Annotated in this window: 93 protein-coding genes and 5 pseudogenes (1 of these 98 cut by a window edge); 44 read left to right on the forward strand and 54 right to left on the reverse strand. The window is 69.2% G+C overall.

Features of this window, described 5'->3' with window-relative positions; translation table 11 throughout:
* Nucleotides 1-308: 308 nt before the first annotated feature.
* A complete protein-coding gene (locus OG303_RS48815; RefSeq protein WP_405876495.1) occupies nt 309-2,789 on the forward strand; it encodes a glycoside hydrolase family 2 TIM barrel-domain containing protein in 2,481 nt (826 codons plus the stop codon).
* Between the two features lie 16 nt (nt 2,790-2,805).
* On the opposite strand, the gene OG303_RS48820 is transcribed toward OG303_RS48815, so the two are convergent.
* Entirely contained in the window at nt 2,806-3,381 is a 576-nt protein-coding gene (locus tag OG303_RS48820; protein WP_405876496.1) for a TetR/AcrR family transcriptional regulator, read from the reverse strand.
* A gap of 80 nt (nt 3,382-3,461) precedes the next feature.
* On the opposite strand from OG303_RS48820, the gene OG303_RS48825 reads away from it, so the two are divergent.
* Complete coding sequence (locus OG303_RS48825; protein WP_405876497.1) at nt 3,462-4,229, forward strand: SDR family NAD(P)-dependent oxidoreductase; 768 nt, start codon at nt 3,462-3,464, stop codon at nt 4,227-4,229.
* A gap of 6 nt (nt 4,230-4,235) precedes the next feature.
* Here OG303_RS48825 and OG303_RS48830 read toward each other — a convergent pair whose 3' ends face one another.
* Entirely contained in the window at nt 4,236-5,627 is a 1,392-nt protein-coding gene (locus tag OG303_RS48830) for a sensor histidine kinase (protein WP_405876498.1), read from the reverse strand.
* On the reverse strand, nt 5,621-6,352 hold the full coding sequence (locus tag OG303_RS48835; RefSeq protein ID WP_405876499.1) for a response regulator transcription factor: 732 nt from the start codon (nt 6,350-6,352) through the stop codon (nt 5,621-5,623). The genes OG303_RS48830 and OG303_RS48835 overlap by 7 nt, the downstream gene beginning before the upstream one ends.
* A 212-nt stretch (nt 6,353-6,564) precedes the next feature.
* Here OG303_RS48835 and OG303_RS48840 point away from each other — a divergent pair, with 212 nt between their 5' ends.
* Nucleotides 6,565-8,793 carry an MMPL family transporter gene (locus OG303_RS48840; protein ID WP_405876500.1) on the forward strand — a complete coding sequence of 743 codons (2,229 nt, stop codon included), beginning with the start codon at nt 6,565-6,567 and terminating at the stop codon, nt 8,791-8,793.
* 60 nt (nt 8,794-8,853) lie between these two features.
* Here OG303_RS48840 and OG303_RS48845 read toward each other — a convergent pair whose 3' ends face one another.
* The 12 genes from OG303_RS48845 to OG303_RS48900 all read right to left on the reverse strand — a co-directional run bounded on the left by OG303_RS48845 (nt 8,854) and on the right by OG303_RS48900 (nt 27,593).
* Nucleotides 8,854-10,203, reverse strand: a complete 1,350-nt coding sequence (locus tag OG303_RS48845; protein ID WP_405876501.1) for an alpha/beta hydrolase domain-containing protein — start codon at nt 10,201-10,203, stop codon at nt 8,854-8,856.
* Nucleotides 10,204-10,222: 19 nt separating this feature from the next.
* The gene (locus tag OG303_RS48850) at nt 10,223-11,974 is read right to left on the reverse strand and encodes a CocE/NonD family hydrolase (protein ID WP_405876502.1); all 1,752 of its coding nucleotides are present in this window, start codon (nt 11,972-11,974) and stop codon (nt 10,223-10,225) included.
* A gap of 37 nt (nt 11,975-12,011) precedes the next feature.
* Nucleotides 12,012-12,761 carry an SDR family oxidoreductase gene (locus OG303_RS48855; RefSeq protein WP_405876503.1) on the reverse strand — a complete coding sequence of 250 codons (750 nt, stop codon included), beginning with the start codon at nt 12,759-12,761 and terminating at the stop codon, nt 12,012-12,014.
* Between the two features lie 4 nt (nt 12,762-12,765).
* A complete protein-coding gene (locus OG303_RS48860) occupies nt 12,766-13,524 on the reverse strand; it encodes an enoyl-CoA hydratase/isomerase family protein (RefSeq protein ID WP_405876504.1) in 759 nt (252 codons plus the stop codon).
* Entirely contained in the window at nt 13,521-15,206 is a 1,686-nt protein-coding gene (locus OG303_RS48865; protein ID WP_405876505.1) for an AMP-binding protein, read from the reverse strand. Before OG303_RS48865 ends, OG303_RS48860 begins: the two co-directional genes overlap by 4 nt.
* 151 nt (nt 15,207-15,357) lie before the next feature.
* On the reverse strand, nt 15,358-16,029 hold the full coding sequence (locus OG303_RS48870) for a TetR/AcrR family transcriptional regulator (protein ID WP_405876506.1): 672 nt from the start codon (nt 16,027-16,029) through the stop codon (nt 15,358-15,360).
* 48 nt (nt 16,030-16,077) lie between these two features.
* Nucleotides 16,078-17,889 (reverse strand): glycoside hydrolase family 3 protein, encoded by a 1,812-nt coding sequence (locus tag OG303_RS48875; protein ID WP_405876507.1) that lies wholly within the window; start codon nt 17,887-17,889, stop codon nt 16,078-16,080.
* A complete protein-coding gene (locus OG303_RS48880) occupies nt 17,886-19,517 on the reverse strand; it encodes a hypothetical protein (protein WP_405876508.1) in 1,632 nt (543 codons plus the stop codon). Before OG303_RS48880 ends, OG303_RS48875 begins: the two co-directional genes overlap by 4 nt.
* A gap of 46 nt (nt 19,518-19,563) precedes the next feature.
* Nucleotides 19,564-21,381 (reverse strand): flavin-containing monooxygenase, encoded by a 1,818-nt coding sequence (locus tag OG303_RS48885; protein WP_405876509.1) that lies wholly within the window; start codon nt 21,379-21,381, stop codon nt 19,564-19,566.
* 62 nt (nt 21,382-21,443) lie between these two features.
* Nucleotides 21,444-23,243: a beta-glucuronidase gene (gene uidA / locus OG303_RS48890; protein ID WP_405876510.1), complete on the reverse strand. Its 1,800-nt coding sequence runs from the start codon at nt 23,241-23,243 to the stop codon at nt 21,444-21,446.
* Nucleotides 23,244-23,316: 73 nt separating this feature from the next.
* Nucleotides 23,317-26,370 carry a glycoside hydrolase family 2 TIM barrel-domain containing protein gene (locus OG303_RS48895; RefSeq protein ID WP_405876511.1) on the reverse strand — a complete coding sequence of 1,018 codons (3,054 nt, stop codon included), beginning with the start codon at nt 26,368-26,370 and terminating at the stop codon, nt 23,317-23,319.
* Nucleotides 26,367-27,593, reverse strand: a complete 1,227-nt coding sequence (locus tag OG303_RS48900; protein ID WP_405876512.1) for a family 1 glycosylhydrolase — start codon at nt 27,591-27,593, stop codon at nt 26,367-26,369. Before OG303_RS48900 ends, OG303_RS48895 begins: the two co-directional genes overlap by 4 nt.
* A gap of 191 nt (nt 27,594-27,784) precedes the next feature.
* Here OG303_RS48900 and OG303_RS48905 point away from each other — a divergent pair, with 191 nt between their 5' ends.
* Together OG303_RS48905 and OG303_RS48910 are read left to right on the forward strand one after the other, a co-directional pair.
* Nucleotides 27,785-28,405, forward strand: coding sequence for a TetR/AcrR family transcriptional regulator (locus tag OG303_RS48905; RefSeq protein ID WP_405876513.1), 621 nt, complete (start codon nt 27,785-27,787; stop codon nt 28,403-28,405).
* Nucleotides 28,402-29,385 carry a Gfo/Idh/MocA family protein gene (locus OG303_RS48910; protein WP_405876514.1) on the forward strand — a complete coding sequence of 328 codons (984 nt, stop codon included), beginning with the start codon at nt 28,402-28,404 and terminating at the stop codon, nt 29,383-29,385. Before OG303_RS48905 ends, OG303_RS48910 begins: the two co-directional genes overlap by 4 nt.
* 67 nt (nt 29,386-29,452) lie before the next feature.
* Here the strand turns inward: OG303_RS48910 and OG303_RS48915 are convergent, their stop codons facing one another.
* The 4 genes from OG303_RS48915 to OG303_RS48930 form a co-directional block, all read right to left on the reverse strand.
* A complete protein-coding gene (locus tag OG303_RS48915; RefSeq protein ID WP_405876515.1) occupies nt 29,453-30,313 on the reverse strand; it encodes an ATP-binding cassette domain-containing protein in 861 nt (286 codons plus the stop codon).
* The gene (locus OG303_RS48920; protein WP_405876517.1) at nt 30,310-32,124 is read right to left on the reverse strand and encodes an ATP-binding cassette domain-containing protein; all 1,815 of its coding nucleotides are present in this window, start codon (nt 32,122-32,124) and stop codon (nt 30,310-30,312) included. Before OG303_RS48920 ends, OG303_RS48915 begins: the two co-directional genes overlap by 4 nt.
* Nucleotides 32,121-33,062: an ABC transporter permease gene (locus OG303_RS48925; protein ID WP_405876519.1), complete on the reverse strand. Its 942-nt coding sequence runs from the start codon at nt 33,060-33,062 to the stop codon at nt 32,121-32,123. The genes OG303_RS48920 and OG303_RS48925 overlap by 4 nt, the downstream gene beginning before the upstream one ends.
* An 86-nt stretch (nt 33,063-33,148) precedes the next feature.
* Complete coding sequence (locus OG303_RS48930; protein WP_405876521.1) at nt 33,149-34,702, reverse strand: ABC transporter substrate-binding protein; 1,554 nt, start codon at nt 34,700-34,702, stop codon at nt 33,149-33,151.
* A 416-nt stretch (nt 34,703-35,118) separates the two neighbouring features.
* Between OG303_RS48930 and OG303_RS48935 the strand changes: the two genes are divergently transcribed.
* Nucleotides 35,119-35,757, forward strand: a complete 639-nt coding sequence (locus tag OG303_RS48935; protein ID WP_405876523.1) for a TetR/AcrR family transcriptional regulator — start codon at nt 35,119-35,121, stop codon at nt 35,755-35,757.
* Nucleotides 35,758-35,784: 27 nt separating this feature from the next.
* Here OG303_RS48935 and OG303_RS48940 read toward each other — a convergent pair.
* Nucleotides 35,785-35,925: pseudogene (locus OG303_RS48940) on the reverse strand (alcohol dehydrogenase); the annotation flags it as partial.
* Between the two features lie 62 nt (nt 35,926-35,987).
* On the opposite strand from OG303_RS48940, the gene OG303_RS48945 reads away from it, so the two are divergent.
* Both OG303_RS48945 and OG303_RS48950 read left to right on the forward strand, forming a co-directional pair.
* A complete protein-coding gene (locus OG303_RS48945; protein WP_405876525.1) occupies nt 35,988-36,161 on the forward strand; it encodes an SDR family oxidoreductase in 174 nt (57 codons plus the stop codon).
* Nucleotides 36,162-36,273: 112 nt separating this feature from the next.
* Nucleotides 36,274-38,010 carry a CocE/NonD family hydrolase gene (locus OG303_RS48950; RefSeq protein ID WP_405876527.1) on the forward strand — a complete coding sequence of 579 codons (1,737 nt, stop codon included), beginning with the start codon at nt 36,274-36,276 and terminating at the stop codon, nt 38,008-38,010.
* 69 nt (nt 38,011-38,079) lie between these two features.
* Here the strand turns inward: OG303_RS48950 and OG303_RS48955 are convergent, their stop codons facing one another.
* The 6 genes from OG303_RS48955 to OG303_RS48980 are packed head-to-tail and all read right to left on the reverse strand — an operon-like array spanning nt 38,080 to nt 45,752.
* Nucleotides 38,080-38,580: a flavin reductase family protein gene (locus tag OG303_RS48955; RefSeq protein WP_405876528.1), complete on the reverse strand. Its 501-nt coding sequence runs from the start codon at nt 38,578-38,580 to the stop codon at nt 38,080-38,082.
* A 19-nt stretch (nt 38,581-38,599) separates the two neighbouring features.
* Nucleotides 38,600-39,982 carry an NtaA/DmoA family FMN-dependent monooxygenase gene (locus OG303_RS48960; RefSeq protein WP_405876530.1) on the reverse strand — a complete coding sequence of 461 codons (1,383 nt, stop codon included), beginning with the start codon at nt 39,980-39,982 and terminating at the stop codon, nt 38,600-38,602.
* Between the two features lie 21 nt (nt 39,983-40,003).
* Nucleotides 40,004-40,948, reverse strand: coding sequence for an alpha/beta hydrolase (locus OG303_RS48965; protein ID WP_405876532.1), 945 nt, complete (start codon nt 40,946-40,948; stop codon nt 40,004-40,006).
* A 53-nt stretch (nt 40,949-41,001) separates the two neighbouring features.
* Complete coding sequence (locus OG303_RS48970; protein WP_405876534.1) at nt 41,002-43,467, reverse strand: glycoside hydrolase family 2 TIM barrel-domain containing protein; 2,466 nt, start codon at nt 43,465-43,467, stop codon at nt 41,002-41,004.
* Nucleotides 43,468-43,524: 57 nt separating this feature from the next.
* Nucleotides 43,525-44,616 (reverse strand): ABC transporter substrate-binding protein, encoded by a 1,092-nt coding sequence (locus tag OG303_RS48975; RefSeq protein ID WP_405876536.1) that lies wholly within the window; start codon nt 44,614-44,616, stop codon nt 43,525-43,527.
* 44 nt (nt 44,617-44,660) lie between these two features.
* Nucleotides 44,661-45,752 carry an adenosine deaminase gene (locus tag OG303_RS48980; protein WP_405876538.1) on the reverse strand — a complete coding sequence of 364 codons (1,092 nt, stop codon included), beginning with the start codon at nt 45,750-45,752 and terminating at the stop codon, nt 44,661-44,663.
* Nucleotides 45,753-45,934: 182 nt separating this feature from the next.
* Between OG303_RS48980 and OG303_RS48985 the strand changes: the two genes are divergently transcribed.
* The 3 genes from OG303_RS48985 to OG303_RS48995 all read left to right on the forward strand — a co-directional run bounded on the left by OG303_RS48985 (nt 45,935) and on the right by OG303_RS48995 (nt 51,048).
* Nucleotides 45,935-46,900 (forward strand): Lrp/AsnC family transcriptional regulator, encoded by a 966-nt coding sequence (locus tag OG303_RS48985; protein WP_405876540.1) that lies wholly within the window; start codon nt 45,935-45,937, stop codon nt 46,898-46,900.
* Nucleotides 46,901-47,213: 313 nt separating this feature from the next.
* Nucleotides 47,214-49,622, forward strand: coding sequence for a glycoside hydrolase family 3 N-terminal domain-containing protein (locus tag OG303_RS48990; protein WP_405876542.1), 2,409 nt, complete (start codon nt 47,214-47,216; stop codon nt 49,620-49,622).
* Between the two features lie 25 nt (nt 49,623-49,647).
* A complete protein-coding gene (locus OG303_RS48995; protein WP_405876544.1) occupies nt 49,648-51,048 on the forward strand; it encodes an NtaA/DmoA family FMN-dependent monooxygenase in 1,401 nt (466 codons plus the stop codon).
* Between the two features lie 73 nt (nt 51,049-51,121).
* On the opposite strand, the gene OG303_RS49000 is transcribed toward OG303_RS48995, so the two are convergent.
* From OG303_RS49000 to OG303_RS49010, 3 genes are all read right to left on the reverse strand, one after another.
* Nucleotides 51,122-52,633 carry a carboxylesterase/lipase family protein gene (locus OG303_RS49000; protein WP_405876546.1) on the reverse strand — a complete coding sequence of 504 codons (1,512 nt, stop codon included), beginning with the start codon at nt 52,631-52,633 and terminating at the stop codon, nt 51,122-51,124.
* A gap of 4 nt (nt 52,634-52,637) precedes the next feature.
* Nucleotides 52,638-55,091, reverse strand: coding sequence for a glycoside hydrolase family 3 protein (locus tag OG303_RS49005; RefSeq protein ID WP_405876548.1), 2,454 nt, complete (start codon nt 55,089-55,091; stop codon nt 52,638-52,640).
* 136 nt (nt 55,092-55,227) lie between these two features.
* Entirely contained in the window at nt 55,228-56,862 is a 1,635-nt protein-coding gene (locus OG303_RS49010) for a CocE/NonD family hydrolase (RefSeq protein ID WP_405876550.1), read from the reverse strand.
* A gap of 268 nt (nt 56,863-57,130) precedes the next feature.
* On the opposite strand from OG303_RS49010, the gene OG303_RS49015 reads away from it, so the two are divergent.
* The 4 genes from OG303_RS49015 to OG303_RS49030 all read left to right on the forward strand — a co-directional run bounded on the left by OG303_RS49015 (nt 57,131) and on the right by OG303_RS49030 (nt 61,105).
* Entirely contained in the window at nt 57,131-57,952 is an 822-nt protein-coding gene (locus OG303_RS49015) for an ABC transporter permease (RefSeq protein ID WP_405876552.1), read from the forward strand.
* A gap of 20 nt (nt 57,953-57,972) precedes the next feature.
* On the forward strand, nt 57,973-58,770 hold the full coding sequence (locus OG303_RS49020; RefSeq protein ID WP_405876554.1) for an ABC transporter ATP-binding protein: 798 nt from the start codon (nt 57,973-57,975) through the stop codon (nt 58,768-58,770).
* Between the two features lie 42 nt (nt 58,771-58,812).
* The gene (locus OG303_RS49025) at nt 58,813-59,877 is read left to right on the forward strand and encodes an isopenicillin N synthase family dioxygenase (RefSeq protein ID WP_405876556.1); all 1,065 of its coding nucleotides are present in this window, start codon (nt 58,813-58,815) and stop codon (nt 59,875-59,877) included.
* Between the two features lie 118 nt (nt 59,878-59,995).
* Nucleotides 59,996-61,105 (forward strand): adenosine deaminase, encoded by a 1,110-nt coding sequence (locus tag OG303_RS49030; RefSeq protein ID WP_405876558.1) that lies wholly within the window; start codon nt 59,996-59,998, stop codon nt 61,103-61,105.
* 105 nt (nt 61,106-61,210) lie between these two features.
* On the opposite strand, the gene OG303_RS49035 is transcribed toward OG303_RS49030, so the two are convergent.
* Genes OG303_RS49035 through OG303_RS49045 form a run of 3 tightly spaced genes read right to left on the reverse strand, consistent with a single transcriptional unit; the run spans nt 61,211 to nt 65,754 of the window.
* Nucleotides 61,211-62,203 carry an alpha/beta hydrolase gene (locus OG303_RS49035; protein ID WP_405876560.1) on the reverse strand — a complete coding sequence of 331 codons (993 nt, stop codon included), beginning with the start codon at nt 62,201-62,203 and terminating at the stop codon, nt 61,211-61,213.
* A 21-nt stretch (nt 62,204-62,224) separates the two neighbouring features.
* On the reverse strand, nt 62,225-63,457 hold the full coding sequence (locus OG303_RS49040; protein ID WP_405876562.1) for a glycoside hydrolase family 1 protein: 1,233 nt from the start codon (nt 63,455-63,457) through the stop codon (nt 62,225-62,227).
* Nucleotides 63,454-65,754, reverse strand: a complete 2,301-nt coding sequence (locus OG303_RS49045; RefSeq protein WP_405876564.1) for a beta-glucosidase — start codon at nt 65,752-65,754, stop codon at nt 63,454-63,456. Before OG303_RS49045 ends, OG303_RS49040 begins: the two co-directional genes overlap by 4 nt.
* Nucleotides 65,755-65,898: 144 nt before the next feature.
* On the opposite strand from OG303_RS49045, the gene OG303_RS49050 reads away from it, so the two are divergent.
* A complete protein-coding gene (locus tag OG303_RS49050) occupies nt 65,899-67,362 on the forward strand; it encodes an MFS transporter (RefSeq protein ID WP_405876566.1) in 1,464 nt (487 codons plus the stop codon).
* A 33-nt stretch (nt 67,363-67,395) separates the two neighbouring features.
* Here the strand turns inward: OG303_RS49050 and OG303_RS49055 are convergent, their stop codons facing one another.
* The 5 genes from OG303_RS49055 to OG303_RS49075 form a co-directional block, all read right to left on the reverse strand.
* Nucleotides 67,396-68,013, reverse strand: coding sequence for a TetR/AcrR family transcriptional regulator (locus OG303_RS49055; protein ID WP_405876568.1), 618 nt, complete (start codon nt 68,011-68,013; stop codon nt 67,396-67,398).
* Between the two features lie 36 nt (nt 68,014-68,049).
* On the reverse strand, nt 68,050-70,446 hold the full coding sequence (locus OG303_RS49060) for a glycoside hydrolase family 3 N-terminal domain-containing protein (RefSeq protein WP_405876570.1): 2,397 nt from the start codon (nt 70,444-70,446) through the stop codon (nt 68,050-68,052).
* A gap of 128 nt (nt 70,447-70,574) precedes the next feature.
* Nucleotides 70,575-71,063, reverse strand: a complete 489-nt coding sequence (locus OG303_RS49065) for a sulfatase-like hydrolase/transferase (protein ID WP_405876572.1) — start codon at nt 71,061-71,063, stop codon at nt 70,575-70,577.
* 103 nt (nt 71,064-71,166) lie between these two features.
* Nucleotides 71,167-71,451 (reverse strand): hypothetical protein, encoded by a 285-nt coding sequence (locus OG303_RS49070; protein WP_405876574.1) that lies wholly within the window; start codon nt 71,449-71,451, stop codon nt 71,167-71,169.
* A gap of 101 nt (nt 71,452-71,552) precedes the next feature.
* A complete protein-coding gene (locus OG303_RS49075; RefSeq protein ID WP_405876576.1) occupies nt 71,553-72,167 on the reverse strand; it encodes a TetR/AcrR family transcriptional regulator in 615 nt (204 codons plus the stop codon).
* Nucleotides 72,168-72,322: 155 nt separating this feature from the next.
* On the opposite strand from OG303_RS49075, the gene OG303_RS49080 reads away from it, so the two are divergent.
* From OG303_RS49080 to OG303_RS49105, 6 genes are all read left to right on the forward strand, one after another.
* Nucleotides 72,323-73,789: an MFS transporter gene (locus tag OG303_RS49080; protein WP_405876578.1), complete on the forward strand. Its 1,467-nt coding sequence runs from the start codon at nt 72,323-72,325 to the stop codon at nt 73,787-73,789.
* A 76-nt stretch (nt 73,790-73,865) separates the two neighbouring features.
* Nucleotides 73,866-76,121: a glycoside hydrolase family 3 C-terminal domain-containing protein gene (locus OG303_RS49085; RefSeq protein ID WP_405876580.1), complete on the forward strand. Its 2,256-nt coding sequence runs from the start codon at nt 73,866-73,868 to the stop codon at nt 76,119-76,121.
* Entirely contained in the window at nt 76,118-77,143 is a 1,026-nt protein-coding gene (locus OG303_RS49090; RefSeq protein ID WP_405876581.1) for an alpha/beta hydrolase, read from the forward strand. Before OG303_RS49085 ends, OG303_RS49090 begins: the two co-directional genes overlap by 4 nt.
* The gene (locus OG303_RS49095; RefSeq protein WP_405876583.1) at nt 77,136-78,017 is read left to right on the forward strand and encodes an alpha/beta hydrolase fold domain-containing protein; all 882 of its coding nucleotides are present in this window, start codon (nt 77,136-77,138) and stop codon (nt 78,015-78,017) included. The genes OG303_RS49090 and OG303_RS49095 overlap by 8 nt, the downstream gene beginning before the upstream one ends.
* Nucleotides 78,018-78,082: 65 nt before the next feature.
* The gene (locus OG303_RS49100) at nt 78,083-79,285 is read left to right on the forward strand and encodes a family 1 glycosylhydrolase (protein ID WP_405876585.1); all 1,203 of its coding nucleotides are present in this window, start codon (nt 78,083-78,085) and stop codon (nt 79,283-79,285) included.
* 62 nt (nt 79,286-79,347) lie between these two features.
* A complete protein-coding gene (locus tag OG303_RS49105; RefSeq protein ID WP_405877857.1) occupies nt 79,348-80,313 on the forward strand; it encodes an alpha/beta hydrolase in 966 nt (321 codons plus the stop codon).
* Here OG303_RS49105 and OG303_RS49110 read toward each other — a convergent pair.
* A pseudogene (locus OG303_RS49110) lies at nt 80,210-80,485 on the reverse strand (NAD-dependent DNA ligase LigA); the annotation flags it as partial. The gene OG303_RS49105 and the pseudogene OG303_RS49110 overlap by 104 nt on opposite strands.
* Nucleotides 80,486-80,601: 116 nt before the next feature.
* Nucleotides 80,602-80,831 (reverse strand): annotated as a pseudogene (locus OG303_RS49115) (transposase family protein); the annotation flags it as partial.
* Nucleotides 80,832-81,249: 418 nt separating this feature from the next.
* Here OG303_RS49115 and OG303_RS49120 point away from each other — a divergent pair.
* The 4 genes from OG303_RS49120 to OG303_RS49135 all read left to right on the forward strand — a co-directional run bounded on the left by OG303_RS49120 (nt 81,250) and on the right by OG303_RS49135 (nt 85,714).
* Nucleotides 81,250-82,329: a hypothetical protein gene (locus OG303_RS49120; RefSeq protein ID WP_405876587.1), complete on the forward strand. Its 1,080-nt coding sequence runs from the start codon at nt 81,250-81,252 to the stop codon at nt 82,327-82,329.
* Between the two features lie 142 nt (nt 82,330-82,471).
* The gene (locus OG303_RS49125) at nt 82,472-83,227 is read left to right on the forward strand and encodes a transposase family protein (protein WP_405876589.1); all 756 of its coding nucleotides are present in this window, start codon (nt 82,472-82,474) and stop codon (nt 83,225-83,227) included.
* A 110-nt stretch (nt 83,228-83,337) separates the two neighbouring features.
* Entirely contained in the window at nt 83,338-84,087 is a 750-nt protein-coding gene (locus OG303_RS49130; protein ID WP_405876591.1) for a transposase family protein, read from the forward strand.
* A gap of 508 nt (nt 84,088-84,595) precedes the next feature.
* Nucleotides 84,596-85,714, forward strand: a complete 1,119-nt coding sequence (locus OG303_RS49135; protein ID WP_405876593.1) for a substrate-binding domain-containing protein — start codon at nt 84,596-84,598, stop codon at nt 85,712-85,714.
* Here OG303_RS49135 and OG303_RS49140 read toward each other — a convergent pair.
* The gene (locus tag OG303_RS49140; protein ID WP_405876595.1) at nt 85,671-86,159 is read right to left on the reverse strand and encodes a MarR family winged helix-turn-helix transcriptional regulator; all 489 of its coding nucleotides are present in this window, start codon (nt 86,157-86,159) and stop codon (nt 85,671-85,673) included. The genes OG303_RS49135 and OG303_RS49140 overlap by 44 nt on opposite strands.
* 405 nt (nt 86,160-86,564) lie before the next feature.
* Between OG303_RS49140 and urtA the strand changes: the two genes are divergently transcribed.
* From urtA to OG303_RS49170, 6 genes are all read left to right on the forward strand, one after another.
* A complete protein-coding gene (urtA, locus tag OG303_RS49145) occupies nt 86,565-87,821 on the forward strand; it encodes an urea ABC transporter substrate-binding protein (RefSeq protein ID WP_405876597.1) in 1,257 nt (418 codons plus the stop codon).
* A gap of 93 nt (nt 87,822-87,914) precedes the next feature.
* Nucleotides 87,915-88,802 (forward strand): urea ABC transporter permease subunit UrtB, encoded by an 888-nt coding sequence (gene urtB / locus OG303_RS49150; protein ID WP_405876599.1) that lies wholly within the window; start codon nt 87,915-87,917, stop codon nt 88,800-88,802.
* Complete coding sequence (gene urtC / locus OG303_RS49155; protein WP_405876601.1) at nt 88,799-89,920, forward strand: urea ABC transporter permease subunit UrtC; 1,122 nt, start codon at nt 88,799-88,801, stop codon at nt 89,918-89,920. Before urtB ends, urtC begins: the two co-directional genes overlap by 4 nt.
* Nucleotides 89,917-90,714 carry an urea ABC transporter ATP-binding protein UrtD gene (gene urtD, locus OG303_RS49160; RefSeq protein ID WP_405876603.1) on the forward strand — a complete coding sequence of 266 codons (798 nt, stop codon included), beginning with the start codon at nt 89,917-89,919 and terminating at the stop codon, nt 90,712-90,714. Before urtC ends, urtD begins: the two co-directional genes overlap by 4 nt.
* Before the next feature lie 5 nt (nt 90,715-90,719).
* Nucleotides 90,720-91,412 carry an urea ABC transporter ATP-binding subunit UrtE gene (gene urtE / locus OG303_RS49165; protein WP_405877859.1) on the forward strand — a complete coding sequence of 231 codons (693 nt, stop codon included), beginning with the start codon at nt 90,720-90,722 and terminating at the stop codon, nt 91,410-91,412.
* Nucleotides 91,413-92,081: 669 nt separating this feature from the next.
* Nucleotides 92,082-92,336, forward strand: coding sequence for an acetyl-CoA synthetase (locus OG303_RS49170; RefSeq protein WP_405876605.1), 255 nt, complete (start codon nt 92,082-92,084; stop codon nt 92,334-92,336).
* Nucleotides 92,337-92,374: 38 nt separating this feature from the next.
* On the opposite strand, the gene OG303_RS49175 is transcribed toward OG303_RS49170, so the two are convergent.
* Nucleotides 92,375-95,026, reverse strand: a complete 2,652-nt coding sequence (locus tag OG303_RS49175) for a glycosyl hydrolase (protein WP_405876607.1) — start codon at nt 95,024-95,026, stop codon at nt 92,375-92,377.
* Between the two features lie 567 nt (nt 95,027-95,593).
* Entirely contained in the window at nt 95,594-96,865 is a 1,272-nt protein-coding gene (locus tag OG303_RS49180) for an APC family permease (RefSeq protein WP_405876609.1), read from the reverse strand.
* Nucleotides 96,866-96,947: 82 nt separating this feature from the next.
* On the opposite strand from OG303_RS49180, the gene OG303_RS49185 reads away from it, so the two are divergent.
* From OG303_RS49185 to OG303_RS49195, 3 genes are all read left to right on the forward strand, one after another.
* Complete coding sequence (locus tag OG303_RS49185) at nt 96,948-97,730, forward strand: ArsR family transcriptional regulator (protein WP_405876611.1); 783 nt, start codon at nt 96,948-96,950, stop codon at nt 97,728-97,730.
* Entirely contained in the window at nt 97,727-98,107 is a 381-nt protein-coding gene (locus tag OG303_RS49190; protein ID WP_405876613.1) for a VOC family protein, read from the forward strand. The genes OG303_RS49185 and OG303_RS49190 overlap by 4 nt, the downstream gene beginning before the upstream one ends.
* A gap of 147 nt (nt 98,108-98,254) precedes the next feature.
* Nucleotides 98,255-98,401: a hypothetical protein gene (locus tag OG303_RS49195; RefSeq protein ID WP_405876615.1), complete on the forward strand. Its 147-nt coding sequence runs from the start codon at nt 98,255-98,257 to the stop codon at nt 98,399-98,401.
* A gap of 75 nt (nt 98,402-98,476) precedes the next feature.
* Here OG303_RS49195 and OG303_RS49200 read toward each other — a convergent pair whose 3' ends face one another.
* The 3 genes from OG303_RS49200 to OG303_RS49210 all read right to left on the reverse strand — a co-directional run bounded on the left by OG303_RS49200 (nt 98,477) and on the right by OG303_RS49210 (nt 101,521).
* Nucleotides 98,477-99,223 carry a phosphotransferase family protein gene (locus tag OG303_RS49200; protein WP_405876617.1) on the reverse strand — a complete coding sequence of 249 codons (747 nt, stop codon included), beginning with the start codon at nt 99,221-99,223 and terminating at the stop codon, nt 98,477-98,479.
* 226 nt (nt 99,224-99,449) lie between these two features.
* Nucleotides 99,450-100,364: an NADP-dependent oxidoreductase gene (locus tag OG303_RS49205; protein ID WP_405876619.1), complete on the reverse strand. Its 915-nt coding sequence runs from the start codon at nt 100,362-100,364 to the stop codon at nt 99,450-99,452.
* Nucleotides 100,365-100,792: 428 nt separating this feature from the next.
* Nucleotides 100,793-101,521, reverse strand: coding sequence for a TetR/AcrR family transcriptional regulator (locus OG303_RS49210; RefSeq protein ID WP_405876621.1), 729 nt, complete (start codon nt 101,519-101,521; stop codon nt 100,793-100,795).
* 98 nt (nt 101,522-101,619) lie between these two features.
* Between OG303_RS49210 and OG303_RS49215 the strand changes: the two genes are divergently transcribed.
* Entirely contained in the window at nt 101,620-102,216 is a 597-nt protein-coding gene (locus OG303_RS49215; RefSeq protein WP_405876623.1) for a hypothetical protein, read from the forward strand.
* On the forward strand, nt 102,213-103,154 hold the full coding sequence (locus tag OG303_RS49220) for an NAD-dependent epimerase/dehydratase family protein (RefSeq protein WP_405876625.1): 942 nt from the start codon (nt 102,213-102,215) through the stop codon (nt 103,152-103,154). Before OG303_RS49215 ends, OG303_RS49220 begins: the two co-directional genes overlap by 4 nt.
* A 367-nt stretch (nt 103,155-103,521) precedes the next feature.
* On the opposite strand, the pseudogene OG303_RS49225 reads toward OG303_RS49220, so the two are convergent.
* Both OG303_RS49225 and OG303_RS49230 read right to left on the reverse strand, forming a co-directional pair.
* Nucleotides 103,522-104,408: pseudogene (locus tag OG303_RS49225) on the reverse strand (DNA polymerase III subunit alpha); the annotation flags it as partial.
* 365 nt (nt 104,409-104,773) lie between these two features.
* Nucleotides 104,774-105,352 carry a TetR/AcrR family transcriptional regulator gene (locus tag OG303_RS49230; protein ID WP_405876627.1) on the reverse strand — a complete coding sequence of 193 codons (579 nt, stop codon included), beginning with the start codon at nt 105,350-105,352 and terminating at the stop codon, nt 104,774-104,776.
* Between the two features lie 91 nt (nt 105,353-105,443).
* On the opposite strand from OG303_RS49230, the gene OG303_RS49235 reads away from it, so the two are divergent.
* From OG303_RS49235 to OG303_RS49245, 3 genes are all read left to right on the forward strand, one after another.
* Nucleotides 105,444-105,890, forward strand: a complete 447-nt coding sequence (locus tag OG303_RS49235; RefSeq protein WP_405876629.1) for an anthrone oxygenase family protein — start codon at nt 105,444-105,446, stop codon at nt 105,888-105,890.
* 645 nt (nt 105,891-106,535) lie between these two features.
* The gene (locus OG303_RS49240) at nt 106,536-106,712 is read left to right on the forward strand and encodes a hypothetical protein (RefSeq protein WP_405876631.1); all 177 of its coding nucleotides are present in this window, start codon (nt 106,536-106,538) and stop codon (nt 106,710-106,712) included.
* Nucleotides 106,713-106,764: 52 nt separating this feature from the next.
* Nucleotides 106,765-107,190, forward strand: coding sequence for a DUF4267 domain-containing protein (locus OG303_RS49245; RefSeq protein WP_405876633.1), 426 nt, complete (start codon nt 106,765-106,767; stop codon nt 107,188-107,190).
* Between the two features lie 309 nt (nt 107,191-107,499).
* Here the strand turns inward: OG303_RS49245 and OG303_RS49250 are convergent, their stop codons facing one another.
* Together OG303_RS49250 and OG303_RS49255 are read right to left on the reverse strand one after the other, a co-directional pair.
* Nucleotides 107,500-108,315, reverse strand: coding sequence for a class I SAM-dependent methyltransferase (locus OG303_RS49250; protein WP_405876635.1), 816 nt, complete (start codon nt 108,313-108,315; stop codon nt 107,500-107,502).
* 183 nt (nt 108,316-108,498) lie between these two features.
* Nucleotides 108,499-109,713, reverse strand: coding sequence for an RNA-guided endonuclease InsQ/TnpB family protein (locus tag OG303_RS49255; protein WP_405876637.1), 1,215 nt, complete (start codon nt 109,711-109,713; stop codon nt 108,499-108,501).
* A 50-nt stretch (nt 109,714-109,763) separates the two neighbouring features.
* On the opposite strand from OG303_RS49255, the gene tnpA reads away from it, so the two are divergent.
* The gene (gene tnpA, locus OG303_RS49260; RefSeq protein ID WP_405876639.1) at nt 109,764-110,192 is read left to right on the forward strand and encodes an IS200/IS605 family transposase; all 429 of its coding nucleotides are present in this window, start codon (nt 109,764-109,766) and stop codon (nt 110,190-110,192) included.
* Between the two features lie 130 nt (nt 110,193-110,322).
* Here the strand turns inward: tnpA and OG303_RS49265 are convergent, their stop codons facing one another.
* Nucleotides 110,323-110,985, reverse strand: a complete 663-nt coding sequence (locus OG303_RS49265; protein WP_405876641.1) for a DNA-binding response regulator — start codon at nt 110,983-110,985, stop codon at nt 110,323-110,325.
* 67 nt (nt 110,986-111,052) lie between these two features.
* Between OG303_RS49265 and OG303_RS49270 the strand changes: the two genes are divergently transcribed.
* Genes OG303_RS49270 through OG303_RS49280 form a run of 3 tightly spaced genes read left to right on the forward strand, consistent with a single transcriptional unit; the run spans nt 111,053 to nt 113,197 of the window.
* Entirely contained in the window at nt 111,053-111,901 is an 849-nt protein-coding gene (locus tag OG303_RS49270) for an oxidoreductase (RefSeq protein WP_405877861.1), read from the forward strand.
* 31 nt (nt 111,902-111,932) lie between these two features.
* Nucleotides 111,933-112,586 (forward strand): helix-turn-helix domain-containing protein, encoded by a 654-nt coding sequence (locus OG303_RS49275; RefSeq protein ID WP_405876643.1) that lies wholly within the window; start codon nt 111,933-111,935, stop codon nt 112,584-112,586.
* Nucleotides 112,577-113,197, forward strand: coding sequence for a transposase (locus OG303_RS49280; protein WP_405876645.1), 621 nt, complete (start codon nt 112,577-112,579; stop codon nt 113,195-113,197). Before OG303_RS49275 ends, OG303_RS49280 begins: the two co-directional genes overlap by 10 nt.
* A gap of 4 nt (nt 113,198-113,201) precedes the next feature.
* On the opposite strand, the pseudogene OG303_RS49285 reads toward OG303_RS49280, so the two are convergent.
* The 4 genes and pseudogenes from OG303_RS49285 to OG303_RS49300 all read right to left on the reverse strand — a co-directional run.
* Nucleotides 113,202-113,609: pseudogene (locus OG303_RS49285) on the reverse strand (DUF6233 domain-containing protein); the annotation flags it as partial.
* Nucleotides 113,610-113,937: 328 nt separating this feature from the next.
* Complete coding sequence (locus OG303_RS49290) at nt 113,938-114,066, reverse strand: hypothetical protein (protein WP_405876647.1); 129 nt, start codon at nt 114,064-114,066, stop codon at nt 113,938-113,940.
* A 95-nt stretch (nt 114,067-114,161) separates the two neighbouring features.
* Nucleotides 114,162-114,557, reverse strand: coding sequence for an MmcQ/YjbR family DNA-binding protein (locus OG303_RS49295; RefSeq protein ID WP_405876649.1), 396 nt, complete (start codon nt 114,555-114,557; stop codon nt 114,162-114,164).
* A gap of 87 nt (nt 114,558-114,644) precedes the next feature.
* Nucleotides 114,645-115,343, reverse strand: partial view of an SDR family oxidoreductase gene (locus tag OG303_RS49300; protein WP_405876651.1) — the 3' portion only. 222 nt of this gene lie beyond the right edge of the window; 699 of the gene's 921 nt are visible here — the last part of the coding sequence; its start codon lies beyond the right edge, outside the window; its stop codon occupies nt 114,645-114,647.

Here is a 115,343-nt window from a genome sequence, read left to right on the forward strand (position 1 = left end):
CTGGCCCAAGGACGAATGTGGCTCCTACGTGTGTGCGTGCAACACCAAAAACGATACATCGGAGGAATGTATGGAGGGGGCGAGTGATCGTGTCCAGAGGGTCGGGAGGGGGAAGGGCGGCCAAAGTGCTGTGAATGGGCCGCTGATTGGCGCAACCGTGCGGTTGGCTGCAGGAGAGCCTCCCTGGTTGCGATGCGCGCTATACATCCGAGCTATCGCGGTCGGCCTCCTCACGCTGCCCTCGGCTCCGTGATCCGTACAGTAGCGTACGTTTCCTCTTGCCCGGTGGCCGACCCGGAGGAACACTGATGAGCCGCAGCAGCTTCAACGGCGGATGGCAGTACCGCGAGAAGTCCAACCCGTTCGCCGAGATGGGCCAAGCCGCCGTCCCGTACCAGGACGTCACCCTGCCGCACGATGCGATGATCGCCCGCACCCGCGATCCCGAACTGCCGCGGGGAGCCTGGACGGCCCACTACCCCGGCGGCGTCTACGAGTACCGCAAACTCTTCGATCTCCCCGAGGCCGAGGCCGGCAAGCGGGTTGTCCTTGAGTTCGAGGGCGTGTACCGCGACGCGGTGATCCATGTGAACGGCGACTACGCCGGTCAACGCCCTTCCGGATACGCCCGGTTCCTGGTGGACGCGAGCGATCTGGTCCGCGCGGGACGCAACGAGATCCACGTCGAGGCACGCAACCACCAGGACGGCCGCTGGTACACCGGCGCCGGCATCTACCGGGACGTATGGCTGCACGTCCTGGAGCCGGTGCATCTCGCGGTCGACGGAATCCGGGTCCGCACACCCGACATCGAGCCCCAGCTGGCGGTCGTGGAAGCCGAGATCACGGTCGTCAACGACTCCGCCGCCACGCGCACGGTGGAGGTACGCACCGAGATCACCGATCCCGGCGGCCGGGCCGTCGCCTCGTCGTCCGTCGTCGTGACTGTGCTGCCCGGGGAGCCGGCCGTCAGCCGTCTCAGGCACTACGTGGACGAGCCTGCCCTGTGGAGCGTCGACACCCCGCAACTCCACACCACCACTGTCGAGTTGTACGACGACGGCAGGCTGTCGGAGTCGCGGATGGCCCGATTCGGCATCCGGCGGCTCCAGTTGGACCCGGCCTCGGGACTGCGGATCAACGGCGAGACGGTGAAGCTGCGGGGCGCGTGCGTCCATCACGACAACGGCGTCATCGGCGCCGCGACCATCGCGCGGGCGGACGAGCGCCGGGTGGAGATCCTCAAGCAGGCGGGGTTCAACGCGATCCGGTCCTCGCACAACCCCGTCAGCACGGCCATGCTCGACGCCTGCGACCGGCTGGGCATGCTGGTGATCGACGAGGCCTTCGACATGTGGACCACGGGCAAGACCGAGTTCGGCGCCGCCCTGCACTTCGTGGAGTGGTGGGAACGGGACCTGGAGTCGATGATCGCGAGGGACTTCAACCACCCCAGCGTCGTCCTGTACTCGATCGGCAATGAGATCCCCGAGACCGGCACGCCCAGGGGCGGGGTGTGGGGCCGCAGACTCGCCGAGAAGGTGCGCGCGCTCGACGACACGAGGTTCGTCACGAACGCCGTCAACGGTCTGCTCGCCGTGCTGCCCGACGCCGTCGAGATGATGCAGCCCAAGCCCGAGCCCAAGTCCGAGCCCACGGACACCGACCTTCCGCCCGCTGCCGGTGATGACAACCCCGGCATCAACACGCTGATGTCGGACCTCGGCGACCTGATGAACGGCATCGGATCCTCCGAGATCGTCACCCGCAAGACGGCCGAGTCGTTCGGCGTGCTCGACGTCGCCGGCATGAACTACCTCGACGGCCGCTACGAAACGGACCGCGAACTGTTCCCGAACCGGATCATCCTGGGCACCGAGACCTTCCCGGCGCGGATCGACCGGTACTGGGACCTGGTCGAGCGCAACGCCCACGTCCTCGGCGACTTCACCTGGACAGGCTGGGACTACCTCGGCGAGGCAGGCATCGGCCGCGTCCGCTACCCCGACGACGAGCACCCCGGCGAGCCGCTGAGCGGCCCGTATCCCTGGCTGGTGGCCGGGTGCGGCGACATCGACATCACGGGGTGGCGGCGCCCCGCCTCCTACTACCGCGAGATCGTGTACGGCCTGCGCGCCGAGCCGTACATCGCCGTGCAGCGGCCATCGCGCCACGGCCAACAGGTCGAGGTCGGTCCATGGGCGTGGAGCGACAGTGTCGCGAGCTGGAGCTGGGGCGACTTCGAGGGGCGCCCCGTGGTGGTCGAGGTATACAGCGACGCCGACGAGGTCGAACTGCTCGTCAACGACCGGTCGATCGGCCGTAGGCCCGTGGGTCCCGACCACCGGTTCCGCACCGCTTTCGACACCCTCTACGAAGAAGGGGCTGTCACCGCGATCGCCTATCGCGACGGCGTCGAAACGGGCCGCTTCGGCCTGCGGTCGGCGACCGGTCCCGTGCTGCTCCGGGCGGTGGTCGACCGAGCCGTGATCCGGGCCGACGCCTCCGATCTGGCGTTCGTCGAGATCTCCCTCGTCGACGGTGAGGGACATCGGTTCGTGGAGGAGCGCCAGGTGACCGTGGCGGTGACCGGCCCGGGCGTGTTGCAGGGGATGGGCAGCGGCAACCCGGCCACCGAGGAGACGTTCACCTCCGCCACGCATCACACGTACGACGGACGGGTCGTCGCGGTCGTCCGGCCGAGCGGAGCGGGAAAGATCGGCGTCACCGTCACGGCGGCCGGGTGCGCGCCGGTCGAGGTCGTCGTGGACGCGATCGAGCCGTCGTAGGGCCTGCGGCCGTCCGTCAGTCGTGGCGCTCCTGGCCCGTGAAGAGGGCTCGGTGGAGCATGGCGCGGACGCGGTCGTTCAACTCCTCGCGGTGGACGGCGTCGTTGTCCGCCATCGCTCCGGCCGCCATGGGGAACGTCAGCATCAGGTCCTCGACCTCGACGTCCGGACGGACGAGTCCGGCCGCGAGGCCGCGCTCGAAGTGGGGCTGGAACGCGGCGACGGTCCTGGTGGAGAGGCGGGTCAGCCAGGTGATGTCCGCGCCGGACAGGATGTGCGCGAGGGTCCGGTTGTCGCGCTGCATGTCGAGCACGAAGTCGAGGAGACGTACGACGGCGTCAGGGCGCTCGCCCAGTCCTGCGGCGTGCTGCTCGATGCGCGTGACGTTGTCCTCGTAGACCGTCGCCGCGAGTTCCTGCCGGGTGGCGAAGTTGCGGTAGATCGTGGTCCGGCTGACCTCGGCGGCGCGGGCGATCTCCTCGAAGGCGACGTCGGGGCCTTGTTCGGCGAACGCCTTGCGGGCGGCTGTCAGCAGCCGCTCCCGGTTGCGGGCGGCGTCTCGCCGTTTCGTGCGCTGAGCCTCTTCTGACATGCGTCGCAGACTACTGGTCATTATCCGTACACCACTGTACGTTTCTTGGAACGTGGCATTCGGCTTGAAGGAGATCGTTGATGGAAGGCCTCAACAACAAGGTCGTCGTCCTCGCAGGCGCGGGTGGGCTCGCCACCGCGACGGCGAAGTTCCTGGGGGCGGGCGGTGCCACGATCGTGGTGAGCGACGTCGTGGAGGCCTCGGCCGAGGCCACGTTGCGGGCCGCTCGGGACGCCGGCGGAGACGGCGTCGCGATGGTCGTCGACATCTCGGACGAGGGGCAGGTCAAGTACCAGATCGACCGGACGGTGAAGGAGTACGGGCGGATCGACGGGCTTTTCAACGTGGCCGCCAACATTCATCCCGACGAGGTCGCCAAGGACACGAACGTCGTCGACATCGACCTCGCGGCCTGGCAGCGCACGATCGACGTCAACCTGACGGGCTACCTGCTGACCCTCAAGCACGCCCTGCCCCACATGATCGCGAGCGGCGGCGGCTCCGTGGTGAACACCCTGTCCGGCGCGGTCTACGCCGGTTTGGCGGACAAGGTCGCGTACTCGGTGACGAAGGCCGGCATCGGCGCGCTGACCCGCCATGTCGCGCGCAAGTACGGCAAGGACGGTATCCGCGCCAACGGCATCGCCCCTGGCCTGGTGATGACGGAGGCGACGAAGCTGAACCTCCCCGAGGACTTCCGCGACATGATCCTCACGGGGACGCCGGCGCCACGCCACGGAGAGCCCCGGGACATCGGCGCCACCGTCGCGTTCCTGCTCTCCGACCTCTCGGAGTGGACCACCGGCCAGATCCTGTGCGTCGACGGCGGCACCAGCATGCGCCCCTAGGACCGTTCACAGCTGGGGCAGGGTCACCTCGACCAGCGTCCCGCCGCCCACCGGGCCCTCGACGCGCACCGTCCCGCCGTGCAGGTCGGCGACGGCCGCGACGATCGAGAGCCCGAGGCCGCTGCCGCCCCGGGCTCTGCTCCTGCTCTTGTCGGCGCGGTAGAAGCGGTCGAAGACATGGGGGACCGCGTCGGCCGGGATGCCGGGGCCGTGGTCACGGACGCGCAGTACGGCGCGCTCCGCCACCGTCGACAGATCGACCGAGCAGCTCGCCTCCGGCGGCGTGTGCATCCGTACGTTGGCCAGCAAGTTGGCGACGACTCCGCGCAGTTGGGCCTCGTCCCCGCGTACCGTCACGTCCGGGGTCACGGTGGCCGTCCACGGGCGGGCGGGTTCGACGGCCGCCGCGTCCCGGCAGGACTCGGTGACCACGCGGCTGAGATCGACGGGTTCGAGGTCGTCCGGGTCGTCCTCGTCGAAGCGGGCGAGCATGAGCAGTGACTCCACGAGGCGTGTCATCCGGTGCACCTCGGCCAGCATGCGGTCCATGGCCTCGTCGACGGCCTCGGTGTCGGGCAGGGCTCCGCGCTGGTACAGCTCGCCGTAGCCGCGGATCGACTGCAACGGGGTGCGCAGTTCGTGCGACGCGTCCGCGACGAACTGGCGCAGCCGCTCCTCCGACACATCGCGCGCGGCGAAGGCGGCGTGGATCTGGTCCAGCATCCGGTTGAGGGCGCCGGAGAGCCGGCCCACCTCGGTCTTCGGAGCGACGCGGGCCTCGACCAGACGAGGTGCGAAGTCGCCGGTGGCGATGCGGTCGGCGGTCTGCGCCGCGTGTTCCAGCGGGCGCAGAGAGCGCCGTACGACGAGGACGCCCAGCACGGCCAGGACGACGTCGGCGAGCAACTGCACGCCGACGACCACCAGGACGGCCCGGCGGACCGCGGCCTCGGTCGCGGCAGTGTCGACGGCGGCCACGGCTGTGCGGCCGTCGGCGAGCCGGGTGGTGGCGAGCCGGTACTTAGCGGAACTGGCCGAGTCGTTCGCCGGTACGGTCACGGGCGTGCCCGCCGGAGGCGCCGGGTCGGGGTAGCGCGGGCCCGGGCCACGGGGTTGTTCGTCGCCGTCGAGGAGGGCGATGTACAGATCACCGCCGAACTTGATCCACCCGTAGCCGGTGGAGTCCTTGCCCGAGATCTTGATGCCGGCGGCACTCGCGGTCTTCATGCCGGCGGTCGTCGTGGTCAGCCGGTGGTCGAGTTCCTTGTACAGCGAGGACCGCAGCACGGAGAACGTCACGATGCTCGTGACCGTCAGCACGCCGTTGAACAGCACGATGAGCAGGATGCTGATCCGGGTGCGCAGGGGCCGGTTCCGCCACCAGCGCCGGGTCAGCACTCCGTGGCCCGGAGACTGTAGCCGACACCGCGGTGCGTGTGGATCAGCCGCTCGCCGTGGCTGTCGACCTTGCGGCGCAGATAGCTGATGTAGGTGGCCACCACGGTGTCGTCGCCGTTGAAGTCGTACGACCACACGTGCTCCAGGAGCCGGGCGCGGGTGACCACCCGGCCCTGGTGCAACATCAGATACCGCAGCAGCCGGAACTCCGTGGGGGACAGGTCGATGAGGGCGCCGGCCCGGCGCACCTCGTGGGTCAGGGTGTTGAGGGTGAGGTCCGCGACCGCGACCGTGGGGTCGCTCGGGCGGTGCGCCCGGGTGCGGCGCAGGACGGCGCCGACGCGGGCGGCGACCTCGTCCAGGCCGAACGGCTTGGTGATGTAGTCGTCGCCGCCCGCGGTGAGTCCCCGTACGAGGTCCTTGCGCGTGTCGCGAGCGGTGAGAAAGACCACGGCGACCGGGAGGCCGTCGGCCCGCAGCCGGTGCAGGACCTCGAAGCCGTCACTGTCCGGCAGCATGATGTCGAGCAGGACCAGGTCGGGCAGGAACTCCCGCGCCAGGGACAGCGCTTCGCGGCCGGTCGCAGCGGTGCGCACCTCGTATCCGACGAACCGCAGGAACCGGGTGACGGTGTCCACGATCGCCGGTTCGTCGTCAACCACCAGCAGCCGCCCCCGCACGCGCGGTTCCTCCCGCTCCGCGTCGGCGGTCGCTTCGTCGTTCATCGGTGGAGCCTTTCCCTGCGTGCCGTACGTGATCAAGGGTGCCCGACGGCACAGGTGTCTTCCATGGGAGTTCCGTGTGAGAAGCGTCCCCGGCGGGGCCGAACCGGGCTCGCGGCCCCGGCCGGCTCATAGCGTCGCGGTCGTCGGGCCCCGCGGTGTCTCGCCGTGTGTCGGGCCCTCCCGTTCGCGCGTCCACTTCCAGGGAGTTCTACTTGTCCACGTTCCTGTACCGCCTGGGGAGGTTCTCCTACCGGCGCAAATGGACGGTGATCATCGGCTGGCTCGTCGTGCTGTGCGCCCTCGGTGCGGCGGCCGCCACCCTGATGAAGCCGTTCACCTCCTCCACGAGCATCCCGGGAACCGAGGCCCAGAAGGCCTCCGACGTCCTCGCCAAGGAGTTCCCGTCGGGCAGTGACGGCATCTCCGGGCAGATCGTCTTCCGCGCGCCGCAGGGCGAGACGGTGACGGCCGGTCCGGCGGCCGAGGCGATCCGCACGGCCACCGCCCGGATCGCGAAGACGCCGGGCGTGGAGTCCGTCACGGCGCCCTCGACCGCGGCGGGCAACGTCTCCCGCGACGGCCGTACCGGAATAGGCAAGATCACCTTCACCGCGGAGCAGGTCGCCAAGATCAGCGAGGCCTCGGTCAAGAAGATCGAGGCCGCGGCCGGGCAGGCGCGGTCCGAAGGGCTGACCGTGGCCCTGGGCGGCCAGGCGTTCGATCCCGTGCCGGAGGCCGGCGGAGGTGCCGGAGAGGCGGTCGGTGTGCTGATCACGCTGATCGTCCTGGTCCTGGTGTTCCGCTCGCTGCGCGCCGCCGTCGTCCCGCTGGCCATGGCCATGGTGGGGGTGGCGATGGGCGTCCTCGCGCTGCTGACGCTCACCAGCGTCGTCGACATGGACAGCACCGCGCTGATGCTCGCCCTCATGCTGGGCCTGGCCGTCGGTGTGGACTACGCGCTGTTCATCGTCTCCCGGCACCAGACGCAGGTCAGGGACGGCATGGACCCGGAGGAGTCCGCGGGCCTCGCCGTGGGCACCGCGGGCTCCGCCGTGCTGTTTGCCGGAGCCACGGTGGCCATCGCGCTCGCCGCGCTGACCGTCGTACGGATCCCGTTCCTCGCCGTCATGGGACTCGGCGCCGCCCTCACCGTCGTCATCGCGGTGGTGCTGGCGCTCACCCTGCTGCCCGCCGTCCTCGGCCTCCTCGGCCCGCGCATTGCCTCCAGCCGGATCCCGGCGCTGCGCAGGTCCGCGCGCCGTTCGCTGGACAAGCGGCGGTCCGGTGCGGTCGGCGCCGGTGTGCGCTGGGCGCGGCTGATGGGCCGGCGGCGCTGGTCCGTCCTGGTCCTTGGCGTGGTCGGCCTCGGGGTGCTGGCGGTGCCGGCCGCCGATCTGCGGCTCGGGCTGTCGCTGCCCAGCACCAACGCGGAGGCCGTACGCGCCCAGAAGATGACCGACGACGCGTTCGGACCCGGCTACAGCGGCACGTTGGTCATCCTGGTCCAGGGCGACGGAGCGAAGGCGGCCGAGTCGGCTGCCCAGCAGATCGCGGGCGCGGCTGGCAAGCTGCCCGACGTGGCCTCCGTCGCTCCCGCCAGGCTCAGCGGCAGTGGGAACGCGGCCATGGTCGGCGTCGTACCGAAGAGCGGTCCGCAGTCCGAGCGCACCGAGCAGCTGCTGCACGACATCCGTGCCGCCCGCGACGGCATCGAGAAGTCCACGGACACCGACATCAACGTCACCGGCTCCACCGCCGTCAGCATCGACGTCGCCGCGAAGCTCACCGACGCGCTGCCCGTCTACTGCCTGGTGGTCATGGGCCTCGCGGTCCTTCTGCTGACCCTGGTGTTCCGCTCGATCGCCGTGCCCCTGAAGGCCGCGCTGGGCTTCCTGCTGTCGCTCGGCGGCTCGCTGGGTGTGCTGGTCGCCGTCCTCCAATGGGGCTGGTTCTCCTCGGTACTCGGGACGCAGGCGAGCCCGACCGTGATCAGCTTCCTGCCGATCCTGCTGATCGGCATCCTGTTCGGACTCGCCATGGACTACGAGGTGTTCCTCGTCTCCCGGATGCGCGAGGAGTACTCGCGCGGCAAGAGCCCGGCGGCGGCCATGGTGGACGGCTTCGGGCACGGCTCGAAGGTCGTCACCGCTGCCGCGGTCATCATGGTCAGCGTCTTCGGGTCGTTCGTCTTTGCCGACATGCAGATCACGAAGGGCATGGGTCTGGCCCTGGCGGTCGGCGTCCTGCTCGACGCGTTCGTGGTCCGGATGTGTCTGGTGCCGGCCGCGATGTCCGTCCTGCAGCACGCGGCCTGGTGGCTGCCGCGGTTCCTGCACCGGGTGCTGCCCCATGTCGACGTCGAGGGCGAGCAGTTGACCCGCCGGCAGGCGCGTCCGGCGGAGGCAGGCCAGGAGGACAAGGACCTGCTCGCCTCCCGGTAGTAGTAGGAGGAGGTGGCGGCGGGAACGGGGAGGGCCTCCCCGTTCCCGCCGTCTTTGCTGTTACGGGATCTCCAACTCCCGTGCCTCGCGCCGCAGATCGTCGGCGTCCTCGGCAAGCAGCCAGCCTTCGCCGATGAGTTGGTCGAGGCGCTGCTCGAAGCGCTGGAGGTAGTCGGCGGAGTCCCGGTACAGGTCCCGCAGTTTCGCCGCGTCGAACGGCTCGTCGCTGCCGACCGTCAGATAGCTCGGAGTGCCGTCCGGATTGGTCGGGTTGGGCCGGTAGGTGGAGTGCGGTACGTCCAACTGGGCGGTGCGCACCCCGCCTTGGGTGTTGCCGTGCTCGTCCTTGGCGAAGTAGCCGTCCGGGCCCACCTCCAGACGGTCGGCGCGGGGCGGTACCGTACCGTTCGCCACCCACTCGACCAGATGGTGCAGGCCCATGTTGAACAGCTCGAAGTGCGGCAGGCTGTTCATCTTCGGCCCGAACGTGACGTCGTCGGCGGCGAAGTTGGCCTTCCACAGCGACACGTCGCTGTACGGCGCCTGCCGGGTCCCCATGTGGGGGACACCGGCGAGTTCGTAGAGGCGGTATCGGTCGCCGGGCTTGTCGCTGTCCTCGCGACGGTACCCGCGCCCCTCGTAGCCGGGGACGAACGAGTAGTCGGGGACGGAGACGTCCCCGTCGCTCATGACCTGTACGACCGGTACGTCCACGTCGTGGAAGGGGTCGAGGGGGAAGCCCGAGGGGAAGAAGCCGTCGTAGACGGGCGAGCCGTCGGCGAGGCGCCGCGTGGCGTGGGTGTCGCCGATGTAGGTGGTGGTGACCCAGCCGGTCTGGGAGTGTCCGACGAGGACGACCCGGTCCACCTCCGTCCCCGCGAACGGCCCCTCGGGCGAGCGGAGGGCGGCGCCGACCTGGGCGAGGATCGCGCTCGTGGCCCGGTTGCGGCGCACCAGCTCGGCGAAGAACTTCTTCGACAGCTCACGGTTGCCGAGGTTCACGTTCAGGTCGAAGTCCGCGCTGTCGGGCCCCTCGATGTGCAGGGACCCGTAGCGCCCCGGATCGGACGCCTTCACATGCAGGTCAAGAGTGGTCTTCTGCGCGGTGATCTCCACCCAAGCGTGCCCCGACCGCAGGATGTAGGGCGCGCTGTAGATCCAGATCGGCGCGATCCCGTGGACGTGCAGCGGCTCGGCGATCACGGTGCCGCTGAAACGTGCCCGGTCCCGGGGGCGCCGTACGAGCACCGTCGTCGCGTAGGCGTGGCCGTCCTCCTCACCGGTGGCGATCCACTCCTCCTCGACATAGTCGTACGTGTCGAGGGAGGGGACGTGGGTGCCGTAGGGGGAGAACGGCGGCGAGTCGCCGTCCGGCGATCGGCGCAGTACGGCGGGAACTACGGCTTCCATAGCGCTCCTTGACGGTTCGTCAGCGGGGGATGATCGGGAGGATCAGGCGGGAGGGGCGCAGTTCGTCGTGGAAGACGCGCTGGATCGCCGGGACCGTCTTGTCGGTGGTGGCGTGGGTGATGCGCTCACCCGTGTTCGGGTTCAGGTCGAAGGTGGGGAACTCGCTGGAGGAGATGTCGAGTCGGATGCTGTGTCCGGCCTTGAAGACGGTGCTTGTCGACCAGAGGCTGATCTCGTAGTGGTACGGCGTCCCCGGCGTCCGGGGTTCCTTCACGCCGTGTCCCGTGCGGACGACGCCCTGGCAGACGGGGACGGCGGTGCCGTCGGGGAAGACGTCGATCAGCTTCGCCGTGAAGTCGGTGTTCTCCACGGACGACGACGCCCACAGCTCCAGATTCACCGGACCCGTGACCTCAACGTCGTTCTCCAGCGGGGGAGTTGAGTAGACGAGGACGTCGGGTCGGTCGGCCACCGCTTCGAGGTCGACGGGGTCGTTGTACGTCGCGCCCGTCCGGAGCGAGCCGGGCACCGGGTCGCTGGGGTCGTACACGTATTGGTCCGGCTGTTCATCGGCGGGCGCCTGGGTCGACAGGCTCCGGACGTCGTCGGCGTGGAGGTAGTACGGGGTCCACCAGGTCCGGGCCAGCGGCCATTCCTGCTCCTCGCGCCAGACGTTGTCGCCCATCACGTACAGCCGGACCGGCGGCTCCTCCCGCTGGTAGTCCGGGAGTTCGCCCTTGAGGTGGTGGGCGAAGAACCGCATCACCGGGGCGTCGGGGCCGAAGTCGACGAACATTCCGGCGTTCTGGTCGGCGTCGGGCCGGACCTGCGCGCAGTTGTGGTTCCAGGGGCCGACGACCAGGCGCTGTGTCTCGCGGGTCCGCTCGGTGGCGCCGTCGTGGGCCAGGGCGGTGTAGGCGTCCAGGTTGCCCTTGGCGAAGAAGTCGTACCAGCCGGCCAGATGGAAGACCGGCAGGTCGATGTCGTCGGCGTGGGCGGCGGCGCTGATCCGCTGCCAGTACGGGTCGCTGCCGTCGTCGTGGTCGCAGTGGTCGCGGAACCACGGTGCCAGCTCCCGCAGTTGCGCGACGTCCCGCAGCGGGCGGTGGCCGAGCATGGTGCGGGTGTCCTCCAGCTCCAGCCGGATCAGCTCGGCAAGTTTCGCCGGGTCGCCGAAGCTTCCCTCGTCCATGAGCCGGCCGCCGGCGGCGAAGCCGGGCAGCGGTGACGGTACGCCCCGGCGGTCGGCCTCCTCCGTGGTCATGAGGCCGCTCCAGCTCAGCGCGAGGCCGAGGTGGAGCACGCCGGGTGCGTAGTACCAGGTGCTGTCGCTCCAGTCCCAACTGCACGTGAACGGCGCGAGCGCGGTCAGGTGGGGCGGTCGGCCGATGGCGGCGGCCCACTGCGAGAAACCGCTGTAGGACATGCCCCACATGCCCACCTTGCCGCTCGACCACGGCTGGGCCGCCGCCCACTCGACGGCGTCGTAACCGTCCTCCACATCCGGTACGAACGGATAGAACTCGCCCTCGGAGCCGAACCGGCCCCGACAGCTCTGCACGATCACGGCATAGCCCTGCCGGGCGATGAGCTGCGCGAACATCGCCGAGATGCCGTCGCGGGGGGTATACGGGTAGCGCTGGAGCAGTACCGGGTAGGGGCCGGGTCCGGCCGGTCGGAAGATGTCCGTGCGCAGGCGGACGCCGTCGCGCATCGGGACCATCACGTCGTTCTCGACTACGAGTTCAGCGGTGTCGGCCACATCAGCCATGTCTCTGTGCCCTTTCACGTCGATCCGTGGTGTGCGGTCAGCGCAGGGCGCTGCCGATGCTGATCCCGCCGTCCACGTCGAGGACCACGCCCGTCACGTACCGGGCCGCCTCCGAACACAGATAGGCAGCGGCCTCGGCGATGTCCGTGGGGTCGCCGATGTGCCCCATGGGCACCCTGGCGGCGAGCTTGGCGCGGCCGGCGGCGTTCATCGAGGCCAGCATCGGGGTGTCGATGAGGCCGGGTGCGATGGCGTTCGACGTCACGCCGTGCGGGGCGCCCTCGAGGGCGATCGTGCGGGCCATGCCCACCACACCGGCCTTCGCGGCCGCGTAGTTGACCTGCCCGAAGTTGCCACGCCAGGACATGGAGGAGAAGGACAGGATCCGGCCGTAACCCTGCCCTTTCATCTGCGGGAACACCGCCCGGCAGCAGTGGAACATGCCCCGCAGGCTGACATCGACGACGGCGTCCCACTCGTCGTCGGTCATCCGCTCCAGGCGGTTGTCCCGGATCACCCCGGCGTTGTTGACGAGGACGTCCGCGCGGCCGAAGGCATCCACCGTGCCGGCCACCCACTCGTCGACCTGCTCGGCGTCGGCCACGTCCACGACCGAGGTGCGCACGTCGACGCTGCCGCACTGTTCGGCGGTCTCCTTCACCGAGGCGTCGTTGACATCGCACAACGCCAACCGGGCGCCCTCGGAAGCGAATCGGAGGGCCATGGCACGGCCCAGGCCCTGCCCGGCACCGGTGATCAGGACGACTCGGTCTGCATAACGTCGCACTGTGCTACCTCACGGCTCGCTGGTCGAAGAAATGGGTGAGCTTGGCGGCGATGTCCTGCTCGCGCCAGTGTTCGGCGAACACGTCCAGCTCCTGCAACAGGGCCTCCGGGACACCAGGGTCGGCGAGCAGCTGCTTCAACCAGGCCTGGCCGGGCGGCAGTCCGGAGAAGGACCGGGCCACGGCCGTGACGGTGGCCTCGAACTCCTCTTCCTCGGAGACGGCTTGGACGAAGCCGCTGGGCACGAAGTGTTCTGCGGGCAGCAGTTCACCGGTGAGCATCAGACGCCGGGCCAGTGGCTCGCCCACCTTGCGGGGGAGTCGTACGCTCGAACCGGCCCCGGGCAGCAGGCCGTTGCGGATGTGCCCGTCGCCGATGACCGTGCCCGCCCGGGCCACGACCGCGTCGCAGGCGAGCGCCAACTCCAGGCCGCCGGCGACCACATGGCCGTGCACGGCGGCGATGACGGGCTTCGGTGCCACCTCCAGCCGGGTGAAGCATTCGGAGACCGTGCCGAGGAACGCCAGGGGATCGCCGCCCGTGCGGGCCAGTTCCAGCAGGTGGCGCAGATCGGCTCCGGCGCAGAAGCTCGGGCCGTTCCCGGAGATCACCACGGCCTCGGTGTCCGGGTCCCGCATCGCGTCCGCGACGGCGGCGTCGAGGGACTCGATCAGGTCCGGGTTGATCGAGTTCCGGCTCTCGGGCCGGTTGAGCCGGATCCGGCGGACGGCGCCGGTCTGCTCGCTGAGTACCGCTGTGGTCACGCGTGTGCCCCTGGGTCGGTCTGGCGCTGCTGGCGCAGCACGAATCGCTGGATCTTTCCGCTGGGTGTCTTCGGCAGCTGGTCGGCGAAGTGCACCGTGCGGGGGTAGGCATGGGCGGCGAAGCGCTTCTTCACCAACTGCTGGAGTTCGACGGCCAGTTGCTCGGAAGCTTCCGCACCGTCCTGGAGGACGACGAAGGCCTCCAGCACCTCGCCGCGGACCTCGTCGGGTGCCGCGATCACCGCGCACTCGACCACCGCCGGGTGGGTGACCAGGACGGACTCGACATCGAAGGGACCGATGCGGTACCCGGCCATGATGATCACGTCGTCGTCCCGGGAGGAGAAGTGGAAGTAGCCCTCGTCGTCCACCCGTCCGACGTCACCGGTGTAGTACCAGCGGCCGTCGGCGCTGAACTTCTCCGCGCTCTTCGCCGGATCGCCCTCGTACCCGCGGAACCAGGCCAGCGGACTCGCCGCGAGGTCGGCGGCGATACGGCCGACCGTGTCGACCGGCGCGATCTCGTCCCGGTCCTCGTACAGCACGTGCAGGCTCCACCCGGGCATCGGATGCCCCATGGACCCCGGCCGCACCGGGCGTCGTAGCGCCGGGAGCTGGTGGTTGTTGATCAGCATGCCCGCCTCGGTCTGCCCGTAGTGGTCATGCACCTGGATGCCGAACGCCTCCTCGGCCCAGGCGTTGACCTCGGGCGTCAGCGGCTCACCCGCACTGGACGCGCACCGCAGCGCGAGACCGTCCGGCACCGGGACACCAGAGGCGCGCAGCGACCGATAGACGGTGGGCGCGGCGGTGAAGTTGGTGACCTTGAGGTCGTCCATCACCCGCCAGGTCAGCTCGGCGGAGAACCCGGAGTGCAGCAGCACGCTGGGCACTCCCAGGCTCAGCGAGGCGATCACGCCGAAGTAGAGCCCGTACGCCCAGCCGGGGTCGGCGGCGTTCCAGAAGACGTCGTCCCCGGTCGCCCCGCAGCCGAACTCGGCGTAGAGCCGGAAGCCCGCGATGGCCGACGTGGGCACGACGACGCCCTTGGGGCGGCCCGTCGTACCGGACGTGAAGATGTGCACGAGCGGCGCGTCCCCGCCCAGGGCGGCGGCGGGCAGGCCGGGAGCGTGCGCGTCGAGCAGCTCGGCGAAGCGGAGATCGCCGGACCGGTCGGCACCGTCGCCTGGCCGGCCAGGGCCGCCGCTGACGACGACACGCCACTTCGCGTCGGCCGGGATGTCCTCGCCCGGTTCGAGCTTCGCCCGCTGCGTCTCGTCGCAGATGACGACCTTGGCGTCGCTGGCCAGCAGACGCAGGGCGATCGCAGGGGGCGCGAAGGCGGTGAACAGCGGCACCGTCACCGCGCCGAGCCGCCAGGTGGCGAGCAGCGCGACGAGGTAGTCGACGCTCTTGCCCATCAGCGTCGCCACCCGGTCGCCCGGTCCGACACCGAGTTCGGCCAGGGCGGCGGCGAACCGCTCGGACTCGGTCTGCAGCCGGCCGTACGTGAGCACGGTGGCCGACAGGTCCGGCTCCACGACCGTGTAGGCGACGGCGTCGGACGGATGCCCGTCGCAGAGCAGGTGGGCGACGCTCGCGTGCGGGTCGCTGTAGAGGGTGACCAGCTCTTGGACCCGGTCGAGCGGGTCGGCGGCAGAGCGGGGATCGGAGAGGGCCATCGATTGCCTCATAACGGAACGACGAAGGCGACCTTCGATGTGCGGGTACGATTTCGCGTACGTTAGTACTCTGTGAAGTATTCATCAAGGGTGTGCGCAGCGACGACCCTGATGAGTGTGTGTACGGCGTGGTGGAGGCGCCGCCCGCCGGTCAGCGAGCGGTCTTGGAGACCGCCCCGAGGACGAGATCGCTCAGCTCGACGAAGGCATCCCCCGAGGACAGACCCGTCGAGACGAGCAGCTCACGGCTGTGGATGCCGTCGATCAGCAGCCCCACGGCCTGGCTGACGAACTCGGCGTGCACCGCGCGGAAGTCGCCCGACTCCACGCCCGCGTGGATCATCCCGCGCACCCGGCTCGTCGCGGCCAGCGAGTTGACCGTGTAGATCTCCCGGGTCAGGTCGTCGTCGAGCATGTCCTCGTAGCAGGCGACCGACATACGGCGCATCTGGTGGCCCACGGCCGCCAGATACGTGGCGATCTGCTGGGCGGGGTCCGCGACCTCGGCGACCTCCTTCTCCACCCGCTCCGCCGCGTCGTGGAAGAAGCTCTTGAGCGCGGTCGCCACGAGGTGGTGGCGGTTGGAGGAGATCGCGTACAGGGTGGACTTCGAGCACTGCAGCCGGGCGGCGAGCGTGTCGACGGTCAGCCCGGCGAAGCCCTCCGCCAGGACGATCGCCTGGAGCCGCCCCAGCAGCTCGTCCCGCCGGTCGTCGTCGAGGCGCTTGCGACCGGTACCGGCCGCGCGCCGACCGGTCCGCGAGCCGGTCCGCGCGGCAGTGCCACTCCCCACCGGGGACGAACTGTTCGGGTACGACGTCATGCCTCATCGTACTGTGAGGCCCCGCAGGCATGATCGAGAACGACGGACTCACCCCTTGCCCGGTGTCGCACAGCTGAGCCCGTGGCCGTACTCGAACACGGCGTCCGTTCCGTCGCTCGGCACGTCGGACCGCTGTCGTTCCACGTCGGCCATCGAGCGGGGCAGCTGGAACGGCAGCCTGCCCTCGGGGGCTCGCCGGCCGAACAGCACGTCGAGCAGCGGGCCGTCGCCCGTGCCGTAGTTCCCGACCAGGGCGGCCGCCGCGTCGGCGATCTCCGGGATCACGGCGGCGCGTTCCAGGTAGATGTCGACGACGGTGGGCACCTTTGCGCACACGACGAGGACAGGATCGAGTTCGTCCGCGTCGAAGGCGAGGCGGCCGGCGTGGAAGTACCTCTCCAGAGGGCCGGTGCGCTCGTCGTAGGGGGTGCGCAGCCGCAGGATCGCCACGTCGGCCTCCTCGGGGGCGGCCACGACGGTGCCGTACTCGGCGGCGGTCCCGGGGTCGACGCCCTCGACGTAGACGCGGGTGCCCTCGGCGAGCGGGAGCAGGGCGTTCGTGTTCTTGAGGAGAGTAAGGGAACGGCTCTGCGTGCTCCGTCCGGCCTGAACCGCCTCTGGCGTTCCCACGATCGAAGCGGCGGCGTCGATATCCACGAACGGGTTCTCGAACAGGCCGAGGACGAACTTCTCGCGCAGCAGGCGCCGTACGGAGGTGTCGATGCGTTCCTCGGACACCTTGCCCGCGCGGACCAGGTCGACGACCAGATCGGGGGAGGACTCGCCGCCGAACTGGTCGCAGCCGGCCTCGATGACCTTCAACGTCCGCTCGGACGGGGTGAGTTCCTCGACGCCCCAGGCCCGGGCCTCGCCGTAGACCGTGTCGTTGAGCAGGCTCCAGTCGGTGCAGACGATGCCGTCGAAGCCGAGCTTTTCGCGCAACAGGCCCGTGATCACACCCTTGTTGAAGCCGAAGCCGACAGCCTCCATGTCGGTGTCCACCGGCATGCCGTAGTAGGGCATCATCTGCGAGGTGCCGGCCTCCAGGGCCTTGAGGAAGGGCGCGAGGTGGAGGTCGAACATCCCGCCGGGATAGACCTGTTCGCGTCCGTGCGGGAAGTGCGGGTCCTCGCCGTCCTTCTGCGGTCCGCCACCGGGGAAGTGCTTGGTCATCGCCGCGACCGAGTGCGGGCCGAGGACCTCGCCCTGAAGCCCCTTGATGTAGGCGGCGGCCAGGCGGCCGGTGAGGTCTGCGTTCTCGCCGAAGGTGCCGCTGGTCCGGGACCAGCGCGGTTCGGTGGCCAGGTCGATCTGCGGGTGCAGGGCGACCCGGATGCCGACGGCGAGGTACTCGCGCCGCACCACATCGGCGAACTGACGCACCGTCTCCTCGTCGCCGATCGCGGCGAGGCCGGTAGTCTCCGGGAACTGGGCGAAGCCCCGGGCCGTCGTCGACATGGCCCAGTTCTCGGTGAAGTGGTGGCGCGGGTCGCTGGACAGGGTCACGGGGATGCCGAGGCGCGTGGACAGCGCCACCTCCTGGAGGCGGTTGTGCCAGGCCGCGATCTCCTCGGGTTCGGCGGCGCCGACCAGGTTGAAGTGGTTCATGTGCCGGTTCTCGACCATGTCGCGCACCGGTTCGCCCCACTGCATCCGCGCGGCGTCCTCGATGAACTCACCAGCGGGGCCCATGACGCCCTGGCTGTGGAACATCAGCCCGGCCTTCTCCTCCAGCGTCATCCGGCCCAGGAGGTCCTCGACGCCGTCCGCGACCGGGAGGGACGGGTCTTCGTACGGGGCCGTGGCACCCCCGCGGAAGCGGTGGCGGGGTGAGACGGCGGCCGGGCTTGTGCGGGTCAATTCCCTGTCTCCTTCACGGGTGTTCCGTTGTCTCGTCGACGGGTGGTGAGTCGCAGCACGCTTCCTTCTCCGTTCGCCGACAGGAGGAGGGAGCCGTCCGGGTCCACGGCCAGTCCGGCGAACTGGCGCGGCGGACCGGCGGGAGGCGAGACCGGCCCCGGGTGGGGGCGGGCGATTCCCGGGGGCAGGCCGACCGCCAGGTCCTCGGCCTCGATGTGGCTCTCCCCGGTGATGAGGGAGATCGCCCGTAGCCGGCGGTGCTCGACCTCGATCGTGAAGAGTTCGTCGTCGAGTACGGCGAGCCCCTGGGGCGCGCCCAATCCGTCCGCGACGGTCACCGCCTCCCCGGCGTCGATGCGGAGCACCGCACCGAGCCGGTCGTCGCTGACGTAACAGGTCGTGTCGTCGAAGGCCACGTCCACGGGGTGGGTGAGTCCCTCGGCGAGCACCGTCAGGGTGTCGGTCTCGTCGATCCGTACGACGCGGCCCGCGCCGGACTCGGCGACGACGAGCGAGCCGTCCGGCGCGACGGCGAGTCCGCCGGGCTCGTTCAGGCCGGTCGCGCGTACTCGTGCGGTGTCGTGCGCGGGGTCCTCGGTGCGGACCTCGCCGAACTGCGAGGTCACGTGCAGGAGTCCGTCGTCCGCGGTGACGCCGTGAACGAAGGGCATCAACGCCCGGGTGGCGCCGCCGGGTTGGTCCGTGGGGGAGCCGGTCAGACGGGCCAGGCGGTAGTGGTCGGCCGCGTGGACCGTGCCGCCGAGGTCGACGGTGATCCCGTACGGGCCGGCGAGGCCGCGCGGCACGATCTCGCGGGTCCGGCCGTCGGCGTGCATCTCCGTGACGCCGCCGCTGGCGAAGCTGGAGACGTACATACGGTTCTCCGCGTCGAAGGCCGCGTTGTCGAGACCCGCGACGCCGGAGGTGACGACCGACCGGTCACCGGTGGCGAGGTCGATACGGGTAACGATGCCGGCGATGCCCCGGGACAGGACGGTCAGGGTGCCTCCCTGGTCGAAGCGGACCGCGACCGGGTCGTGCACGTCCGTCGCGAACAGCTCGGGTGTGCCGCCGTCCGGGGGGATGCGCCAGACCTGGTTGTCCATCATGTGCGGGTAGTACAGGTAGCCGTCCGGGCCGAGTTGCATGGCGTTGCCGAAGGCCAGACCATCGGTCAGGACGACCGGGTCGCCGCCGTCCGGGAACAGCTCCAGCAGCTGGCCGTTCATCGCCATCTCGTTGACGAAGAGACGGTCCCCGATGCAGGTGATGCCGTTCGGTGCCCGGAGCGAGTCGGAGACCAGGCCGTATTCGCCCGACGGGCTACGGCGCCACACGCGGCCCGGCGTCAGATCGGTGATGTACATCGAGCCGTCCGCGCCGAAGGCGAGGTCGTCCGGCGCCTGGACGGGACTGTCGAGTTCCACCACGACCTCGACGTCGGCGGACGCGGGATCCACCGCGCTGATCTGCCCGGCGAGGAACTGCGCCACGTACAGCCGGCCGTCGGGCCCGAACGTGACACCGTTGGCGCCCCACAGGCGGTTGGGCGGGTTGAGCCTGCGCACGTCGAAGCGCTCGCTCGTCGGCCTCCGCAGGCCGGTGTCGTCGAAGCGATTGGGGTGCATCAACGCTCCCTGGTCCGTGGGTGGTTGACCGGAACCGCCGGGCGGGTCATCCGACGACGACCTCGTCCATGCCGCCCTCCGCGCGCCAGCGCCTGAGCAGTTCGTGGAAGGCGACAGGACCGTCGCCGAACGTCTCGCTGCGCTGCCTTGGCATGCCCTCGTTGTTGTAGTAGCCGGGCGTGCACTCGGCCTGGAACTTGTGCAGGCTGTGCGCCTTCTCGTGGATCGTGGTGACCCAGGCGGCCTCGGCGTCGACGCTCGGTTCGACGTGGCGGGCCTGGCGTTTGTGGGCCTCGGCGAGGACCGCGGCGACATGGATGGCCTGCTCGTCGAGGATGTGGACGAAGTTCACGGAAGCGGCGTTCTGCACCGGGCCGAGATGGAAGAGGTTGGGGAAGCCGTGGCTGTACAGGCCGTGGAGCGTCCTCGGACCGTCCTTCCACCGCTCGGCGAAGGTGACACCGTCCCGGCCGTGGACCTGGAGTTCGCCGGACAGGATCCCCGAGACACCCACCTCGAAACCGGTGGCGAGGACGACACAGTCGACCTCGTACTCGGTGCCGCCGACGACCAGCGCGTTCTCCGTGACGCGCTCCACACCACCGTGGTCGGCCGTGTCCACCAGGGTGACGTTCGGCCGGTTGAAGGTCTGTAAGTAGGTGTCGCTGAACGTGGGCCGCTTGCACATGTAGCGGTACCAGGGCTTCAGCGCCTCGGCCGTGGCCGGGTCGTCGACGAGGTCGTCCACGCGGGCGCGGAGTTCGTTCATCTTCTGGAAGTCGGCCAGTTCGCCGAGGCGTTCGCGCTCCTCGGCCGGGAGGTGGGCGTAGCTGTCGGTCGGGACGAGGTTCTGCAACAGCCGGGCGCTCGCGGTCCAGCCGTCGTTCACCAGGTCCCGCTCCACCTGACCGCCGCTGACGAGCGAGAGGAAGTTGTCCCTGCGGCGCCGCGACCAGCCGGGGGTCAAGGACTGCGCCCATGTGGGGTCCGTACGGCGGTTGGCGCGTACGTCGACCGAGGACGGGGTGCGCTGGAAGACGTACAACTCCCGTGCGTCGTGGCCGAGATGGGGCACGATCTGGATGGCGGTCGCGCCGGTGCCGATGACGGCCACGCGCTTGTCGGCCAGCTTGTGGAGGCCCCCGTCCGCGTCACCACCGGTGTAGGCGTAGTCCCAGCGGCTCGTGTGGAACATGTGCCCCTTGAACGTCTCGATGCCGGGGATGCCGGGAAGCTTGGGCAGGCTGAGCGTGCCGCTGGACACCACGACATGGCGCGCCCGCATCCGGTCGCCGCGGTCGGTGAAGACGATCCACTCCGACTCGCCCTCGTCCCACCGCAGTTCGGTCGCCCGGGTCCCGAAGCAGGCGTCGCGATAGAGGTCGAAGTGCCGGCCGATGGCCCGGGCGTGCTGCCGGATCTCCTCACCCGGCGCGTACCGCCACGCCGGGACGTGCCCGATCTCTTCGAGCAGCGGCATGTAGACATACGACTCGATGTCGCAGTGCACGCCCGGGTAGCGGTTCCAGTACCAGGTGCCGCCGAAGTCCGCGGCCTGCTCGATCATCCGGATGTCCTGCACGCCGGCCTGCCGCAGGCGGGCACCGGTGAGCAGACCACCGAAGCCACCGCCGATGACGGCCACTTCGACCCGGTCGTACAGCGGCTTGCGGGTCGACTCGGGGTCCGCGTACGGGTCTCGGGCGTACGTCTCCAACTCGCCCGTGACACGTCGGTATTGGCCGGTGCCGTCGGGGCGGATCCGGCGGTCGCGTTCGGCCCGGTACCGGGCGCGCAGTGCTTCCGGGTCGAAACCGAGCTGGTCCTGTGCTGTGGGGGCGGGCGGCTGGTGGGGGGTGACCATGGGGCCTCTCTGCTGTCCGTGGGGGTGGCTGTCAGCGGGCCGTGCCATCTGGCGCCGGGGCGCTACTCGTCCGCGCTCGACGGCTTGCGCCCGCCGAGCGGTCGCCACCGCCGCCGCAACGCGTGGGCGGCCGCCTTCGGGTGCCGTTCGCGGGTGAAGATTCCCTTCTTGTTGCCGCCGACACGGTGAATGCCGTTCGACGTCTGGAAGTCGGCGAAGTTCCACACATGCTCACCGATGAAGCCCTCGATACGGTCGAAGGCGCGGTGGTTCGCCTCCAGGTAGGCGAGCTGGTACTCCTCCGTCCACGGCGCGTCCCAGACCGAGTGCAGCCCCGGCAGGGTGTCCGCCCCGTACTCGCTCACCATGATCGGCTTGCCGAACTTCTCGGCCCAGCCACGCAGATCGCCCTCCAAGTAGGCCTCGGCGGTGGCCAGATCACCGGTGGCGACGTACCAGCCGTAGTAGCGGTTGATGCACAGCACGTCGAAGAGGTCGGCGATGCGGTCGTTCTCGTGCGTCGCGAACATCACCGCCGCATAGGTCACCGGGCGCGTCGGGTCCAGCTTGCGGGTCAGCTCGACGAGTGGTTCGAAGTACTCGCGCGCGCCTTCCTCGTTGGAGGACGGTTCGTTGGCGATGCACCACATCACGACGCTGGGATGGTTCTTGTCGCGGGCGATCAGCTCCCGGATCGCCTGCGCGTGCGCCGCGCGGGTGTCGTCGCCGAACGTCTCGTCGGAGAACGTGGGCCGGGGCGGGGTGCCCAACAGCCCGCTCTCGACGGCCAGGTTGAGACCGACGGCCGCGGTCTCGTCGATGACGACGATGCCGTGCCGGTCGGCGAACTCCATGACCTCCTCGGCGTACGGATAGTGCGAGGTACGGAAGGAGTTGGCGCCGATCCACTCCATGAGCTGGAAGTCGTGTACGAGGTAGGCGTCGTCGTGGCCCTTGCCGCGCACGGGAGTGTCCTCGTGCTTGCCGAAGCCGGTGAAGTAGAACGGCTCGCCGTTGATGAGGAACTGGGTGCCGCGCACCTCGACCGTGCGGACGCCGAACGGTTCGGTGAAGGTGTCCACGACCTCGCCGTCACCGTCCAGGACGTCGACGACGAGGTCGTAGAGGTACGCCGCACCCGGCCGCCACAGCGTCACGTCGTCGATCCGCAGCGTGCCGTTCGGCCCTTCCCCCGCGGCGACCTGGATGCCGCCGGCGTCGAGCGCGCGTACCCGGATCGTGGCCGGCGCGTTCGTCTCCACCGAGTAGTCGATCGTCCCGGTGGATCCGTTGAGGCCGGTGACGACCGTGATGTCCTCGACGTGGACCGCTGGCCTGCTGTACAGCCACACCGATCGGGCCAGGCCCGCGTAGTTGTAGAAGTCGTGCAGATACGTCTGCTTGCGCCGGCCGTCCTGGGAGACGGTGATCGTGCCCGGCGGCATCGTGACGTCGGTCAGCTCGTTGTTGACGCCGATGGTGAGCCTGAACTCTCCTCCGGGCCGCACGTGTTCGGTGATGTCCGCCTCGAACGGCGTGTAGCCGCCCACGTGTCGGGCGACCAGTACGTCGTCGACGTACACCTTCCCCTCGTGCGTGGCCGCGTCCACCCGCAGCACGACCCGCTCACCCGCCCAGCCGCGCGGCACACGCACCGGCCGCTGGTACCACACCCAGCCGACGTGGTCGCGGATCGCGCTGTCGGTGAACAGGTCGTTGTAGCTGGCCGGTACGGGTGCCTCCAGCGGTGTGTCGAGCGGGCCGGTCCATGGCTCGGCACCGGCTGCCGGGTCGACGGCGAACCGCCAGATCCCGTCGAGGTTCACCAGTTCGCGGGTGGCGGTGGGGCGGGGCTTGAGCATCGAGGGTTCTCCTACGCGCTGTGGTGGGGGCCCGGCGGACAGCGGGCCGGCGGGTGGGGGGTGGAGTGCGCCGTCAGTCGGACTTCTCCAGCGTCAGGCGCCACTCCCACGCGTACTCGCTGCCCGTGAGCCGGTGGCGCGGATGGGTGTCGGGGCCGAGGACCGCCGTACCGAGGCCGCGGTGCGCGATGTCGAGGTGCACCACGGTGTTGTCGCTCGGCGGGAGTTCCCACCAGTGCTGGGCCGCCTCGATCTCGCTCACCCGGTACCGGCCCACGTTCATGTGCAGCGGCGTCGGGTGGGCGGTGCGCACCGTGCCGGCGGGGCCGGTCAGGGTCAGCGCGGTGACCTCGCCGCGGGTGCCGTTCTCCTGCGGGAGGAGGTAGGGCACGGCCAGGTCGTCAATGGGGCTCTCCCAGGCGCCGAGCAGGGCCGACGCCCGCCGGTCGGGGTAGTTCTCCCACGGCCCGAGACCGACCCAGTCCGCGTTCTCGAACCCGTCGACGAGTTCGAACTCCATGCCCACGCGCAGCCCGTCCCGGGTGCCCTCCGGCAGGGTCACCTGCTCGGCGAGCACCCAGTCGCCGTCGGCGAGCGCCGTGATGGTCCGCCGGTGGGTGACCTCGTCGCCGAAGGCGGCCTCGTAGCGGGTGGTGACGACGGCTCCGTCGCCAGTCTCCTTGACCTCGACGTCGACGGGCGTGAGCTGGAAGAAGCCGGAGCGGACGAACCGGTTGTCGAGCGAGAACGACTTGTCGTGGCAGGTCAGCGCCCGCCACAGGCTGAGCTGAGGGGAGCGGCGCAGCAGCGGGTGACTCAGGTTGCCCTCGCCGTCGACGGGCAGCGTGACCGTACGTGCCGGGGCGGCGGGAAGCTGCACGGGTGCCTGGAGGAAGGTGACCTGCTCGGCCGCGATCTCGGTGCCCGCCGGCGCCCACAGGGCGTCCTCGCGGGTCCGCACGGTCAGGGTCAGCGCCAGCGCCGCCGGTTCGGTCGCGAGCAACTCCCTCAGTGCCGTGGGGATTTCGATCGTGCCCTCGGCGCCCGCGGACACCTCCGGGGTCGGGACGGCCACGGCGCCGGCCGGACCGGCCGGGGTCTCGACGCGCAGTTCCAGCGTGTACGCGCCGAGGTCTGCGAACGACTGGCGGTTGCGGATCCGGAGCGTTCCGGCCCGCGCCTCGTCGGCGTCCGAGACGGTACGGACCGGGCTGAACAGGCCGCGTGCCTCGAACAGCGCCGGCTTCGGGGTGAGATCGGGGAACACCACGCCGTTGACGAGCATCGGGCCGTTGTGGGTCTCGTCGCCGAAGTCGCCGCCGTAGCGCAGCTTCCCGTCACCGTCCCGGTCCAGGGAGTGGTCCGTGAACTGCCAGATGAAGCCGCCCTGGAGCCCGGGCAGTGACTCGAAGAGCTCCCAGTAGTCGGAGAGCCCGCCGGTGCCGTTGCCCATGGAGAAGGCGTACTCGCAGGTGATGAGCGGGCGGTCGGCGCGCGGGTCGGCGGAGTAGCCGGTGAGGCTGGCCATGGCCGGATACATCGGGCAGAGAATGTCGGTCACGGCGTGCCCGGCGTGCCAGTCGGTGGAGATCGAGCCCTCGTAGTGCAGGGGGCGGGTGGGGTCGAAGCGCCGGATCCAGGCGGCCGCGGCGTCGTGCGCCGAGCCGTCGCCGGTCTCGTTGCCCAGCGACCAGGAGATCACCGAGGGGTGGTTGCGGTCGCGCAGCACCATCCGGGAGATGCGCTCGACGATCTGGGTCAGGTAGGTGGGGTCGTCGGCGATCGTGGAGGCGAAGGCGTGTCCCTCGACGTCTGCCTCGTCGATGACGTAGAGCCCCAACTCGTCGCACAGGTCGAGGACTTGTGGGTCGTTCGGGTAGTGGGAGGTGCGGATCGCGTTCACGTTGAACCGCTTGAGCAGGGACAGCTCCGCCAGGTGCCGTTCGCGGGACATGACGCGCCCGGTGCGCGGGTCGACGTCGTGGCGCGCGACGCCCTGGATCAGGATCCGCTTGCCGTTGACGAGGAGGTCGCGCCCCTCGACCCGCACCCGGCGGAAGCCGACCCGCACATGGGCCTCGTCGGCGACGCTCCCGTCCGGCGCCACGAGGTGGACGACGAGGTCTTCGAGGTGGGGGACCTCCGCGGACCAGGGCGTGACGGGCAGGTCGGAGAGGGAGAAGGCCGCGCGGCCGGCCGGTGCCGCCGGCTCCGGGAGCTTCGTCATGGTCGCCGGGATCGCGCGGAACTCCGGCGGGACGGGCGCACCGGCCGCGTTGATGCTGAGCAGGTCCATGAAGTCGTCGGGCAGCAGCGGCTCGGGGCGCACCGACCTGTCCAGGGACGGCAGCGGGAGGGTGCGGGTGCCGAGGCGGGCGGAGACCGGCAGCCTGATAGACCGGTCCAGCACGTCGATCCGCACCGACCAGCCACCGACGTCGTAGAGGTGGTCAAGTCCCGTTGTGGACACGTCGACTTGGAGGTCGCCGTGTCCGGTCTCCGGGTCGTAGTCGGCGACGGCGGACACGTCGGCCAGGGCGATGTCCGGCACCGTGTAGAGGAAGACCGGGCGGGTCAGTCCCGACTGCCACCAGTGGTCCTGGTCCTCCAGATAGCTGGCGGCGGACCACTTGGCGACCCGCAGGTCGATCCGGTTGGTCCCCGGGACGACGGCGTCGGTGATGTCGAACTCGGCCGCCAGGTGGGAGTCCGAACTGCTCCCCACCGGGCGGTCGTTGACGATGACGCGCAACAGGCCCGAGGCCGCTCCGACATGGAGGACCGTGCGGCGCCCGGGAACGGGAGACAGTTGGATCGTCCGGCGGTAGACACCCGTCGGATTGTGCGCGGGCACCTGCGGGGGCACCTCGTCGAACGGCATCGGCACGTTCGTGTAGTGCGGTACGTCGTCGTCCGCGAGGTCCTCCCGCATCGTCCACAGACTCGGGACCTGGATCTTCTTCCAGTCCAGGCCGAGCGACGCCGTGGGCGACGGCAGCAGCTGGAAGTCCCAGGCGCCGTCGAGCTCGATGTTGGGGACGCGGCGCAGCGCGCGCATCGGCAGCCGTCCGACGGAGTGCAGCCCGGAGGCGTCCCAGGGGCCCGTCGCGTTCTCGGTCGTCGTCATGCGGACTGCTCCTTCAGTGCCTTGCCGCCGCTGCGGGCGACGTCTCCCAGCCAGCCGAGGCTCGGCTTGGGGTGTCGTTCGAACGTCTCGCGGTTGACGGCGATCAGTCCGAACGTGGGCTCCCAGTGGCCCCATTCGTAGTTGTCCAGGGCGGTCCAGTGGAGGTAGCCCCGCACGTCGATGCCGTCGTCGATCGCTGTGAACAGGTGGCGCAGGGCATCCGAGGTGTACGCGATACGGCGGGTGTCGTCGTCGGTGGCGATGCCGTTCTCGGTGATGAGGACCGGGACATGGCCGGTCACCTCCCAGGCGTGCCGGACCGCGATACCGATCGCGTCGGGCCGGTACGCGTTCCCCGTCAACGTGCTGTCGGGACCCAGGGGATGGGGGACGATGCCGTTCTCGTCGACGGCCTGACTGGAGTACGACTGCACCCCGATGAAGTCATCACCGCGGGCCGCTTCGAGGTACAAGTCCTCGCGGACGTACCGCACTTCGCGCAGCTTCTCCTCGTTGCCCGGCGTCGGGGTCAGGGCCTGACAGGCCACCGTCCACCCGGACTTGGCGTCGGTACGTGCCTTGAGGATCTCGCGGGCGGCCTGGTGCGCCTCGGCCAACCGGCGCCCGATCTTCGGGTCGGGGGAGGGCAGCACCGGGCGTGCGGCACCCTCGACGGTGGGGCTCATCCACTTGTCGGCCTCGTCCTCGGACGGTGCCTGCTGCGCCTGGCCCATCATCGCCATCAGGGCGAGCATGTTGGGTTCGTTGATGGTGCAGACCCACTCGACGCCGTCGAGGATCCCGGTGGCCGTCTCGACGTAGGACCGGAAGCGGTCGATCGCCCGGTCCTCCAGCCAGCCGCCGTCCTCGGTGAACCAGCGCGGGTTGGTGAAGTGGTGCAGTGTGACGACCGGCGTGAGGCCGAGGTCCACGGCGGTGTCGATCATCCGCCGGTAGTGGGCGAGTTCGGCCAGCGAGACATGTCCCTCGGCCGGCTCGATGCGGGCCCACTCGATCCCGAAACGGTAGGAGTTGAGGCCCGCGTCGGCGAGGAGTCGCATGTCCTCGGCGTAGCGGTGGTAGCTGTCGATCGCGTCGCCGCTGCGCGCCATGCCGGGCATGTTCGGCTCGTGCGCCCACCAGTCGCTGTTGACGTTGTTGCCCTCGATCTGGTGAGGGGCGGTCGATGCTCCCCAGAGGAAGCCAGGAATGAGTTCGGTCACCGTCGAGATCCTTGCTGGAGACGGGCGGAGAAGCCGCGGCTCGCAGGAGGGGAGCGGCGGCGATACTTCACGCTAACATCGAAATTCGAATCGCGATACTATTTTCGCGGCGGGCCTCCGGTCGGCCCCTTCGCGGTGGCCGACAATGGGGCCGCCGGTTCCGTCCGTGTTCCGTCGATGGGAGAGAGTGCATGAGTGCCACCACCGGCCGTGGGCCGTACGCGAAGTCGGCCGAGGTGCGCCGGCGCATCCTGGAAGCCTGCGTGGACGCCTTCGGCGAGACCGGCTTCCACGGCGCCACGATGAAGGACATCGCGAAGCGCGCCGACATCAGCCACACCGGGCTGCTCCACCACTTCGCGCGCAAGGAGGACCTGCTCATCGCGGTGCTGGAACTGTGCGACGAACGCAGCGCCGACTTCCTGAAGTCCGCCGACGCGATCGACCCGGCGGAGCATCCCGTCGAGGCCCTCCGGGGCATGCTCACCGTCGTTGTCGGCAGCGAACTGCAGCCGGGAATCATGGAGTTGCATTCCGTCCTCTCCGGCGAGGCGACCTCTCCCGAGCACCCCGCACACACGTACTTCGCCCAGCGCTATCGCAGCGTCCGCCGCTTCTACACCGAGGCCTACACAGCGCTCGCAGCACGCGGCGAACTGCGCTCTGCGGTGGCCCCGGAGGCCCTCGCGGCAACGACGCTCGCCCTCATCAACGGCCTTCAGGTCCAGTGGCTCTTCGACCGGGAGTCGATCAAAGTGGAGTCCGCCATCCGCGACTTCCTGGTGTCCGTCGTGCCGGGCCTTGCCCGATGAGCGTCTCCGTCGGCGTACTCGGCGCCGCCCGCATCGTGCAGTCGGCGCTCCTGGAGCCCGCCGCCGGCCTCGACGGCGTCGAGGTGACCGCCATCGCCGCCCGCGAGCCCGAGCGGGCCGTCACGTTCGCGAGCGAACACGGCATCCCGAGGGCGCTGCGCTCCTACGACGAGATCGTCGACGACCCCGCCGTCGACGCGGTGTACGTCCCGACGCCCGCCGCCCTGCACGGACACTGGACGCGACGCGCCATCGAGGCGGGCAAGCACGTCCTGTGCGAGAAGCCGTTCACGGCGAACGCCGACGAGGCCGAGGCGATCGCGGAACTCGCCGAGTCGAGCGGGCTCGTCGTGATGGAGGCGTTCCACTCGCGGTACCACCCGATGTGGACGCGGATGAGTGAACTCGTCGACTCCGGTGTCCTCGGTCAACTGCACACGGCTCGTGCGGAGTTCACCGTGCCGCACGCCGACAGCACCGATATCCGGTGGCAGCCGGACCTCGGCGGCGGCGCCCTGATGGACCTCGGCTGCTACCCGGTACGGCTGCTGCGCCACCTGTTCGGCGAACCGGAGGTCACCGGGGCGCAGATCCGTGACATCGACGGCGTCGACGCCTCGACGACAGCCCGACTCGCCTTCGCGGGAGGGGTGTCGGGCGAGGTCGTCGCGATCATGGAGGGGGCCGACGGTCACGCCGCCGAGCTCCGCGTCAGCGGTTCGGCGGGGACCCTGCATGTGCGCATGCCCTACCACCCCTACTTGTACGGGGAGTTGACGCTCACGACGGAGTCGGGCGTCGTCGTCGAACAGGGCGACCCGCGCACGACCTACTCCTTCCAGCTGGAGGCGTTCCGCGACGCCGTGACCGACGGGGGGCCGAACCTGACGGACGCGCGGGAGGCGACGGCGACGATGCGGGTGATCGACGGGATCTATCGGGCCGGGGGTCTGCGACCGCGAACGCCGCTGGCTCCGTAGGCGAGTTGACGCGAAAGTGACGGCGGCCGGACAGGCCGCCGTTCGGTCGTCATGGACCCGTCCGTGATCAGGCCGCATCGGCCCGCACATCCCGTTCGGCGCCGGCCTCGGCCAGGCGCCGGCGTTCGGTCCGCCGCCGCTCCTGCTCCACCGGATCCGCGACGGGCGCGGCGAGCAGCAGGCGTTGCGTATAAGGGTGATCGGGAGTGGACGTGACGTGGCCGGCGGGACCGGTCTCCACGATGTCGCCCTGGTAGACCACGCTCACCCGGTGGCTCACATGGCGTACGACCCCGAGGTCGTGCGAGACGAAGAGGTACGCGACCCCGGTGCGCCGCTGGATGTCGATGAACAGGTCGAGCACCCGCGCCTGCGTGGACAGGTCGAGCGCGGAGACGGGCTCGTCGCACACGATCAGCTTCGGCTCGGGGGCGAGCGCGCGGGCGATCGCGACGCGCTGGCGCTGTCCGCCGCTGAACTCGCCCGGCAGCCGCTCCGAGGCGTCCTCCGGGAGCCCCACCTGATCGAGCAGGTCACGCACCCGTGCCCGCGCGTCACGCGGCGTCGCTCCCTGGACCACCAGTGGCTCGCTGAGGATGTCACCGATGGTCAGGGACGGGTTGAGCGAGGTGTAGGGGTCCTGGAACACGACCTGGATGTCGCGCGCCAGAGCACGCCGTGCCCGGCCCGCCGTATGCGTGATGTCCTCGCCCGCGAACAGGACCTGTCCGCCGCTCGGCTTCACCAGGCCGAGCACGGCACGGCCGATGGTCGTCTTGCCGGAGCCGGACTCGCCGACGATCCCCAGGGTCTCGCCCTGACAGGCGGTCAGGGACACGCCGTGCAGGATCTCCACGGGGCGGGCCCGGAAGCCGCGCCCCGGATAGGCCACGCGCAGGTCGCTCACGTCGAGCAGGGGAGTGGTCATGACGCCTTCTCCTCAAGGACCTCGGTCGTGCTTGCCGCGACCTCGACGGGTCCACCCGGGGGGTCGGTCCGCAGGCCGCTCTCGTCGAGGATGGAGTCCAGGAGCATCCGGGTGTACGGATGCCGTGGCGTCCCGAAAATCTCCCCGGTCTTCCCGACCTCGACGACCTCGCCCCGCTGCATGACCGCGACGCGGCTGCAACTGTCCGCCACCACACCGAAGTTGTGGGTCACCAGGAGCACGGCCATGTTCAACTGCCTCTGCAGATCCCGCAGCAGGTCCAGGATCTCCGCCTGGACGGTCACGTCGAGCGCGGTCGTCGGCTCGTCGGCGATGAGCAGCTTCGGGCTGCTCGCGACGGCGCCGGCGATCAGTACACGTTGTGCCATGCCGCCGGAGATCTGGTGCGGGTAGGAGTCGAAGGTGCGCTTCGGGTCGGGGATGCCCACACGGTCCAGCAGGGCGAGCACATGGGCGCGCGCGGCCTGCCGGGACATCTGCTCTGAGGCGCGCAGTCCCTCCATGAGCTGCGAGCCCACGGTGAAGGAGGGGTCCAGGTTCGACATGGGTTCCTGCGGGACGTACGCCACCGATGTGCCGCGCAGGGCGCGCAGTTCTCCCTCGCTCAGGCCGAGGAGTTCGCGTCCGTCGAGCCGGATCGAGCCGCGGGTGACGACCGCGTCGGGTGGCAGCACACCGAGGAGCGCGAAGGCGGTCTGGGTCTTGCCCGACCCGGACTCACCGACGAGGCCCAGGGTTTCCCCCGCGTCCAGGCTCAGCGACACACCGCTGACAACCTCCCTCAGCTCACCCGAGGGCGAGGGGTAGGCGATGGCGAGATCCTCCACCGTGAGCAGATGCCGGGCGGGGGAGTCGTCGGCGGAAGCGGTGCTCTTGACGGTCCGGGGCCGGGCGGGCGTGGTGATCTTGGCCGCCTTCGGCCTGCCCCGGTCCAGCGCGTCCCGCAGCGAGTTGCCCAGCAGGACGAACGACGCGTTGATGACACCGAGCAGGAGGCTCGGCCAGATGAACTGCATCGGTTTTTCATAGAGGTTGACGAAGCCCTCGGAGATCATCAGGCCGAAGCTGGGGACCGTGTTGGCCCCGAGGCCGAGGAACGCGAGGCCCGACTGGAGGCTGATGGACGACCCCATCAGGAACGCCGTCGCGATGATGATCGGCCCGCGGATCACGAACAGCACGTGCCGGCCCAGGATGCGCAGGTTCGTCAGGCCCGAGACGCGCGCGGCGTCCACGAACAGTTCGTTCTTCACGCCGACGACGAGGTTGCGTACGAGACGGAAGATGCCGGTGGACGACAGCACACCGAAGATCAGCATGGTGGCCCGGTAGTCGCCGCCGGTCAGGGGCATCAGCACGATCAGCAGGAGCAGGCCCGGGAAGGTCATGATGAGGTTGAACACCCAGTCGGTGACCGTCCGCACGCGGCGGCCGAAGTATCCGCCGACGAGCCCCGCCGTGACACCGATGGTGAGCGAGACGCTCGTGCCGATCAGGCCGGCGATCATGCTGGTGTTGATGGAGTGCAGCAGCCGGGAGAAGATGTCGCGGCCGCTCTGGTCGCCCCCGAGCAGGTAACCCGCCTTGCCGGGATCGGCGTTGATCGCGTTCAGCGAGGCCTGGTTCGGGCCGTGCGAGGTCAGCAGCGGGCTCAGCACACCCAACAGCACGATGACGAGCAGCAGTCCGGCCGTGATGACGGCCTGCGGGTCCTTGAGAAGCTTACGCAGGGGCGACTTGCGGCGCGGGGTGCTCGAACCCGCCGTAGCCGCCGGGATGTTGGCGCTCACTGCTGCCTCGCCTTCGGGTTGAGCCAGCCGTTGACGATGTCGACGAACAGGTTGATGGCCACGACGAACACGACACCGAACAGGGAGAGGCCCATGATGATCGGGACGTCTCCCTGGAGGGCCGCGTTGAAGGAGTAACTCCCGATCCCCGGCAGCGCGAACACGTTCTCGATGATGAGAGCGCCGCCGAGCATGGCGATGAACTCCAGCGACAGGACGGTGAAGGCGGGCCCGGCGGCGTTGCGCAGAGCGTGCCGCAGCACGATCGAGCGGGGGGAGATGCCGCGGGTGCGCAGGGTGCGGACGTAGTCCTTGCGCAGTTCGCCGATCATGGCGCCGCGGATCTGGGCGGACAGGTTCGCGGTGCCGCCCACCGCGAGGGCGATCACCGGGATGGTGATCGAGGCCACCCAGCGGGCCGGATTCTCGGCGAAGGGTGTGTAGCCGGTGGCCGGCAACCAGTCGAGCTTGACGGCGAAGACGACGACGAGCCCGATCGCCAGCAGCAGGTTCGGCATGATGTAGCCGAAGAGCGAAGTGGCCTGCGCCAGACGGTCGATGACACCGCCGCGCGACGCGGCCAGCACACCGAGTACGACGCTGATGGCGGCGGTGATCAACAGCGCGACGACCACGACGGACAGGGTCACCGTGAGGTGGTCCGCGACGGCCGTACCGACGGGTTGGCTCGTGAAGTACGAGACGCCGAAGTCACCCTTGAGAGCGTGGAACAGCCAGTCGAAGTACTGGACGATCACCGGACGGTCCATGCCCATCTCGGCCTTTTTCGCCTGGACCGTGGCGGGGGTGGCGCCGGTTCCGAGAATGCTTTTGACGATGCCGTCGAAGGACGTGCTCAGGAGGAAGAACGTGATCATTGATACGAGGACGGTGAGCACCAGACTCGTACCGAGCCGGCGCAACACGTAGGAGATCATGGGTGGTGGTGCTCCTTCGGACCAGGACCGACGGGAGGGGGTTCCGAGCCCGTGGCGGGCCGCCGTGAGCCCGGAACCCGCGCGGGCTAGTCGGAGACGCCGAACGCCCGGATGGTGCTGAAGGTGTTGGAGCCGTCGCCGAGGAACGTGACGCCCTTCGTCGCCCAGCTGTTGCCGAGGTAGGCGATCGGCGCGTCCCACGCGTTCTTGACCGCGAAGTCGTTGACCTTCTGGTAGGCCTTCGCCGACTTGGCCGGGTCGAGTTCGCCCTCCGCCTGGTCCAGCAGCTTCGTGAGCGCGGGGTCCGTGGAGGCGAACGGGTTCAGATAGCCGCTCGGGGCGAAGTTGTTGGTCGCCTCACGCGCGGAGGTGCTCAACCCGTCGAGGAAGAGGATCATGGGGTACTTCTTCGAGCTGATCGCCGAGAAGTTGTTCTGCGCGGGCACCGGCGTCCACTTGACCTTGATCCCGATGTCGTCGAGCGCCTGCGTGACAGTCGGCTCGAACGCCTTGGTGTAGACGAAGCCCGGCATCGTGACGGAGAACCCGTTCGGATATCCGGCCTTGGCCAGCAGCTTCTTCGCGGCCGCTGGGTCGAACGGATATGTCTTCTCAAGCGCGGCGTCATAGGCGCCGCTCGCGGGGTTGAAGACCTGGAGCGTCGGCTGCGCGGCGCCCTTGAGCAGTTCCTTGGCGATCTTCGCCCGGTCGAACGCCATGTTGATCGCCTGGCGCACCCGCGCGTCCCCGAGTGGCTTGAGCACGCTGCCCGCCCGGTCGGCGATGACCAGGTCCGCCACCGCCGTGGGCATGAGGGGCGAGATGCTGTAGCCCGACGCCTTGAGCTGGGCGGAGTTCTGGGGGTCGGCCGAACCGACGTTGAGCTGTCCGGCCCGCAGCGCGTTGGACGAGGCGGTGGGATCCTGGATCACCTTCACCGTCACGGTCTTGAACGGGTAGGCCTTCACGTTCCAGTAGTTGTCCCGCCGCTTGAGCACGTACGTCGAGCCGGTCACCGTCGACTTGTCGAGGACGTAGGGACCTGAACCGACCGGGTTGAGGGCGGTGCTCTTCGCGGACATCGTCGCCGGATCGCCGACCGCTCCCGCCGACATCGAGAGGCTGGTCAGCAGTGAGCCGTCCCGCTTCTTGAGGTGGATCACCACCGTCGTGGCGTCGGGAGCCTCCACCGACTTGATCGAGGACAGCAGGCTCTGCGTCGATCCGGGCGTGGCCATGGTGCGAGCCAGGGTCGCCTTCACCGCGGTCGCGTTCACCGCCGCGCCCGAACTGAACTTCATCCCCGAGCGCAGCTTCAGGGTGAGGGTCAGCCCGTCGGAGGAGTACTTCCAGCTCTCGGCCGCGTTCGGCTTCAGCTCGCCCTTGTTGTCGGTGTACAGCAGTGTGTCGTAGAGGGCGCTCCAGACGTAGGCCGCCTGTCCGTCGTTGATCTGCGCCGGATCGAAGGAGTTCGGAGTGGACTGAATGGCGAGGGCGAGCGTCTTGGCGCTCGGCGACGACGAGCTCTCCGTCCCTCCGCCGCCGCACGCTGTCAACGCCAGCAGCGACGCCGCCGTGAGCGCGGTCGCGGGCAGTGCTCGAAGCCGCGGTCGCGGGTCGTTGGATCGAATGCGCGTCATGTGGATTTCCTTTGTCCCGTGCGGTCCGGGGCCGGTGCGTGGCATGCGGCCGACACCACCCCTGGGCTCCTGCCGACCGGTTCGCGGTCGGTTCCTCGACGCCGGACGCAGGCGCGGTACGTGAACACCTGAACCGGCGCTCTGCGTCTCGAACGTGTTAACTCGGCAACGCTTACCAGGCGGTTGGATTTCGCTCGTGGAACGTAGGCGCCGGTGAGAGCGGTCGGGAAGAGGGCATGCGCTGTTCGTGACCAGAGCGTTATATTTCGACCGGGGTGCGGGCCCGATACGGCTCACTTGAATATTGACCATCTGGATGTTTTGAGAGAGGGGCGCTACGGTGCCAGGGTCAGCTCCGATGGGAACCCGACTCCGGCCGCCGTCGACAGACGCGGCCACCAGCGAGGGGACGTGACGTGGACCGGGCAAGGGTGCGTGGGCCGTACGCGAAGACGGCGGCCCGGCGGGCGGACATCATCCGCGCGGCACGGGACAGCTTCGCCGAACACGGCCACGCGGGGGCTTCACTTCGGGACATCGCGAAGCGGGCCGGCATCAGCCACGCCGCCGTGCTCCACCACTTCGAGAACAAGGACGAACTCCTGACCGCGGTTCTCGCGAAGCGCGACGACGAGGAATGGGAACTCGCCCTCACCGGAGGCGGAGGCGACGGCGGCGGTGGCAGCGGCGGTCCGGACTCGCCGGTGCGGTACCTCGCGGAGATTCTGCGCGGGCACCAGAAGACGCCGGAGCTGATGCGTCTGTGGGCGGAACTCGCCGCCGCCGCCTCGCGTCCCGACCATCCCGCCCACGCGTACTTCGTCGACCGCCACGAACGAGTACGCGTCTATACGGCCCAGGCCATGCGGGAGCGCGCGGCACAGGGGGAGCTGCGGGACGGGCTGGACCCGGACAGCGCGGCCGCTCTCCTCCAGGCCGTACTGCACGGTCTGCAGATGGAGTGGCTGCTGAACCAGGACCTCGACATCATCGAGCCCCTCAACCGCTTCTTCGACCTCATCCTCCCGCCGGACGACGGACAGACCGCCGACTGACGGAGCGGTGCGAGGGCAGCCCGACCGCGGCTCGACATGGATCTTCGGCCCCGGTCCGGCGCCGGCCGGACGCTCACCGGCGAGGACGGGCCCGACCCCTTCCAGGCCGACGGTCGCGGCGACCCGCGGTCTCGGGTCGACGGAGCCGTCGGCGTACGCGCGGACGGTACGGAACTGGCCACCACCGGAGTCCTGGTCAAGGTCATCACGCCGCGGTCATCGCGACGCCCATGAACGACAGCACGGCACCCGAGGTGCTGGCGCATATCACCGGTCTGATCCCCATGCGCCGGATCGGCCGGCCGGAGGAAGTCGCCGAACTGGTCGCGTTCCTGGCGTCCGGGCGGGTCAGTTTCTCCACCGGAGCCGTCTACGACATCAGCGGCGGACGAGCGACGTACTGACAGCCGACGACCGACGGTTTCTGCAGCCTGCGCGACCGTTGACCGGTTCAGATCGCGGTACTAACGTACGCGATTACGTACCCGCACAGCTTGATCACAAGGGAGTGGCGCTGTGGCACGTCTTCCCCGCTCACGGAGATCCGGAGTGGTGGCCGCGGTCGTGGCCACCGCGCTGGCCCTGGCCGGGTTCGCCTCGGCCCAGGCGAGCTCCACCGGCGGTTTCGCGAAGGACTCTTATCCGACCCCCGGGTTGCTGGACTCGCCCGCCCCGAAGGCGATCCACGACTGGCTCGGCTACGACCGGCCCGCTCAGTACGACAGCATCGACACCGAGGTGCGCGTGCCCATGCGGGACGGCACCCGCCTCGACTGCTACCTCTACAAGCCGGGCCATGACGGCAAGGTCGACAGCGGCAAGCACCCGAGCCTGCTGGTCGACTTCACGCCGTACCAGATGTACCGCCAGAATCCGGCGAACAGCTATCTGTCCCAGCGCGGCTACAACGTTCTGACCTGCAACGTCCGAGGCTCGGGCAGCTCGACGGGCACCTTCCCCTCGTGGTTCCAGCCCAAGGAGGCCACCGACAACTACGACCTGATCGAGTGGCTGGCACGACAGCCCAACTCGACCGGCGACGTGGGGCAGATGGGGCAGAGCTACGGCTCCATCACGTCCTACCGCGCCGCCGCGCTCCAGCCGCCGCACCTGCGCGCCATCATCCCCATCGTCTCCCCGACCAACATCTACTCGGAGTGGGTGTACCCCGGCGGAGTCCCCTCGACCAACGGCACCTGGTGGGCCAACGGCGGCCCGATCCTCAGCTCCGCCGACCACACCAGCACCCTGCGCAGCTTCCAGCAGAACCCGCTCTACGACGGCTACTGGAAGCAGGCGGTCACCACCAACAAACTGCACGATGTGAAGGTCCCGGCGCTGCACATCGGCGGCTACTTCGACATCTTCAAGAACGGCGGCTTCGACGCGCTCAAGCAACGGCCCCAGCAGACCTGGCTGTTGAACGGACCGTGGATCCATGGCGGTTTCCTCCAGATCCCGGGACTGGACCCGGCCCTGCAGGGCGTCGACCCCACGAACTCGATCTCGCTCTCCGTCGTACTCCAGTGGTTCGACCACTGGCTGGCCAAGCTCCCCGGGGCGCAACTGCCGCCGGACCGTGTGATCAGCTACGCGTCCACCTCCGCCAAGGCGTCGGGGAGTTGGCACGGATACAACCAGTGGCTCTCGGCGGCGACTTCGGGCTCGCGCCTGTACCCGACGTCGGCCGGCGCACTCGCCGAGAACGCACCCGCGTCCACCGGATACCGCTACCAGGTGAACCCGATGGACGGACCGTCAGCCGCGGTCACCGGAACCCTGCCCTACGACCCGGGCCAGAACCAGGCCACGGCCGAACAGAACAACGTCCTGTCCAACGGCCGCTATGTGACCGACCGGGCGACCTTCACCCTCCCTGCGTTCACCGCGGACACCACACTCGCCGGCCCGGTCACGCTGCACCTGAACGCGTCGATCAATACGAAGGACACCTACTTCGTCAGCAAGTTGGAGACCGTCCTGCCCGACGGCCGTGTCCTGCCGATCGAAACGGGTTACCTGCGGGCGCAGTTGAGGGACAGCGTCGAGAAGGCCAAGCCGGTCACTCCCGGCGCGCCGACGCAGTACACGGTCCAACTCGGCCAGACCCACTGGCAGTTCAAGCAGGGGGAGAAGCTGCGCATCACGATCGGCGGCGGTGACTATCCGCGGATCGTCCCCGACAACCCGCTCGGCGACGTGACCGTGCATCTCGGCGGTAGGACCTATGTGGAGCTTCCTGTGGTCAAGTAGCAGGAGTGGAGGAGCAGTTGAGGCGTGGCCCACGTCATTGTGGGCTGCGCCGGGCTGTGCCGGTGTGGCTCAGACGGCCACGGGGGTGTGGAACTGCGAGTTGTGGAAGACCAGCGGCAGCTGCTCGGGGTTCGTGTTCGTGGCGAGGACTTCGAGGACGATGACCCGGTGGTCTCCGGCCGCGTAGTCGTGCACCACGCGGCATTCGAGGTGGACGGGCGACCCGTTGATGAGCAGGGCGCCGGACTCCAGTTCGGTGACCTCGATGCCGCGGAAGCGTGCGGCCTTGTCCTTGCCGGCCAGTTGGTGAACCTGTGCGCTGTGGCTGATCCCCAGGACGGAGACGCCCAGGCGTTCGGCGCGGGCCAGGACCGGCCAGGTCGTCGAGGTGTTCTGCACCGCGAACAGGCACATCGGCGGCTCCAGGCTCACGCCGACCGTGAAGGAGGACGCGATGAGGACCGTGGGTTCGCCGTCGACGGTCGCGGCCAGGGCTGCCACACCGGAGGGGTAGGCGCCGAACGTCCGCCGCAGCAGCTTCGTATCGGAGGGCTGATGAAGAAGGGACACGGCTGTTCCCCCAAGTCGTCTAGTCGTCGGCTGATGCTGTCGTCGTGAACGTGAGCTCCGCCCCGGGGTGGGTCGCCGCCACGCGCGGCCCCGCGCCGAGAAGCTGCTCCCGCAACGTGACGTCCTCACGGGTGGGCCGCATCAGCTCGCGCTTCAGCAGCACGGGCCTGAGCAGTTCGATGAAGTCGTCGTGCGTTCCGGGAGTGATGTGCTGCTGGACGAGGAATCCGTCGGCGCCGGTGGCGGCCACGAAGGCCTCGACCTCGTCGGCGACCTTCTCGGGGGTGCCGATGAAGGTGGTGCCGTTGATGCCGTGCTGGCGGTAGTCCTCCAGGATCTCCCGCACGGTGGGACCGTTGCCGTCCGGCGACCGGAAGCGGTCGAGGGAGGTCTGGCCGATGTCGCTGTGCAGCTCGGGAAGCGGCTTGTCCAGGTCGAACTTCAGCAGGTCGACGCCGGTCGACCAGGCGAACGTCGCCGCCGCGTGCTCCAGGGTCGCGAAGCCGAGAAGGTTGTCGTACTTGCGTTGGGCCTCGGCTTCGGTGGTGCCCACCACGAAACCGGCGCCGACGAGGAACTTGACCGACTCCCGCGGCCGGCCGATCTCCTCCGCGCGGTCCCGTATGGCGGTGATGTTGCGGGCGACGACCGCCGGATCCCCACCGCCGACGAAGACACACTCGGCGTAGCGGGCGGCGAAGTCACGGCCGGCCGAGGAGGTGCCCGCCTGGAGGAGAAGGGGTGTGCGCTGTGGCGAGGGGGGAAGGGTGAGGATGCCCTTGGTCCGGAGGTACTTGCCCTCGTAGGTGACCTGGCGGACGCCGGCGGGTTCGGCGTAGACGCCGGCTTCCCGGTCCACGCGAAGCGCGTCGTCGGCCCAGGACGCTTCCCACAGACGCAGGCAGATCTGCAGGTAGTCGTCGGCCTGGAGGTAGCGCTCGTCGTGCGGGATCATCGGCTCGCCGAAGAGCGCGGTCGACGACGACTGGCCGCCGCCGCTGACGATGTTCCAGCCGATGCGTCCCTTCGTGAAGTGGTCGAGGGTCGCGAAGCGGCGGGCGAGAGCGGCGGGCTTCTCGTGCGTCGTGCTGTTGGTCAGCACGACGCCCAGCTTGGAGGTGGCCGCGGCGATCGCCGACACGATGGTGATCGGGTCCGCCATGGGCACGTTGTACCCGGCTTCGACGGCGAAGGGGATGAGCTCGCCGTCGAGGGTGGGGTAGCCGTAGGTGTCGGCGAAGAAGAGGAAGTCGAACCCTCCCGACTCCAGCTTCCTGGCGAGTTCGGTCCAGTGCTCGATCGACAGATAGTTGGTCTGGGTGTTCGAGGGGTCTCGCCAGCTGGAGCCGATCACTCCGTTGGGGCTCAGCGCTTGGAAGGACGCGAAGATCAGTGGGCTCATGTGTGTCTCTCTTTGGGTCGTTCAGCGCTGCAGGTAGGCGGCCATGTGGTCGAGCGTGGCGCGGGTCTCCGGCAGGAGCGGCAGCATGCTGAGGTGTCCGTGGATGACGCCGGGTGCGAAGTACCTTTCGACGTGCAGGCCGTCCTGCTCGGCCCGGGCCAGGACGGCTTCGGCCGGGGGGCGCAGATCGTCGTACTCGCTGAACACCACGAGCATCGGCGGGAGTTCACCCAGGGACGGCATGTCCTCGAACGAGAGGTACGGGGTGTCGGTCTCGCCGGCGGCGTAGGTGCGGAAGATGCTGCCGATGGCTTCCTGCTCGAAGCGGAACAGTGGGGGGATGTCCGCCATCAGCTTCTCGTGCGGCTCACTGGTCGTGAACGTCGCGCTGAGGGCCGGGTACACCAGGAGCAGCCGGGCGGGCGTGCGTTCGCCGTTGTCCCGGAGTTCCATGGTGGCCGCCATGGTCAGGTTTCCGCCGGCGGAGGCGCCGCCGAGGACGACGGTCTCGGCGTCGACGCCGAGTTCGGCTGCGTTGCGCAGCGTCCATCGGAACGCCTCCGCCAGGGCGCGGTGGAGCGTGGGGTAGCGGACGGTCGAGCCGTTGGCGAGGGGGTAGTCGACCGATACGACGACCACGTCGGCGCGGGCGCACAGGTCCCGGCCGACGGTGTCGGCCTCGTGGTCGTCCAGGGTGCCCGCGACGAAACCGCCGCCGTGGGCCCAGACGAACGCACGCCGCCCGGGGCGGAAGCCGGCCGCGGGCGTGTACACCCGTACACGCAGCCCCTCGAAGCCGGCGACGGCCACCTCGCGCACGTCCACGTCGGGCTGTTCGTAGGGGCGGTTGTCGCTGAACACCTTGGTGAACCTGTCCCAGAGGGCCTCGTCCGCGTTGAGGGCTTCCTCCCGGGTGACGTCGGCGACCAGGGCCACCCTGTCGGCGAGATACGGATCGAGCGGCATGAGACTCCTTGGTCTGCTGAAGGTGGGCTGGGACGCGCGGGTACGTGGTGTCGTCAGGCCTCGACGGCGTGCACGGTGGCGGTGGCATCAGGGCAGCCCTCGGCGCGGACGCGTACATGGATGGTCCCGGGGCCGGTGGGCCGGACGACGGCCATGGCACGACCGTCGAAGGTGGTGCAGAAGTCGGCGTCGAACCGCTCCTCGGTGTGCGTCCGTCCGGTGCCCAGACCCGCCAGAACAGAGGGCCCGGTCACTTCCACGCGGACCTTACGGTCCCGGTGACTGGCCAAGTTGCCTTCACCGTCCTGCAGTTCGATGGAGACGTAGGCGAGATCCCTGTCGTCCGCGCGGATCTCGGACCGATCCGCCGCGACAGCCACCCGCAGGTCGGCACCGGCACTGCGCAGCACGCACCGACCCGTCTCGACGCCAGCCCGATAGGCGACCGCCGTCAGCTCACCGGGCCGGTAGGCCGACGCGAACCGTGCGACACAGGCCTTGTGCCCGCCGACCTTCACCCGCTCCAACGGCGCGCCGTCGAGCAGCAGTTCCACTTCGTCGGCGGAGCTGTAGACGTCGATGGTGACCGGTGAGCCGGCCTCGACGTCCCAGCTCCAACTCGACACCGCGTCGGCCCACGACCACGGGGTCTGGAACATCGCGCGGCCGTGGAACTGCGGCCGGTGCACGGCGATGTACGGCTGCTCGCGCAGCCCGAACACGGTTTCCCGGTAGTACGACATGGGGCGTCGGTGACCGGTGATGTCGATGTCGGCGCAGCCGGCGGTCAGCGCCGGGAACACGTCGTGGATGCCGCCGAGCATGTCCTCCTTGGGGCCGTCGTCCAGGTAGTCGGTCCGCCCGACCCCCGACTCCCCGAGGTAGTCCCAGCCGGTCCAGGTGAAGTCGCCCAGCACGTGACTGTTCTCGCTCACCAGCCGCCACAACTCGTCGATGTGGCCCGGGAAGGTCTCCGTGCCGAGGATCAGCCGGTTCGGGAAGGCGATGGCGTCGGGTACGTAGCGGGCGTCGCCGTAGTTGATGCCGGAGACGTCGAGTACGGCGTGGGACTCCTCGGTCCGCTCGCTGACCAGTTGCGACGCGCTGAACTCGTTGATCTTCTCGCCCAGCGCGGTGATCAGGGAGTTGATGTCGGTGGGTCCCTCGGTCGAGCCGACGACCAGGGAGGGCAGTTCGTCCGGTACGGCGACCAGGCCGTTCACGGCGTTGGTGACGAACCGGGCGTCGTCCAACTCCCGTACCCTCTCGGCGAGCCGGCGTCCCCACGTCGAACCGACCGGACTGCCCACCTCGAAGATCTCGTTGCCGATGGAGTACATGATCACGCTCGGATGGTTGAAGTCCTTCGTGACCATCGCCTCCACGTCCCGCTCCCACCACTCGGGAAACGCCAGCGAGTAGTCGAACGGCCGCTTCGGTTTGGTCCAGGCGTCGAACGCCTCGTCCAGGACGAGCATCCCCAGCCGGTCGCAGGCGTCGAGCGCCGCGACACTGAGCGGATTGTGCGCGCTGCGCACCGCGTTGAAGCCCGCCGCCTTGAGGATCTCGATACGGCGCTCTTCCGCGCGCGAGATGGCGGCCGCGCCAAGCAGTCCCGTGTCGTGGTGGATGCACGCACCGCGCAGTTTCACCGTCCGGCCGTTGATCCGCAGCCCCCGTGCCGGGTCGAGCTGGAGGGTGCGGATGCCGAAGGTGGTGTGCTCCTCGTCCACCGTCCTGTCCACGGCTTCGTCGCCGCCGACCTCGCCGTCGCTCAAGGTGGTGCGGGCGACGTAGAGGTGCGGCGAGTCGATGTCCCAGAGGGCCGGCCGCGGGACGTGCAGACGCAGCCGCGCCGACGCGCTCGTGCCCGGCAGGAGTGTGACGGGTGCGGTGCCTTCGGCGACCGTGGTTCCGTCGGCGGCGGCGACGGTCGTGGACACCCGCATCGTCCTGGTGAAGCGCTCCTCGTTCACCACCGTCACCGCGACGACGACCACGGCGAGTTCGTCGTCGACCTGAGGGGTGGTGACGCGGACGCCGTCCAGGGCGATGTGTACCGGGTCGCCGACGATCAGATGCGTGTCGCGGTGGATTCCCGCGCCTGAATACCACCGCGAATCGAGGTGCGCACGGGCCTCCACCCGGATCGAGTTCGGCTGCCCGTAGCGCAGATACGGGTCACATTTGATGTGGAACCGGCTGTATCCGTTCGGCCGCTGGGCGACGAACTCCTCGTTGATGTACACGACCGCGTCCCGGTAGACGCCTTCGAACTCGAGGAAGACGCTTTTTTCGCGGAAGGCTTCGGGCACGTCGAAGCTCTTGGAGTAATGGAAGTAGCCGCCCGGGAAATAGCCTGTGTGGGCGCCCTCGGAAACTGTCGCGCTCCGCGCCAGGTCCCGCACGGAGTCGTGCGGGAGGGTGACTTCCTGATCGTCTTCGCCGCCTACGGCGCTGGCGAAACTCGTCTCGGCGGGACCTGTGGTCCAACCGCGATTGAAAGACTGGCGATACATCGAGTTCGTCCTTTGCGAAGATATGCGCCGAGCGTCAGCAGATGGGGTGCCGGGTTGTCACTTGGGCAGATAGGTGTTGGTGACGAAGGGTGTCACGTCGAAACTCTTGAGGGCTTTTCCGCCGGCCCCCGTCAGGACACCCATCTTGATCATCCAGTCGGCGTAGGCCTGCATCTTCTGGACCGACTGGGTGCCGACCGGACCGTCGGAGTTGACCATGTCCTTGGCCTGGGCGCCTGTGGTGAAGTCGACCAACTTCCGATTGATGCTCGGGAACTGGGCCGCGAGTGCCGCGTTCGCGGCTTTGGGATCGTCGATCGCGGCCTGATATCCCTCGCGCAGTGCCTTGGCGAGGCCTCTTGCGATTTTGGGATTCTTCTGGGCATAGCTGTTGTTGGCCAGGACAAGGACACCGGAGTTCGCCGGGACGCCGTAGTCGGTCGGCTGGAACTTCGTGAATTTGGTTCCGTCCTGGGTGGCCGTGTAGTCGTCGTCGGGCCAGGTGCTTGCCGCGTCCACCTTCTTGGACTTCAGCGCCTCGATGGATCCGACGCTCAGCACGACCTGCTTGACCGCGCCGTGCCCCCCTGCCTTCGCGATCATCGAGTTGACGAGCGCGAGTTCCATGGGGGTGCCGTAGCCGCCGTAGGTCTTGCCCGCCAGCCCGGCGGGTGAGGTGATGCCGGACGACGCGAGAACGGAGATGGCGGACGGGTCGTGCGGCATCGCCAAGAAGATCGACTTCACGGACATCCCTGCGGCGAGGTCCGTCAGTGCCGATGCGTAGCTGGAGGTGAAGCCGAACTGCGCCTTTCCTGTTCCGATGAGGGCGTCGGAAGGCGTGGTGCCGACGGGCAGGATCTTGATCTTGATCCCCTCCTTCGCGAACAGACCCTTCTGCATGGCGTACGCGAGGCCGTTGTGCGTGGCGCCCGGCAGATAGTCGAGGGCGAAGGTGACGGTGGTGAGACCGGATGCGGTCTTCTCTGTGTTGCCGGTGTCGGAACACGCCGTCAGCACGAGCGCGCCGACGGCGAGGGAGGATCCGAGGCGAATGACGGAGCGACGCGAAACCGGTGCGCCTTCTCGGGTGTTTCTGGCCATAGCGAGCACTTTCTTTTTAGGTGTGCTGGGGGGCACCTGTTTCATGAAGGGTTCTGCTGGGCCGTGCATGCGGGTGCGATCTCTGTTGCTCAGGGCGTCAAGCGGTTGATCTCAATTTCGAATTCACGCCGGAGTGATTCCTTGTCGCTCTCGTCGAGCCAGGTCGCCGAGATGCCGTCGAGCGACGCCTGTACGACGTCGCCGGCGCTCAGTCCGTACCAGTCGGCGATGATGCCGTATTCGGTTCCGATGTCGGTGTGGACCATCGATTTGTCGTCGGTCCCGGGAACGATCCAGATGCCGCCTCGCAGCATCGTTCCGATCGGGTGGGTCTCGGGCCGACTGTATTCGGGGAGGGCGTCTCCTGCGACGAGTTGTGTGATCGTCGGGCAGACGGTGAAGGGGACACCCGATTCCGCGGCATGGCGCAGGACCGGTTCGTCCTCGATGACGGGGTAGCCGTGGTCTATTCGGTCACAGACCAGGAGATCGGTGTACACCGAGTATTCGGCAGCTCCGTACCGCACGTAATGCGCGGTGCGCTTCAAGCCGTGCCTGCGTGCTCGCCGATAGACGTCGGCGAAGTGGATGGGGCGATGTTCGTCGAGGAATTCCGGTCCGTCAAGACCGATGCCGATGAATTCCTCGCGCCGGTGCGCGATCAGGTGGTCGAGCATCTCCTCTGCGTACGAGACGGGCTCGTCGCGCATGACGCATGCGATGAAGTTGGTCCGGACGCCGAAGTCGTCCTCGGCCGCTCTCGCGCCGTCGATCAGGCCGTCCTGGATCTGGGTGAACGACATGCCGGTGCGGGCGAGCGCTGTCGGATTGACGAAGAGTTCGAGGTATCGGAGATTGCCGGCACGCACGTCATGAGCCACGAGCCCGTAGACGGCGTCGCTGAGATCGCGGGGCGTCCGCACGAGCGCCCCCAGCAATTCGAGCGCGTCGAAGAAGGCCTGCTCCCGAGCCTCTCCGCTGTGCTGCCGCAGGTCGTACGCGGCCTCGATCGCCGATCGGCCGGTGCTCACCTTGTTGCGTCTGGCCAGCTCGACAGCGGTGTCGCGAGGGATCGAGCCGGTGAGGTGACAGTGCACGTCGACCTTCGGCAGTGCTTGGGAGAGCTCCCGGACGTCCATGCCCGCGACCTCGAACGAATGCGGCCTGCCCGGTCCGTTCATGACCACTCTCACCTCCGTTCGAGTCGGCTAAACCTGTCGAAGTCGCTGTACTATGACAGAAACCGCGAGCCTGGGGAAGAGGGTTCTTGCGGGTCCGTATACAGATGCGGCGGCTCGACTCGTCCGGGGACGACCGGCGGCAGCGTCTAAACTCCCCGGGACGTCACCAAGGGGAGGCTGATGTGCTCGACGCCGTTGACGACATGATCGTCGCCGCGCTGAGGAACGATGGACGGGCGACCGTCCGGTCGATCTCGAAGCTCGTCGGACTCCCGGAAACCACCACCCGGGCTCGGGTGAACGGTCTGTTGGAGTCGGGCCGGGTCAGCGTCATCGCCGTCCTGCACCCCTCCGTGGATCCCAGCGAGATCACGCTGTACATCCGTGTCCGGCTGTTGTCGGGCTGGGCGTCGCAGATCGCGGACTCCGTCCTCGGGCACTCCTACTGGCTGGCGGAAATCATCGGGGAACCCGAGGTGATCGCCACGTTCGACGTGACGTCACTGAGTCACGCCGCCAGGCTGACCGACGAGATCGCCCAACTGCCCTTCGTGTCCATGGTCACGACGGACCCGGTTCTGGGGATCTACACGGGCGCGGGAACGCCTGACGAGGCGGGTGGCGAAGCGGGGCTGTGGCCCGCCAGGGACGAAACACGACTCGACGCCCAGGATCGCCAGCTCATCCGCTCCCTCCAGGTCGACGGGCGCGCCACCTACACGGCACTCGCCCGCTCGGCCGGCCTGTCGCTCTCCCAGGCAAGGCGACGTGTCCTCGACCTCATCGACTCCGGCGCCATCCGGATATGGACGACGGTCCAGACAGCCGATCACGATCTGGCCCGGGCCGCACTCGACCTGACCGTCAACCCCAAGACCGTCATGACCACGGTCGAGCGTCTCGTCCGGCGTGCCGGTGTCGTCTCGGTCTCGCGCATGAGCGGGACCTCGGCGCTCGCGGTCGACGTCGCCGCCCGCGACACATCGGAACTCGGTCAACTCGTCGGCGACATCTCCGCGCATCCCGATCTCATCAGTGTCCGGGTGCAACGGATCCGTCTCCTGCGCCGCCAACTCCAGAAGCGGCTCCGCAGTGCTCCCGACCCGTCCTCGCAGGAGGATCCGGCCAGGTCGGAGGCCTTGGACTAGTCCGGTCTCAGCGCGGGTGTAAGCGCCCGCCCGCCGGGTGGGCCCGTCTCGCATGCCCGCCGGGCCTGAACGTAGTTCGCATATCGGTACGATCGCACGTACAGACGTACTCTGTCACGTATCTGCGTTCCATCCCTTACCAGCTGGAAACGCAAGGCCCTCGCCATGATGGCTACCGATGGTGTTTTATGTCGGCAGACCGGACTCGTGAACGAAAACGCCAAACCTTACTTCGGAAGATATGCCGCTCCTCAGAGAGCGCGCCATGCCGGAGCGTGTTCGCGTTCGTCCGACAACCGTTGAGGAGCTTCCCATGCCCCGGTCTGTCGAAGATCTGCTCAGCCGGCTGACGTTGGAGGAAAAGGTCGCCCAGCTCAGCGGCCCCGGCTTCCCACAGCTGGCGCCCCTGTTCGCATCACCCCCTGCCGATCCTGGCGTATCGCTGGTCAAGGGGTTCCAGGAGATCGCGCCCCACGGCGTCGGGCACCTCGCCATGTTGGGCAGTTTCTGTCCCGACCTGGACGCGCTCCCCTCCTTCTTCCGGTCGGTGCAGGACGCCGCGATGGCCTGCGGACGCTTCCCCATCCCCGCGCTGATCCACCTGGAGGCTCTCAACGGCCTGGTGCATCCCGGAGCGCCCACCTACCCCACAGGAATCGGCCAGGCCGCCACCTGGAACCCCGCCCTCACCGCACGCATGGCGTCGCTGACCCGGGAACGGATGCGCGCACTGGGCGCGCGTTTCGCCCTCTCCCCGGTCCTGGACATCAGCCGCGACCCGCGCTGGGGGCGCGTCCACGAGACCTACGGCGAGGACCCGGACCTGGCGGCCTCCTTCGGCGTGGCCTTCGTCCGTGGCCTCCAGAGCGACGACCTGCGCCAGGGCGTGGCCGCCTGCGGCAAGCACTTCATCGGATATGCGGCCTCGCAGGCGGGCCTGAACTGCGGCGGCGTGAACCTTGGACCGCGCGTCATCAGGGAGCAGTACGCCCGGCCCTTCGAGGCGGCCATCCGCGAGGCGGGGCTCGCCACCGTCATGAACTCGTACGCGGAGATCGACGGCCTTCCCGTCGCCGCCGATCCCGAAAAGCTCGGCACACTGCTGCGCGACGAGCTCGGCTTCACCGGCCTCGTCGTCAGCGACTACGCCTCCCTGGACCATCTGACCGTGCTGTTCCACCTGGCCCCGAACCTGAAGGAGGCGGGCCGGATCGCCCTCGGTGCGGGCATCGACGTGGAGTTCCCCGAGTTCCGGGCGTTCGCGGACCTGGCGGAACTGGTGCGTGAGGGCGCCTTGGACGAGTCGGTCGTCGACCGCTCGGCCCGGCGCGTCCTCGAACTCAAGGAACGCCTCGGGCTGCTCGACCACCTGCTGACTCCGGCCACCCCGGTGCCGGCTCTCCCTGCCGGCACCGCTGCGAAGGCCGAGGTGGAACTGGACCTGAGCCGCGCCATGGCGGCACAGGCCGTAGTGCTGCTGCAGAACGACGGAGTCCTGCCGCTGCACCCGGCGCCCGGGCGGGTGGCCGTGATCGGCGAACTCGCCGCACAGGTCCGCGTGCACTACGGGGCGTACAGCGGAGTCGCCGCGCACGAGTCGAGCATTTCCGGGTTCGAGGTGTCCTTCGAGGGCGGCGGCCTGGACAACGTGCACGGGCTGCGACTCATCCCCACGCCCGGCTTCCCGCACCGCTTTGAGGAGTTGGCGCGCGAGCTGGAGCCGCACGCGGTAGGCGTGAGCGACGCTCTGGGAGAGCTGCTCGAAGATCCGGCTCTGCTGGTCCGCGCCCCCTTCGGCGGCCCGGAAGCCACCACCCCCGACGACCTGGCCCGGGCCGCCGATGCCGCTGCCGGATCGGACGTCGCCATCGTGGTCGTCGGAGAGCGCACCGGCTGGGTCGGCGACGTGACGGCCGGCGAGCAGGTCGACCGGCAGGATCTGCGCCTGCCCGGCGACCAGGAAGTCCTGGTCGAGGCGGTCGCCGCGACGGGCACGCCGACCGTGGTCGTCGTGATCAGCGGACGCCCGCTCCTGCTGGACCGGGTGACCGGCCACGCGAACGCCGTCCTGTGGGCCCCGTTGCTCGGCCCCGCCGCCGGCCCTGTCCTGGCGGACGCCCTCCTCGGACGCACCGCACCGGCCGGACGCCTGCCCGTCTCCTTCCCCTCCTCGATCGGCCAGCTCCCCGTCTTCCACGGAAGCCGCGCGGGCAGCGGATACGACACCCCCGGCGGCGCCGAGGTCACCTACGTCGACGGCCCGGCCCGCCCCCTGTTCCCCTTCGGCCACGGACTGACCTACACGCACTTCAACTACGGCGACGCCCGATCCGCCGCCCGCGAGGTCACGGCCGGCGGTGACATCGAGGTGAGCGTGGACATCACCAACAGCGGTGACCAGGACGCCGACGAGGTGGTCCAGCTCTATGCCCGCGACGTCCTCGCCTCCACCGTCCGCCCGGTGCGGCAGCTCCTGGCGTTCACCCGTGTACACATTCCCGCCGGCGCCACCAAGCGTGTCCGCCTGACCGCCCCGGTCAACGCGCTCGCGCTCATCGACCCGCGCGGTCTGCTCGTCGTGGAACCCGGAGAGGTCGACCTCATGATCGGCGCGAGCTCCTCCGACATCCGCGCGCGCACCACGCTCACCATCACCGGAGACGTGACCGGCGTCCCCCGAGACGGCCGGTTCCTCGGCAGCGCGAACGCATCGTCCCTGTAAACAGGGGCAGTTGGAGGTATAGGACATGAGCACTCAGCGAAAGCCACTCACTTTCGGAGTCATCCAGGGCCTGAGCATGTCGGGCCTGGTCACCGGAATCTGGGCGCACCCGGACAACACGTCGGGGGAGTTCCTCACACTGGACTACTGGACGAAGATGGGCCGCAAACTGGAGGAGGGAGGCATCGACTTCCTGTTCCTGGCCGACCAGTTCGCCTATCCACTGAAGAACGGCACGATAGCGGCGCGCGCGGTCGAGGACGCCGTCGCCTTCCCCATGGGCGACCCGCTGGTCGCCCTGTCGGCCATCGCGAGCGCGACCTCCCGGCTCGGACTGGTGGCGACCATGTCCACCATGACCGAGCCGCCCGCCCATATCGCCCGCAGGCTCTCGACGCTCGACTCCCTGAGCGGAGGGCGCATCGGATGGAACATCGTGACCGGCGTCAACCAGGAGTCCACCACCCGCCTGTTCGGCACCGCCCTGCGCCCGCACGCCGAACGCTATGCGATCGCGGACGACTTCCTGGAGCTGGTCCTCAAGCTGTGGGAGGGATCCTGGGAGGACGACGCCGTCGTCTACGACAAGGCCAACCGGATCTACGCCGATCCCGCCAAGGTGCACGAGATCAAGCACGAAGGCCCCTACTTCAGGTGCGAGGGCGCGCTCCCCGTGCCGCCGTCCCCGCAGCGCACCCCGTTGCTTTTCCAGGCGGGCACGTCGAGCGCCGGCCGCCGGTTCGCGGCCAAGTACGCCGAAGCCGTCTTCATCCCGGGAAGCCACCCGGAGAAGGCGATCGCCGACATCGCGGCCATTCGTACCCTGGCGCAGGAGGAGTTCGGGCGCGACGCCGATGCGATCAAGTTCGTCTGCGGCGCGCTGTTCATCACCGGCGACACCGCGGCGGAAGCCGTACGGCGGCGTGAACAGATGGCCGGCTACTCGACGTTGGAGTCGGCCAAGCTGGAGTACGCGTACCACACGGGCATCGAACTGACCGACGCCGACATGGACAAGCCCATCCCCGGCAGTCGGCAGGCGACGGACAGTGCCAAGTCGTTGGTCGAGAAGTACGCGAGCGGGAAGGGCGCGAAGCGGCAGCCGCAGACGATCGGCGAGATGCTGGAACACCTGAGGGTCCACGGGACGACCGGGCTGGGGTTCGTCGGCACTCCCGAGCAGATCGCCGACGAGGTCGAGGAGTTCGTGGACCGCACGGGTGTCGACGGCTTCCTCATTGAGCCCTTCACCACGCCCGGCACCTACGACGACTTCGTCGACCGGATCATGCCCGTCCTGCGAGAACGAGGTCTCGCGAAGACGGCGTACGAGAGCTCCACCCTCCGCGAGCACCTGTTCGGCGCGGGCCGGGTGACCCTTCCGGAGAACCATGTGGGCGCGTCGTTCCGGCCCGGGCCGAAGTGACGGGTGAAGTGACGACAACGGTGCCCGGTCGGCCTTGAGTCGGCCGGGCACCGTTGTCGTCACCAGTTCCCCTTTACACAGCCGATTCGGGGACGGTCACAGGATGCGCGGCGAGCCGCCAGGAATCGGCTGTGGCAGCGGGCGGTTCGCCGACGGGGCCGGGGGCGCCGAACAGCTGGACGTCTGCGGTGCCGGGTGTGTGCGGGGCCCAGCCCGGGTCGCCGGTGTGGGCGAAGGCGCTCCAGGCGGTCATCATCCGTCGGCCGAGTGCCGCCGAGTCGGGCCACTGGCGGTACAGCGGAGCCAGTGGATTGTCGTCGCTGTCGTGGTTGCCGAACACGAGGGCCACCTCCATGCCGTGTGATGGTCCGACGCCCGGCAGGTCCGCGGCGAAGAGGTAGCGGTGCGCGGTGCCGCCTGCGCGGGTGTGGGCCTCGGCCATGCGGGCGGCCGGGACGCGGTAGAGGTGGTCGCCGAGGAAGCGCAGGCGCAGCCGTGTCGTGGTGGCGTCGGGCTCGGCGGCGCGGTAGGCGTTCAGCAGGCCTCGGGCCGCGGCTTCGCCCACCGCGCGGGCGATCTCGTCATGCAGCGCGCCGGCGGTGGGCGGCGTGGTGCCGGGCTGCCCGAACACCTCGGCCGCCAGCATCTCGTCGCGGTTCGCGCCGATGAGCAGCGGTACGGCGGCGGTGTCGCCGGCTTCGGCGGCCTGCACCGGCGTGCGCGGTAGGACGGTGCCGTCCAGGACCGGTCCCCAGGAACGTCCGCCGGGCAGGGCTCGCGCCCCCATGTCGGCGGGGACGATCTTCGCCTGGGCGGCCAGGATGTCCTCGACCGGTATGTCGAGGAGCTGCTCGGGGCGGCGGACGCCGACGGTGTCGAGCAGGTCGGCGGCCAGTCGGTGTGTCGTGGCCGGAGCGTAGATCCGTGCGACCGGCGGGCTCATCAGCATCGCCCGCCGGAACAGACCCCGGGCGGCGGGCATGGCCAGCAGGCAGCCGACGGAGCTCGCCCCCGCCGAGCCCCCGAAGACGGAGATGTTGTCCGGGTCGCCGCCGAACCGCCCGATGTTCCGGCGCACCCAGCGCAGCGCGGCGACCTGGTCCTGAAGCCCCAGATTGACCGAGCCGGACCAGCTCTCCCCGCCGATGCCGGTCAGATCCAGGAATCCCAGGGCGCCGACCCGGTAGTTGAAGCCGACCACGACGACGTCGCCGCCCCGCATCAGCCATTGCCCGTCGGTGCCCGGCGGCACCGCGCTTCCGGACTCGAAGGCGCCGCCGTAGATCCACACCATCACCGGCCTGCGGCCGTGCACGTCCGGCGTCCAGACGTTCACCTCCAGGCAGTCCTCGTCGTAGACGGCGTCAGGGGGCGACCAGGGGTCGGGGTTCTGTGCGGGCGACGCGCGGAAGGCCGTGGCGTCCCGCACGCCCTGCCACGGCCGCGGCCGTCGCGGCGGACGCAGCCGCAGCCGCCCGACCGGCGCCTCGGCGAACGGGATTCCCGCGAACACCGATCCGCCCTCGTCCAGCGCCCGCCCGGCCAGTTCCCCTTGCTCGACGGTTACGGAAACGGTGTCCGACAACTGCTCACTCCTCATCAACAGTGACGGTGATCTTGGTGCTCACCGGACAGTCGGTGACGCTGCGCCCGGCCTCGACGGCGTAGGTGCCCGGGACGGTGGTCCAGGCGGAGGCGTCATCGTCCCAGATCTGGAAGGCGCGGGCCGGAAGGTCGATGGCGACCTCGGCCGACTCACCGGGGGCTGCCTGTACCGAGGCGAAGCCCGCGAGCCAGCGGGCGGGGCGCTCCACGGTGTCGGCGACCGGGGCGAGGTAGAGCTGGACGACCTCACGGCCGGGCCGGGAGCCGGTGTTGCGGACGCGGACGGTCGCTGTGCGGCCGTCGACGGCCACCGCCTCGTACGACCACTGGGTGTAGCCGAGGCCATGGCCGAACCAGTAGGCGGGGGCCGGGGCGCCCGGACGCTGCCAGGCGCGGTAGCCGATGAAGAGGCCCTCGGTGTAGGGGAGGGTGCCGTCCTCGGCGGGGACCACCTGGGTGACGGGGGCGTCGACGAGACGGACGGGCCAGGTGGTGGGGAGCCGGCCGCCGGGTTCCTCGGCGCCGAGCAGGACGTCGGCAAGGGCGGCGCCGGCCTCCTGGCCGGGGAACCAGCTGAGGAGGATCGCGGCGACGTCGTCGCGCCAGGGGAGTTCGACCGGCGAGCCGGAGTTGACGACGACGATGGTGCGGGGGTTGGCGGCGGCGACCCGGGCGACGAGTTCGTCCTGGCGGCCGGGAAGCCGGAGGGAGGTGCGGTCGAAGCCCTCGCTCTCGACGCGCTCGGTCGTCGCGACCACCACGACAGCGACTTCGGACGCTGCGGCGACGGCGACGGCTTCCTCGATCAGTTCGTCGGCGTCACGCTGCGGCTCGCCGTGCACCAGCGAGAAGTCGATGATCTGGATCACGGCGTCCTCGTTGTCCGGCACGGTGTACGTGAGGCTCACCGCGACCGGCTGGCCTGCTGTCAGCTCGACGGTGCCGTGCTTCGTGGGGGAGCCGAAGAACGCTTCGAGGGGATCCTCCGCGTCACTGACCTGCGCCCCGTCGAAGAGGACCTCGCCGTTGACGACCAGAGTGAAGCCGCCGAACCCACTGGTACCGAAAGCGTGGAAGCCGCTCTCGCCCGGTGTGAAGGTGCCGACCGCCTCGATGCTGTGGACCGCCTCGTACAGCACGCCCTCGGGCAGGTCGAGGCCGGACCACCACACCTTGCCGTTGTGCAGCGGGCCGGTGCCGAGTACGTCACCCTCGGCGTCGCGCACGACGGCCCGCAGGTCGAAGCCCTGGTCGGCGACGCCGAGTTCTTCGCTGGGGTCGGCGCCGACGGCGAAGGTCAGTGCGACGCCCGTCGGGAGAGCGGACCGCAGACCGTCGAGAGGCGAGACGACGCTTTCCGGGAGCACCTGCGCGGATCCGCCGCCGAGCACCCGGGCCTCCCGCGCCGCCCTGCCGATGAGGGCGACGCTGCGCAGCACCGAGGGGTCCAGCGGCAGCGCGGAGCCCTCGTTCCGTACGAGGACGAAGGCGCGCCGTGCGATCTCGCGGGCGAGGGCCTTGCCGTCGATGTCCTCGGGGAAGACGGTCACCGCCGCCGGAGTGCCGTCCAGGATGCCGACCCTGGCGGCGAGCCTCAGCACGTTGCGCACCGCTTCGTCGACGATGTGCTCCGCGACCCGTCCGTCCTTCACGGCGGCGGCGAGTGCCTCGCCGTAGACGGTCCCCGGACCGGGCATGGCGACGTCGAGGCCGCCGGTGATGTCGCCGACGGTGTCGCGGGCGGCCAGCCAGTCGGAGACGATGCAGCCGTCGAAGCCCCATTCGCCGCGCAGGACTTCGTTCTGCAGGTAGCGGTGTTCGGTCATGGTGGAGCCGTTGACCGAGTTGTAGGCCGCCATGATGCCCCAGGGGTGGGCGTTCTTGACGATGGCTTCGAAGGGTGCGAGGTACAGCTCGCGCAGCGCCCGCGCGCTCACGATGTTGTCCACCGTGAAGCGGTCGGTCTCGGCGTCGTTGGCGACGAAGTGCTTGACCGTCGTCCCGACGCCGCCCTGCTGGACGCCCCTCACATAGCTGGTGCCGATCTCACCGGTGAGGTACGGGTCCTCGCTGTACGCCTCGAAGTGCCGTCCGCCGAGTGGCGAGCGGTGCAGGTTGACGGTGGGCGCGAGCAGCACATGGACGCCTTTGCGGCGGGCCTCCTGGGCGAGAAGGCGACCGGCGCGGAGGGCGAGCTCCGGGTCCCAGGTGGCGGCGAGCGCGGTGGGGCTGGGCAGTGCGATCGACGGTTCGTCAGCCGTCCAGCGCACACCGCGCACACCGATCGGGCCGTCCGACATCACCAGGGAGCCCAGCCCGATCTCGGGCAGCGCGGGCAGCGTCCACATGTCCTGGCCGGCCAGGAGCCGTGCCTTGGCGTTCAGGTCGAGAGTGCCGAGAGCCGCCTCGACGGCGTTCGTGGCCTCTGCGTCGGTCATGAGATGTGTGCTCCCTTGTGAGGTCGTACGGGTGGTTCAGCGGATGCTCTTGATGCAGGTCACCGACGACAGAGCGCCGACGAAGAGGACGACAGGCCCTGCACAGGAGCCCGGCCGCGTCGAGGGCACGGCCACGTCAGACCGACGGCGGGATCACCGGGAGTTCGATCCAGCTGTCGCCCGCACCGAGCAGGACGTCGCTGACGAACGAGCCGTCCGGCTGGCTCAGGCCCCAGCGCGGGAAGTTGCTGTGGGCCACGTGCACGCGCAGTCGGTGGCCGGCCGCGAGTTCGATGCTGGTCGACCACAGGTCGACGGTCACGGTCCGTTCGCGCGGCGCGTCGGCCTGGCCGTCGGTGGACTCCACCCGGCTCACGCCGTCGACCAGGTTGATCGACTTCCCGTCCGGCCGGACGTCGCACACGCGCACGACCCAGTCCGAGACCGTCGCCCCCGGCCGTACCCGGAGGTGGGCCCGGACCCGGCCGGTGATCTCCAGCGGCTCGTCCAACGGATCGGTGGTGAACACGAGCACGTCGTCCCGACACTCGACGTCGCGCTGATCCCACGCACCCCAGGGAAACTTCTCGTGCATCGCGATGCAGCCGCCCACCGTCTGCACCGGCTCGGACGCCTCGAACGTGAGCGCCGCGACCGCCGGCGATCCGCTGTCCAGGTCTTCATCGGCCGGGGATTCCCCGTGGGGGCTCCGCAAGGCGGCGCGCTCGGCGGCCCCCAGCTCCAGCCGGGTGGTCACCGCCCGGGCGAGCGGCCAGCTCTCCTCGTCCCGCCACTCGTTGCGCCCCATGACGAACAGCCGCACCGGCGCCTGGTCGAGGGGTCGGTCATCGAGGACCGCGTCGAAGAAGTCGAGGTGCTCCGCCGTCAGGGACGAGGTGAGGCCCATGGACTGTCCGCCGGCGGCGAGTCCGAAGTTCACCTCTCCGGTCTGCGAGCTGAAATCGGTGCCGTGTGTCCAGGGGCCGACGATGAGATGGCCGGCGACGCCCAGTTCACGCTGGCGCGCGAAGTTGTCGAGGGTCCCCTGCAGGAAGACGTCGTACCAGCCACCCACGTGCAGGGCCGGAATGCGGATGTCGTCGAGGACGGAGACGACATCCAGCTCCGCCACCGTCTTGGGGTCGGCGTCGGCTCGGCGAAGGCCGATATCGGGTACGCCCAGCTCCTCCAGCCACGGGATGCGTCCCGCCGGATAGCTCAGGTACTCGCCCCGGGCCAGTCCGTCGATCCGGCGCACCGCCTCCATCGCCTCGGCGGCCTTGCCGCGGCGCATCAGCTCGCTCATGCCGGTCGACAGCGACCAGAGCACGTTCAGTCCGTGCTCCGGCACGCCGCCGCGGCGCAAAGCGCCGTCCAGCGGATTCGACCAGGTCATGCCGGGCGCGATGGCACGCAGTCCGGGGGCACCCGAGGCAGCTGCCCGCCACTGGGTGTTGCCGAAATAACTGCCGCCGTACATGGCGACACGGCCGTCACAGAAGTCCTGCCCGGCCACCCACCCGACAGCGTCGAAACCGTCCTCGGTCTCGTGCTTCCACGGCACCCATTCCCCCTCGGACGTGCCGCGGCCCCGTACGTCCTGGACGACCACGACGTACCCGCGGCTCACAGCGGTCCGTATGTCGAGGTACACGGACGTATACGGCGACGACTTGTCGTACGGCAGCCTGACCAGCAGCGCAGGGTGTCGCTCGGCGTCATCGGGACGGTGGATGTCGGCTCGCAGCACGACTCCGTCTCGTGTGGTCATGGGGACATCGGTCGTGAGCAGCATCCGCATTTGGGTACCTTTTTTCGTACATTCGTACTCTGTCGCGTACTCATCGCGTGTTGCAATCCTTACCGGAGCGAAACGCGAGGCTCTCGCCAAGGTAGCCGGTGGTGGTGTTTTATGTCATCACTCGCGGCTGAAGAACGAAAACGCGATGACTGGCCCCCTTGAGTAAGGACATCCTGCGATGACAGAGATCCAGGCAAGCGGCCGCAACGGTCCAGTTGTTCAGCAGTCACCACCGACCTTGAGCATCACTTCTGCCCGTAAGGCGAAGCGCGCTCGCCGGGAATGGGGAGACTCACCGCTCTTCCGCACGATCACACCGACCCTGGCCGTGGTGTTGGCAGTGGTGGCCTGGCAGGTCGCCACGAAGGTCGGGAACATCGCTCCCACGGTCCTGCCCTCCCCGACGCGCGTCGCCGAGGCCGCCTGGACGGATCGCGAAGCGCTCTGGCTGAACACGGTCCCGACTCTCCAGGTGACGGCGGTGGGCCTGGTGGTCTCGGTCGCCGTGTCGGCGGTCCTGGCGACGCTCCTGAGTTTCGTCCCCCTGCTGCGCAACGCGACGCTTCCGCTGCTGATCGTCGCGCAGTCCATCCCGATCATCGTGCTGGCACCGCTGTTCGTCATCTGGTTCGGGTTCGGGCTGGGGCCGAAGATCGGGCTCATCGTGATCACCACGGCGCTGCCCATGACGATCTCCCTCCTCCAGGGATTCCTGTCGGCGGACCCGGACGCGGCGACCCTGATGAAGTCGCTGGGGGCGAACCGCGTCAAGGTGTTCCTGCGCCTTCAGGTCCCCTCCTCGCTGCCCTTCTTCTTCACCGGTCTGCGGGTCGTCGCCAGTTTCGCCGTCCTGGCGGCCATCTTCGCCGAGACGGTCGGCGCGGTGAACGGGCTCGGCATCTACATGGCGACACAGAAGAACATGCTCCGGACGGATCTGGTGCTGGCCGCGGCCATCGTCAGCATCGTCGTCAGCCTGCTGCTGTTCTCGCTCACCTACCTGCTCGAAACTCTCGCGATGCCGTGGGAACGCCGTCGGAAGGCGATGAGGTCCGAATGACGAACACCATGACAACCAGCATGAACACCAGCCCCCTGACCAGCCCGCTGCTCTCCGTCCAGAACGTGACCAAGGCCTTCCCCGGCCCGCGCAAGACCCGTAACCCGGTGATCCACGACGTCTCCCTGGACCTCGCGCCCGGTGAGTTCGTGTCGGTCATCGGCCCCAGCGGCTGCGGCAAGTCCACGCTGTTCCAGATACTCGCCGGGATCCTGCGCCCGGACGAGGGGTCCGTCACCTACCACGGCGATGCGACCCGAGGGCCGTACTCGGCGTACATGCCGCAGAAGGACCTGCTCCTGCCCTGGCTCACCGCCCAGGACAACGCCGCGCTCGGATTGACACTCGGCGGGATGTCGAAGGCCGACGCCCGCAAGAAGGTGGCCTCCCTGCTGGGGACGTTCCGGCTCGACGGATACGCCGACGCCTACCCCTTCGAGCTGTCCGGCGGCATGCGGCAACGCGTCGCGCTGCTGCGCACGATGGTCCTGGAACGGCCGATCCTGCTGCTCGACGAACCCTTCGGCGCACTCGACTACCTCACCCGCACGGAACTGCAGATCTGGCTCTCCCAGATCTGCGCCGAACTCGGCCAGTCGACCATCCTCATCACCCATGACGTCCCCGAGGCGCTCATGCTGTCCGACCGCGTCTACGTCCTCTCCAACCGGCCGGCCGAGGTGCGCATGGTGCTGGAACAGCCCGAACCGCGCCCGCGCACCTTGGACTTCATGGAGACCGAGGTCTTCACCCACAACGAACGCACGCTGCTCGCCGAGCTCACCCACAGCGCGGCGCGACCGGCAGGCGTCAGCTGATCACCGATCCGAAATTCCACCCGACAGTCCAAGGGGGGCACCATGTCATCCGCGTCATCCGCGTCGTCCGAGTTCCGCGTTCCGGTCATTGACATCGGCCCGTACGCCGGTGACGGATCCGCTGCCGACAAGGCAGAGGTCGCGCGCCGACTCGACCACGCCTGCCGCACCGTGGGTTTCATCCAGGTCGTCGGCCACGGGATCGTGGACGAGATCCTCGACGGACTCGGCGACGCGATCGACGGGTTCTTCGCACTTCCCCTGGAGTCGAAGAAGCAGTGGGTCCGCCCGGCGGGCGAGAACCGCGGCTACAGCCCGCCCAAGAGCGAGTCGCTGAGCTACAGCGTCGGCCTCGACCCCGTGACTCGTATGAACGACTTCTTCGAGGCGTTCAACGTCGGGACCTCCGCCGCCGAGTACCCGGGCGCCGAGGTGTCCGAAGCGGACTATCCGCCCTCGGTGTGGCCCACCGAACCTTCGTCGTTCAAGGAGCAGGTCGAGGCCTACTACGCCGAGGCCCGGCGCGTCGCCCGCACCCTCACCGAGGTCGTCGCGGACGCCCTCGGGGTCGAGCAGTCCTACGTCGAGGGCCTCACCGACCACTCGATCGACGTGCTCCGCATGAACAACTACGCCCTGCCGCCCGGTGAGATCGAGCTGGGCGCCGAACTCACCGGCATGAGCGAGCACACCGACTTCGGTCTGCTGACCGTCCTGTGGGCCGACCAGGTCGAAGGCCTTCAGGTGCTCGGCAGCGACAACGCATGGCACGACGTCCAGCCCGCCGACGGCGCACTCCTGGTCAACCTCGGTGACCTGGCGGCCCGGCTGACGAACGACGCGTGGATGTCCACGCTGCACCGGGTCACGCCGCCCGTGGTGCACGGAACCATCAAGCGCCGCAGGTCGGCCGCGTTCTTCCACGACGGGAACGCGGACGCCGTCGTCGCGCCCCTGCCGTCCTTCGTCGCCGAGGGGGAGGAGGCGTTCTACGAGCCGATCACGGTCAAGGACCACATCCTCGCGAAGCTGAAGGGCTCCCGGGCGGGCCGCAAGAACCCCCACGCCCCGCGCGAGGCCGCCAGGGTGACCGCCGCCGCCGGCTGACGGGGCGTACGCCGTGGACAACACCGGTCCCACCGGCCGGCGATGAGCCCCGTGCCCGCCGACGGGACCGGCGCCCCCGCGCGGCCGGCGACCACGCTTCGACCCAGGAGGTACGACCATGCCCTCATCCGGCGACCCGAACGCCACCGACGAATTCCCGCCGATGGCACGGGAGGAGGAACGGGTGGTGCTGGCCCGGCGGCTCCCCAAGGCGGAGCTGCACATGCACCAGGTGGGCTCGCTGGCCCCGTCCGAGCTGGCCCGGCTGCACAGGCGGACCACGGGGGCCAGCCTGTCCCGGGCCGAGGCGGACTCCGCCTACGATCTGCGCAGTCTCGGGAAGTTCTTCGACGACCTGGACCGGGCGGTCCGGCTCTGGGGCGACGAGGCGCTGGTCACCGAGGGCGTGCTGCGCATGATCGCCGGCGCCTACGACCGCGGCGTCCGCCATCTGGAGCTGCTGTGCACCCCGGATCTGCACCGGGACGAGATCGGCATGGAGCCCGAGGTGCTGCTGCGGGCGGTCGGCGAGGCGTTCCGCGTCGCAGGCGACGAACTCGGGCTCACCGGCGGCATCATCATCGAACTGCACCGCTTCGGCGGCCCGCAGGCCGCCCTCGACCTGGTCGAGCAGACCGCCGCACTGCGCGAGAAGGGCATCCCGATCCTCGGCTACGGCAACGACGGCGACCATCACACCGTCCCGTTCGAGGCCCTGGCGCCGGCCTACGAGCGGGCCCGGGCCGAGGGCTACCGGCTCACCGGCCACGCCGACGTGATCGAGGACATCGCCGCCGCGCTCGACCTCGGCCTCGACCGCATCGACCACGGCTGGATGGGCGTCGACGACCCGGAGGTACTGCGCCGCCTCCGGGCCACTCGTACGCCGATGACCTTCACGCCCACCGCGTACGCGCTCGGCGGACTGGTCTCCCGGACCCGCTACGTCGACGCCTGGCGCGTCCTGGACGACAGCGGCGTACCGCTGCTGATCGGCACCGACGACCCGGAGCTGTTCCACACCGACCTCGCCCAGGACTACGCACTCCTGGCCAACGCGCTGCGATGGTCCAACGAACAGCTGGGCGCCGCCGCGAAGCGTTCGCTGGCCCACGCCTGGTTCTTCGACAGCGACGGCGCCGACGTACGCGCACACTGGTTCGCCGAGATCGACGCGCTCGTCGCCGACCCCCGCAGCCCGCGCCGGGAAGGACGGACGGGAGGCTGACGAGGACATGGGGCGCGAGGCGTGACGCATCGAGATCCCCTAAGAGGAGAGGGCGAAGGCGCCAACCACGGTCCATTGTTGGTGCCTTCGCATGGGCGTACGGGTTCATCCGGCCGTGCGGGCCCACTGCCTGTCGACGAACTGCCGTATCTCACGGGCCTTTTCGTCGTCCTCCGGTGTGTTCCCCAGGAACATGCCGTGTCCGGCGGCCTCGAACACATGCAGCTCGGCCTCGACACCGGCCGCGCGCAGCGCCCGGTGCATCCGGACCGTGTCCGACAGCAGCAGGTCACGGGTGCCGCTGGCGAGGACGGTCGGTGGGAAACCCTTGGTGAAGTCGCCGAAGAGCGGGGAGAGACAGGGGTCGCGCAGGTCGTGGCCATCGGCGTACAGCTGGATGGCCGGCAGGAGGCTGCCCGTCAGCACGTTGTCCAGGCCGAGGTTCGTCTGCCAGGTGTCGCCCGCCTCGGTCAGGTCGGTGGCCGGAGTGCTCAGCACCAGCGCGGCCGGAAGCGGGAGTTGCTCGTCCCGGGCCCGCAGCATGAGGGCGGCGGCGAGGTTGCCGCCCGCCGAACTGCCCCCGACGACGATCTCCTCGGGGCGCCGCTCCTTCAACAGCGCCCGGTACGCGGTCAGGCAGTCGTCGAGTGCCGCCGGGTAGCGATGGTCGGGCGGCATCCGGTAGTCGACCGCCCACACCCGAGCCCCGACCGACACCGAGGTCAGTGCGCCCCGAACGCGGCACACTTCTCCCTTCCCCGAGATCCAGCCCCCGCCATGGATGTCGAGGTAGACCCTGCGGTCGTCGGCCGCGAGGCCCGTCGGCGTGATCACATGTACTGGGAGGCCGCCGAGGTCGATCCGCTCGACCTCACCATCGAAAACGGGGAGCGTACCGCCGACCATGCCTCGTACGGCCTCGTCCGTCACGACGGCCAACGCCCGCCAGCCGTCGAGGTCGTTGGGCCCCGGATACCGCGTGGCCTGTGCTGCCATCCCGCGCACGATCGATGCCTGCGCCTCCGGGCTCACCGACGTGGGCACCGGGATGTCACGGGCCGGCAGACGAAGTGCCGGACGTGTGCGGTCAGTTGGCATCGGTCGCCTCCTCGGTCGCCGTCATGCGGACTGCTCTTCCAACCCCTCGCCGCCGTTGCGGGCGACCTCTCCCAGCCACGCGAGGCTCGGTTTCGGGTGCCGCTCGAAGGTCTCCCTGTCCACGGCGATGAGGCCGAACGTCGGTTCCCAGTGGCCCCATTCGTAGTTGTCGAGAGCGCTCCAGTGGAGGTAGCCGCGTACGTCGATGCCGTCGTCGACGGCCGCGAACAGGTGCCGTAGGGCTTCGGAGGTGTACGCGATCCGTTGGGTGTCGTCGGCGGTGGCGATGCCGTTCTCGGTGACGAGGATCGGGATGCCGCCGGTGACGTCCCACGTGTGGCGGACGGCGATGCCGAGGGCGTCGGGCCGGTACGCGTTCCCCGTGAGTGTGGTGTCGGGGCCGAGGGGATGGGGGACGATGCCGTTCTCGTCGACTGCCTGGCTGGTGTAGGACTGCACTCCGATGAAGTCGTCGCCGCGAGCCGCTTCGAGGTACAAGTCCTCGCGGACGTACCGGACTTCGCGCAGCTTCTCCTCGTTCCCGGGAGTCGGGGTGAGGGCCTGGTTGGCCACGGTCCAGCCGGACTTGGCGTCGGTGCGTGCCTTGAGGATCTCGCGGGCGGCCTGGTGGGCCTCGGCCAGCCGGTGACCCGCCTTCGGGTCGGGGGAGGGCAGTACCGGGCGCGCGGCCCCCTCGACCGTGGGGCTCATCCACTTCTTCACCTCCTTCTCGGAGGCCGGTGGAGCCTGGCTCATCGTGGCCATCAGGGCGAGCATGTTGGGTTCGTTGATGGTGCAGACCCACTCGACGCCGTCGAGGATCCGGGTGGCCGTCTCGACGTAGGACCGAAAGCGGTCGATGGCGCGGTCGCTCGTCCAGCCGCCGTCCTCGGTGAACCAGCGAGGGTGCGTGAAGTGGTGAAGCGTGACGACCGGGGTGAGGCCGAGGGCGAGCGAGGTGTCGATCATCCGCCGGTAGTGGGCGAGTTCGGCGCGTGAGACATGTCCTTCGACGGGCTCGATGCGGGCCCACTCGATGCCGAAGCGGTAGGAGTTCAGGCCCGCGTCGGCCAGCAACTGCATGTCCTCGGCATAGCGGTGGTAGCTGTCGATCGCGTCGCCGCTGCGCTCCATGCCGGGCATGAGCTGTTCGCGGAGCCACCAGTCGCTGTTGATGTTGTTGCCCTCGACCTGGGTGGGGGCGGTCGACGCACCCCACAGGAAGTCGGGGCGCAGGCGTGTGCTGTCAGTCATCGGTTCGTCTTCTCCAGGATCTGGGCCAGGTCGTCGGCGGAGAGGGAAATACCGGGGAAGTGGAGGAACTGCCGGGCAGGGATCGACGCGACCATGTGGATGAGGCCGCTGTTGGCCTCCGACTGCTGCCGCTTCTCCTCGGTCGCACCGGCGTCGAGCGCCTGTTGCAGCAGGGGGCCCGCGACCGGATGGGCGAGCCAGTCGCCGAGGGAGGAGTCGAGGGACAGGGCGGTGCCGGTAGTGTCACCGGTCAACGTGAAGGTCTGCTCGGCGACGACGTGGGAGGCGTTCTCGCCGACCTGGATCGTGTACGAGCCGGGGGCGACCGCCCAACCGCGCTGTTCGATGTCGTAGTAGGCGAACGCGCGCCGCTCCAGCGGGAGTTCGACGGTGCGGGACTCCCCGGGAGGCAGTGCGACCTTGGTGAAGGCGCGCAGTTCACGGGCAGGGCGCCGGACCGGTCCCGCGGTGGTGGCGACGTAGACCTGGACGACGTGCTTTCCGGTCCGGTCTCCCGTGTTGATCGCGGTGACCCTGGCGGTGGCGCTGTCATCGCCCGTGACGTCGACGGACAAGTCATCGGTACGGAACGTGGTGTAGCTCAGCCCGTGCCCGAAGGGATAGCGGACCGCGCGTCCGACGGTCTCGTAGTGGCGGTAGCCGACCATCACGCCTTCGCCGTACCGGACATGACCGGCTTCACCGGGGAACGTCAGATAGCTGGGGGTGTCCTCCAGCCGGAGCGGGAAACTCTCGGCCAGATGGCCGGAGGGATTGACGACGCCGAAGAGCACGTCCGCGAGGGCGCCGCCTCCCGCCTGCCCGAGCAGCCAGCCCGCCACGATCGCGTCGACGTCGTCGTGCCAGCCCTCCAGGGACACCACACCGCCGGTGGACAGGACGACCACGGTGCGCGGAGCGGCGGCGGCGACGGCGCGTACGAGTTCCAACTGGTCGACGGGCAGGTCGAGTTGCTCGCGGTCGGTGCCCTCGGTCTCGCCGCGCAGCCCGAGGAAGAGTACGGCGGTCTCGGCTTCTCCGGCCACCCGTACGGCCTCTTCGCGCAACGCCTCGGGATCCCGTGTTCCGTCGCTGGTGAAGCCCGCCGCGTAGGTGATGATCCCGCCGAGTTCCTGGATCGCCTCCAACGGGGTGTCGACACGGGTGGCGTTGATCCGCGAACTGCCGTCACCCTGGAACGCGGGGACGGTCGCGAACTCACCGATGACAGCGATGCGTGCGGGCTGCGCGAGAGGGAGAGTCTCGTCGTCGTTCTTCAGCAGGACGACGCAGTCGGCGGCCAACTCCCTTGCCAGCGCGTGGTGTGCGGTGGGCACCACCGGCCCCGCTTCGGTGCGGACGACTGGCTGCGCTTCGGTGGGGACCACTGACTCCGCTTCGGCGGACACGACCGGCTCCGCCGTCTCCCGAGCCGCCCCGGCCGGCCCGGCGAGTCCAAGCACACGCCGGACGCTCGCATCGACCACGACCTCGTCCAGCACCCCCTCGCGCACGGCCCGTACGATCGCCGCGTCGTTGGCAGGATCGGGCCCGGGCATCTGAAGGTCGAGCCCCGCGGAAAGGGCAGCCACCCGGTCGCCGACCGCGCCCCAGTCCGAGACGACGACGCCCTCGAACTCCCACTCCGCGCGCAGGACTTCGGTGAGCAGCCAGTGGTTCTCCGAGGCCGGGACACCGTTGACGCGGTTGTAGGCGGCCATGACAGCGGCCGGACGTGCCTCGACGACGATGCGTTCGAAGGCCGGCAGGTAGATCTCCCGCAGGGTGCGTTCGTCGACGTCCACGCTGACGCGCATCCGCCCCGTCTCCTGGTTGTTGGCCGCGAAGTGCTTGACGGTGGCGCCCACACCCTGGGACTGGAGGGCCCGTACGAAGGCCGCTCCGAGGACGCCGGAGAGGAGCGGGTCCTCGGAGTAGTACTCGAAGTTGCGCCCGCACAGCGGGGACCGCTTGATGTTCACACCCGGGCCCAGGACGACCCCGACACCCAGCGAGACGGCTTCCCGACCCACCAACTCACCGACTCTCGCGGCGAGTTCGCTGTCCCAGCTGGAGCCGACGGCGACGGCCGGAGGGAAGCAGGTGGCCCGTTCGCTCGCGAAGAAGCCCAAGTGATCGGAGTCGGCCAGCTGGCGGCGGATCCCGTGCGGGCCGTCGGTCAATACGACCGCGGGGACCCCCGCCCAGTCGAGGGGCCTGGTGGACCAGAAGTCCCCTCCCGCGAGCAGGGACGCCTTCTCCTCCAGGGGGAGTGCGGCGGGGTCGGGCTGCTGCATGGGCGAGATCCCTTCGGCTGCACAGGCCCATGTGAGGGGCCGGAATGTTTCCGCGTCGAAAATCTATCACTCCAAAAAATTTAGAGCTAGCCTGCGCGCGAGGAGCGCAAGGGCTCCATCCGTATACGGAAGCCGGGGTGCCGGATGTCACTCAACGTCGAGTCGCAGCACAAGGAAGAGGAAGCCGGGAAGGCCGGCTTCGGCGCGCGGTACGCGCTGATGCTGATCGTGCTGCTCTGGGCCTCCCAGCTGACCGGTCTGGTCGGTCTGATCTCTGGAAACGCCCAGTCCGCGATCGCCATCCACTTCCACACCACCAAGATCGCCTGGTTCAACCAGATCGGGTTGCTGGTCGGCGTGTTCGCCACACCCTTCGTGGTGAAGGCCGCCGCGATGTACGGCAAGAAGCGCGTCATGGTCGTCATCACCACGCTCGCCCTGGTCGGCGACCTGATCGCCGCCCTCGCGCCGAACTACGGGACCCTGCTCGTCGGACGGGGCATCTCGGGCTTCTACGGCGCGGCGGCATCCCTGGTCTACGCGCTGACGCGGGACGTGTTCCCGCGCCGCCTGGTGGGCCCGGCCAGCGGATTCCTCGGCGGCGGTGTCGGTCTGGTCGCGCTGGGCGGCCCGTTCCTGTCCGGCTGGCTCCTCGACGACCACGGCTTCCGCGCGGCGCTCTGGTTCCTGGTGGTGGGTACGGCACTGGCTCTCGTGCTGTTGCTGGCCGTCGTCCCCGAGAGCCCGGTGCGCGAGGAACGTTCCCGCATGGACTGGGCAGGCGGCCTGCTGCTGGGCGGCGGCCTCACCGCCATCGTCTACGGCATCGGGGAGGGCTCGGGCTGGGGCTGGACCAGCGGCCGTACGCTGGCCTGCATCGGCGGCGGGCTCATCGCCGTGATCGCCTTCCTGGGAGTCGAGCGGAGGGTTGCCCACCCCATGTTCCCGATCTCCCTGCTGGGCCGTCGCCGGGTGTGGACCACCTTCCTGGCCACGGGCCTGCTCGCGGGCTCGATCTACGCCGGCGGCATCGTGACGAACCTGCTCACTCTCATGCCGCGCATCCCGGGGATCTCCGACGGGCTGGGCTGGACCGCCACGAAGGGAGCCCTGGTCGCCGCGCCCGGCAGCATCCTGATCATCGGGTCCGCGGTGGTGAGCGGAATGCTCGCCCGCCGTTTCGACTCACGCCTGTTGCTGGGGATCGGTGGCGGACTGGTGGCCATCGGGATCGGTCTCACCTCCCAATTCCACTACCACGTCAGCCAGTTCATCGCGATCGGCGTCTTCAGTGCGGTCGGGATGGGCATGGTCGTGTCCATGATTCCGGTCATGGTCATCGAGTCCGTGGAGCCGGAGGAGCAGGCACTGGCCAACGGCGCCCAGGGCATGACACAGGGCGTCGTCCAGGGGCTGCTCACCCAGGTCGCCTTCGTGGTCCTGGCCAAGCAGGGCACGGTGGTGAAGGGTACGGAGTTCTACGGCGACCGAGGATTCACCAACGGGTTCCTGCTCTTCGCCGGCGCGATCGCGGTCGCCGCGCTGCTGGTGCTGCTGATCCCCAGGGGCAAGCGTCTCGACGAGGCCGAGGCCGGCCAGGCGGCCTGACCAACTCCCTTACCCAAAGGGCGTGTTAAGCGACTACTCGGCCGGCTCCTGCGCGGAGCCGGCCGAAGTCGCGAGCATGCGAGTGAACGTCTCGGCGATCGCGGCGATGTTCACGGAAGGGTCGTGCATCCACTGGATCTGCAACCCGTCCAGTACCGCGAGCAGCACCCTGGCGAGGTGGTCGGCCGGTTCGTCCGCCCGGATGACACCGCTCTCCTGCTGCACCTGGAGGTCGTGCGCGACCTCGCCCGACAGCTTCCGGTAGCGCTCGGTGAAGTAGTCGTGCGCCGGACTCTCGGGGTCGGTGGCCGCCGCCGAGAGCGTGACGTACAGCTTGGCCAGCCCGGGGTGCTCGGTGGTGTGCCGGGTGGTCGACACCATTGTGTCGACCATGCCCGTCTCCGATCCGGCGGCGCTCGCGAGTTCCTTGCCCAGCACGTCCCGCCGCTCCAGCACGGCGAGCAGCAGCTCGTCACGCGTGGGGAAGTAGTACGTCAGCGCCGGCTGGGTCACCCCGACCCGGTCGGCGATGTCCTGCAGCGAGGCACGCTCTCCGAACTCGTCGACGGCCTCGTAGGCAGCCTGGAGGATCTGTTCCCGGCGCTCCGCGCTCTTGCGGTACGGGCCTCGTGGCTTTCGCTGGTTGGTCACTCGTAGAACCGTACTTCACCATGCATCAGCGGTGACTCACCGTAGGCCCTGAGCTGTTGCGAGCACCCCGTCGACCGTGACCGTCCCGGCGCAGGTCAGCGCGTCGCTGCCGAGCCCGGCCAGTACGGTCACCTCGCCCGGCTCGATGCCGCGGCGGCCGTCGGCCATGGTGTAGTGCAGCCGCTCGACCGGGGCTTCGAGCACGACAGTCCTGCTCTCCCCGGCGGCGAGACCGACGCGAGCGAAGGCGATCAGCTGCCGTACCGGCCGTACGACGGACGCGAATTCGTCGCGCGCGTACAGCTGCACGACCGTTTCGCCGTCCACGGCACCGGTGTTGGACACGGTGAGCCGGGCACGCATCACGCCGTCGGTCAGTTCGACGGCCGGGCGGCCTTCGCGTTCGTCGGGCGTGACCTCGAAGGTCGTGTACGACAGCCCGTGGCCGAAGGCATAGAGGGGCCCCTGTTGGTCGAGGTCGCCGTATCCGTGGCGGGTTCCCGTCGGATGGCCGTAGCCGCTTCCGTGATGGTGGCCGTGGTACAGCGGGAGTTGGCCCAGATGGCGGGGAAAGGTGCTGGGCAGCTTGCCACTTGGGTTGATCAGGCCGAACAGCGTGCGTGCGATCGTGGGACCCGCCTCCTCGCCGAGCAGCGGCGCGAGCAGCAGGGAGTTGGACAGCCGGGCCGCCTTCTCCAGCAGCAGCGGGCGTCCTGACACCACCACGGTCACCAGCAACTTGCCCGTGGCCGCGAGGAGTTCGAGGAGGTCCTCCTGATCCCCGGGCAGGGTCGGCGAGGCGGTCGACTGGCCTTCGCCCGCCGTGTTGTTGCCGACCCAGCCCGTACGTTCGCCGACCACCGCGACGACCACGTCGGCGTCGGCCACGGCGGCCTCGACGACCGAGGCGTCGAGAGGGTCCTCGGCGTCGTGCTCGAAGCGGCCCAGCTGCGCGAACTCGATCTTGGCGTCCAGCTCGCGCAAGGCGTCGAGCACGGTGGAGGCCTCGGGATGGAGCTTCCTGGCCGCGCTCTCGAAGGTGGGATCCATAACGGGCATGCGCGGCTGGAAGATGTCGGTGAACACGAAGGTCGCCGGGTCGATCCCGGGAACCCTGCCCTCCATGACCGCCTGCATGCCGAGCGGCATCTCGGCGCTCGACACCGACGTATAGGCGCCGAAGTGGATCCGCAGCTCGTCGGCGGCGGGCCCGACCACGGCGATGCGGTGCTCGCCGGGGGACAGGGGCAGCGTGCCGTCGTTCTGGAGCAGCACCATGGCGCGAGCCGCGATCTCGCAGCGGACCTCGGCGGCCTCCGCACGGTCCGGAGGCGCCGCCGGTGCGGGCCGCGGACCGACGCCGGGGATCAGTCCGGTCCTGGCCTTCACGGCGAGAACACGGGCCACGGCCACGTCGACGACCCGCTCGTCGAGACGACCGGCGGTGACCTCGTCCACCAGGTGGGAGTAGTTCGGATTGCCGGGAAGTTCCACGTCCAGCCCGGCGGACAGCGCCTGTACCGCCGCCTCGCCCTCCGTGCGCGCGGTGCGGTGGGCGGTGCGCAGCAGGTTGATCGAGTCGTAGTCGCTGACCACCAGGCCGTCGAACGCGAGCGTGTCGCGCAGGAACTCGGTGAGCAGCCAGCGGCTCGCGGTCGCGGGGATGCCGTCGATCTCGTTGTACGCGTTCATCATCAACGCCAGTCCCGCCTCGGCGATCGCCCGGCGAAACGGCTCCGCGTACTCGTCGACCAGCGCCCGGCGCCCGAGTTGGGTGACGGCCTGGTTGAGCGCGCCCTCCGAGGCGCCGTACCCCAGGAAGTGCTTGCCGGTCGCCAGCACGCCGCTCTCCTGCTCCGCGCCCTGGATGCCCCGTACGAACGCGACGGACATCCGCGCGGCCAACTCCGGGTCCTCGCCGTACGTTTCGTGGACACGTCCCCAGCGCGGGTCACGGTTGATGTCCATGACCGGCGAGAACAACAGCTGGACCCCGGTGTCGCGCATGTGCGCGGAGGTGACCGCCGCGGCCCGCCTGGTCAGTTCGGGGTCCCAGGCCGCCGCCTGCGCCCACGACGTGGGGAACTGCGAACCGGAGGCGTGCAGAAATCCGTTGATGCCCTCGTTGTGGACCAGCGCGCCGATCCCGAACGGGGACACCTCGCGTACGACCTCCTGGATCGCCGCCAGTTGCCCCCGCAGGCCGTCGGCGTCCTCACCGAGAAACCATGCCAGGGAGAGATGCCCGACACCGTGCGGACGCAGCTCCCGAAGGCGGCCCGCGTCGACCACGGGACCACCTCCCGCGCCGTCCTGGGATGGGGCGAACACCTCGGGGGCGATCAGGCCGCCGAGTTGGGCGACCTTCTGTTCCAACGTCAGCCGGGAGACCAGGCGTTGGATGTCGTCAGGAGTCGATGTGGTAGCTGGCATGTCACACGTCTTTCGTTCGAGCGGGGGAGGGGCGCACGCCCGCCGCGCCGGACACTTTGGCCACCAGGTGGGCCCAGTCGAGGACTTGGGACGAGGGCGTGTACGTGCCGTCCAGTCGCACAGCTCGATCAGGGTGGGCGTGATGCGCATGGTGGACACCGCCGCCGTGACTCCGGTCCCCGGCTCGGGGTTGAACACCGCGAGGAGGGCATGCCCTCGGGGCGGTCGCGCCAGTGTGCCGACGGCGAGCACTCGTTCCAGACCGTGTGCTCGTCGAAGGCCGCGTTGTAGTCGGTCTTGCTGCAGTTGGTGCAGTAGTACCCGACGCCACGCAGTATCTCGGGATAGGCGGGCATCCAGGCGGGCAGCGGGGCCACGGCGCGCATCTCGTTCGCGGGCGCGTGGCTCTCCGAGGGGATCCCGGTGATCAGGGAGAACCGTGACGACGCGCAGACCGGCGCCGAGCTGTAGGCGTACTCGAAGAGGGTGCCGCGCCCGGCGAGGGAGTCGAGGTGGGGCGTGCGGGCCAGCGGGCCGCCGTAGCAGCCGAAGCGCGGCGGGCAGTCCTCGCCGACGATCCAGAGGATGTTGGGGCGTGCGTTCGTGACTGTGGTCATGGCGTGGCAGACGTCCCGCCTCTCTAAAATCTACTAACCATAGAAATTAGAGACCACTGTTGCCGCGGCGCGCAAGGGCTCCGCGGCTTCCGGACTGTGGGCGTCAGGCCCGGGGGTGGGCTTCCTCGTGACCGAAACCGCGCCCGGCGCGGGGTGACTCGCACCTCCGGTGCGGCACTCCAGCTTCGGGGCGGCGGCGGGCAGCGGACTCGCGCCGACGGGGGACAGGCCGTTCAGGACGAGGACGACGTAGCGCCGCCAGCCCTCGGTCGCCGGGGTCCGTGTTCCACAGGACGCTGATGAGCATGCCCAGGACGCGCTGCATGTCGTCGGGGACGAGGTCGGCGCGGATGAGGCCGGCCTGTTGTCCGCGGTCGACGAGCAGCATCAGGGAGTCGATGGTTGGACATCATCAGCGCGACCGTGTCCCCGTGCCGGACCCCCGACCGTGCGGATGGCGGCCTCGTCCTTGGTGGTCTGCCGGCAACGTCATTGGTCAGCGCTGCGGCCACCCTCGTTGGCGAGTGCCAACAGGGCCCCGAGAGCCCTGAGACCGCGCGTCATGTCGATGCTCTGGTCGTACTGCCAGAGCAGCTGAAGACCATCCACCGCGGCGATCATCAGCTGGGCCAGATCGCCAGGATCCACCCCGGCGGGGAGCTCGCCCAGCTCCTGGAGGTGACTCAGGGAGTCCCGGCCGAGGTCCTGGCTCTGCTCGTAGCGCTCCCGGAAGTACTCGTGAGAAGGGTGCTCGGGGGCCGCGGCGTCCGCCGAAAGGTTCGAGTACAGCGTCACCAGTCCCGGAACCGCGGCGTTGCGATCCACCAGGGTGGCGAGGCGCTCGATCATCGCGGCTGCCGTCTCGGGAAGCCGGTCCATCTCGTAGGCGTCCGCGTCGACCTCGTCGCGTCGGCGGAGCACCTCGGTGAGCAACTGCTCCTTGGTGCCGAAGTGGTGGACGAGTCCGGTGATGCTGAGGTTCGACGCCTCGGCGAGCTCACGCAGGGTGGCTCCGCCGAACCCGCGTTCGGCGATCACTTTGAGGGCGGTGGTGAGGATCTCCTCACGCTTCGCCAGTCCCTTGGGGTACGAGCGGCGGGTCATGGCCCCGAGATTACTCGACGACGAGATCTTGCGGATAAAAAACCGTAAGGCTTACTGTTTCTCTCCAGCGGCAGAGACGTCGACTTTCGGCCAGCTATGTACCCCGGGCACCAGCAGACACTTCTTCGTTCAGTGACGAGCGATCGGGACAACCCATGACAACGACTTCCTCCACTGACGTGTCCGACAGTGATCCGTCACCTTCTGAGCCCGCCTCCACCGCCCAGGTGCTCGCGCCGACCGCACCCGGCACCTCCCCGAAGTACCTGCGCGGTCGCGTCCTTCGACGCTATGCGCTGTGGTACGGAGTCGCGCTCGCCGCGTTCTCCAGCATCTGGGGAGGAGTCGGCACGCTGCTGCTCCCCAACCAGGTCCAGACGCTGGAGATGGCGAAGTTCTTCACGGGCCACGACGCCGGTACGGACCTCCAGAAGCTCACCGCGCTCAAGAACGCCATCGCCGCGGGCACGGCGACGGCGACGCCGGACCAGAGCCGTCTGCTGGGGATCCTGGCCGACTTCGACGCCGGCCGGGCGGAATCCCTGGCGTTGGTCACCTCTGTCGGACTGGTCGCGACGATGGTCGCGCAACCGCTGATCGGTGTCTTCTCCGACCGGACCCGAACCCGAATGGGCCGTCGCGCCCCGTGGATCCTCCTGGGCTCACTCGTCGGCGCCGTGTTTCTCGTCGCGGTCCGCTTCGCGCCGACCGTGGCCGTCCTCGTGGTGCTGTGGGCCATCGCCTCGGTGGCGCTGAACGCCGCGGTCTCTCCCCTGGGCGCGACGCTCGCCGACCGCGTTGTCGAGACTCAGCGCGGCAGCCTGTCGGCGATCGGCGGCTTCGGCTCGTTCCTGGGCGGTGTACTGGGGAGCGTCGGCGCGGGTGTCGCCCTCTCGGCACTCGGTCTGAACAGCTACTTCGTCTTCGCCGGACTGGTCGTGCTGTGCGTCGTGCTCTTCGTGTCGCGAGCCAAGGACGGCTCCTCGCTAGATCTGCACGTGGCGAAGTTCGAGTGGAAGCCGTTCCTGCTCGGCTTCACCTACGCGGTGCGTACGCGGGACTACTTCTGGGTCTGGACGGCTCGCATACTGCTCACCTTCGGATACGGGGTCTCAGGAGCCCTCGGGCTCTACATGCTCCAGAGCTATGTGAAGCCCGCCCTCAGCGTGAGCGAAGCCACGAAGCTCGTGCCCCTGCTCGCCTTGACGGCACTGCCCGCCACAGTGGTCGCGATCGTTGTCGCCGGCCCACTCTCCGACCGGCTGAAGCGACGGAAGTCCTTCGTCTTCGCCGCCTCGGTACTCATGGCCGCGTCCATGGCCATTCCCTTGTTTTTTCCGACGGTCGCCGCACTGTTCGTCCAGGCGGTCGTCGCCGGGTTCGCCTTCGGCATCTACATCCCTGTCGATCAGGCCTTGGTCGTCGACGTGTTGCCGGACCCGAACGCCGCCGGACGTGACCTCGGTGTGGCGGGTCTCGCCATCAACCTGGGTCAGGCGCTCGGTCCGGCCCTCGCCGGGTCTGTCGTGTCGGTCACCGGCGGATACGCGTTCGTCTGGGTGGCCGCACTCGCACTGGTCGGCCTGGCCGCACTCGCCATCCTGCCCGTCCGCAGACCCTGATCTCCCGTCCTTCCCTCGATCCACCGATCCACCGATCCACCGATCCGCCGATCCGCCGATTCGCTTTAGGGGACTCATGCCCGAAATCGCCTCCGCCCTCGATGAACTGACTTTGGAACAGAAAGCCGCTCTCGGCAGCGGGTCGGACTTCTGGACCACCAGGGCGGCCGGTCGCGTCCCGTCGATCCTGATGACGGACGGACCCCATGGACTGCGCAAGCAGGAGGGCACCACCGACCATCTCGCGCTCTCCGGGAGCCTTCCGGCGACCTGCTTCCCACCGGCGGTCGCCCTCAGCCAGACGTGGGACCCCTCGCTGGTGTTCCGCGTGGGCGAGGCCCTCGGCCGCGAATGCCAGGCCGCCGGGGTGCACATCCTGTTGGGGCCGGGTGTGAACATCAAGCGCGATCCCCGGGCGGGGCGGAACTTCGAGTACTTCTCGGAGGATCCGCTTGTCTCGGGAGCCCTCGGCTCCGCGTGGGTGTCCGGTCTCCAGAGCATGGGTGTGGGCGCGTCGCTCAAGCACTTCGCCGCGAACAACCAGGAGACCGACCGGATGCGGGTGAGCGCCGACATCGATCCGCGCCCGCTGCGGGAGATCTACCTGCGCGCCTTCCAGAAGGTGGTCCAGGAGGCGCAGCCGTGGACGGTGATGTGCTCGTACAACCGCGTCAACGGTGTGCACGCGTCACAGAACCGATGGCTGCTCACGGAGGTGCTGCGCGAGCAGTGGGGCTTCGAGGGGGTCGTGGTCTCCGACTGGGGTGCCGTGGCCGACCGGGTCGCGGCGGTCGAGGCCGGCCTCGACCTCCAGATGCCCGGCAACGACGGTTTCGACGACGCCAAGGTGGTCGCTGCCGTGCGCGAGGGGAGTCTCGACCCCGCCGCCGTCATGGAGGCGGCGGCCCGAGTCGCCCGTGTCGCCCACCAGGCCGAGGCGGCGCGCCGCCCGGACACCTCGTGGGACCCGGAGGACCATCACGACCTCGCCCGGGAGGTCGCCTCACGGGCGATCGTGCTGCTCCGCGACGACCAGAGGATCCTTCCCCTCGACCCCGCCCAACGCCTCGCTGTCATCGGCGAGTTCGCCGCCCGGCCGCGTTACCAGGGCGGGGGCAGCTCGCACGTGAACGCGATCCGTGTCGATGTGGCCTTCGACGAGATCCGCGCCCGCGCTCCCCACGCCGAGGTGTCGTACTCCGCCGGCTTCTCGTCCGACACAGAGGCCGATCCGGCGGCGCTCCGCGCGGAGGCGATACGGGCGGCAGCGGACGCCGACGTGGCCGTGGTCTTCCTGGGCCTGCTCGACAGCCAGGAGAACGAGGGCGTCGACCGCTCCGACATCGAGCTGCCGGCCGATCAACTGAGCCTGCTCGACGCGGTGGTCGCCGTACAGCCGCGCACGGTCGTGGTGCTGTCCCACGGCGGAGTCGTGCGGCTCGCGCCCGTCGTCGCCGGACCGTCGGCCATCCTCGACGGCGCGCTGCTCGGCCAGGCCGGCGGCAGCGCGCTCGCGGACGTCCTGTTCGGCATCGTCAACCCCTCCGGACGCCTCACGGAGACCGTCCCCGAGCGGCTCCAGGACGCGCCCTCCTTCACGAACTTCCCCGGCGAGCGGATGCACGTCCGCTACGGCGAGGGAATCCTCGTGGGCTACCGCTGGTACGACGCACGCTCGATCGACGTCACGTTCCCCTTCGGACACGGCCTGTCCTACACGACCTTCGCGTACGACTCGCTCACGGTCGAGGCACACGGCGACGCCGTCGACGTACGCGTCACCGTCCGCAACACCGGTGAACGGTCAGGCCGCGAGATCGTCCAGCTCTACGCGTCACGGGACCGGTCCACGGTCGTACGCGCGCCCCAGTGGCTGGTCGGCTTCGGAACCGTCGACCTCGAACCCGGCCAGTGCGGCGAAGTCGTCGTCGCCGTACCGAGGCGCGAGTTCGAGTACTGGGACGAGGAACTCCAGCGCTGGCTGCTCGAGGGCGGCGAATACCGCATCGCGGCGGGCGCCTCCAGCCGGGACATCCGCCTCTCCGACACCGTCGTACTCGACGGGGAGACCGCCCGATACCGACTGGGAGCCGATTCGTCGATCGGGGAGATCCTGGCGGATCCCATCGCCGGTCCCGCCTTCCGCGAGGTCTTCGCGGCGATGTTCGAGCAGTTCTCGGGCGCGGAGGAGACCGACTTCGCGCCGATGCTGGACTCGCTGCCGTTCGGGCGCTTCGTGAGTACGACGGGCTCGGCGCTCCCCGCGGGCATGGTGGACGACGTGCTCGCGCGCGCGAACGCCGCCAACGGCTTCCAGGGGAACCGGACATGACGAGACCAGCCGACGACAGCGAGCGCCCATACGTCACCCTGGCCGAGCGACGCGTACCGGTTCCCCGATCGATCAGCCCCGAGGCACAGCGCAAGCTGGCCGAGCTGGCCGACATGCCACGCACCTTCTTCCCGGACGCGCGGGACGAAGCCGGCTGGCGAGCCAGTGTCGCAGCGCAGATCGAGCACGAACTGTCGGCGCTTCCGCCCGGCTCGGCGCAGGGCATGGCCTCCGCGTACGGGGTGGATCTGACGGTCGGGCACGTCGGCCATGTCCTCGTCCACGAGGCCACGCCGCACGGGTGGGAGCAGAGCGACGAGCGGGTCGTGCTCATGCTGCACGGCGGCGGGTGGATCCAGGGCGGCGGTGAGATGGCCGCGGTGATGACCGTCCTCGAAGCGGCGACGCTCGGACTGCGGGTGAGAGGGGTGGACTACCGCATGGCGCCGGACCACCCCTATCCGGCTCCTCTCGACGACTGCCTCGGGGTCTACCGTGCCCAACTGAAGGAGACAGAACCGGGGTTGATCGCCCTCACCGGCACGTCCGCGGGCGCCAACCTCGCGGCGGCGACCGTGCTCCGTGCCCGCGACGAGGGGTTGCCGCTGCCGGGCGCGGTGGCCCTGTGGTCCCCGTCGGTCGACCTCACACGCGACGGCGACACCTGGCACACCCTCGACGGTCTGGACCCGATCATCGGCCTGCACATGGGCACGCTGATGGATTACTACGCACGTGGCCAGGACCCCCGCGACCCCTACCTGTCACCGGTGTTCGGCGATCTCTCGGGCTTCCCTCCGACGCTCCTCGGGTCCGGCACCCGCGACGGGCTGCTGTCGGACACCGTGCGCTTCCACCGCGCGTTGCGCCGCGCAGGCGTGGACGCCCATCTCCATGTGTACGAGGCCATGACGCACTCCGCCTTCTTCGGGGGAGCCCCGGAAGAGGCCGAGGTGGGTGCCGAGGTCAAGGCCTTCCTCCAGCAACGCCTGCAGCCCGGCAAGGAGGCGGACGATGCCTGACACGACGGCAACTCGCGTACACCGCACCGCCGTTCGCACGCTCGACAGGACAGTCAAGGGCCGGGGCGGAGCGATCCCCATCCGCGACTACCTCCCGGAGGACACCCGGGACAGTGCCGTGCCACTGCTGTGGATCCACGGCGGCGGATGGATGTCCGGCGGCCTCGACCAGAAGGAGTCGCACGCCGTCGCGAAGGCGATCGCCGGCACCGGCCGGCCGGTGCGCACCGTCGACTACCGCCTGGCACCCGCACTCGGATGGCGTGACCTCGCGTCCCGCTCGCCCCTCGTGCTCGAACCGTCCGAGAACCGCTACCCGGCCGCGCCGGACGACGTGGTCTCCGCCATCGTCGACTGGGTGGAAGCGGGGCACAGTCGACTGTTCGTCGGTGGGGCGAGCGCCGGAGCCAACCTCGCCGTGACGGCCACCGTCGCCCTCCAACAGGCAGCCGGTGTACGGCCGTTGGGGCTCACGCTCGCGTACGGCGGCTTCCACTCCACGCTGCCCCCGCTCCCCGAACGGGTGCGCTCACGGCTGACCGGATTCGCCGGACGGATCGCCTTCACACCGGCCTCCTACGACCGGATGACGCTCAACTACGTTGGTGACGAGCGCCTGTTGCCGGAAGCCTTCCCCGGCGGAGCCGACCTCGCGGGACTGCCGCCGACGCTCGTGATGGACGCCGACCGGGACAGCCTTCGCGCCTCCGGCGACCAGTTCGCCTCCGATCTGCGGGCAGTCGGCTCCACGGTCGACTACATGATCATCGAGAAGACCTTGCACGGATTCCTCGACCACCCCCGCAGCCGCAGCTTCCGCCGGGGAATCGAAGCCATGAGCCAGTGGCTCGACGCCCACGACCGACCGGCATGACCGACCGCTGAAAGCCACCTCCCACGGAACGGCCAGACCGGCCGGATCGACGCGAAAGAGAGAACATGAACGGCATACCGCCCGACTTCCTCTGGGGTGCGTCCACCGCTCCGCACCAGATCGAGGGCAACAACGTCAACAGCGACTGGTGGGCACGCGAGCAGGTCACTCCCGGCATGGCGCTCAGCGGGGACGCCATCGACAGCTACCACCGCTACGGCGAGGACATGCGACTGCTGGCCGACGCCGGCCTGAACGCCTACCGTTTCGGCATCGAGTGGGCACGCATCGAACCGATCCCCGGCCACTTCTCGAAGGCGGAACTCGCGCACTACCGCCGCATGATCGACACGGCCCTCGGGCTGGGGCTCACACCGGTCGTGACGCTTCAGCACTTCTCCACCCCGAAGTGGTTCGCCGACGAGGGCTCATGGATGGTCGAGCACGCCATCGACCGCTTCGCGAGCTACGTCACTGCGGCGACGTCCATCCTCGAAGGGGTCGAGTGGGTCTGCACCATCAACGAACCCAACATGCTGGCGATGATGGGCACGATGATGAAGGCCGCCGAGTCGGGCGACGCCGACTGGCAGAGCCCGACGGTCGAAGGCGACGTACAGCTGGTGCTGCCCCCACCCGACCCGGAGGTCGGACGCCGGCTCGCGCGCGCCCACGACGCGGCGCGCGAGATCATCAGGGAGCGGACCGACGCCAAGGTCGGCTGGACGATCGCCAACCAGGCGCTCACCGCGAAGCCGGAGCACGAGGCGCGGCTCGTCGAGGAGCGCTACGTCCGTGAGGACCTGTACCTGGAGGCCGCGGGCAAGGACGACTTCATCGGAGTCCAGGCCTATTCCACGCAGGAGGTCGACGAGAACGGCCCCGTGCCGCACGCGCCGCACCCCGACAACACCCTCGTCGGAACCGCGTACCGGCCGGACGCCCTGGGGATGGCGGTGCGTCACGCGTGGCAGGTCACCGGCGGCGTCCCGGTGCTCGTGACCGAGAACGGCATCGCCACCGACGACGACACCCGCCGCATCGCGTACACGGGCGAGGCCCTGCGACACCTCTCCGCCGCCATGGACGACGGCGTCGACGTGCGCGGCTACCTGCACTGGAGCGCGCTCGACAACTACGAGTGGGGCCACTGGGAACCGACGTTCGGGCTCATCGCCGTGGACAGGGAGACCTTCGAGCGGCGGCCGAAGCCGAGTCTGGCCTGGCTCGGCGACCTCGCACGATCCGGAAAGGGACCGACGACATGACGGAGCGGACAGAACGCGACACCGAATACGGGCTGAGCGCCGAGGCCCAGGCATGGCTGGAGATGCTGAGGGCGAATCCGCAACCGCCCGCCCCCGAACCGGACGACATCGAGGCATGGCGTGCCCTCGTCGCGGTCACCGCGGCACCGGAACTCGCCGACGCCATCGGGCTGGCGACCACGGGCGCCGTCGCCACGGGCGTTCCGGTCGAGGTCCGCACCGTCGACCTGCCGAACGCGGTCGTCCACGTCGGCACCCCGGAGGGTCTCGCGCCCGACGACCGACGCGTCCTGCTCAGCGTGCACGGCGGGGCGTTCACGGTGGGAGGAGGTGCGGCGACGAGAGCGGCGACGGGATTCGTCGCGGGCGCCTACGGAGTCACCGCGTGGAGCGTCGACTACCGCATGCCGCCCGATCACCCCTTCCCCGCGGCACTGGACGACTGCGTCGACGCCTACCGGGCCCTCCTGGAGAGCCACGACCCGGCCTCCATCGCGGTCGGCGGAGTGTCCGCCGGCGGAAACCTCACCGCCGCCCTGCTCCTCCGGCTCCAGGAGGAGGGACTGCCGATGCCCTGCGCGGCCGTACTCAACTCGCCCTGCGCCGACCTCACCCTCTCCGGCGACACCCTGGTCAACGATGCCTCTGGCGATGTCGCCGGGCTCACGAACAACTTGAAGCTGTACACGGGCGACCACGACCTCAAGGATCCACACCTCTCGCCGCTCTTCGGGCGGATCGGCGACGACTGGCCGCCCACGATCCTGTTCAGCGGCACCCGCGACTTCCTGCTCTCGGACACCGTCCGCATGCACCGGAAACTGCTGGCGGCCGGTGTCCGGGCAGAGCTGCACGTCTTCGAGGCGGCGCCGCACGGGATGTTCGGCGGCAATGCCCCGGAAGACCGTCTCCTCGTCGCTCAAGCCCGGCAGTTCCTGGAGGCAGCGTGGAACGACGGCGCTGTCTCAGGCGACCTCGGGGGTAGCGGGCGGCGACTGCCAGCCCGTCCAGCTTCGGCTCGACACTGAACCGCTCGACGTCGTGGCCGATCCTCCGGGCCGGCGAGGCGGTCCAGGCGGCGAACTCCTCCAGTGAGAACGCGTTGTCCAGGCTCAGCATCGCCACCGTGTGCGGGACATCGCCCTCCGCGTTTCGACTTGCCCTGTTTCGTGCCTCGTTCGAGGTGGAGACGTGTCCGGGCATCACGGCGCAGGCCGGTCACGACAGTGCGGTAGGGGGCGGCGTTGGCCTGTCGGTTTCCTCCGCGATTCAGCCAGTGGCGAAGTGCCGGTGCGGGCGTCAGACACTGAGCTTCTTCAGCGTTGCCGCTCCAGGTGAGGATGGCTTTGGCGATTGACATCATGCGGTTTGGGCTGCATCGGGATCTGCGGAAGATCCGCCAGGCTTTCAGGCGTGCGACGCCGCGTTCGACCGGTGCCCGTGCTGCGGCCAGGGCACGGTTGAGGGTCTTCTCTGTGAGGGTGAGTTCCTGTAGGGGCCTGCGTTTGATGCCCGTGGTCGCCCAGGGGCCGCCACCCCGTGGGGCGGGCGGTGTACTTCGACCAGCAGGAGATCGAGGCGTTCTGGACGTCGTGGCAGCAGGACGTCGGCACCGGGCGGCTGGGGGCGGGCCAGCCGCAAGCAGGGTGACGGGTACGGCGGTTTCGGTGCTGCTGGCCGCGCGCGGCGGGAGCAGGCCGTGGAGGGGGTGCTGGCCGTGCTGCGCCCAAAGAGCGGCGGATGAGTGACGATCAGTCACAACACGAACGGCGGCTGACCCGCGAGCCCCGCCCCGCCGCGCAAGCGGCCCGGCGGGGCTCGGGGATTGACCCCAGCGATGGCTTTTCAATACGGGAAGTGCCCATATCTCCGCGGGAGTTCACGTCATGGACATCTATCGTTCCGCGGGCTAGCGTGATCACGAACCACCACATCAGCTGAACGATCAGTAGAGGGTGACGCAGTTGCGCGAGAGAACCGAGGACAGCGGGGCAACCGCCGTCAGTCGTCGCACCCTCCTCCGAACCGGTACAGGCATAGCGGCCGCCGCTGCGAGCGGCGGCCTTTCCGTGTTTGCGGCTCAGTCGGCGTCCGCTGTCGTGGGGACGTCACAGCGTTTCGTTCTCGGCGGGGCTGGCGGGAACTTCTTTGTGAACGCCCCGCTCCACCAGCCCTACTGGGCGATGCAGTCCTTTGCCTTCGACCACGTCTTCGGCCACATCTACTGTGTGCAGACGAAGGTCGGCAGCGCGAACGGGGATCTCTGGGTGACCAGGACCGACATGACCGGTCAGATCCGGGGCGCCATGGCGATCCACGGGTTCGACCACGGCTCGAACATAGCCATCGAGCCGGACACGTACGGATCCCCGTATATGTGGGTCCCAGGCGACTGGAGAAATCTGAATCCCGAGGACCCCAACAGCAAGCCCAACAGCCACACCATCGCCCGTTTCAAATACGTCGACGGGGGCGACCTCAGCTACGCGGACTCGGCGGTCAGGAAATTCATCATCCACCTCTCCGATTTCGTCGACTGCCCGAGACCGGCCATCGATCCCTACAACAACCGGATTCTCCTCCGGTACATGGGAACCACCACCCCGTGGCGCCTCGCGCTCTTCGACCTCCCCAGCGTCCTCAGCAAGGGCTTCGTCGACGACACCCCGCTTCCCCGCCTCGCCGCCCGCGAACTCCCGAGCAACATCGATATCGGCCTCACCACGGCCGACGAATTCCAGGGCGTGACCGCCTACGGCCAGTACGCCTATCTCCTCTACGGAGGCCATCCGGAGAAGACCACGGACTCGGCCAAGCCGTCCTACCTGGTCACGCTCGACATGAACGACGGCGGGAACTCGGTCAGGGACATCTTCCAGACTCACGCGGGTGACACCGCGCTCCCCGGCCGCGAGCCGCAGGGAATCGCGGTCTACCGCTCTCCGAGCGGGCCCCAACTCGCGTTCGGCTTCTCCAGCAAATACGACAGCGACGATCCCGTCCAGTTCCGGTCGACCATCTTCTACAAGAGCGACCTCACCTGATGATGTCTTCCAGGTGCTTTGCTGCAGTGAGCCTTTTCCAAGCTGGCGTTGCTGACCGGGAGTTGGACGGTCCTGCGCAACGACGAAGCTCCTGGTAGACGGGTTCTCGACCAAGATCACCCGTGTCTGCCAGGAGCTTCGCGTGCTTGTCTACCCGTCCTCGATTGATCTGTCCAGCCGCACCTTGCGGTTCCTGACCGGGCAACTCGCAGCCAGGCGGCAGGAGATCGGGACACGCTGGCGGCGCCTTCCCGCGGCACGTCAGGCCCTGCTCGCCCTGGCCCACCTGCGATGCGGTGACACCTACGCCCAGCTCGCCGCCGGGTTCGGCATCGGGATCGCGACCGTCTACCGCTACATACGTGAAGCCGTCGAGGCCCTGTCCGCCCTCGCCCCGTCCCTGGCCGAGGCGATGAGGACGATCCGGGCGAAGGCGTTCGTCATCCTCGACGGCACCCTGCTGACGATCGACCGAATCGCCGCCGACACCCCGTACTACTCCGGGAAACACAAACGCCACGGCATGAACGTCCAGGTCCTCACCGATCCGTTCGGACGGCTGCTCTGGGCCTCACCGGCGCTGCCCGGCTCGACTCACGACCTGACCGCCGCACGACAGCACGGCATCATCGAAGCCCTCGCCGATGCCGGACTCAAGTGCTGGGCGGACAAGGCGTATCAAGGCGCCGACGGAACCGTCCGAGTCCCGTTCCGGGGCCGCCGCCTCAAGCGATGGAAACGCCGCCACAACACCACCCACGCCAAGATCCGCTGCCTCGGCGAGCGGGCCATGGCCACCCTCAAGGGCTGGCGCCTCCTGCGGAAGCTCCGCTGCAGCACCAACCGCATCACCAACGTGGTGAAGGCCGTCCTCGTCCTTCACCACGCATCAGTATGAGGTTGGAAAACGCTCTGATCGGGTGACGGGATCGGTATCCGCAACGCGTGAGGCTCCCGTGCCGTTGGGGGAGGTGTTCGAAGTCTCAACCCACAGGCACGGGAGCCGCGTTGGTTCCGCCTTCTGCCGCACTCGACCTGCCTCATGCGCTGGTCGAGTGGGTCACGATGCTCATCGTCATCCGCGAGGGTGACCGTCGCTGCAAGCTCCCGCCGCACCAGCGTGTGCTGGTCGGCCTGGTGTACATGCGCAAGCACGACACGCTCGCGCAGATCGCCGTCGGCTTCGGCATCTCGGTGGGCACCGCCCACGCCTACACGACCGCGGTGATCAGCCTGCTTGCCGAGCGTGCACCGGGCCTGCTCAAGGTGCTGCGCGAGACCGGTCCCGACTACGTCCTGCTCGACGGCACTCTCGCCCAGTGCGACCGGGCCGGCGACGGCCGGGCTGACTACTCCGCCAAGCACCGCCGCCATGGTGTGAACGTGCAGTTGGTGACCGATCCGAACGGCCGGCTGCTGTGGATCTCCCCCGCACTGCCCGGCCGCGCGCACGACCTGACCGCGGCCCGCACCCATCGCATCATCCGGATCTGCGAACGCCAGGGCATCCCGGTCCTGGCCGACCGCGCCTACCTGGGAGCCGGCCCATGGGTGACAACACCCCTCAGACGCCCACCGGGCCGTGACCTCACACCAACCCAGCAAACCGTCAACCGCGCACTGTCCGCCGCACGGGCACCGGTCGAGCGCGGCGTCGCACGGCTGAAGTCGTGGCGGATCTTCCGCAGGTCCCGGTGCAGCCCGAATCGAATGTCGTCGATCGCCGCCGCCGTCCTCACCCTGGAGCGGCAACGCTGAAATGCCTCACTGATCCGGAGCGATTCCGGCGGCGGCATCCACGAGCTCGTGGCCTGGCGGGCCAGACGCGGCCGGTGGGGTGTCGTACTCGGTCGGCATGCCCCTCACCGAGCACATCCAGCATGCCGTCCTCAAGGTCTCCGGTTCGGCCTGGACGGCGGCCACCGAACCCGACGGAGGAGGGGAGCGAGGGGCTCCAAGATGACGTTGCGAGCGCCGCTGGGGTCGGCGTGGTTGTCGAGCCGACTGCGGCTGAAGCATAAGGAGGGGGCGGGGGAGAAGCGGCTGACGGAACGGCAGCCGCGACATTGCTTCAGTCGAGTCTTATGTGTGCCATAAGCTCACTTGTGCGGCATGTCCAGTAAACATTCCATTATTGCGAGTTAAGTGTTGGTCTGTTCGACTGTGCCGCCGTCGCCAAGAACAGCGACCTCGCCTTATTTCTACGAATCGGTCTCAATCCGGGCCGTCGCTTGGGAGTCGAAGGCGGCCAGGCAATCATGAGGCCATGCACCGGCCGCTCCGCCTCCACGCCCCCGATTGGTTCACGGCCGACGATTCGACCCTGAACGTCGCCCTCGTGTACCCGATGCAGGGGTCTGCCGGCATCTTCGGTCCCGCCTGTGAGGCGTGTGCGCGCCTTGCCGCCGAGGAGGTCAACAAGGCGGGCGGAGTTCTTGGCAAGGAGCTGCGGCTCCTCGAAGTCGACGGCGGCGGGGATCCAAAGGCTGTGGCCCGGGAAGTGGAGGCGCTGGTCGCGACGGGAGCGGTGCACGGCGTGACCGGGTGGCACATCTCGTCCGTCCGGGAGGCGGTCGCGCCGCGGGTCGCCCACCGGGTGCCGTACGTGTACACGGCCCTGTACGAGGGCGGTGAGCGCACCGAGGGCGTCTTCATGACGAGCGAGACGCCCGACTGGCAGCTGCTGCCCGCCATGCGGCTGCTCGCCGAGACGCGGGGCGTGCGGCGGTGGTTCGTCGTCGGAAACAACTACGTCTGGCCCCGGCGCACGGCCAGGGCAGCCCGTCGCTACGCCCGCGCGTACGGGAGCGGCCGGGTCTGCGGCGAGGAATACCTCCCGCTGGGCGCCGAGGACTTCCGGGCCGTGCTGCGGCGGATCGAGCACGCGGACGCGGACGGCGTACTGATGCTGCTGGTCGGCAGCGACGCAGTCCGCTTCAACCGGGCCTTCGCCGCCTCCGGGCTCGACCAGCGGTGTCTGCGCCTGAGCACGCTGATGGACGAGAACATGCTGATGGCCAGTGGTCCAGAGGCGACCAGCGACCTTTTCAGCACGGCCGGATACTTCGCGTCACTGGCCAACCAGGACACCCTGGATTTCCACGGCCAGTACGCCGCCCGGTTCGGGATCGAGGCGCCCGCGCCAGGCAGCCTCGGCGAGTCCTGTTACGAGGGCGTGCTGCTGCTCGCGGCGCTGATCGAACGGGCCCGCACCCTGGACGTCTCCGCGATCGGAGCCGCAGCCGACACGGTCTCGTACGAAGGGCCGCGCGGACTGCTCCATCTCCACGAGCGGCACGTGCGTCAACGCATCTACCTCGCGGAGGCGGACGGGCTCGACTTCAACGTGCTCGCCCAACTGCGCGCTCCCCACGACCTGATGTGACCCTGCTTGCGGTGGCGCCCTGCCCTTCCATGGCCTCGGCCAGCCGGTCCAGCAGCGTCTCCAGTCGCTCCCCGTCCTCCACCGAGACAAGCGACTGCAACTCCGCCCAGTCGGCCCGCACTTCACGCACCAGCTGCTGCCAGCGCTGCATGCCCCGTGGGGTGAGGTGGGCCAGGACACGGCGCCGGTCGGCGGGGTCGACACGGCGGAAGACCAGGTTCTGGTCGACGAGTTGGTCGATCAGCTTGGTGAGACTCGGCGCCGGCAGGAAGGCGTGGTCGGCGAGGGCCGTCATGTTGTGTCCCTGCCCGTCCGAGAGCAGGTCGAGGACCCGCCATGCCTCCACCGAGCACTCGAACTCGTCGAGCACGGACTGCACTCGGCGTACGGAGAGGCGCTCGGCCCGTGTCAGCAGGTGGAGCAGTTCCTGGGGCCGTCTCGCCATTGCACTCCTCCGCTCGAAGCCCTGGTTCCCCATGCGGGGGATGCCCGGAGCCTACCGTCGATCACCACAGGCTTGACAAGAGGTACCGGGAATTAGATCCTTCCGGCGGGAAGCATTAATTGCCGTTGCTGAGATGCCGTCAAGCGGGCGTCTCCAGTGACGGCTTTTTCTTTTTGTCCTCCTCTTTTGCTTCCACTGGAAACTAATCTTCTATTGCGCTGAAACGCGGTGGAAACAGTTTCCTCGCAGGCTGTGGACGCACTTCAGCGACCAGCCCGGACGCCACCCCGGAACGGCTGGGGGATCCGTGCGCCACCGCAGCCGTTTCTGAAGCGCGTCCCATCTGCTCCCTCCCCAGAGTCTTCCGCTCTCTTCGCATCGCCCCTCGGGGCATGGAGGTTTTGTATGTCCGGGCTCAGCATCAGCAGACGCGGTCTGTTGGCCGGTATGTCAGCGGTCGGCGCGTCCGCCGCCCTCAGCGCCTGTGGCGCCAAGACCGGGGACAGCACCTCGACCGACGGGGGCGGCGCCAAGGCGGACACGTCCGGCAGCACGGTCAAGGTCGGTCTGCTCAACTCGTTGTCGGGCACGATGGCCATCAGCGAGGTCACCGTCCACAACTCGCTGCTGCTGGCCATCAAGGAGATCAACGCGGCCGGCGGTGTGCTGGGCAAGAAGCTGAAGCCCGTCAGCCAGGACGGCGCCTCCGACTGGCCGACCTTCGCGGAGAAGGCGGAGGCACTGATCAAGGACGACAAGGTCGCGGCCACCTTCGGCTGCTGGACCTCGGCCAGCCGCAAGGCCGTCAAGCCGGTCTTCGAGCGGTACAAGTCGCTCCTCTTCTACCCCGTGCAATACGAGGGCCTGGAGCAGTCGCCGTACATCTTCTACATCGGCGCGACCACCAACCAGCAGATCATCCCCGCGCTGGACTACCTCAAGAAGCAGGGCCTGACCAAGCTCTACCTGGTCGGCAGCGACTACGTCTTCCCGCGCACCGCCAACAAGGAGATCAGGGCGTACGCGAAGGCCAAGGGCATGACAGTGGTCGGCGAGGACTACGCGCCCCTGGGCTCCACCGAGTTCAGCACCATCGTCAACAAGGTCAAGGACTCCGGCGCGGACGCCGTGTTCAACACCCTCAACGGCGACAGCAACGTGGCCTTCTTCAAGGAGTACAAGTCCTCCGGGATGACCGCGAAGAGCATGCCGGTGCTGTCGGTCTCCATCGCCGAGGAGGAGGTCAAGAGCATCGGCACCCAGTACCTGGAGGGCCAGCTGACCGCGTGGAACTACTACGAGACCACGCCCGGCGCGGCCAACACCAAGTTCGTCAAGGCGTACCAGGCCGCGTACGGCAAGGACAAGCCGACCAGCGACCCGATGGAGGCCGCCTACATCTCCGTCTACCTGTGGAAGGAGATGGTCGAGAAGGCCGGCTCCTTCGACGTCGCCAAGGTCAAGAAGGCATCGGACGGCATCACCTTCGACGCCCCCGAGGGCAAGGTCACCGTCGACGGAGCGACCCAACACGTCTACAAGACGGCCAGGATCGGCAAGGTCGGAGCGGACGGACTCATCACAGAGGTCTGGAACTCGGGCAAGCCCATCAAGCCGGACCCGTACCTCAAGGGCTACGACTGGGCCTCCGGCCTCTCCTAGGTTCCGGCCCAGCCCCTTCCGGACGGACCCGGCCTTCTCAAGGCCGGGTCCCGTCCCGCGCCCGCACCTCCGTCCCCGACCCGGAGCCGCTCCATGACGGTCATCCTCAACCAGTCCTTCACCGGCATCAGCATCGGTGCCGTCCTTCTGCTCATCGCGCTCGGCCTGACCCTGACCTTCGGGCAGATGGGCGTGATCAACATGGCGCACGGCGAGTTCATCATGGCCGGCGCCTACACGACGTACGTCCTGCAGAAGTCGATCAGCAGCGCCGGCCTCTCGCTGCTCGTCGCCCTGCCCGTGGCCTTCCTCGTCGCCGGCGCAATGGGAGCGCTCCTGGAGTGGCTGCTCATCCGGCGCCTGTACACCCGGCCGCTGGACACCCTGCTGGTCACCTGGGGCGTCTCCCTGATGCTCCAGCAACTCGCCCGTGACATCTTCGGCGCCCCCAACGTGCAGACCCACGCCCCGGACCTGCTCACCGGCAACATCTCGGTCGGCGGCGGCATCACCCTCGCCAACAGCCGCCTGTTCATCCTCGGGCTCGCCCTGCTGAGCGTCCTCGCCCTCACGCTCATACTGCGGCTCACCCCGCTCGGCCGCCGCATCCGGGCCGTCGTGCAGAACCGGGACCTCGCCGAGGTGTCGGGCATCGCCACCGGGCAGGTCGACCGGATCACCTTCTTCATCGGCTCGGGCCTCGCGGGCGTGGCCGGTGTCGCGCTCACGCTGGTCGGCCCGATCGGCCCGACGATGGGCACCAACTACATCGTCGACGCCTTCCTTGTCGTCGTCGTGGGCGGCATCGGACAACTCAAGGGCAGCGTGATCACCGCCTTCGCGCTCGGCGTGCTCCAGTCGGTCCTCGAGTACTCGACGACGGTCAGCGTCGCGAAAGTCATCGTGCTCGTGGCGATCGTCGCCTTCCTCCAGTGGCGACCCCAGGGCCTGTACACACTGCGCACCCGGAGCCTGGCATGACGACAACGACCCCCACCGCCGTGACCCCGGCATCCGCCTCGTTGCTGGAACGCTTCCGCGTACCCGGCGGCTTCGTCCTCGGCGCCGTGCTCCTCCTCGGCATCGCACCGCTCGCCCTCTCGGACTTCCGCCTCTCGCTCCTCGCCAAGTACCTCTGCTACGCGATCGTGGCCGTCGGCGTCAGCCTGGCCTGGGGCCGCGGCGGACTGCTCGTGCTCGGCCAGGGCGTCTTCTTCGGCCTCGGCGGCTACGCCATGGCCATGCACCTCAAGCTCGCCGACGCCGCCGCGGCCCCGGGCGGCAGCCCCGGCGCACTGCCGGACTTCATGCAGTTGTACGGCACCGGCGGGTCGCTGCCCTGGTGGTGGAAGCCCTTCGCCAACCCCGGGTTCGCGCTCGCGGCGACCGTCCTGCTGCCCATGGCCGTCGCCGCGGTGCTCGGGTTCTTCATCTTCCGCCGCCGGGTGAAGGGCGCCTACTTCGCCATCCTCAGCCAGGCCATGGCCGCGGCCCTGTCCATCTGGCTGGTCGGCCAGCAGGCCACCACGGGTGGCACCAACGGCCTCACCGACATGCAGGGCTTCTTCGGCTACTCGCTCGACGACCCGGTCAACCAGCGGATGGTGTACTTCATCATCGCCGTGGTCCTGCTGCTCCTGATGGCCCTCGCCCGCCAGCTGTTCGTCAGCCGCTACGGCGAACTCCTCATCGCCGTACGGGACTCCGAGGAGCGGGTCCGCTTCCTCGGCTACGACCCCGCCAACGTCAAGCTCGTCGCCTACGTCGTAGCGGCCGGCATGGCGGGCCTGGCCGGAGCCCTCTTCGTGCCGGCCGTCGGGATCATCTCCCCGGCGCTGATCGGGATCGTGCCGTCCATCGGCTTCGTCATCGGCGCGGCGGTCGGCGGCCGGGCGTCGCTGGTGGGCGCGGTGCTCGGCGCGATCGCCGTCGCCTGGGCGCAGAGCACGCTCTCCGACGAATTCCCCGCCGTCTGGACCTACTTCCAGGGGCTGCTGTTCATCGTGGCGGTCGGCTTCCTGCCCGGCGGCCTTGCCTCACTGGTGACCATCGTCCGCAACCGCCGTACCCCTACCACCCGTTCAGGAGAGACAGCATGAGCGGCGAGGGACTGACCATCCGCGATTTGCGCGTCACATTCGACGGCTTCACCGCCGTCGACGGCGTGAACCTGGACGTCGAGCCCGGCGACCTGCGCTTCCTCATTGGACCGAACGGCGCCGGCAAGACCACCCTGGTCGACGCGGTCACCGGCCTGGCGAAGGCCACCGGCTCCGTCCGGTTCGGCGACCAGGAACTCATCGGCAAGCCCGTGCACCGCATCGCCCGCCTCGGCATCGGCCGAACCTTCCAAACCGCCACGGTCTTCGAGCAACTGACCGTCCTGCAAAACCTCGACATCGCCGCGGGCGCCGGACGCGGGACGATGACCATGCTCCGCCGCCGCAAGGGGATACCGGAGCCGGTGACGAAGGCGCTGGAGACCACCGGCCTGACCGAGCTGCGCGACCGCCCCGCCGGAGTCCTCGCCCACGGCCAGAAGCAATGGCTGGAGATCGGCATGCTGCTCGTTCAGGACGTACGACTGCTGCTGCTTGACGAGCCCGTCGCCGGCATGAGCCACGACGAACGCGAAGCCACCGGCGAACTGCTCCAGCGGGTGAGCGAGGACCACACGGTCGTCGTCATCGAACACGACATGGACTTCATGCGCTCCTTCGCCCGCAGCGTCAGCGTCCTGCACGCCGGCAAGGTCCTCAGCGAGGGCACAGTCGCCGAGGTCCAGGCCGACCCCAAGGTCCAGGAGGTCTACCTGGGTCGCGCCTCCGAGCCGGAACCCGCGCCCGCATCCGAACCGTCCGCCACTCCCGTATCCGTCGCCGAGGAGGCATGACGCCCATGCTGGAGATCAACACCGTCCAAGCGGGCTACGACCGCACCACCGTGCTGCACGGTGTGACCGTCACGGTCCCGAAGGACGGCGTGGCGGCCGTCCTCGGCCACAACGGCGCCGGCAAGAGCACCCTCCTGCGCGCCGTCATGGGCCTGATCAAACCGAAGAGCGGCACCGTCCTGCTCGACGGCGAGGACATCACCCGCCTCGCCCCGCACCAGCGGGTGGCCCGCGGCATGGCGTACGTACCGCAGGGCCAGCAGTCCTTCCCGCACCTCACCACCGCCGAGAACCTCCAACTCGTCGCCGACGGCCGCCCCGACGGCAAGGAGGCCATCGCCGAGGCCCTGGACCTCTTCCCCGTCCTGCGCGAACTCTCGACCCGCCGCGCGGGCCTGCTCTCCGGCGGCCAACGCCAGCAACTAGCCATCGCCCGCGCCCTGGTGACCCGCCCGCGCCTTCTCCTGCTCGACGAGCCCACCGAGGGCATCCAGCCGTCCGTGGTCGCCGAGATCGAGGAGACGATCCTGTCCCTGGCCCGGCGGGGCGGGCTGTCGGTCCTCCTCGTCGAGCAGCACGTGGGCTTCGCCATGCGCGCCGCCCAGCACTACTACGTACTGGAAGCGGGCCGGGTGACCTCGTCCGGCGACGGAGGAACCGGGGCCGAGCAGACGGTACGGGCAGCGCTCAGCGTGTGAACTGGTGATGGCGCGACGGTTCGGCGGTACTGGCGGGACTGTGGTGATCCGTCAGTGAGACCAGGGTGCGACAGACCGTGGTCAGGTGCACGGCGGGTGCGGCCCGGGCCAGTTGCTCACAGGCTTCCGCGAGGGTGACATGGCGTTCCGAAGCGCCTTGTCGGCGGGGCCCTCGGGCGTCGCACCCGCCACACGCAGGTGCCGCGAGATCCTCGCTCAACCCGCGGGCACGGCCCAGAAGTAGCGCGCTGAAGGACGCGCGGGCGTATGGCGCGGATACACCGGGGCGCACCGCGTGGTTCGGGCCTCGCGACCTCGTCGGTGCCGGTGGAGCATGCTGGAATCTGTACGGGCCGGCCGGGAGGTGCTGGGATGCGATGGTGGTCCGGGGTGTGGGTGGCCGTTGGGACGGTCGTCCTTGCGGCGTGCGGTGCCTCGTCGGGTGGCGGGTCGACGGGAGGGTCGTCCGGGAGCGGCTTGGCAGTGCCGTCGTCGGGGCCGCCGACGCCCACCACACCCGCGGCACCGTCCACGAGTCCGACTGGGGGAGAGCCGTCGGTATCGGCCGCGTCCACTTCGGCGGGCAGCTGTGCCGCCGGGCACGCCGAGGTGAGTGTCGCTCCCGGTGACGCGCCCGTACGGGAGTTGTGTGTGCGGCCGGGGACCGTGGTGTCTCTCGTCCTTGAGCCCCGCACGGACGACAAGCGGTGGACGGCCGTGCGGAGCTCTGCGCCGGTCTTCGTGCTGGTGTCCGGATGGCAGCTGGGCGCGGACGGCACGGCCCGTGTCTCGCTGCGGTGCGCAGGCACTCGGGGCGGGACGGCCGAGGTCACCGCGTTTGCGAAGGCGCCAGACGTGGCGGGCGCGGCGCGCGGCACCTTCACGCTGCACGTGAACGTGGTGCCGTACACGACACAGGGGTGATCCCGAAAACCCGGGATCACCCCTGCGACATCGCTACGTCAGTCGCAGTCGCGCACCTTGATCGTGTAGATGCCGCGGCCGTGGGTGGCCGCGTAAAGCGTCTTGCCGTCGGGGCTCAGCTTCAGCTGGAGCACGGCGACGGCCGGGAGGCTGCCGACGCGCTGCCAGGTCGTACGGCCCGGTGCCCGGTAGACGACGCCGAGGTCGGTGCCCACGGCGAGGCCGCCGTTCGGTGTGACGACCGCGGAGTCGGTCGGCACGTCGGGGAGGTTTTTCGAGATGTCCTTCCAGGTGGTGCCGCCGTCGGTGGACTCGAAGACGTGGCCGACGCCCGCACCCGGACCCTCGGTCCACTGCCGGGAGAAGCCGTTGACCGTGAGGTAGACGTGGTCGGCGTTCTTCGGGTCGATGGCGAAGCCGCTGAGGTAGCGGTTGGGCACCGTACCGTCCACCGGCAGGGTGATGTCGTGCCAGCCGGTGCCGTCCGCGTTGCCGACGGAGATACCGCGGGCGAAGCCCTGGTTGTTGCAGGGCCCGCACCAGGCCGCGTACACCTTGCCGCCCGAGGCCGCGACGGCGGTCGCGGTACGGCCGGTACCGAGGTCGTACACGCTCTTCCATTCCGAGCTGCTGCGGATGGCGTAACCCTTGGTCTGCACCCAGATGTGCCGGCCGCCCGCGATCCACGTCGAGGACTTCTTCGCGTCGGCCGCGAGCGGGGCGATGAAGCGGGCCTCGCTCGTCGCGTTGTCGGCCGGGGCGACGCTGTACGACGTGGCCTTGCTGGAGTCGTCGACCCAACTTCCGTCGTTCACGGCGCAGTTCTGGGTGACCTGGATGGAGAGGTAGACGTACTCCTCGGCGATGTTGCACCCGTTGGCCGGGTCGGTGAGCGTGTCGCCGCCGTCGCCGCCGAAGTCGGAGCCCATCACCTTGTCGTTGCTGCGCAGGATGGACTGGCCGTTGTCCTGCAGACCGCCGGTGACCGAGACGCCGCCGTGGTCGATGTCCTTGCCGATGCCGACCGAGTAGTACTGCAGGGTGTCGATGGTCCCGTCGTTCAGCGAGGTCCAGTCGGTGGCGTGCCCGGAGGCGTCCTGGGAGCCGTCGACCGGGCGCTTGTAGACGCCGCCGTCGTTGCCGACGTACACGAAGCTCTTGCCGTGGTAGCTGCCGATCGCGACGCCGTGCTGGTCGGAGTGGGTGGTCGGGTTGCAGTCGCCGGTCTGCTTGGCCGGGTCGATGCTCCAGCAGGGGAAGGTGAAGTTCCAGTACGGGCCGACGGTCGACCAGGTGCTGCCGCCGTCCTTGGTCTCGTAGACCTCTTCCAGGCCCGCGTACACGTGCTCCGCGTCATTCGGGTCGACGGTGAGGAACTGGTTGTACCAAGCCTGTACGCCCGGCATGTAGCCGCTGGTGGTCAGCGCCGAGCCGTCGGCGGCCAGACCCTTGTAGTCGGCGATCTTCGTCCAAGGGCCCGTGGGAGAACCGGACTTGGAGACGTAGATACCCTCCAGACCGCTGTCCGGGTTGGTGTTCAGTTGCTCGGGCGACTGGTCGATGGCGTAGTAGCGGGAGCCGTCGGCGGAGCGGGCGAAGGTCACGTTGCCGACGTCGTCCGGGTCAGCCGGAAGGTCGCCCAGGCCGCTGGTGATCCGCGTCCAGGTGCCGCCCGCGCCCTTGGTGTAGAAGCCGTTGTAGTCGTCACCGCTGCGCCAGCCGACCGCGAGGACGACCTTGCTCGGGTCCTTCGGGTCGATGGCGATGTCGTTGGCGATGTTCTTGTACGGGGCGTCGGGGTCCTTCGCGAGCGAACCACCCGGCAGATAGACGGGGTTGGGTGCGAACTCCAGCTTCCAGGCGCCCTTCAGCGTCTTCGTGGAGTGGCTCCACACGCCCTCGCTGGTCGCCGCCCACACCTTGGCGCCGCCGAAGCGCAGCTCATGGATGGTGGTGGACTCCAACTGGTCGCCGCCGACCCGGCTGCGGGAGGACATGGTTCCGTGGTGCGGGTCGGACAGGACGTACACGCCGCTGCCGAGGTAGGCGTCCGCGTTGGTCGTCGCCTCGCCGGTGCCCAGCCACAGCCGACCGGTGTTGTCGAGCGCGAGCGCGCCGGTGGACTGCGCCGGCAGCCGGTCGCTGATGGGCTGCCAATGCCCCCCGCCGGACCTGGACCGCCACACGCCGCCGCCCGCGCTGCCCGCGTACACGTACCCGTCGTCGTCGGCGGCCATCGCGGCCATCCGACCTGTGACATTGCCCGAGCCGCCGCTGGAGTTGGAGTCGATGTCGCGGTAGCGCGGATCGTCGGAGTTGTACGGCAGGTCGGTGACGTTGCGCCAACTGCCTCCGGTACCGGACAGGTTGGTGAGATCGTCCCAAGCCGCCCCGTAGGCGCCCGGCGCGACGACGCCGGGCGAGGTGCGGGCCTCGGCGTACTGGTCCGCGCCCTCGGCTATCTCATCGGCCTCGTTGCCGTCGTCACCGTCACCGTCCTCGTCCTTCAGCTTAGGGCTCATGGCACCCACCGACTGCTCGCGTTCGGCGGCGAGTTGGGCGAGTGTGCGGGCCCCGAAGGGGACGTTGTTCCCGCCGGGCGCGGCGCCTGCGGGTATCGCGACGAGTGCGGCGGATGCGGTGATGGCGCAGATTGTGAGCCATCGTCTCTTGCGGGTTGGTGCTGACACCAGGTCCTCCCAAACGGGCATTCGTACGGCCGTCGCAGGGACCTGACCACGGCCCGGAGGGTGCGTCCGGCACTTGGACAGTCTTTGACCAGAACCTGTCACTTCGTGTATTGGGCGTTGCCTGGCTCATCGCGCCGGCACTTACAGCGAGTGGCGAACCAGGCTGAGCACGCTGTGCATTCGCCGGTCGCCGGGCCGGCAGCCGCCATCCCCTCGGTCCAATAGGTAAGTTATTGGGCAACGTGTGCCGATATCGGCTTCCGATAGCTCGCAGGCAGGCACACTGGCGCACAAGGGGGGCAGTGTGGGCGGCCGGATGCCGACGCGCGCGGCAGACCGGTCGTGGTGATCGGCGCTGGTCCGCGCGGTCTGTCGGTGGCCGCTCGTCTGCGGGCGGCCGGGGTGGGTGTACGAGTCTTCGGCGAAGTCATGGGCAGCTGGCGGCAGTCGATGGCGACCGGGATGTTCCTGAAGTCGACGCCCCGGCGACCGATCTGTCCGCCCCGGTGCAGGGAGGCCGGTGGCGGCGGCCCGTGACGCCACACCCCGTTCGTCCAGGTGAGCAGCTCAAGGGGTGCGGCGGGCGGTGACGGCCCAGCGTATGCCGTAGGCGGCGACGCCGACAGCGAGGACCGCTGCGCCCCACGCGACGGAGGCGACGGGCAGGGTGAAGGCCAGCAGCAGGCAGCCCGCCAGGCCGACCGCGGGGACGATGCGGGGCGGCCGGTTCTCGTTCGGCGTGAGGGTCCAGGCGGAGGCGTTGGCGACGGTGTAATAGACGAGGACGCCGAAGGAGGAGAAGCCGATCGCGCCGCGTACGTCGACGGTGGAGGCGAGCATCACGACGACGGCACCCACCAACAGTTCGGCGCGATGCGGCACTTGGAAGCGCGGGTGAACGGCGGCCAGGGCGTGGGGCAGGTGCCGATCGCGGGCCATCGCCAGGGTGGTACGCGAGACGCCCAGGATCAGGGCGAGCAGGGAGCCGAGCGCGGCGAGGGCGGCCCCGCCCCGCACGACGGGCGCCAACCAGTCCGCTCCAGCGGCGCGCACCGCTTCCGACAGCGGCGCGGCCGCCTCGCCCAGCCGATGGGGGCCGAGCACCGCCAGGACCGCTACGGCCACCGCCGCGTACACCACCAGGGTGAGACCGAGGGCCAGCGGAATGGCGCGAGGGATGGTGCGCGCGGGATCGCGGACTTCCTCGCCCAGGGTGGCGATGCGGGCGTACCCGGCGAAGGCGAAGAACAGCAGGCCCGCGGCCTGCAGCACGCCGCTGACGGTGGCATCGGAGCCGACATGCAGCTGGGCTGGATCCGCCGCCGTCGAGGTGAGGCTCGAGACAACGACCGCCGCCAGCACCGCCAGTACGACGGCGACAACGGCCCGGGTCAGCCACGCGGACTTCTGGATCCCGGCGTAGTTCACGGCGGTCAGCGCCACCACCGCGGCCACCGCCACCGCGTGGGCCTGACCGGGCCACACGTACGAGCCGACGGTCAGCGCCATCGCCGCGCAGGAGGCGGTCTTGCCGATCACGAAGGCCCAGCCGGCCAGGTAGCCCCAGAAGTCGCCGAGGCGTTCGCGGCCGTAGACGTAGGTGCCGCCGGAGGCCGGATAGCGGGCGGCCAGCCGGGCGGAGGAAGTGGCGTTGCAGTAGGCCACCACCGCGGCCACCGCCAGACCGGCCAACAGCCCGGAGCCGGCCGCGTGGGCGGCCGGGGCGAGCGCCGCGAAGATGCCCGCGCCGATCATCGAGCCCAGTCCGATGAGGACGGCGTCGCCGACACCGAGCCGCCGTTGGAGCTGAGGTGGCGGGGTCTCGGTGGGCTGGCTCATGACGTGTCTCCGTCTTCCGGCAGTGAGCGTCGAGGCTCTCGACAGCAAGGTACATCAATTCTGTTTGATGTATTCTGTCTTCATGAGGTCCTCGGGTCCTGCCGCCCCGGCGTTCGTGCACCTGGCCGCCCACCCGCTGCGGTGGCGGCTGCTGACCGAGCTGGCGGCGAGCGATTACCGGGTTCGTGAGCTGGTGGAGCGGGTCGGTCAGCCGCAGAACCTGGTCTCCTACCACCTGCGGCTGCTGCGCGGCGGCGGACTGGTCACCGCCCGCCGCAGCAGCTACGACGCCCGCGACAGCTACTACCACCTGGACCTGGAGCAGTGCGCGCATGCGCTCACCAACGCCGGTACCGCATTGCACCCGGCACTGGGTTTCGCCCCTGCCCCGCCGCCGCTGGCTTCGCCGCGACGGGCGAGACGACCCGCCGTCCTGTTCGCCTGCACCGGCAACAGCGCCCGCTCCCCGATTGCCGAGGCGCTGCTGCGCCACCGCACCGACGGTCAGGTCGAGGTGACCAGCGCCGGCAGCCATCCCAAACCCGGCATCCATACCGACGCCGTACGGATCCTGCGTGAGCGGTACGACATCGACATCACGGGGCAGCGTCCACGACACCTGGACACACTGCTCGGCCGCCGGTTCGACTACGTGATCAGCCTGTGCGACAAGGTCCGCGAGGTCTGCCCGGACTTCGGCGACCATCCTCGGCTGATCCACTGGAGCATCCCCGACCCCGCCGCAACCAATGGCCCCGACCCGGTCGGCTACCCCGCGTTCGTCCGCACGGCAGCAGAGATCGACAAGCGCATCCGCTACCTGCTGCCGCTGCTCATCCCCACGCCACAGGAGGTTCAGCCGTGACCACGCCCGACCAGTTCGCCAGCGTCCGGTACCTCGTCGACGACGTTCAGGCGGCCATCGACTTCTACACCACCCACCTGGGCTTCACCCTGCGCACCAACGCTGCCCCCGCCTTCGCCGACGTGACGCGCGGGCCGCTGCGGCTGCTTCTGTCCGGCCCAGCCAGCTCCGGCGCGCGCGTCACCCCCAGCGACCTCAGCGCCGGCGGCAACCGCATCCATCTGAGCCTCGAGGACCTCGACGCCGAGATCGACCGGCTACGCAGTGCCGGACTGACCTTCCTCAGCGACGTGGTCTCGGGCCCCGGCGGGCGTCAGATCCTGCTCACCGACCCCGCCGGCAACCTCATCGAACTCTTCGAGCCCGCCCACCAGTAGGACTCCGTTACTGATCTCTTCGGAGTGTTGTCGGTGGTGACTGTGCTGATCCCTGCGGTAGGTCGGTGGCATGCGGTACGCGCAGGGTGGCGGGCTGACCGCCGAGCGGCGGCGGTTTCGGGAGCAGATCCGGTACGGGGCCGGTGAATGGAAGGAGTGATCGTGCTGCTGCACTGGTTGCGCCGCCTGCGCATCCGCTGGGAGATCCGCGACGACATCCACCACGCGTTCGTCACCCTCGGCTGCGCCGTCATCTGCTGGCGACGATTACGCACCGCACTTTGTCGAGCGTAAGGGCGGGCAATCGCCCCAGGGGATGACCTGCTCGATGCGTCAGAACGCATTCGTAGCAGTCGGGCCCGCGCAGCCTCACATCCTGGATCTCAGCACGTCGACCTCACAGCCCGGCGCGAACGGTTCAAAGCCGTGCTCGATCAGCCAGCGAACTGCCAGCAGGCTTCGCAACGACCACCACGCGTGGATCACGTCGAGGTCGATGTCGGTGCCATAGCCGGCGATGACGTCGTCGAGGTGCTCCTCGTGTCCGAGCGTGAAGGTGGCGAGGTCGTACAGGGCATCACCCTGGCCCGCCTCGGACCAGTCGATGATGCCCGTGACCTCGTCGCCGTCGACGAAGACGTGTGCGATCTGCAGGTCGCCGTGCGTGAACGCCGGAGTCCACGGCCGGAGCGCGGCCTCGGCGACCTGGCGGTTGTGGGTGACCAGGTCGGCGGGCAGGAGGCCGTTCGTCACGAGCACCTCGCACTCGTCGTCGAGTTCCGCCGCCAGCGCGACGATGCTCCGGCCGGCCCGGCCGGGCCGGGGCGGGAGCGGCGCGTCGTGCAGCTTCCGGATGGCGGCGGCCGCCGCGGCCCATGCCGCCGACGACCCGGTCGACGGCCCGCCGAGGTGCCCAAGCGTCGTCCCCGGGAGTGCGGCGATCGCGAGCACGGGCGGCTTGCGCCACAGGACCTCCGGGGTCGGGACCGGCGCCAGGGACATCGCCTCGACCTCGACGTCGATGCGCGCCTGATCGGCGTCCACCTTCAAGAACACGTCGCCGACGCGGAGGGTCGCGCGCTCGGAATGGGCGACAACGACTTTGACCTCATCCATGGGCGACCAGTATCCCGGGGACGATCGCCGACGTCGCCGGGTTTATCGCGTGCGATTACGCGGCTGACCGCGTTCCGTTAGCCGGCGGTCTCGTGCACGACACCGACCTCTGACCAGGACAAGCCCACCACTTGTGTCAGGAGTCGTTAACGCCCTCTGACGACTTCTCGATCGCGCCTGGCGGGCACCGTGGCCCAGCATCGGGATCGGGCGGTGCCCGGTCGGGTCATGCTCGGGTGAGCACGATCTTCTTGCCGCCGGCCCGTCCGGTAACGACCAGGGCGAACGCAGCCGGTCCCTCGCTCAGCGCAAGGGGTTCCGGTGCGAGTTTCAAGGTTCCCGCGGCGGCCTGCTCCGCCAGCTGGACAAGCTGCGCGGCGTTGGGCTCGACGTAGAGGTCCCAACTTGTGACGCCTCGTTCCTCCGGAGGCGCGTCCGAGGTCAGGGAGCACAGTCGGCCGCCGTCCCGCACCAAAGGCAGGGCGGCGTCCGCCGTGCCGCTGACGATGATGAGGGCGGCGTCGAACCCGCCGCGTACCTTGGCCGACCAGTTCGGGTCGTGGTAGTCGACGACCTCCATCGCTCCCAGACCGAGCAGGCGCTCTGCGGCGGCAGCAGACGCGGTCGCGGTCACCTCGATGCCCTTGGCCGCGGCGAGCTGGATGGCCAGGGCTCCGGTGGCCCCGCCTCCGTTGGTGATCAGGAGCCGCTGTCCTCGGCTGAGGTCCAGCTTCTCCAGGGCCTGCAACGCGGTGAGCCCGTTGACCGGCAGTGCCGCCGCGTGCACGGCGTCCAGCCCGGGTGGGCAGGCTGCCGCGTGACCCGCGTTGATCAGAACGCGTTCGGCCCAGAAGCCGCTTCCCCCGGGCAGCGGGGCCTCATGTGCGAGCACCCGGTCGCCTACGGCAAACCCGGTGACACCCGCGCCGACGGCCAGCACCTGGCCCGCGCCCTCCACTCCCAGCGCCGCCGGGGGGCGCAGCCCCACGTCCCAGCCGGCGCCGTTTAGCAGTTGGTCCCACGAGCCGACCCCGGCCGCGTCAACCGCCACCAGGATCTGACCGGGCCCGGGAGATGACGGTTCGGGCAACTCCAGCAGGGCGACTTCCTTCTCGGCCCCGGATACTCCGCACGCCTTCACAGTAGATCTCTGTCCTCTCACTCAGTCCGACCGACCAGGAGATACGGGCCGGAAACCCAAAGCAGACGACGCCCCGCCCGAGGACGGCCGCCACTGTCCCGACTGGCGCACCGACCTCGCCCGCCAACCGCCAAGCCTGATCAAGACCCTCTTCGGTCACCAGCCCGGCACCTGACCGTCGGGCAATACGAGAAGCAAGAAAGCGGCAGGTCTGCACCGACTGCGTTCGGTACGGACCCGCCGTGTCGCCAATAACGAACGCGCTGGGTACTTCCCCGGAGGAGGAAGCACCCAGTCTGCTACCTATGTCCATGGATGCACAGAAAGATGGTAGGCGATCACGTCCGCCTGATCTGTCGCAGTGAAAGTTGAGCGTCTCTCATCGAAGTTTGAGCGGGTTGAAGTCGCTGCTCGGGTGCTGTAGCGGTTCAGTCGGCCGGATGTCGGGTGGGACGGTGGTCTCGGCTGTGGCTGATTTGTCGTACGGCCAGCCCGTCGAGCACCCGGTTCAGGCCCCAGGTGAACTGCTCGGTGGTGATGAATTCCGCGATCACATCGGCCGCCGATGCGGTACGTGGATACCGGTCGGCAGGCACGGCCCTGAGAGCTGCCTGTCGCTCGGTCGCGCGCTCTTCCTCCGAGGGCGCTGGGCCGGAGTGGTCCAGCTCCGCGGCCTCCAGGGCGATGGATCCGAGGCAGTGCACGATGAGCAGATACGAGGCTTTGGCGGCTTCCTTCGGGTCGAGCCCGGCATCGGCCAGGATTGCCAGCAGCGTTTCACCGAGAGCAAGGGCGTTGGGGCCGTCCATAGGGCCTGCGAGGAGCAGGTCGATCGCGCCGGGGCGGGCAATCAGCCGCGCCCTGAGATCGTTGGCCAGCGCGTGGATGCGCTGTCGCCAGGGCAGTTCTGGGTCAGTGAACGCACCATGGTCGGCCTCGCCCAGGATGCGCTCGACCAGGCCGCGGACCACAGCCGCCTTGTCGGGGAAATACGTGTAGACAGCGTTGGGGGCTACACCCACCTCTGCGGCGACCCTGCGCACCGAAACCGAGCCGGCGCCCCCCGAGGCGAGCAGGCGCAGGGCTGCGTCAAGGATCTGCTGCTCGTCGAGGGTTCGTCGCCTGCCGGGCCGGGCCGGCCTCGCCTTGTTTTCCATAGCGTGCTCCGTCCGTCGGGCCATATCCATTGACGTGATTTTCTGGACGCCGTACATTAATTGTACAGCGTACAGAAATTAGAGATGAAGTGATCACGATGCGTACACAGATGCGCGGGCCTGGCACTCCTCGAGTCACCTGGGCGGTGTGGACCGCCGGATTCCTTGCCTTCCCCCTCGCCGGCCTGGCCGGCACTGCGGTGGTCGGCCGCGTCGACAGTCCCACCGCCGCCCTCATTGGCGGCGCGGTCGCCGGGCTGGTGATCGGCACCGGTCAGTGGCTGGTCAGCCGCCGCCGACTCGACCCGCGCAGGTGGATTCCGGCCACCGCGATCGGCATGGGTCTGGGACTACTCCTCGGTGCAGCCACCGTCGGCTACGGCACATCACTCGCAGACCTTGCCGCGATGGGCGCCCTCACCGGGATTGTCCTCGGCATCGCCCAGACCCTCGCGCTGCCCCGGCACGCCCACCGGCGTTGGGCCTGGGCCGCCGCGATGCCCGCCCTGTGGGCCCTGGGCTGGACCACCACCACCCTGGGCGGCATCAGTGTCGACGACCAGTTCACGGTCTTCGGTGCGTACGGCGCGCTGACCTTCTCCGCGCTGTCCGGACTCCTGCTCCACTACCTCCTGTCCAACCGCGTGGCCGCCGACTCGCGACCGGCGCAGCCCTCGATCGCAGCGACAGCATGACCATCCCGCAGCACGTCGTCTTCGGAACCGGCGCCATCGGTCTGGCGACCTTCGAGGCGCTCCGTCGCCGTGGCGAGACCGTCCGGCTTGTCAACCGCTCCGGCCACGCCCGCGTGCCCGGCGACGTCGAGGTCATCGGCGGCGACGCCAGCGACCCAGCCTTCACCACCGCAGCCGCCCAGGGCGCCCGTGTGGTCTACCAGGCGCTCAACCCGCCCTACCCCGAGTGGACCGCACTGTTTCCCGGCCTGCAGGCCGGCGTGCTCGCCGCCGCTGAAGCCACCGACGCCCGCCTGGTCAGCATGGAAAACGTCTACATGTACGGACGCCCCGCCGGTCGCTCACTCACTGAAGACCGCGCCTACGACGCCCACACCAAGAAGGGGCAGCTCCGGGGACGGATGGCCCGCGGACTGCTCGCGGCCCACCAGGCCGGCCGTGTTCAGGTCGCGATCGGCCGCGCCTCGGACTACTTCGGACCCCGCGGCGGCGCCCAGTCCAACCTTGGCGACCGCGTCTTTCCTGCCGCCCTGACCGGCAAGACCGCCACCGTGCTCGGCGACCCCGACCAACCACACACCTACACCTACATCCCTGATATCGGCGAAGGCCTCGCCGTCCTCGGCGAACACCCCGATGCCTGCGGCCAGGTGTGGCACCTTCCCAACGACGCCAACACCCGGACCACCCGCCAGCTCGTCGACATCGTCTACCGGCACGCCGGCCAACCCCGCGTCAGACTCCGCGCCCTGCCGCCGCTGGTGCTGCGCGTCCTCGGCCTGGTCAATCCGACCGTGCGTGAGCTCGGCGAGATGCAGTACCAGTTCGAGGAGACCTTCATCGTCGACAGCAGCAAGATGGCGACCAAGCTCGGCGTACACGCCACCCCGATCGACCAAGCCCTGGACGACACCCTCACGACCTATCGGCGCGGATGAGGATGCCGCCACATTCGGACGCCGCTCCCGCCCGCAGAGAGCACCACTGCCGGAAGACCTCCACCAGGCACTCGGTGCCTCTGCCACGCGGTCACACCGCTCATGCCGGTGGCGGGCACGGGATCGCCGTACGCCTGCACCGATTCCCCCACCGTTTCCCCGGACAGCCAGGCCTCAGCAGCCACTCAACCTTCGGTGAGAAGAGCCAACGGTCACCAGCCCTTTTCACTGCGACGAGTCAATGGATGCGCGCAGGACACCCTGCGGGTGACTCCGCGACCGGCATTCCGTCACCTCACGAAACGCATTTCGTCGGTGGCTCTACCGCTGCACCGGACGAGGCACGACCTGTCTCGTGAGACACCTTTCAGCCTGGAGAACCGGGGCTTCGGTGGCCGAGCCGGCGCAGGTCCGCGGAGCGGGTCCCCGCGGGCTGGAGATCGGCATAGGGGTGAATCCGAGCCCCGGCGGTGCCGTCGGCGAGCGTGCGCTGGGGCGTGGACTGTGCGGGAGGGGGGCCGGGCCGGTGCGGCGGAGGAGGTCGAGGGCGGCCTGCGGCCGTGGTCGCGGCGGGCGGCTGCCACCTCGTCCAGGTCCCAGGCCATCTCGCCGACGACGGTGCGGCGCGGGCCGCGGACCTCGACGGTGCCGCGTACCAGCAGTAGGCCGGAGTGGAACACGGTGCGCGCGACGTGCTCGTGGGAGTCCTCGAAGAAGGCGATGTCGACCAGGCCGGAGCCGTCCTCCAGGGTGCAGGAGATGACGCGCTTTCCGGACGGGATCGGCGGCGTCTGCGTGGAGGCCCGGACTCCGGCGACCAGCACCTTCTGTCCGGGCACCATGCCGCGCAGGTGGGCGGCATCGGTCGCGCCGAGCTCGCGCAGCAGCCGGTGGTGGTGCTCCATCAGATGCCGGCTCACGTCGATGGAGAGGCTGTCCAGTTCGGCGCCGAGCCTGTCGCGGCTGGTCATCTCCGGCAGACCGCTCGGGGTCGCGGTCACCAGCTCGCCGCCCAGCGGCAGTTGCCCGTCGGTGGTAGTGCGGTTGCGGGACTGCCGGTGCAGTTCGGTGGCCTGCAGCAGCAGGTCCCGCCGGGTCAGGCCGGGGGAGAGGGGCATCGAGGGCGCCGACGCGGATCAGGCGCTGCGCGAGCGGCAGGGACGGCCGGGCGCGCAGCCACACATCCTGCAGGCCGGTGTAGGGCTGGCCGGCCGCCAGGCGGGCGGTCTCCACCTCGCTGATGCCCTTGACCGTGTAATCCGTGTTGTACCAGGTCCGGCCCTGGGCCTTCTCGTCCAGCCTGTCGGGTCAGGAACCCGGTGATCAGCGGGATACCGAGGAACGCCCGCCCGCCACGCGAGGGCCTGCGCCCACTGTGTGACCCGGCGACCGTCCACCTCGACGAGGACGACGAGGCACCGGCGAATGACGCGGCGTTAGGGCGCGTATCGGGTCGCGATCAATGAGCATCGCAGCTTCCGGGGCGGGTGCCCGCCTGGGGTACGGGGCCCGGCGATCTGCGGCTGCGCCGTGCGGACGCGAGTGACCCGAAGCGTTGCCGCAGGCAGGCAGCGGCGGGGGTCCGAGGGCCCCGGCTGCGTGCCCGCCGGGACGGTGTGTCAGACCACGGCGAGCCGGTCCACCAGCAGCTCCACCCTCTGCGCGGCGTCCTCCGGCAGCAGCCGTCCCGCCCGGGACAGGGTCGCAAGGCCGTGCAGGGACGCCCAGAACACCTCGGTGAACAGCCCCGGGTGGACGCCGTCCCCGGCGACCTCGCCCAGGCTCTCCAGCAGCGCGGCGAAGGCGTCCTTCAGCGGCTCCGGGGTGTCCTCCTGCGCGTACGCCAGGCCGCCGTCGAGCTGGAACAAGGCGTCGTAGACCGCCGGGTTGCGCTCGGCGAAGTCGAGGTAGGCACGGGCGAGGGCGGCGACCCGCTCGCGCGGGCTGTTCGCGGCGGAGGTCGCGGCACGCACCGCCACGGCCATCTCGGTGGCGCCCTCGAGGGCGACGGCGCCGATGATCTCGCGCTTGCCGCGGAAGTGGCTGTAGAGGACGGGCTGGCTGTATTCGATGCGCTCGGCGAGCCGACGCGTGGTGACCGCGTCCCAGCCCTGCTGCTCGGCGAGTTCGCGGGCCGTGGCCACGATGAGGCGCTCGCGCTCCGCCCGTTCGCGCTGCTTGCGTTCCTGTACCGACATGACTCGATCCTAGCACTGCTAGACAATCGAGCGGCAGTAGTACTAGCGTTGCCTCATCACCTAGCGACGCTAGATCCAAATGGGGGTAGTCATGCTCAACGCACTTGAGATCGTCAGCACCGTGATCGTCGGCGTGATGGTGGGGGTGGAGTTCTCCGTCGCCTTCGTCATGAACCCGATCCTCAACGCACTCCCGGAGGACAGTGGCCAACTCGGCCACGCCCACGGGGGCCGGATGCTCGGCGCCGTGATGCCGGTCTGGTACATCGGCTCTCTCGTCCTCGTCGCGGTCTGGGCCATCGCGGGATGGCACCACCACGGCACCGGCCTCGTCGTCACCGCCGGCGTGCTGCTGGCCCTCAGCGTGATCATGTCGCTCCTGCTGCTCGTCCCGATCAACAACCGGAACAAGACGTGGACCCCTGACAACCGGCCCGCCGACTGGAAGGAGCAGATGAACCGCTGGGACCGCTACCACTACGTCCGCGTCGCCGTCATCATCGCCGCCTTCGCCCTGCTGGTCGCCGCCCTCACCTGAGCCACCCACCACCCGCTGACCGATAGCGGAGAGGAAGACCGAAAATGGCCAAGCGGCAGAGTCTCGCCCCGCACACGCCGATGTTCGCGCACTGGGCAGTCTTGTCGAACCTGGCCGCGGTCCCGCGCCGCTGCTTGAGGCGGTCAAGGCACCGCTCGACCACGTTGCGCTGCGTGTAGCGCTCGCGGTCAAAAGCCGGTCGGCACCCGCCCGCTCGGACCCGCCGCGCCCGGGTGGCCACCTGATCGGCCCGCCCGGAAAGGGTGTGCCCGATCCCGCGGGCACCCAGGTGCAAACGGACAGCACGGGTGCTGTAGCCCTTGTCGCCCAGCACATGGTCCGGGCGGGTGCGCGGCCGGCCCGAACTGCTGTGGCCGCCGCTCCTGTCCCGGGTCGATCTGGAGGCGGACAACGTCCTGCGCATGCAGGCCCAGCACAAACGCGTCGAGGCCACGCTGACCAGGCCGGACGCCGCGGTCCCTGCGCGGGCGGTCACCGCCGGAGCCGACGAGCGCGACACCTCGCAGCGACCCTCGCCGATCACCGGGCAGTCCCGCTCGAACACCTCGACGACGAGGAGGCCACCCTCCTTCCGCTCGCGACCGAGCACAGCACCAGGAATGGGCCACCCTGGGCGACCACCCGGTGGCCAACACGCCCAAGCTCACCCTGCTCACCCTCGTCGGCCTCGTCCTGGAGGACGCGAACCCGGCCGAGCGCGCCACGCTCCTGTCCGCCCTCCCCGCGCCGGTCCGCGACATCTGGCACGTCATCGGCCGCTCCCGCTACGCCCGCCACATCAGCCGTGGCCGCGCCGTCTGACCAGGCCCCATACGACTCACCAGTCTCACCAAGACCCGCAAGGAGAAGAACAATGTCGCTGAAGAAGATCAACACCGTCCTGGCCGCCGCCTTCATCCTCTTCATCCTCTGGTTCGGGACGGAGTTCATCCTGAGCCCGGAGACGACGGCGCCGGGCTTCGGCCTGCCGAGCTGGCCGTCCGGCGACGGCGGCGGCTTCCTGATCATCAAGGGAATCCGCGACGTCGTCTTGGCCCTCGTCCTGGGCATCCTGCTCGTGACGGGCCACCGCCGGGCGCTGGGCTGGGTGCTGCTGGTGGAGGCCCTCGCCGCGTACGGCGACATGACCACCGTGCTGGCCCACCACGGCTCCGTGGCCACCGCGCTCGGCGTCCACGGCCTGACCGCGACACTGATGGTGGTCAATGGCCTGCTGATAATGCGCGAGACCCGCAAGGTCGCGGCCGCTCCGGCAACGCCCGCCCCGCAGCCCGCCTGATCCCATCGGTCCAAGGTGGCCCGGACCCCGGCCGGGCCACCTTGGCGCGTGCCGGTATTCGCGTGTCAGCGTCCGCCGGGAAAGGCCAGGCAGCGCATCCAGCTGCAACTGCAGGTGACAGCACGCCGGTTCGACACGTCACCCAAGGGGGTGGCCTCCAGCAGCCCTGCAGAGCGACACGAACGCCCGCCTCAGCGGGACATTGGATCCCGAGCTGATCCAACTCAGTGAGCTCATTCAGCGTCCTCACCCTGGAGCGACAACGCTGAAAGAGCTCAGGGAATCCGGCCGTTGGGAGGTTCTGTGGTGCTACCGGCGGATCGCCGAGACCAGGCCTCCCGGGCCTTGCGGGCCTGCGGCCGGTACGGTGACGGGCCGCCCGTAGGCGGCGGCGCGCTCGCGGACGGTGAACGTCTCCGCGGTCCAGCCCAGGTCGGCCAGCCAGGCGATCGGGTCCTCCGGCATCTCGGAGACCCACATCGAAGCCGCCGTCTCCTGGTCCTGCGCGAAGCGCTCCAGGACGCCCCGTGAGCCGAGCGTGAGCCCCATCCTGCTGCCGGGCGCGGAGAGGTGTCCGATCTGGCCGAGGAGGCGGTCGACAGCGTCCGCCGGAAGGTAGATCAGCAGCCCCTCGGCGATCCACACCGTAGGGGCGTCCGGGTCATGACCGGCTGCGGCCAGCGCCGTGGGCCAGTCCTCGCGCAGGTCCACCGGCACCGTGATCCGCTCGCAGCGCGGTTCGGCCCGCTCCGCCAGCAGCACCGACTCCTTGAAGTCCAACGGCTCCGCCGTGTCGACCTCGAAGAAACGGGTCTTCGCCGGCCAGTCCAACCGGTAGGCCCTGCTGTCCATGCCCGCGCCCAGCAGCACCACCTGGCGGATTCCCGCCGCCATCGCCTCGGCCAGCAGCTCGTCCAGGAACCTAGTCCTGATCACGATCGAGAAGGCGACCGCGACCCACCGTTGCGGCGGCGTACCCGTGACCTTCGGCAGTCCGCCCGCGGCCGTGAACGCCGCCGCGAGCGGATCGCGGAACAGAGCTTTCTCCCGTTCGCTCTCCAACGCGCGGACCCGCGCCACACCCACGGCGGTTGCCCATACTCCGGACGGTCGGGCAGTGCTCATGGCGCCTCCGGCAAAGGGTCAGGAAGCCAACGGCGACGGCTGCGCGGTGGGCACGTTTTGGCGGAGCTGTTCACGCACACTCTCTTCTCCGAGTCGCATCGTTCAGTCCATCGGAAAGGATGTCACGGCGCGGAGGACGGCCTGGCAGTGACTCCTCCACCCCGTAAACGGGGTGGCTTCTCGCTAAGCCGGGTTGGCGTCGCGACGGACCAGCCCGGCTCGTAGAACGTTGGTTGCTCCCACGACGTCGGCGTGCGCCCGGTGGTCGCACGAGACGCAGTGGAACTTCTCCTGTGTGAGCCGGTTCTCCTTCGCAGTGTGCCCGCATTCGGGGCACTGGCGGGAGGTGTTACGGGGGTCCACGGCGATCACTTCCCGCCCGGCGCTTTCAGCCTTGGCGTGCAGGATCGTCAGGAACACCCCCCAACCGGCATCAGCGATGCTGCGGTTGAGCCCGGCCTTGCTCGCGGCCCCGTTGGGCAGGAAAACGCCCGGCGTTTCAGGGTCGGGCTGCGGGGCGGGGGCCTTGCTCATGTTGCGGATCTTGAGGTCTTCGTGCGCGATGAAATCGTGCTCGGCGACCAGGGCGTGCGCGGTCTTGTGTGCGTGGTCGAGGCGCTGGCGGCGCACCTTGCCGTGCAGAGCGGCGACCTCTCCTACGGCCCGCTGGTGGTTGCGGGTGCGGTCCTTGGCCTTCCGCCGGGGGAAGCGCGACAAGGCTTGCTGTGCGGCCTCCAGCTTGGCGGCAGCCTTGCGGGCGTGGCGCGGGTTGGCGACGTGTACGCCGTTGGATGTGGTCAGGAACGACGCTATGCCGAGGTCGATGCCGACCACGCTGCCGGTCTTGGGCAGCGGCTCGGGCCGGGGCTGCTCGGCGGTGATGACGACGTACCACCTGCGGCCCTCACGCTTGACCGAGACGGTCTTGACCTTGCCGACCACCGGCCGGTGCTGGTTGACCTTGACGTGCCCGACACCCTGGAGCCGGACGCGGGTCACGGGATCGTGCGGGGTGGAGTCCCAGCGGCAGCCGTCCCCGTCCTTGGGGAAGTCCACCGTGTCGAACCAGTTCACACCCCGAAAGCGCGGGTAGCCCGGCGTATCGCCGGACTTGATCCGGCGGAAGAACGCGGCGAACGCCTTGTCCAGACGGCGAAGTGTCGCCTGCTGGCTGGAGAACGACCACCGGCCCTGACGCTCCGGGTCGAAGGAACGGATCTCCTTGAGCTGTGCGGACTGCTGGCCGTATTTGATGCTCGTCTTCGACGTGTGCCGGTAGGCGTCGCGGCGCTCCTGCAAGGCCCCGTTGTAGAGCGAGCAGTGATCCCGCAGCATCTCGCCGAGCGCGATCTGCTGGCCCACGGTGGGCCGCATGAGGAACTTGTACGCACGGATCACCCAGCCCACCCCCTCCCGGTCAAGCTCCTTGATCCTACTACACTTGGTGTATGCCACCGCGCTGGGAACCAAACACCGATATCCGCCGGGGCCGTCACGTCGTCTACCACCTGCACGCCCACTTGGTGTTTGTTACCAAGTACCGGCGTGAAGTCTTCAACGACGACATGCTGACGCGCTGCGAAGAGATCATGCGGAACGTGTGCACCGACTTCGGCGCGGACCTGATCGAGTTCAACGGCGAAGAGGATCACGTGCACCTCCTGGTGCACTACCCGCCGAAAGTCGCCCTGTCAGCCCTGGTGAACTCACTCAAGGGCGTGTCCTCGCGCTACCTGCGCCAAGAGTTCACCGGCCGCGTCAACCGCTTCATCATGCACGGCCGGTTCTGGTCCGGTTCCTACTTCGCCGGATCATGTGGCGGGGCTCCGCTGTCGATCGTCCGTCAGTACATCGAGCAGCAAAAACGTCCTTCGTAACCTGCGGGTCAGAGTAGTCCTGAGATCGGATTCCCTCCCCGCCTAAAGGCCGGGATTCCCTCCGAAGAGAGGGATGGGGCCTGGGGTGCTCAGGCGGGCAGGCCGCTAAAGGGTCGCGATCACTAGGGTTTTAGCGGGGTAGCCCCAGCTCACCTGCACGTAGCCCAGCCTGGAAGCGGGAGCCGGCCTCGAGTTGGGCCATCAGCTCGGCCACACGCCGCCGGTAGGTGCGCAGTGAGACGCCGAGCCGTTTGGCTGCCGATTCGTCGGTAAGGCCCGAAGCGAGGGCTTTGAGGATCATGCGGCCGTCGGCATCGAGGTGCGGGACGTCGCTGCGCAGATAGGTTTCGAGATCGACGGCGGCGTCCCAGATCGCCCGGAACAGCGAGTGAACGCCGTCGACCAGGATCTGTGACGTCGTCACGGTGTACTCGCGGCCGGTGGGGGTCTCCTGGCCGGCAAGGATCATCACCCGCCGGTCGATGAGGATGGTCTCGTGCGGCAGCGGCGAACGGCTAATCCGAACGAGAGCCCCCTTACTCCGCACCAGCCGCAGGTGCGCGCGGGCCTCCTCGTCGGCGAGTGCCACCGGGCTGAGCAGCTTCCGAGGGGTGAAGTCAGCGGGATCCGCCGCGCGCATCCGATTCCGGGCCGCCCTGGCCCCCGGTTGCGACCAGGTTTGGAGATCTCGGGCGGCGCAGAGGAACTCGGTCTGCGCGGACTCGAAGAGATGACCTGCGCGTGCGATCAACTCTGCGTCTCCCCGCACTGAAAGCACTTCTTCGTTCCGCATCCCGCCAGCCTGGCATCAAGCTGCCACGAGCTCGCTGGGAGTCGTGCTGGCGGACACCATGAGCGTCATGACGATCAAGACTTTCTCCCTCGGCGGAGAGCTGACGATCAACCGGCTCGGCTTCGGCGCGATGCGCCTGGCGATGGGCACCTTCGCCGGTCGTGCGCGAGATCCCGAGACGGGCATCGCGGTGCTCCGCCGGGCCGTGGAGCTGGGCGTGAACCACATCGACACGGCCGGTTTCTACGGCAGGGACGCGGTGTGGGCCAACGAGCTGATCCGTAGGGCATTGGCCCCTTACCGTGACGACCTGGTGATCGCGACGAAAGTGGGGCCGTTGCCCGGGCCGAACGGTGTGCCGAGCGGGCAGGCGACGGCTGATCAGCTGCGCGGCCTAGTCGAGGCGGATCTGCGCTGTCTGGGTCTCAACCGGCTCGACCTGGTCTATCTGCGGGTCGGCGGGATGACCGGGCCGGGTGGCGAGTCGATCGCCGAACGGTTCGCGGTCCTGGCTGAGCTCCGCAGGGAGGGGCTGATCCGACACCTTGGCGTCAGTAACGTCGACGGCGCCCAGCTCGCCGAGGCCCGGGTGATCGCGCCCGTCGCGGCGGTGCAGAACAGGCACACCGGTGACAGGGGGCTGCTGGCGGAAAGCGAGGAAGCGGGCATCGCGTACGTGCCGTACTTCCCGCTCGGCGGCGGAGTCGGCAGCGGCCCGCTCGACGCCGAACGGCTCGGCAAGGTCGCAGCACGTCTGGGCGCGACCACAGCGCAGGTCGCGATCGCCTCGCTGCTGGCGACCTCGCCGACGGTGCTGGCGATTCCGGGTACGGGTTGTCTCGAACACCTGGAGGGGAACCTCGCGGCGAACGATCTCAGTCTCAGTGACGAGGACCTGTCTGACCTGCGAGGCTAACTGGTCGACTCCGGAAGTCAGCTTGCCTGCCATGCCCGTTGGCGCCGCCCGCCCGATATCCCCGACTGCCACCGAGCGGCACCGGTTGAAGAAGGCAGCCTGGGGCCACAAGGCCGAGTACCGGCTTCGAGTGCGCGCGCAGATCGTGCTGCACGCGGCCCGCGGGCTGCCGAACGCGCGGATCGCCGAGCGGGTCGGCGTGCACGTGGACACCGTGCGCACCTGGCGGAGCCGTTTCGCCGAGCTGGGCATGCCGGGCCTGGCCGACCGCAAGCGCACCGGACGCGCGCCCTCCTTCACCCCGCTACAGGCCACCCAGGTCAAGGCCCTCGCCCGCCAAACTGCCCGCCCGACCGGCACGCCGCTGTCCCGCTGGACCACCCCCGAACTGGCCCGGGAGGCCGTCAAGCGCGGCATCGCGCCCTTCCTGTCGGCCTCCACCGTGCGCCGCTGGCTCGCGCGGGATGCCCTCAAGCCCTGGCAACCCGCTCCTGGATCTTCATCACCGACCCCCACTTCCGCGCCAAGGCCGCGCGCGTCCTGGATCTATACGCCCGCACCTGGAACGGCGAGCCGCTCGGCGCGGACGAATTCGTCGTCAGCGCCGACGAGAAGACCTCGATCCAGGCCCGTTGTCGCTGCCACCCCACCCTCGTCCCCGGCAAGGCCCGCGCGATGCGCGTGAACCACACCTACGGCCGCGGTGGCGCACTGGCTTATCTGGCCGCCTACGACGTCCACCACGCGAAGGTGTTCGGCCGCACCGAGCCCCGCACAGGCATCGACCCGTTCATGGCTCTGGTCGCCCAGGTCATGAGCCAGGAGCCGTACGCCAGCGCCAAGCGCGTGTTCTGGATCGTCGACAACGGCTCCTCCCACCGCGGCAAGAAGGACGCCGACCGGTTGGCTGCCACCTTCCCCAACTCGGTGCTGGTCCATACTCCGGTGCACGCCTCCTGGTTGAACCAGGTGGAGATCTTCTTCTCCGTCGTGCAGCGCAAGGTCGTTTCGCCCAACGACTTCACCGGCCTGAGCCAGGTCCGGGACCGGCTCCGAGCCTTCGAAGACCGCTACGACGCCACGGCACAGCCGTTCCAGTGGAAGTTCACTGCCTCCGACCTGGACGAACTGCTGGCCAGCTCGACCAGCACACCGTCGACCACCCGGAAGAAGCCTCCGTCGGACTGGCAGCTTGACCAACCGCCGAAGGACTTCCGGAGCCGACCACTAAGTCGACGATGTGCAGTTCGGTGTCGGGGCGGCAGATCGGGCAGGCGGGTACCCGGTCGGTGGTGAGGAGGCGGCGGGCGCCGTCGTGGCTGACCGGCTGCGTTCGGTGGCCGGTCATGCCGCAGTCGCCGACGTGCACGGCCAGGGGGTGTCCCGTGGTGCGGTTGAGTTCGAGGATCCAGTCCGGTGTCGGCGGGCGGCGCGCCCGGCCGCGTTCCTCTTCAGCCTGCCGCTCCTGCACGTGAGCGATCTTGCGGTCGATGCGGTCCAGCCATAGGGCGTGCCAGATCCGCAGCGTCTGGAGCCGCTCCAGGTCGTCCGGAAGATCCCGTGCGTGATCGAACATATTTTTGATTCTAGGCCCATGATCACGCCTTTCGCACTCGCGTGTTCGATTATTTGTTCGATAGCGTGGTGAGGGAGGTGAGCGCGGATGAGCTTGGAGTGGACCGGGCGCGGGCCGGGTGTGGTGATGCATGTGCGCTGCCCGCAGCGGCTGCCGGAAGAGCTGTACCGGCAGGTCCTGGAGCAGATGGGAGAGCTGTCGCCGGTGGTGCAGGCCCTGCCGCCCACCGCGGCGCTGGCGGACCTGCGCGGCGCACTGCGCTATCACGGCGCGACCGCCTCCCACCTGGGGGAGATGCTGCGGCTGCGGACGGTCTCCCGTTTCGGTGCCGACGTGCGCGTAGGCATCGGCCCGACCAGAAGCCGACAGGTTTGCGGATTCCTGAAGGCCTCAGACCGCGAACTGGCTGGCCACTTGAGGTCGAGACGACGGTCGTGCAGCCGGTTGAGGCAGCAGGGGCTTACGGCCTGCGCTCGGGAGAGCCGCGTTCCAGTGCCCGCGCGTGCTCGGGCTCGTGCTTGACCGTGATGATCTGTTCCTCCGGGTCGTCGGTGACGATCAGGAACACCTTGTCTGCGGCCTTGTACACGTCGGGTCCGGAGGTGAAGGGGCGGCCGTGGCTGACGTGGGGGAGGGCGAGGGCCGCCTTGCGGGCCGCGTCCTGGAGGCGGTCACCGGCCGTGCTCAGTGGGCCGCCCGGGTGCTGGTGCCGTAGGTGTGCGGGTCGACGGGCTGCTCGGCCTTGGGCAGGTGGGAGACGACGAGGAGGTAGGAGTCGGTGACGAGTTCCCTCACAAGGTCGTTGTCGACGCCTGTCCCGCCCTCCAGCGTGATCCAGTGCCTCTTGTTCATGTGGTAGCCGGGGGTGATCTGGCTGTTGTGTTCACGGAGAGCCTGGGCCTCGTCGGGGTCTGCCTTGAGGATCACGACGGGGCGCCCGGGGACCTCGGTCATCAGCATGAACACCTTTCCGCGCACCTTGAAGACCTCCCAGTCCGGGCCGAAGGGATGCTCCAGCTGGGCTGCGGGAAGTTCCTCCGCGCACTCGGCGGCGAACGTCTGCAGGGTCGATCCGTTCATGAGTGTCTCCGTTCTCGGGTCCAGGCGGGGTAGGCCCGAGGCGTCCTGGTCAGGCCGCGGGGCGGCGAGGGGCGGGACGCGGGCCTGTCACCGGTGCTGTGCGGTGCGCAGCTCGTCGGTGAACTGGGCGAGGACGTCCTCGGCCGTGGGGACAGGGCCGAACAGCTGCTCCTGGCGGCGGGGGTCGGCGACGTAGCGTCCGGTGTCGAACCAGCCGAACATCGCGGCCATGTCCTTGACCACCGGATTGAAGCGGCCGACGACGACTCCTGCGGCGCGGACAACGACGGAGGGGACGGCCCACACCTTGATCTTCTTTCCGACCCGGTGGCCCATCGCGTCGGCCATCTCGCGCATGCTGACCGGACGGTCCCAGCCGATGTCGATCCGCTCACCGGCCTCCGCCTCGGCGTCGACCGCGGCCGCCAGGTAGGCCGCGAGATCGGAGGTGCGGACGAAGGTCAGCGGGACGGTGGCCTTGGACATCCAGATCAGGCGGCCCTTGTCGAGCGGGTTGCCCGCCATGGTCGCGACCTGGTCGAGGAAGGCCCCCGGGCGCAGGGCGACGAACGGGACGCCGAGCTGTTCGAGCTTGTCCTCGGCGAGCTTCTTGTGCCAGAAGTGCGGGACTTGGGGTGTCTGGTCGCTGGTGAGGATGCTGGTCAGGACGAACCGCCGGATGCCGGTGCGGTGGGCGGCCTCGGCGAGGTTGGCGTTGCCGATGGTGTCGATGTCGTTGGCGTTCTTGCCGCCGCGGGTGTAGCCGGCGGCGGTGGTGATGACGGC

It is taken from the genome of Streptomyces sp. NBC_00005 (assembly GCF_045160215.1).
In the GTDB taxonomy this organism is placed as follows: domain Bacteria; phylum Actinomycetota; class Actinomycetes; order Streptomycetales; family Streptomycetaceae; genus Streptomyces.

Bases quoted from the DNA above. Each gene is read 5' to 3' on its own strand.
- OG303_RS49235 (WP_405876629.1), top strand. From the start codon at position 105,444: ATGCTCAACGCACTTGAGATCGTCAGCACCGTGATCGTCGGCGTGATG.
- OG303_RS48845 (WP_405876501.1), bottom strand. From the start codon at position 10,203: ATGGAAGCCGTAGTTCCCGCCGTACTGCGCCGATCGCCGGACGGCGAC.
- OG303_RS49100 (WP_405876585.1), top strand. From the start codon at position 78,083: ATGAACGGCATACCGCCCGACTTCCTCTGGGGTGCGTCCACCGCTCCG.
- OG303_RS49270 (WP_405877861.1), top strand. From the start codon at position 111,053: ATGACGATCAAGACTTTCTCCCTCGGCGGAGAGCTGACGATCAACCGG.
- urtC (WP_405876601.1), top strand. From the start codon at position 88,799: ATGACGACAACGACCCCCACCGCCGTGACCCCGGCATCCGCCTCGTTG.
- OG303_RS48925 (WP_405876519.1), bottom strand. From the start codon at position 33,062: ATGATCTCCTACGTGTTGCGCCGGCTCGGTACGAGTCTGGTGCTCACC.
- OG303_RS49030 (WP_405876558.1), top strand. From the start codon at position 59,996: ATGCCCTCATCCGGCGACCCGAACGCCACCGACGAATTCCCGCCGATG.
- OG303_RS48970 (WP_405876534.1), bottom strand. From the start codon at position 43,467: ATGTATCGCCAGTCTTTCAATCGCGGTTGGACCACAGGTCCCGCCGAG.
- OG303_RS49040 (WP_405876562.1), bottom strand. From the start codon at position 63,457: ATGACTGACAGCACACGCCTGCGCCCCGACTTCCTGTGGGGTGCGTCG.
- OG303_RS49215 (WP_405876623.1), top strand. From the start codon at position 101,620: ATGCGTACACAGATGCGCGGGCCTGGCACTCCTCGAGTCACCTGGGCG.
- urtE (WP_405877859.1), top strand. From the start codon at position 90,720: ATGCTGGAGATCAACACCGTCCAAGCGGGCTACGACCGCACCACCGTG.
- OG303_RS49185 (WP_405876611.1), top strand. From the start codon at position 96,948: ATGAGGTCCTCGGGTCCTGCCGCCCCGGCGTTCGTGCACCTGGCCGCC.
- OG303_RS49200 (WP_405876617.1), bottom strand. From the start codon at position 99,223: ATGGATGAGGTCAAAGTCGTTGTCGCCCATTCCGAGCGCGCGACCCTC.
- OG303_RS48965 (WP_405876532.1), bottom strand. From the start codon at position 40,948: ATGCCGCTCGATCCGTATCTCGCCGACAGGGTGGCCCTGGTCGCCGAC.
- OG303_RS49135 (WP_405876593.1), top strand. From the start codon at position 84,596: ATGCACCGGCCGCTCCGCCTCCACGCCCCCGATTGGTTCACGGCCGAC.
- OG303_RS49050 (WP_405876566.1), top strand. From the start codon at position 65,899: ATGTCACTCAACGTCGAGTCGCAGCACAAGGAAGAGGAAGCCGGGAAG.
- OG303_RS49085 (WP_405876580.1), top strand. From the start codon at position 73,866: ATGCCCGAAATCGCCTCCGCCCTCGATGAACTGACTTTGGAACAGAAA.
- OG303_RS49180 (WP_405876609.1), bottom strand. From the start codon at position 96,865: ATGAGCCAGCCCACCGAGACCCCGCCACCTCAGCTCCAACGGCGGCTC.
- OG303_RS49140 (WP_405876595.1), bottom strand. From the start codon at position 86,159: ATGGCGAGACGGCCCCAGGAACTGCTCCACCTGCTGACACGGGCCGAG.
- OG303_RS49060 (WP_405876570.1), bottom strand. From the start codon at position 70,446: ATGCCAGCTACCACATCGACTCCTGACGACATCCAACGCCTGGTCTCC.
- OG303_RS48850 (WP_405876502.1), bottom strand. From the start codon at position 11,974: ATGGCTGATGTGGCCGACACCGCTGAACTCGTAGTCGAGAACGACGTG.
- OG303_RS48820 (WP_405876496.1), bottom strand. From the start codon at position 3,381: ATGTCAGAAGAGGCTCAGCGCACGAAACGGCGAGACGCCGCCCGCAAC.
- OG303_RS48870 (WP_405876506.1), bottom strand. From the start codon at position 16,029: ATGACGTCGTACCCGAACAGTTCGTCCCCGGTGGGGAGTGGCACTGCC.
- OG303_RS49095 (WP_405876583.1), top strand. From the start codon at position 77,136: ATGCCTGACACGACGGCAACTCGCGTACACCGCACCGCCGTTCGCACG.
- OG303_RS49230 (WP_405876627.1), bottom strand. From the start codon at position 105,352: ATGTCGGTACAGGAACGCAAGCAGCGCGAACGGGCGGAGCGCGAGCGC.
- OG303_RS49075 (WP_405876576.1), bottom strand. From the start codon at position 72,167: ATGACCCGCCGCTCGTACCCCAAGGGACTGGCGAAGCGTGAGGAGATC.
- OG303_RS48835 (WP_405876499.1), bottom strand. From the start codon at position 6,352: ATGAACGACGAAGCGACCGCCGACGCGGAGCGGGAGGAACCGCGCGTG.
- OG303_RS49105 (WP_405877857.1), top strand. From the start codon at position 79,348: ATGCTGAGGGCGAATCCGCAACCGCCCGCCCCCGAACCGGACGACATC.
- OG303_RS49280 (WP_405876645.1), top strand. From the start codon at position 112,577: ATGCGCGTGAACCACACCTACGGCCGCGGTGGCGCACTGGCTTATCTG.
- OG303_RS49275 (WP_405876643.1), top strand. From the start codon at position 111,933: ATGCCCGTTGGCGCCGCCCGCCCGATATCCCCGACTGCCACCGAGCGG.
- OG303_RS48895 (WP_405876511.1), bottom strand. From the start codon at position 26,370: ATGACGACGACCGAGAACGCGACGGGCCCCTGGGACGCCTCCGGGCTG.
- OG303_RS48990 (WP_405876542.1), top strand. From the start codon at position 47,214: ATGCCCCGGTCTGTCGAAGATCTGCTCAGCCGGCTGACGTTGGAGGAA.
- OG303_RS49070 (WP_405876574.1), bottom strand. From the start codon at position 71,451: ATGCTGCTCGTCGACCGCGGACAACAGGCCGGCCTCATCCGCGCCGAC.
- OG303_RS49020 (WP_405876554.1), top strand. From the start codon at position 57,973: ATGAACACCAGCCCCCTGACCAGCCCGCTGCTCTCCGTCCAGAACGTG.
- OG303_RS49025 (WP_405876556.1), top strand. From the start codon at position 58,813: ATGTCATCCGCGTCATCCGCGTCGTCCGAGTTCCGCGTTCCGGTCATT.
- OG303_RS48960 (WP_405876530.1), bottom strand. From the start codon at position 39,982: ATGAGCCCACTGATCTTCGCGTCCTTCCAAGCGCTGAGCCCCAACGGA.
- OG303_RS49265 (WP_405876641.1), bottom strand. From the start codon at position 110,985: ATGCGGAACGAAGAAGTGCTTTCAGTGCGGGGAGACGCAGAGTTGATC.
- urtA (WP_405876597.1), top strand. From the start codon at position 86,565: ATGTCCGGGCTCAGCATCAGCAGACGCGGTCTGTTGGCCGGTATGTCA.
- OG303_RS49065 (WP_405876572.1), bottom strand. From the start codon at position 71,063: ATGACCACAGTCACGAACGCACGCCCCAACATCCTCTGGATCGTCGGC.
- OG303_RS49035 (WP_405876560.1), bottom strand. From the start codon at position 62,203: ATGCCAACTGACCGCACACGTCCGGCACTTCGTCTGCCGGCCCGTGAC.
- tnpA (WP_405876639.1), top strand. From the start codon at position 109,764: ATGCCACCGCGCTGGGAACCAAACACCGATATCCGCCGGGGCCGTCAC.
- OG303_RS49250 (WP_405876635.1), bottom strand. From the start codon at position 108,315: ATGAGCACTGCCCGACCGTCCGGAGTATGGGCAACCGCCGTGGGTGTG.
- OG303_RS49090 (WP_405876581.1), top strand. From the start codon at position 76,118: ATGACGAGACCAGCCGACGACAGCGAGCGCCCATACGTCACCCTGGCC.
- OG303_RS48945 (WP_405876525.1), top strand. From the start codon at position 35,988: ATGAACGACAGCACGGCACCCGAGGTGCTGGCGCATATCACCGGTCTG.
- OG303_RS48880 (WP_405876508.1), bottom strand. From the start codon at position 19,517: ATGCACCCCAATCGCTTCGACGACACCGGCCTGCGGAGGCCGACGAGC.
- OG303_RS49005 (WP_405876548.1), bottom strand. From the start codon at position 55,091: ATGACCGACGCAGAGGCCACGAACGCCGTCGAGGCGGCTCTCGGCACT.
- OG303_RS49080 (WP_405876578.1), top strand. From the start codon at position 72,323: ATGACAACGACTTCCTCCACTGACGTGTCCGACAGTGATCCGTCACCT.
- OG303_RS48915 (WP_405876515.1), bottom strand. From the start codon at position 30,313: ATGACCACTCCCCTGCTCGACGTGAGCGACCTGCGCGTGGCCTATCCG.
- OG303_RS49210 (WP_405876621.1), bottom strand. From the start codon at position 101,521: ATGGAAAACAAGGCGAGGCCGGCCCGGCCCGGCAGGCGACGAACCCTC.
- urtB (WP_405876599.1), top strand. From the start codon at position 87,915: ATGACGGTCATCCTCAACCAGTCCTTCACCGGCATCAGCATCGGTGCC.
- OG303_RS48885 (WP_405876509.1), bottom strand. From the start codon at position 21,381: ATGGTCACCCCCCACCAGCCGCCCGCCCCCACAGCACAGGACCAGCTC.
- OG303_RS49010 (WP_405876550.1), bottom strand. From the start codon at position 56,862: ATGACCACACGAGACGGAGTCGTGCTGCGAGCCGACATCCACCGTCCC.
- OG303_RS48815 (WP_405876495.1), top strand. From the start codon at position 309: ATGAGCCGCAGCAGCTTCAACGGCGGATGGCAGTACCGCGAGAAGTCC.
- OG303_RS48975 (WP_405876536.1), bottom strand. From the start codon at position 44,616: ATGAAACAGGTGCCCCCCAGCACACCTAAAAAGAAAGTGCTCGCTATG.
- OG303_RS49245 (WP_405876633.1), top strand. From the start codon at position 106,765: ATGTCGCTGAAGAAGATCAACACCGTCCTGGCCGCCGCCTTCATCCTC.
- OG303_RS48980 (WP_405876538.1), bottom strand. From the start codon at position 45,752: ATGAACGGACCGGGCAGGCCGCATTCGTTCGAGGTCGCGGGCATGGAC.
- OG303_RS48905 (WP_405876513.1), top strand. From the start codon at position 27,785: ATGAGTGCCACCACCGGCCGTGGGCCGTACGCGAAGTCGGCCGAGGTG.
- urtD (WP_405876603.1), top strand. From the start codon at position 89,917: ATGAGCGGCGAGGGACTGACCATCCGCGATTTGCGCGTCACATTCGAC.
- OG303_RS48930 (WP_405876521.1), bottom strand. From the start codon at position 34,702: ATGACGCGCATTCGATCCAACGACCCGCGACCGCGGCTTCGAGCACTG.
- OG303_RS48995 (WP_405876544.1), top strand. From the start codon at position 49,648: ATGAGCACTCAGCGAAAGCCACTCACTTTCGGAGTCATCCAGGGCCTG.
- uidA (WP_405876510.1), bottom strand. From the start codon at position 23,243: ATGCTCAAGCCCCGCCCCACCGCCACCCGCGAACTGGTGAACCTCGAC.
- OG303_RS49220 (WP_405876625.1), top strand. From the start codon at position 102,213: ATGACCATCCCGCAGCACGTCGTCTTCGGAACCGGCGCCATCGGTCTG.
- OG303_RS48910 (WP_405876514.1), top strand. From the start codon at position 28,402: ATGAGCGTCTCCGTCGGCGTACTCGGCGCCGCCCGCATCGTGCAGTCG.
- OG303_RS48825 (WP_405876497.1), top strand. From the start codon at position 3,462: ATGGAAGGCCTCAACAACAAGGTCGTCGTCCTCGCAGGCGCGGGTGGG.
- OG303_RS49045 (WP_405876564.1), bottom strand. From the start codon at position 65,754: ATGCAGCAGCCCGACCCCGCCGCACTCCCCCTGGAGGAGAAGGCGTCC.
- OG303_RS48865 (WP_405876505.1), bottom strand. From the start codon at position 15,206: ATGGCCCTCTCCGATCCCCGCTCTGCCGCCGACCCGCTCGACCGGGTC.
- OG303_RS49295 (WP_405876649.1), bottom strand. From the start codon at position 114,557: ATGAACGGATCGACCCTGCAGACGTTCGCCGCCGAGTGCGCGGAGGAA.
- OG303_RS49195 (WP_405876615.1), top strand. From the start codon at position 98,255: ATGGAAGGAGTGATCGTGCTGCTGCACTGGTTGCGCCGCCTGCGCATC.